General features: G+C 55.7%; 109 protein-coding genes, 3 tRNA genes and 1 pseudogene (2 of these 113 cut by a window edge). 31 read left to right on the top strand and 82 right to left on the bottom strand.

Features of this window, described 5'->3' with window-relative positions:
- Both J122_RS03165 and J122_RS03160 read left to right on the top strand, forming a co-directional pair.
- Positions 1–98 carry the 3' portion of a PEP-CTERM sorting domain-containing protein gene (locus J122_RS03165; RefSeq protein WP_061331085.1) on the top strand. It extends 580 nt beyond the left edge of the window, so 98 of the gene's 678 nt are visible here — the last part of the coding sequence; its start codon lies beyond the left edge, outside the window; its stop codon occupies positions 96–98.
- A 67-nt stretch (positions 99–165) separates the two neighbouring features.
- Positions 166–1,251: a glycosyltransferase gene (locus J122_RS03160; protein ID WP_061331084.1), complete on the top strand. Its 1,086-nt coding sequence runs from the start codon at positions 166–168 to the stop codon at positions 1,249–1,251.
- Here J122_RS03160 and xrt read toward each other — a convergent pair.
- The 14 genes from xrt to J122_RS03090 are packed head-to-tail and all read right to left on the bottom strand — an operon-like array spanning position 1,184 to position 18,379.
- Positions 1,184–2,734, bottom strand: coding sequence for an exosortase (xrt, locus tag J122_RS03155; protein WP_061331083.1), 1,551 nt, complete (start codon positions 2,732–2,734; stop codon positions 1,184–1,186). The two genes, J122_RS03160 and xrt, sit on opposite strands and share 68 nt — an antisense overlap.
- 12 nt (positions 2,735–2,746) lie before the next feature.
- The gene (locus J122_RS03150; RefSeq protein WP_061331082.1) at positions 2,747–3,868 is read right to left on the bottom strand and encodes a GNAT family N-acetyltransferase; all 1,122 of its coding nucleotides are present in this window, start codon (positions 3,866–3,868) and stop codon (positions 2,747–2,749) included.
- Positions 3,865–4,764, bottom strand: coding sequence for a glycosyltransferase (locus J122_RS03145; RefSeq protein ID WP_061331081.1), 900 nt, complete (start codon positions 4,762–4,764; stop codon positions 3,865–3,867). Before J122_RS03145 ends, J122_RS03150 begins: the two co-directional genes overlap by 4 nt.
- A gap of 36 nt (positions 4,765–4,800) precedes the next feature.
- Positions 4,801–5,682 (bottom strand): glycosyltransferase family 2 protein, encoded by an 882-nt coding sequence (locus J122_RS03140; protein WP_061331080.1) that lies wholly within the window; start codon positions 5,680–5,682, stop codon positions 4,801–4,803.
- Complete coding sequence (locus J122_RS03135) at positions 5,682–6,734, bottom strand: GNAT family N-acetyltransferase (protein ID WP_061331079.1); 1,053 nt, start codon at positions 6,732–6,734, stop codon at positions 5,682–5,684. Before J122_RS03135 ends, J122_RS03140 begins: the two co-directional genes overlap by 1 nt.
- Positions 6,727–8,655, bottom strand: a complete 1,929-nt coding sequence (asnB, locus tag J122_RS03130; protein WP_061331078.1) for an asparagine synthase (glutamine-hydrolyzing) — start codon at positions 8,653–8,655, stop codon at positions 6,727–6,729. The genes J122_RS03135 and asnB overlap by 8 nt, the downstream gene beginning before the upstream one ends.
- Positions 8,656–8,658: 3 nt before the next feature.
- The gene (locus J122_RS03125; RefSeq protein WP_061331077.1) at positions 8,659–10,173 is read right to left on the bottom strand and encodes an oligosaccharide flippase family protein; all 1,515 of its coding nucleotides are present in this window, start codon (positions 10,171–10,173) and stop codon (positions 8,659–8,661) included.
- Positions 10,170–11,285, bottom strand: coding sequence for a glycosyltransferase family 4 protein (locus J122_RS03120; protein ID WP_061331076.1), 1,116 nt, complete (start codon positions 11,283–11,285; stop codon positions 10,170–10,172). The genes J122_RS03125 and J122_RS03120 overlap by 4 nt, the downstream gene beginning before the upstream one ends.
- Before the next feature lie 26 nt (positions 11,286–11,311).
- On the bottom strand, positions 11,312–12,682 hold the full coding sequence (locus J122_RS03115) for an O-antigen ligase family protein (protein ID WP_061331075.1): 1,371 nt from the start codon (positions 12,680–12,682) through the stop codon (positions 11,312–11,314).
- A complete protein-coding gene (locus tag J122_RS03110; protein WP_061331074.1) occupies positions 12,679–13,794 on the bottom strand; it encodes a glycosyltransferase in 1,116 nt (371 codons plus the stop codon). Before J122_RS03110 ends, J122_RS03115 begins: the two co-directional genes overlap by 4 nt.
- A 9-nt stretch (positions 13,795–13,803) precedes the next feature.
- Positions 13,804–14,688, bottom strand: coding sequence for a glycosyltransferase (locus tag J122_RS03105; RefSeq protein WP_061331073.1), 885 nt, complete (start codon positions 14,686–14,688; stop codon positions 13,804–13,806).
- A gap of 56 nt (positions 14,689–14,744) precedes the next feature.
- Positions 14,745–15,881, bottom strand: coding sequence for a glycosyltransferase family 4 protein (locus tag J122_RS03100; protein ID WP_061331072.1), 1,137 nt, complete (start codon positions 15,879–15,881; stop codon positions 14,745–14,747).
- The gene (locus J122_RS03095) at positions 15,878–16,909 is read right to left on the bottom strand and encodes a polysaccharide deacetylase family protein (RefSeq protein ID WP_061331071.1); all 1,032 of its coding nucleotides are present in this window, start codon (positions 16,907–16,909) and stop codon (positions 15,878–15,880) included. Before J122_RS03095 ends, J122_RS03100 begins: the two co-directional genes overlap by 4 nt.
- A 24-nt stretch (positions 16,910–16,933) precedes the next feature.
- Positions 16,934–18,379, bottom strand: coding sequence for a hypothetical protein (locus tag J122_RS03090; RefSeq protein ID WP_156471714.1), 1,446 nt, complete (start codon positions 18,377–18,379; stop codon positions 16,934–16,936).
- A gap of 274 nt (positions 18,380–18,653) precedes the next feature.
- Between J122_RS03090 and J122_RS03085 the strand changes: the two genes are divergently transcribed.
- Entirely contained in the window at positions 18,654–19,856 is a 1,203-nt protein-coding gene (locus J122_RS03085; protein WP_061331069.1) for a glycosyltransferase family 4 protein, read from the top strand.
- Here J122_RS03085 and J122_RS03080 read toward each other — a convergent pair.
- The 20 genes from J122_RS03080 to J122_RS02985 form a co-directional block, all read right to left on the bottom strand.
- Positions 19,843–20,949, bottom strand: coding sequence for a CapA family protein (locus J122_RS03080; RefSeq protein WP_061331068.1), 1,107 nt, complete (start codon positions 20,947–20,949; stop codon positions 19,843–19,845). The genes J122_RS03085 and J122_RS03080 overlap by 14 nt on opposite strands.
- The gene (locus J122_RS03075) at positions 20,933–22,069 is read right to left on the bottom strand and encodes a hypothetical protein (protein WP_227510073.1); all 1,137 of its coding nucleotides are present in this window, start codon (positions 22,067–22,069) and stop codon (positions 20,933–20,935) included. The genes J122_RS03080 and J122_RS03075 overlap by 17 nt, the downstream gene beginning before the upstream one ends.
- A gap of 128 nt (positions 22,070–22,197) precedes the next feature.
- The gene (locus J122_RS03070; protein ID WP_227510072.1) at positions 22,198–23,328 is read right to left on the bottom strand and encodes a glycosyltransferase; all 1,131 of its coding nucleotides are present in this window, start codon (positions 23,326–23,328) and stop codon (positions 22,198–22,200) included.
- A 1-nt stretch (position 23,329) separates the two neighbouring features.
- Positions 23,330–24,487: a glycosyltransferase family 2 protein gene (locus tag J122_RS03065; RefSeq protein ID WP_061331066.1), complete on the bottom strand. Its 1,158-nt coding sequence runs from the start codon at positions 24,485–24,487 to the stop codon at positions 23,330–23,332.
- Entirely contained in the window at positions 24,484–25,383 is a 900-nt protein-coding gene (locus J122_RS03060) for an XrtA system polysaccharide deacetylase (RefSeq protein ID WP_061331173.1), read from the bottom strand. The genes J122_RS03065 and J122_RS03060 overlap by 4 nt, the downstream gene beginning before the upstream one ends.
- Before the next feature lie 30 nt (positions 25,384–25,413).
- Positions 25,414–26,703, bottom strand: coding sequence for an outer membrane beta-barrel protein (locus J122_RS03055; RefSeq protein WP_061331065.1), 1,290 nt, complete (start codon positions 26,701–26,703; stop codon positions 25,414–25,416).
- Positions 26,696–27,595: a hypothetical protein gene (locus J122_RS03050; RefSeq protein ID WP_227510071.1), complete on the bottom strand. Its 900-nt coding sequence runs from the start codon at positions 27,593–27,595 to the stop codon at positions 26,696–26,698. Before J122_RS03050 ends, J122_RS03055 begins: the two co-directional genes overlap by 8 nt.
- Positions 27,595–29,112, bottom strand: coding sequence for an XrtA system polysaccharide chain length determinant (locus tag J122_RS03045; protein WP_061331064.1), 1,518 nt, complete (start codon positions 29,110–29,112; stop codon positions 27,595–27,597). The genes J122_RS03050 and J122_RS03045 overlap by 1 nt, the downstream gene beginning before the upstream one ends.
- 41 nt (positions 29,113–29,153) lie before the next feature.
- On the bottom strand, positions 29,154–29,798 hold the full coding sequence (locus J122_RS03040; RefSeq protein WP_061331063.1) for an XrtA/PEP-CTERM system exopolysaccharide export protein: 645 nt from the start codon (positions 29,796–29,798) through the stop codon (positions 29,154–29,156).
- Between the two features lie 64 nt (positions 29,799–29,862).
- A complete protein-coding gene (locus J122_RS03035; RefSeq protein ID WP_061331062.1) occupies positions 29,863–31,275 on the bottom strand; it encodes a TIGR03013 family XrtA/PEP-CTERM system glycosyltransferase in 1,413 nt (470 codons plus the stop codon).
- A gap of 172 nt (positions 31,276–31,447) precedes the next feature.
- Positions 31,448–32,383, bottom strand: a complete 936-nt coding sequence (locus J122_RS23740; RefSeq protein ID WP_061331061.1) for a PEP-CTERM sorting domain-containing protein — start codon at positions 32,381–32,383, stop codon at positions 31,448–31,450.
- Between the two features lie 207 nt (positions 32,384–32,590).
- Entirely contained in the window at positions 32,591–33,769 is a 1,179-nt protein-coding gene (gene prpF / locus J122_RS03025; RefSeq protein ID WP_061331060.1) for a 2-methylaconitate cis-trans isomerase PrpF, read from the bottom strand.
- Positions 33,766–36,390, bottom strand: coding sequence for a Fe/S-dependent 2-methylisocitrate dehydratase AcnD (gene acnD, locus J122_RS03020; RefSeq protein ID WP_061331059.1), 2,625 nt, complete (start codon positions 36,388–36,390; stop codon positions 33,766–33,768). The genes prpF and acnD overlap by 4 nt, the downstream gene beginning before the upstream one ends.
- Positions 36,391–36,395: 5 nt before the next feature.
- Positions 36,396–37,529, bottom strand: coding sequence for a 2-methylcitrate synthase (prpC, locus tag J122_RS03015; protein WP_061331058.1), 1,134 nt, complete (start codon positions 37,527–37,529; stop codon positions 36,396–36,398).
- 192 nt (positions 37,530–37,721) lie between these two features.
- The gene (gene prpB / locus J122_RS03010) at positions 37,722–38,609 is read right to left on the bottom strand and encodes a methylisocitrate lyase (RefSeq protein ID WP_061331057.1); all 888 of its coding nucleotides are present in this window, start codon (positions 38,607–38,609) and stop codon (positions 37,722–37,724) included.
- A gap of 18 nt (positions 38,610–38,627) precedes the next feature.
- The gene (locus tag J122_RS03005; protein ID WP_058089623.1) at positions 38,628–39,308 is read right to left on the bottom strand and encodes a GntR family transcriptional regulator; all 681 of its coding nucleotides are present in this window, start codon (positions 39,306–39,308) and stop codon (positions 38,628–38,630) included.
- Positions 39,309–39,386: 78 nt separating this feature from the next.
- Entirely contained in the window at positions 39,387–41,501 is a 2,115-nt protein-coding gene (mdoH, locus tag J122_RS03000) for a glucans biosynthesis glucosyltransferase MdoH (protein WP_061331056.1), read from the bottom strand.
- Complete coding sequence (locus J122_RS02995; RefSeq protein ID WP_058089622.1) at positions 41,488–41,751, bottom strand: hypothetical protein; 264 nt, start codon at positions 41,749–41,751, stop codon at positions 41,488–41,490. The genes mdoH and J122_RS02995 overlap by 14 nt, the downstream gene beginning before the upstream one ends.
- A 13-nt stretch (positions 41,752–41,764) precedes the next feature.
- Positions 41,765–43,303 carry a glucan biosynthesis protein G gene (locus tag J122_RS02990; protein ID WP_061331055.1) on the bottom strand — a complete coding sequence of 513 codons (1,539 nt, stop codon included), beginning with the start codon at positions 43,301–43,303 and terminating at the stop codon, positions 41,765–41,767.
- A gap of 89 nt (positions 43,304–43,392) precedes the next feature.
- A complete protein-coding gene (locus J122_RS02985; RefSeq protein WP_061331054.1) occupies positions 43,393–44,601 on the bottom strand; it encodes a ShlB/FhaC/HecB family hemolysin secretion/activation protein in 1,209 nt (402 codons plus the stop codon).
- A 317-nt stretch (positions 44,602–44,918) separates the two neighbouring features.
- On the opposite strand from J122_RS02985, the gene galU reads away from it, so the two are divergent.
- Positions 44,919–45,755, top strand: coding sequence for a UTP--glucose-1-phosphate uridylyltransferase GalU (gene galU, locus J122_RS02980; protein ID WP_061331053.1), 837 nt, complete (start codon positions 44,919–44,921; stop codon positions 45,753–45,755).
- Between the two features lie 18 nt (positions 45,756–45,773).
- On the opposite strand, the gene J122_RS02975 is transcribed toward galU, so the two are convergent.
- The gene (locus J122_RS02975; protein WP_061331052.1) at positions 45,774–46,190 is read right to left on the bottom strand and encodes a helix-turn-helix domain-containing protein; all 417 of its coding nucleotides are present in this window, start codon (positions 46,188–46,190) and stop codon (positions 45,774–45,776) included.
- A gap of 119 nt (positions 46,191–46,309) precedes the next feature.
- Between J122_RS02975 and J122_RS02970 the strand changes: the two genes are divergently transcribed.
- Positions 46,310–47,176, top strand: coding sequence for a RibD family protein (locus J122_RS02970; protein WP_061331051.1), 867 nt, complete (start codon positions 46,310–46,312; stop codon positions 47,174–47,176).
- On the opposite strand, the gene J122_RS02965 is transcribed toward J122_RS02970, so the two are convergent.
- The 4 genes from J122_RS02965 to J122_RS02950 are packed head-to-tail and all read right to left on the bottom strand — an operon-like array spanning position 47,177 to position 51,445.
- Entirely contained in the window at positions 47,177–48,139 is a 963-nt protein-coding gene (locus tag J122_RS02965) for a lysylphosphatidylglycerol synthase transmembrane domain-containing protein (RefSeq protein ID WP_227510070.1), read from the bottom strand. It abuts the gene before it with no gap.
- Positions 48,136–50,067, bottom strand: coding sequence for a glycosyltransferase family 4 protein (locus J122_RS02960; protein ID WP_061331050.1), 1,932 nt, complete (start codon positions 50,065–50,067; stop codon positions 48,136–48,138). Before J122_RS02960 ends, J122_RS02965 begins: the two co-directional genes overlap by 4 nt.
- Positions 50,054–50,452, bottom strand: a complete 399-nt coding sequence (locus J122_RS02955) for a 6-pyruvoyl trahydropterin synthase family protein (RefSeq protein WP_061331049.1) — start codon at positions 50,450–50,452, stop codon at positions 50,054–50,056. The genes J122_RS02960 and J122_RS02955 overlap by 14 nt, the downstream gene beginning before the upstream one ends.
- A 9-nt stretch (positions 50,453–50,461) precedes the next feature.
- Entirely contained in the window at positions 50,462–51,445 is a 984-nt protein-coding gene (locus tag J122_RS02950; protein WP_061331048.1) for a zinc-dependent alcohol dehydrogenase, read from the bottom strand.
- 111 nt (positions 51,446–51,556) lie between these two features.
- Between J122_RS02950 and J122_RS02945 the strand changes: the two genes are divergently transcribed.
- From J122_RS02945 to J122_RS02915, 7 genes are all read left to right on the top strand, one after another.
- Entirely contained in the window at positions 51,557–52,291 is a 735-nt protein-coding gene (locus J122_RS02945) for a CDP-alcohol phosphatidyltransferase family protein (RefSeq protein ID WP_061331047.1), read from the top strand.
- Positions 52,281–52,871: a YceI family protein gene (locus tag J122_RS02940; protein ID WP_061331046.1), complete on the top strand. Its 591-nt coding sequence runs from the start codon at positions 52,281–52,283 to the stop codon at positions 52,869–52,871. The genes J122_RS02945 and J122_RS02940 overlap by 11 nt, the downstream gene beginning before the upstream one ends.
- A gap of 137 nt (positions 52,872–53,008) precedes the next feature.
- Positions 53,009–54,082, top strand: a complete 1,074-nt coding sequence (locus tag J122_RS02935) for a hypothetical protein (protein ID WP_061331045.1) — start codon at positions 53,009–53,011, stop codon at positions 54,080–54,082.
- Positions 54,083–54,117: 35 nt separating this feature from the next.
- Positions 54,118–55,206 carry a hypothetical protein gene (locus tag J122_RS02930; protein ID WP_061331044.1) on the top strand — a complete coding sequence of 363 codons (1,089 nt, stop codon included), beginning with the start codon at positions 54,118–54,120 and terminating at the stop codon, positions 55,204–55,206.
- Positions 55,207–55,342: 136 nt separating this feature from the next.
- On the top strand, positions 55,343–56,293 hold the full coding sequence (locus J122_RS02925; protein WP_061331043.1) for a DMT family transporter: 951 nt from the start codon (positions 55,343–55,345) through the stop codon (positions 56,291–56,293).
- Positions 56,294–56,348: 55 nt separating this feature from the next.
- Positions 56,349–56,425: transfer RNA gene (locus tag J122_RS02920), tRNA-Val, on the top strand.
- A 203-nt stretch (positions 56,426–56,628) separates the two neighbouring features.
- A complete protein-coding gene (locus tag J122_RS02915; protein WP_061331042.1) occupies positions 56,629–57,066 on the top strand; it encodes a hypothetical protein in 438 nt (145 codons plus the stop codon).
- Positions 57,067–57,532: 466 nt separating this feature from the next.
- On the opposite strand, the gene J122_RS02910 is transcribed toward J122_RS02915, so the two are convergent.
- The 3 genes from J122_RS02910 to J122_RS02905 all read right to left on the bottom strand — a co-directional run bounded on the left by J122_RS02910 (position 57,533) and on the right by J122_RS02905 (position 59,800).
- Positions 57,533–58,420, bottom strand: a complete 888-nt coding sequence (locus J122_RS02910) for a DUF2971 domain-containing protein (protein ID WP_061331041.1) — start codon at positions 58,418–58,420, stop codon at positions 57,533–57,535.
- A 269-nt stretch (positions 58,421–58,689) separates the two neighbouring features.
- Positions 58,690–58,863 (bottom strand): DUF2897 family protein, encoded by a 174-nt coding sequence (locus J122_RS20090; protein WP_082780494.1) that lies wholly within the window; start codon positions 58,861–58,863, stop codon positions 58,690–58,692.
- Positions 58,864–58,873: 10 nt separating this feature from the next.
- Positions 58,874–59,800, bottom strand: coding sequence for an ROK family protein (locus J122_RS02905; RefSeq protein WP_061331040.1), 927 nt, complete (start codon positions 59,798–59,800; stop codon positions 58,874–58,876).
- Positions 59,801–59,903: 103 nt separating this feature from the next.
- On the opposite strand from J122_RS02905, the gene J122_RS02900 reads away from it, so the two are divergent.
- Both J122_RS02900 and J122_RS02895 read left to right on the top strand, forming a co-directional pair.
- Positions 59,904–60,710 (top strand): RluA family pseudouridine synthase, encoded by an 807-nt coding sequence (locus J122_RS02900; RefSeq protein ID WP_061331039.1) that lies wholly within the window; start codon positions 59,904–59,906, stop codon positions 60,708–60,710.
- A 252-nt stretch (positions 60,711–60,962) separates the two neighbouring features.
- Positions 60,963–61,796 (top strand): vWA domain-containing protein, encoded by an 834-nt coding sequence (locus J122_RS02895; protein ID WP_061331038.1) that lies wholly within the window; start codon positions 60,963–60,965, stop codon positions 61,794–61,796.
- 78 nt (positions 61,797–61,874) lie between these two features.
- On the opposite strand, the gene J122_RS02890 is transcribed toward J122_RS02895, so the two are convergent.
- From J122_RS02890 to dapA, 5 genes are read right to left on the bottom strand one after another with little or no spacing between them, the layout of a single operon-like run.
- Positions 61,875–62,882, bottom strand: coding sequence for an NAD-dependent epimerase (locus J122_RS02890; protein WP_061331037.1), 1,008 nt, complete (start codon positions 62,880–62,882; stop codon positions 61,875–61,877).
- Positions 62,883–62,932: 50 nt separating this feature from the next.
- A complete protein-coding gene (locus tag J122_RS02885) occupies positions 62,933–63,661 on the bottom strand; it encodes a TIGR04219 family outer membrane beta-barrel protein (RefSeq protein ID WP_061331036.1) in 729 nt (242 codons plus the stop codon).
- A gap of 29 nt (positions 63,662–63,690) precedes the next feature.
- On the bottom strand, positions 63,691–64,404 hold the full coding sequence (gene purC, locus J122_RS02880) for a phosphoribosylaminoimidazolesuccinocarboxamide synthase (RefSeq protein ID WP_061331035.1): 714 nt from the start codon (positions 64,402–64,404) through the stop codon (positions 63,691–63,693).
- A 44-nt stretch (positions 64,405–64,448) separates the two neighbouring features.
- Positions 64,449–65,543, bottom strand: coding sequence for an outer membrane protein assembly factor BamC (gene bamC, locus J122_RS02875; RefSeq protein WP_061331034.1), 1,095 nt, complete (start codon positions 65,541–65,543; stop codon positions 64,449–64,451).
- Positions 65,544–65,577: 34 nt separating this feature from the next.
- The gene (dapA, locus tag J122_RS02870) at positions 65,578–66,456 is read right to left on the bottom strand and encodes a 4-hydroxy-tetrahydrodipicolinate synthase (protein ID WP_061331033.1); all 879 of its coding nucleotides are present in this window, start codon (positions 66,454–66,456) and stop codon (positions 65,578–65,580) included.
- Positions 66,457–66,530: 74 nt separating this feature from the next.
- Between dapA and J122_RS02865 the strand changes: the two genes are divergently transcribed.
- Complete coding sequence (locus J122_RS02865) at positions 66,531–66,998, top strand: peroxiredoxin (RefSeq protein WP_061331032.1); 468 nt, start codon at positions 66,531–66,533, stop codon at positions 66,996–66,998.
- A gap of 1 nt (position 66,999) precedes the next feature.
- Here J122_RS02865 and J122_RS02860 read toward each other — a convergent pair whose 3' ends face one another.
- Both J122_RS02860 and J122_RS02855 read right to left on the bottom strand, forming a co-directional pair.
- The gene (locus J122_RS02860; protein ID WP_061331031.1) at positions 67,000–68,076 is read right to left on the bottom strand and encodes an AI-2E family transporter; all 1,077 of its coding nucleotides are present in this window, start codon (positions 68,074–68,076) and stop codon (positions 67,000–67,002) included.
- 16 nt (positions 68,077–68,092) lie between these two features.
- Positions 68,093–68,320, bottom strand: a complete 228-nt coding sequence (locus tag J122_RS02855; RefSeq protein ID WP_058089598.1) for a sulfurtransferase TusA family protein — start codon at positions 68,318–68,320, stop codon at positions 68,093–68,095.
- A 156-nt stretch (positions 68,321–68,476) separates the two neighbouring features.
- Here J122_RS02855 and J122_RS02850 point away from each other — a divergent pair, with 156 nt between their 5' ends.
- Complete coding sequence (locus J122_RS02850) at positions 68,477–69,946, top strand: M48 family metalloprotease (RefSeq protein WP_061331030.1); 1,470 nt, start codon at positions 68,477–68,479, stop codon at positions 69,944–69,946.
- 9 nt (positions 69,947–69,955) lie between these two features.
- Here J122_RS02850 and nadA read toward each other — a convergent pair whose 3' ends face one another.
- The 14 genes from nadA to aspS all read right to left on the bottom strand — a co-directional run bounded on the left by nadA (position 69,956) and on the right by aspS (position 81,223).
- A complete protein-coding gene (gene nadA / locus J122_RS02845) occupies positions 69,956–71,017 on the bottom strand; it encodes a quinolinate synthase NadA (RefSeq protein WP_061331170.1) in 1,062 nt (353 codons plus the stop codon).
- Between the two features lie 193 nt (positions 71,018–71,210).
- Positions 71,211–71,286: transfer RNA gene (locus J122_RS02840), tRNA-Lys, on the bottom strand.
- A 61-nt stretch (positions 71,287–71,347) separates the two neighbouring features.
- Positions 71,348–71,423 (bottom strand) — tRNA-Lys (locus J122_RS02835).
- A gap of 118 nt (positions 71,424–71,541) precedes the next feature.
- A complete protein-coding gene (ybgF, locus tag J122_RS02830; protein ID WP_061331029.1) occupies positions 71,542–72,312 on the bottom strand; it encodes a tol-pal system protein YbgF in 771 nt (256 codons plus the stop codon).
- 25 nt (positions 72,313–72,337) lie between these two features.
- Positions 72,338–72,907, bottom strand: a complete 570-nt coding sequence (gene pal, locus J122_RS02825; RefSeq protein WP_058089595.1) for a peptidoglycan-associated lipoprotein Pal — start codon at positions 72,905–72,907, stop codon at positions 72,338–72,340.
- Positions 72,908–72,952: 45 nt separating this feature from the next.
- Complete coding sequence (gene tolB, locus J122_RS02820; protein WP_058089594.1) at positions 72,953–74,281, bottom strand: Tol-Pal system beta propeller repeat protein TolB; 1,329 nt, start codon at positions 74,279–74,281, stop codon at positions 72,953–72,955.
- Between the two features lie 5 nt (positions 74,282–74,286).
- Complete coding sequence (gene tolA / locus J122_RS02815; RefSeq protein WP_269063655.1) at positions 74,287–75,279, bottom strand: cell envelope integrity protein TolA; 993 nt, start codon at positions 75,277–75,279, stop codon at positions 74,287–74,289.
- A 63-nt stretch (positions 75,280–75,342) separates the two neighbouring features.
- Positions 75,343–75,789, bottom strand: coding sequence for a protein TolR (gene tolR, locus J122_RS02810; protein ID WP_058089873.1), 447 nt, complete (start codon positions 75,787–75,789; stop codon positions 75,343–75,345).
- A 40-nt stretch (positions 75,790–75,829) separates the two neighbouring features.
- The gene (gene tolQ / locus J122_RS02805; protein ID WP_061331028.1) at positions 75,830–76,516 is read right to left on the bottom strand and encodes a protein TolQ; all 687 of its coding nucleotides are present in this window, start codon (positions 76,514–76,516) and stop codon (positions 75,830–75,832) included.
- A 38-nt stretch (positions 76,517–76,554) separates the two neighbouring features.
- Positions 76,555–76,980, bottom strand: a complete 426-nt coding sequence (gene ybgC, locus J122_RS02800) for a tol-pal system-associated acyl-CoA thioesterase (RefSeq protein ID WP_061331027.1) — start codon at positions 76,978–76,980, stop codon at positions 76,555–76,557.
- Positions 76,973–78,004 carry a Holliday junction branch migration DNA helicase RuvB gene (gene ruvB, locus J122_RS02795; RefSeq protein ID WP_061331026.1) on the bottom strand — a complete coding sequence of 344 codons (1,032 nt, stop codon included), beginning with the start codon at positions 78,002–78,004 and terminating at the stop codon, positions 76,973–76,975. The genes ybgC and ruvB overlap by 8 nt, the downstream gene beginning before the upstream one ends.
- A 156-nt stretch (positions 78,005–78,160) precedes the next feature.
- The gene (ruvA, locus tag J122_RS02790; protein ID WP_061331025.1) at positions 78,161–78,790 is read right to left on the bottom strand and encodes a Holliday junction branch migration protein RuvA; all 630 of its coding nucleotides are present in this window, start codon (positions 78,788–78,790) and stop codon (positions 78,161–78,163) included.
- Between the two features lie 30 nt (positions 78,791–78,820).
- The gene (gene ruvC / locus J122_RS02785) at positions 78,821–79,348 is read right to left on the bottom strand and encodes a crossover junction endodeoxyribonuclease RuvC (protein ID WP_061331024.1); all 528 of its coding nucleotides are present in this window, start codon (positions 79,346–79,348) and stop codon (positions 78,821–78,823) included.
- Between the two features lie 75 nt (positions 79,349–79,423).
- The gene (gene aspS, locus J122_RS02780) at positions 79,424–81,223 is read right to left on the bottom strand and encodes an aspartate--tRNA ligase (RefSeq protein WP_061331023.1); all 1,800 of its coding nucleotides are present in this window, start codon (positions 81,221–81,223) and stop codon (positions 79,424–79,426) included.
- Between the two features lie 333 nt (positions 81,224–81,556).
- Here aspS and fabR point away from each other — a divergent pair, with 333 nt between their 5' ends.
- Entirely contained in the window at positions 81,557–82,183 is a 627-nt protein-coding gene (gene fabR / locus J122_RS02775; protein WP_061331022.1) for an HTH-type transcriptional repressor FabR, read from the top strand.
- A 12-nt stretch (positions 82,184–82,195) separates the two neighbouring features.
- Here fabR and J122_RS02770 read toward each other — a convergent pair whose 3' ends face one another.
- From J122_RS02770 to guaB, 6 genes are all read right to left on the bottom strand, one after another.
- Positions 82,196–82,606 carry an HIT domain-containing protein gene (locus tag J122_RS02770; protein WP_061331021.1) on the bottom strand — a complete coding sequence of 137 codons (411 nt, stop codon included), beginning with the start codon at positions 82,604–82,606 and terminating at the stop codon, positions 82,196–82,198.
- Between the two features lie 15 nt (positions 82,607–82,621).
- Positions 82,622–83,968 (bottom strand): UDP-glucose dehydrogenase family protein, encoded by a 1,347-nt coding sequence (locus J122_RS02765; protein WP_061331020.1) that lies wholly within the window; start codon positions 83,966–83,968, stop codon positions 82,622–82,624.
- 33 nt (positions 83,969–84,001) lie between these two features.
- Complete coding sequence (gene galE / locus J122_RS02760) at positions 84,002–84,991, bottom strand: UDP-glucose 4-epimerase GalE (protein WP_061331019.1); 990 nt, start codon at positions 84,989–84,991, stop codon at positions 84,002–84,004.
- Positions 84,988–85,500, bottom strand: coding sequence for a tRNA adenosine(34) deaminase TadA (gene tadA, locus J122_RS02755; RefSeq protein WP_413772202.1), 513 nt, complete (start codon positions 85,498–85,500; stop codon positions 84,988–84,990). Before tadA ends, galE begins: the two co-directional genes overlap by 4 nt.
- 23 nt (positions 85,501–85,523) lie before the next feature.
- On the bottom strand, positions 85,524–87,101 hold the full coding sequence (gene guaA / locus J122_RS02750; protein ID WP_061331018.1) for a glutamine-hydrolyzing GMP synthase: 1,578 nt from the start codon (positions 87,099–87,101) through the stop codon (positions 85,524–85,526).
- Positions 87,102–87,166: 65 nt separating this feature from the next.
- Positions 87,167–88,630 (bottom strand): IMP dehydrogenase, encoded by a 1,464-nt coding sequence (gene guaB, locus J122_RS02745; protein WP_061331017.1) that lies wholly within the window; start codon positions 88,628–88,630, stop codon positions 87,167–87,169.
- A 190-nt stretch (positions 88,631–88,820) separates the two neighbouring features.
- Between guaB and xseA the strand changes: the two genes are divergently transcribed.
- The 3 genes and pseudogenes from xseA (at position 88,821) to J122_RS02730 (ending at position 92,763) form a co-directional block, all read left to right on the top strand.
- A complete protein-coding gene (gene xseA / locus J122_RS02740; RefSeq protein ID WP_061331016.1) occupies positions 88,821–90,200 on the top strand; it encodes an exodeoxyribonuclease VII large subunit in 1,380 nt (459 codons plus the stop codon).
- Between the two features lie 96 nt (positions 90,201–90,296).
- A pseudogene (locus tag J122_RS02735) lies at positions 90,297–92,186 on the top strand (propionyl-CoA synthetase); the annotation flags it as partial.
- A 367-nt stretch (positions 92,187–92,553) separates the two neighbouring features.
- Positions 92,554–92,763 (top strand): cold-shock protein, encoded by a 210-nt coding sequence (locus J122_RS02730; protein ID WP_058089577.1) that lies wholly within the window; start codon positions 92,554–92,556, stop codon positions 92,761–92,763.
- Between the two features lie 102 nt (positions 92,764–92,865).
- Here the strand turns inward: J122_RS02730 and leuA are convergent, their stop codons facing one another.
- A complete protein-coding gene (gene leuA / locus J122_RS02725) occupies positions 92,866–94,560 on the bottom strand; it encodes a 2-isopropylmalate synthase (protein WP_061331014.1) in 1,695 nt (564 codons plus the stop codon).
- 133 nt (positions 94,561–94,693) lie between these two features.
- Here leuA and J122_RS02720 point away from each other — a divergent pair, with 133 nt between their 5' ends.
- The gene (locus tag J122_RS02720; RefSeq protein ID WP_061331013.1) at positions 94,694–95,194 is read left to right on the top strand and encodes an Lrp/AsnC family transcriptional regulator; all 501 of its coding nucleotides are present in this window, start codon (positions 94,694–94,696) and stop codon (positions 95,192–95,194) included.
- Here J122_RS02720 and J122_RS02715 read toward each other — a convergent pair.
- Positions 95,182–95,805: a TetR/AcrR family transcriptional regulator gene (locus tag J122_RS02715; protein ID WP_061331012.1), complete on the bottom strand. Its 624-nt coding sequence runs from the start codon at positions 95,803–95,805 to the stop codon at positions 95,182–95,184. The genes J122_RS02720 and J122_RS02715 overlap by 13 nt on opposite strands.
- Before the next feature lie 125 nt (positions 95,806–95,930).
- Between J122_RS02715 and J122_RS02710 the strand changes: the two genes are divergently transcribed.
- Positions 95,931–97,664, top strand: coding sequence for a proline--tRNA ligase (locus J122_RS02710; RefSeq protein ID WP_061331011.1), 1,734 nt, complete (start codon positions 95,931–95,933; stop codon positions 97,662–97,664).
- A gap of 62 nt (positions 97,665–97,726) precedes the next feature.
- Here the strand turns inward: J122_RS02710 and murB are convergent, their stop codons facing one another.
- The 9 genes from murB to J122_RS02665 form a co-directional block, all read right to left on the bottom strand.
- On the bottom strand, positions 97,727–98,758 hold the full coding sequence (gene murB / locus J122_RS02705; protein WP_061331010.1) for a UDP-N-acetylmuramate dehydrogenase: 1,032 nt from the start codon (positions 98,756–98,758) through the stop codon (positions 97,727–97,729).
- Complete coding sequence (locus tag J122_RS02700; RefSeq protein ID WP_058089572.1) at positions 98,755–99,234, bottom strand: low molecular weight protein-tyrosine-phosphatase; 480 nt, start codon at positions 99,232–99,234, stop codon at positions 98,755–98,757. Before J122_RS02700 ends, murB begins: the two co-directional genes overlap by 4 nt.
- The gene (gene kdsB, locus J122_RS02695; protein ID WP_061331009.1) at positions 99,227–100,012 is read right to left on the bottom strand and encodes a 3-deoxy-manno-octulosonate cytidylyltransferase; all 786 of its coding nucleotides are present in this window, start codon (positions 100,010–100,012) and stop codon (positions 99,227–99,229) included. The genes J122_RS02700 and kdsB overlap by 8 nt, the downstream gene beginning before the upstream one ends.
- A gap of 26 nt (positions 100,013–100,038) precedes the next feature.
- Positions 100,039–100,227 (bottom strand): Trm112 family protein, encoded by a 189-nt coding sequence (locus J122_RS02690; RefSeq protein WP_011785222.1) that lies wholly within the window; start codon positions 100,225–100,227, stop codon positions 100,039–100,041.
- Positions 100,220–101,281, bottom strand: a complete 1,062-nt coding sequence (gene lpxK / locus J122_RS02685; RefSeq protein WP_061331008.1) for a tetraacyldisaccharide 4'-kinase — start codon at positions 101,279–101,281, stop codon at positions 100,220–100,222. The genes J122_RS02690 and lpxK overlap by 8 nt, the downstream gene beginning before the upstream one ends.
- Complete coding sequence (gene msbA / locus J122_RS02680) at positions 101,278–103,050, bottom strand: lipid A export permease/ATP-binding protein MsbA (protein WP_061331007.1); 1,773 nt, start codon at positions 103,048–103,050, stop codon at positions 101,278–101,280. Before msbA ends, lpxK begins: the two co-directional genes overlap by 4 nt.
- Positions 103,047–103,472 carry an ExbD/TolR family protein gene (locus J122_RS02675; protein WP_061331006.1) on the bottom strand — a complete coding sequence of 142 codons (426 nt, stop codon included), beginning with the start codon at positions 103,470–103,472 and terminating at the stop codon, positions 103,047–103,049. The genes msbA and J122_RS02675 overlap by 4 nt, the downstream gene beginning before the upstream one ends.
- 5 nt (positions 103,473–103,477) lie before the next feature.
- Positions 103,478–104,104 (bottom strand): MotA/TolQ/ExbB proton channel family protein, encoded by a 627-nt coding sequence (locus tag J122_RS02670; RefSeq protein WP_058089566.1) that lies wholly within the window; start codon positions 104,102–104,104, stop codon positions 103,478–103,480.
- A gap of 72 nt (positions 104,105–104,176) precedes the next feature.
- Positions 104,177–106,633 (bottom strand): DNA internalization-related competence protein ComEC/Rec2, encoded by a 2,457-nt coding sequence (locus tag J122_RS02665; protein ID WP_227510067.1) that lies wholly within the window; start codon positions 106,631–106,633, stop codon positions 104,177–104,179.
- An 80-nt stretch (positions 106,634–106,713) separates the two neighbouring features.
- Between J122_RS02665 and J122_RS02660 the strand changes: the two genes are divergently transcribed.
- Positions 106,714–107,259, top strand: coding sequence for a DUF2062 domain-containing protein (locus tag J122_RS02660; RefSeq protein ID WP_061331005.1), 546 nt, complete (start codon positions 106,714–106,716; stop codon positions 107,257–107,259).
- Here J122_RS02660 and J122_RS02655 read toward each other — a convergent pair.
- Positions 107,247–107,954, bottom strand: coding sequence for an ABC transporter ATP-binding protein (locus tag J122_RS02655; protein ID WP_061331004.1), 708 nt, complete (start codon positions 107,952–107,954; stop codon positions 107,247–107,249). The genes J122_RS02660 and J122_RS02655 overlap by 13 nt on opposite strands.
- Entirely contained in the window at positions 107,947–109,191 is a 1,245-nt protein-coding gene (locus tag J122_RS02650) for a lipoprotein-releasing ABC transporter permease subunit (protein WP_061331003.1), read from the bottom strand. Before J122_RS02650 ends, J122_RS02655 begins: the two co-directional genes overlap by 8 nt.
- A gap of 121 nt (positions 109,192–109,312) precedes the next feature.
- Between J122_RS02650 and J122_RS02645 the strand changes: the two genes are divergently transcribed.
- From J122_RS02645 to J122_RS02610, 8 genes are all read left to right on the top strand, one after another.
- Entirely contained in the window at positions 109,313–109,903 is a 591-nt protein-coding gene (locus J122_RS02645) for a PilZ domain-containing protein (protein WP_061331002.1), read from the top strand.
- A 102-nt stretch (positions 109,904–110,005) separates the two neighbouring features.
- A complete protein-coding gene (locus J122_RS02640) occupies positions 110,006–110,308 on the top strand; it encodes a hypothetical protein (protein ID WP_061331001.1) in 303 nt (100 codons plus the stop codon).
- A 100-nt stretch (positions 110,309–110,408) separates the two neighbouring features.
- Complete coding sequence (locus J122_RS02635) at positions 110,409–111,461, top strand: agmatine/peptidylarginine deiminase (RefSeq protein ID WP_082780493.1); 1,053 nt, start codon at positions 110,409–110,411, stop codon at positions 111,459–111,461.
- Positions 111,458–112,381: a carbon-nitrogen hydrolase gene (locus J122_RS02630; RefSeq protein ID WP_061330999.1), complete on the top strand. Its 924-nt coding sequence runs from the start codon at positions 111,458–111,460 to the stop codon at positions 112,379–112,381. The genes J122_RS02635 and J122_RS02630 overlap by 4 nt, the downstream gene beginning before the upstream one ends.
- Positions 112,382–112,388: 7 nt before the next feature.
- Positions 112,389–113,300, top strand: a complete 912-nt coding sequence (locus tag J122_RS02625) for an AAA family ATPase (RefSeq protein WP_061330998.1) — start codon at positions 112,389–112,391, stop codon at positions 113,298–113,300.
- Between the two features lie 152 nt (positions 113,301–113,452).
- A complete protein-coding gene (gene trxB, locus J122_RS02620; protein ID WP_061330997.1) occupies positions 113,453–114,406 on the top strand; it encodes a thioredoxin-disulfide reductase in 954 nt (317 codons plus the stop codon).
- 16 nt (positions 114,407–114,422) lie between these two features.
- Complete coding sequence (gene aat, locus J122_RS02615) at positions 114,423–115,136, top strand: leucyl/phenylalanyl-tRNA--protein transferase (RefSeq protein WP_061330996.1); 714 nt, start codon at positions 114,423–114,425, stop codon at positions 115,134–115,136.
- Positions 115,137–115,343: the start of an arginyltransferase gene (locus J122_RS02610; protein WP_061330995.1), read on the top strand. 507 nt of this gene lie beyond the right edge of the window; the window shows 207 of its 714 coding nt (coding positions 1–207); its start codon is at positions 115,137–115,139; its stop codon lies off the right edge, out of view.

Below are 115,343 nucleotides of genomic sequence, written 5' to 3'. Positions count from 1 at the left end.
TTCGCGCCTCCAAAGTCCCTGAGCCCGGCACCCTGGCTCTGTTGGGCCTCGGCCTGGCCGGTATCGCAGTGCGTATGAAGGGCCGTAAAAAAGCCTGACATGCAACTCTGTGCTACGCTTTAAAGCCCTGCCTTTGCAGGGCTTTTCTCTTTCTGGTGGTGACCCATGGACATACTCATCGTATACGCTAGCAGTGGGCGCGGGTTAGCAAAGGATGCTGACATTCTCCAGTCGGCGATAACATCCATGGGCCATGCTTGTCAGGTAGAACATTTGCCACCAACACCGGAATGGCAAAGCCGGCTATCCCACTACCGGTATCGACTGCTAAGCCGATATCTGCCAAGTAGTGTCGGCAATCTTTACTACACCACTCGCGCAGCCATCGCGAGAACACCGCCACGTCAGGCCAGAGCGGATCTGGTCATCCACCTGGAAAACATCAGGCTATCTTATCTCAACCGTGGCAAATCCCACTGGTTGATCCCCAATCAGGAATGGTTTATTGAGTCACGCCTGCCTTACCTTCGGTTTGTTGACCGTATTCAATGTAAAACCCGACACGCTGTTGAAGTATTTTCCCGCCTGCACTCGAATGCGGCGTATCTAGGGTTTACCGGTACCGAAAAAGCATCCTCCCCAAGGCTGGCAGATAAAGCCCCTAATCTGGCAATACACATAGCCGGCAACAGCCAATTCAAAGGCACGCGTGCAGTACTGGATTGCTGGCTACAACATCCGGAGTGGCCGAAACTGATCGTTATCAGCCAACACTTGAAAGCTTCGGACTACAGCAGCGATAACATTGAAATCGCAAGCAATCTGACCGATCAGGAAATAGAAATGCTGTGGCAAAAGGCGCGCTTTGCGGTTTTGCCATCAGAGGTAGAAGGTTACGGGCAGGTGTTGGCTGAAGCGCTGGCAAACGGATGCATAACGGTCACTACGGATGCCCCACCGATGAATGAACTGGTTGAAGAGTGTCGCGGCTATCTTGCAGAGCCAGAGGAAAACCAGCCTTTCCGGCTGGGCACCCTGTTCAAGGTTTCAAAACGCAGCCTGGAGAAGGTCATAGACAAAGCGCTCAGCGAATCGCCAGAGCACTTGGACCGCATAGCCCACAGTGCCACCCTGTGGTACGCTTTGAATCACCAAGCGTTCCTGAGCCGTCTCACAAAGGCCGTCAACGAACTGGCCGAACAACCTCAAGATCAATCCGGGCGAGCGCCTCAGGAAAAGCCCGTTCGATAAAACCCGTCAATGCCTCTTCAACGTTGCAGTTCTCACAATTAACCGCGGTAATCAGCAGACTGGCATCATCACGGTGGTTGAAAAAACCTGACACCTGCGCCAGCTTGGCCCGCCACTGATCGGTTTCCCACCGCCCCTGTACGAGGTAGGTATAGCCCAGATGTATCCTCTGGCCTGTCATGCGGTTGCGCAAGGTAATGCCCTGCACCGGGATGTCCAGCGAGGTTGGAACATGAAAAAAGTGCTCAGGCGTCCATACCTCGCGATCGTACAAACGATTACTGTACTGAATCAGCTCTGCCCGGTGCCTCTGGAATTCATAGGTGAATACCCCAAAATAATACGTCACCTCAGCACCCTGCCCCGCCCGGACCTCTTCCCGGTCAAACAGCGTTTGCACATACATACGGTCCGGGTTGCGTATCTGGGGTCTCCAGCCCGCCAGTTGCGCTCCGAATACGGGCCCATAATGTTCACTCAGGTCCAGGGCCAATGCCGCCGGTTGAGCGCTGACGGCCGACGTCCGCTCTGGCAGCGCAATCCAGGTGGCAAACCCCGCGATCATGATGACCACAACGGCAACGGCCGGATTTCCGCTCGGAGTCATGATTTCCGGCTGCACAGCCTTCTGTTGCGCAATCGCCAAATCGTCTTTGATTTCGAGACGTCGTGCTATGAAGTAGAGTGGCACCAGGGTACCGGCAAACACCCACCAACCGAAGTTGTCGTGATCATCGATCAGGCTGGACTGCATGTTCGTCTCATAACCCAGATAGATAATAACGAATACGCGAATCCAATTCGCAACCAACGCAAACGCGACCCCGAGGCAGAACAAGGTGACGCGCGACCTCAGGCGGGAAAGATACGTCTCTCCGTAAATCAGTACGAGCGCCTGCCCAACCAGCAGATAACGCAGGCCGGAACACCCGTGCGCCACCTCAAAGGTGCCAACACCAATCAGGTAAACAAAGACCCCTTCAACCTCAAACTCAATGTTCGCAAAACCGAGAAGGAACTGATTAACAGCGACCGTGATTAACTGGAGCGTCCAGGAAAGGAAGTCCCAGACCGGAACGGTCAGGAACAGGAGCCCAAGGGGCACCAGAAACCACCGTACCTGGCGCCACCCCATCAATACCGCGAAGGCGCTGAGTAACATGGGCACCATCACCAGTTGCTGCAATGCCTGAAGGCGAATCAATCCACCCAGCCAGTACACCGTAAAGCACGCTATGAACGGCACCAGCCAAAAAGGATAAAAGCCGGCTTTAACCGGATGGATCATTGCTGCCCGGGCAGTCAGGAACAGCGAAACCGCGGCCAACAAGAATCCGTGAGAGTAGGACTCATCCAGTTTAAGCCAGCGTGACACAATCCCTTCAATCGTCGGGAAGGTAACCAGACCAATAAGGCAGAAGGTCGCCAGAAAGGGCCAGAGTTGCCTGACTACCTGCGGACTCGGAATCCATTCCCTGCTCATCGCTACACCTGCCTAAAGACGAAAAAATCGATTGACGGAAGACACAAGTTGTTGGGGCAAACAGGCCCGGGCACCATACGCCAGTTTTAACACCGGGGAACGAACATACTCCACCGTGGTAAAAACCACCTGCTCGCCCTGAAAACGGCTCTTGTAGAACGTATTCTTGCCAGAACCGGCCAGTAAATCGTATCCAATCACGGTGTCATCATTGAATGCGGCTTCGATGGCGTAGCCCAAATGCAGTGTGCCTAGCGATAGTTTCGGGTGGAAACTCTCCATAAAGCCCGCCTGCAGATTGTATACACGATTGCCTGCCTGTACATCGTAGAGGACTGAGACTACCTGCCCCTTGGCCGTCAGCGCCGAAAGCCTGGCTAATTGGCCATTACCCAACCGGCTGAGGAAAGCCAGATGAAAGCGCACCGCGTGCCGGTCAAAACAAGGCTTGCCCCAACGCTCACGATGGAACTGATTCAACTCCTGTAAAAAGCTCTCAGGGTCGTCCCAGGGAACATATTCACCTGCAACTTCGCTTTCGAACACTGCTCGGCGGTTGAACGCCTTCAGGCGGGTGTTCTTTCCCAGTCGTTCCAACCAGCGCCTGTAGCCAGATTCAACTGGAACCAGGACACCTTCCGCTTCACTCCTGACCAATCGGGCTATATCCATACTTTCTGACAGGGCCGGCTCCAATAAATTCATGGATCTGGGCGACGCATCCGCCACAATCATCTCGTCCCAGGCGAACCCGGCCAGACAATCGGCGAGTCGCTTCATCACAGGCTTTTGATGTGTGCGATCCACAATCAGCCCAACGTACTCGGTCCGCACAGTAGGGCCGAGCTTCCAGGCGTTACCAATCACATGGAGCCGACGAACCCGCCAGCCTACAGGCGTTCTGACCGACTTCAAATACAACGGAGCAAGACCAACCAGTTCGTCAGACTCGCTGTAGACACCCAATAACAGCAGTTCCAGTTCCAGCGCCTGGCTCCAGGTCTCCCACCAGGAGACCTGCCATGCCCAGCTCATAAACAACGGGTCCGCATCGCTGCGGCCAAGCAGCTCTCCCCAGCTCGTTTTGAGGCCAAAGAGCTCATCCTCTGAGAGCCTGCGAACGGTAAACGTCATTTTCGCCCCCGAGACGCGGAGCTCACCAGCATCTTGATGGCCAGCCGCCAAGGGCCAGACCAAAACGGATCGTTCGTGGCAGCCCTTGCCAGCTCTTTAAGCGCCGTTCGATACCGGCCTTGAGAAAGCTCGTATCGCCCTTTACGCACCAGGAACCGGCTCATCCCATGGCGAGCCTCACGCCGGCTCAGTGCCTGAGGAAAAGCGCCGAGGAAATGCCGGATTATAAGCTCGTTAGCCATGAAACGGCTGTCTTTGTCACTGGAGATCTGGTTCTCCATCACACGGTAATATCCCAGGACCTCAGGCAGATACAAAAATTGATAGCACGTTGAAAAACGCAACCAGAGACCATAGTCTTCCGCCAGCCGATCGGCATTATCAAATCCACCCATTTCCTCAAAACAGCGCCGGCGAGTCATGGTGGTGTTCATGCTCACGAAGTTGTCCTGGATTAGCTGGGGGGTAATACGCCCGGTATAGCGTTTCATCCGGTTAACGCCCTGCTCCTTTCCTTGCGCATCTATAACGATGTAGTCGCCGTAGACAATGTCGGCCTGGGGGTTATCCCTGAATGCCTCAAGCGCTTTGTCCAGCTTGCTTGCCAGCCAGGCATTGTCCGAGTCCAGAAAACAGATAAACTCACCGTTTGCAGCCTCAATCCCGCGGTTGCGTGCAGCACTCTGGCCCTGATTATCTTGTACAAGGTACCGCACGCGGGGGTCTTCAAGGAACGGTTGCATTACCGCTGCCGTGTTATCCGTCGAACCATCGTCTATCACGATCAGTTCTAAATCCGGCATGGTCTGGGCCAAAACGCTCTCCACCGCGACCGGCAGGTAATCTGCCCGGTTAAACGTGGGAGTAATAACGGACACCAATGGCCTTGATGACATAATCGCCTTACTTCCGTGTCTGGTTTATCTACGTTGTTATTTCAGTAGCACAGCGGCAAACGCGCGCCACACATTCAACTCTGCCGGCGAGTATTTCACCGCCTTCAGCAACTCCCTCACCCCATCCCGCTTCTGCCCATTACTTCCCAGATAACGGCCCTTCCTGATATAGAAATGAGCGAAGCCCTGATTGAACTCCCGGGTACTCATGGCATCAGGAAAATCCCTCCTGAAGTCATGAATGATCTGCTCATTTACCTGAAACCTTCGCGTTTTATCGGAAGAAATCTGGTCCTCCATCACCCGGTACCAGGCCCAGTACTCCGGCTCATAACGAAACTCATACTTTGCGGAAAACCGGAGCCAAAGATCGTAATCATCGGCCACCCGGCGTTTGCCACTCATTCCACCCATCTCGTCAAAGCACCGGCGGCGCGCCATGGTTGTATTCATGGCCACACAATTATCCCTGACCATGTAGGGCGCAATATGGCCAGAGTAGCGGGCCATATTGTTCCGGCTCAGCTCCTCACCGGCTTCATTGATAATCACATTATCGCCGTACAGAACATCGGTAGCCGGGTATTGTTCAAAAATCCGGACTTGCTGCTCCAGCTTAGCCGCCGGCCAATAGTTGTCTGAATCCAAAAAGCAGATGAACTCCCCTTTTGCATCATCCAAAGCGACGTTCCGCGCCACGCTCTGGCCCTGGTTTTCCTGCCGGAACAGTCTTATGCGCTCATCGTTGAGATAAGGTTCAAGCACTTTGTCGGTATGATCGGTAGAACCATCATCCACAATCAGAAACTCGAAATGGGGATAGGTCTGGGCGAGCACGCTTTCAACAGCCTCAGCGATAAAATCCGCACGGTTGTACGTTGGTGTAATAATGCTGATCAACGGTTTATTTACCGACATCAAACGTCGTCCCTGTTTGTAACTTGATGATTCCAGGATTCCCGGGCCGACTGCAGCAATTCTCCATCAGAGTCGCCGCCCATAATGAACCAGCCCTGGTTGCACGGCCGAGGATTCGAGCCATCAGCCATTTGCGGCGAGGCCCATACAAAGAAACGCGGCTGTTCGCGCCCTTGATAGAAGCCCAGAGACCTCATCGCCTGCTTGAATTCCGCATCGGAGGTCATAGCCGAATAGGCAGCCAGCTCGGGCCATGTCGATAACATGGTTTTCACCAGAAAATACTTGAGCGGCAGCGCCTTGGCTGGCCCAAGGTAATCCACCAGGCGAGCCTGTTGCTGGTCAACCCGAACAACACCGATAGCCGCAAGCTGCCCCTCCGGGGTGAGAATTTCAATAAACTTGTATTCCGCAAGCGGGTGTTTCTGGTATCGCCAATCCAGGTAGCGCCAATCCCGGACCACGGTTTTATCGTAACCGCCCATACTCCGTTGCCAGAGGCCATCCACTTCCGCTGGTGCGGGGAGTTCATCACGAACACGGGATTCATGCCCGGATTTGGGCACGGTAGACGCGCCAAGCCGGCCAAGAAACTGATAGACCATCAAAGCAACGTCCCTGAATGATCGGGGCCTGCATATCCGTTTGAGGAAATGCACGTCGTGGCTCGCACGCCACCCCATGCGTTCCAACACAATCGCTGCCACGGGGCTAATGCCGAAGGACATCAGCACCGAGGACTTCTTCGCCAAATCTTCCTTAATCAGCCGACCTACGCCTTTGCCCCGATAATCTGAACGAACCTTGAAGTCACAACTCCACATGGCGTCTATAGGTTGGCCCCTCCAGGTAATGGACACGGGCACGACCCCGTTGAACCCGATCACCCGCCCCTGATCAACAGCGACGACTGGATCAAAACCCCGGTTAACGACGCCGGGGTTCTCAACAAACTGGTACCTCCAGATGTCGCCCTTGAAAGCGACATCCGAGAACAGGTCCAGAATCTGTGTCCGGTGCAGTTCATCGTTGTAGGGTGTGATTTCAGCCACCAGTGTGCTCCAACCAGGCCAGGAACATCAGGATGCCCCAGAGCTCTGCAGAATAATCTTCCCTTCCCCGCAAGTGCTCTTGCCAATAAGCGTTTACAACAGACTCATCAAGCAGCTCTTGCTTGCCAAACACGGACGGTGCAAGCAGCGACTCCGCCCAGGGCCTCAGTGGGCCACGCAACCAGTGCCCGACCGGCACTGCAAAACCCTGCTTTGGACGATCCACCAGCTCCCGGGGCACGTGCCGGAACAGCACACTGCGAAGCACCTGCTTTCCTACCCCGCCTTTCAGGTTATAGTCCAACGGTAGCGAGAGCGCGAAGGCCACCACTTTCGGGTCCAGCATGGGAATCCGCGTTTCCAGGCTGCAGGCCATCGCGGCCCGGTCGACCTTCACCAGAATGTCATCCGGCAGGTACCAGTTAAGATCCCGCCACATGAGGGTTTTCAGACTCTCTTCCGGAACCCCGGGAGGTAAAGGCCGGGTTAATCCATAGGTAGGCTCGCGAACTGCCTGTCGGAAACATTCCGGCTCCGCCCAGAATGAGACGGACTGGCGATAGAACTCGGATACACTTGATGACCGGGCCAACGCCCGCTCCGCCTTCAGGCGATGGCGTATCGCAAGCCCGGAGCGACCACGTTGAGCGGGAACAAGTGCCCGAATAGCCGCTGCTGACAGAGATTCCGGCAAGGCGGCCGCAGCTCGCCTTCCAAGGCCGGAGAGACTGTTGCGACCTTGCCACCGGGACAGCACCGAAGGGTAGCGGGTATAACCACAGAAAAGCTCATCTCCGCCGTCTCCGGACAAAGCCACCGTAACGTGCTTCCGTGTCATCTCGCTGACCAGGTAAGTTGGCAGCTGGGAGGAGTCTGCAAACGGCTCATCGTAAAGTTCAGGCAGCCTGGGCACCAGGCCCAGTGCATCGTTCGGAGTAACGTACAACTCAGTATGCTCGGTACCCAGATGGCGAGCCACTTCGGCGGCGTGTTCCGCCTCATTAAAACCGGCCTCATCAAACCCGATACTGAACGTTTTAACCCGCTGCGTTGCCCTTGCCTGCATCAGCGCCACAACCGTTGAAGAATCAATGCCGCCAGACAAGAAGGCGCCCAACGGCACATCCGACACCATCTGATCTTCAACTACATCGCCAAGGAGAGACTCCAACTGATGACTGGCGTCGTCAAAGCTGCCCGGGGGGCTCTCAACAAAACACTCTTCCAGTCTCCAGTACCGTTCGGGCTCCGGCAAAGGGTTGCTGTGCCCCGCGTTCAGCTGGAAAGTCACCATTGAGGCAGGAGGTAACTTGAAAATACCTTTGTGAATGCTCCAGGGGGCTGGAATGACGTTATGGCGCAACAACAACGCCAACGCCTGTTGGTCCACACCACCTTGCCAGGCCGGATGAGCGCGCAGCGCCTTCAACTCCGAGCCGAACAACAGAACGGTGCCCTGATAACCGTAATAAAGGGGCTTTTCGCCCATGCGATCCCGTGCAAGTACTAACGTTCTCTCTTGCAGATCAATCAGAGCAAACGCAAACATGCCTGAGAACCTGGCCAAACTGGGCACCAACCCCCACTGCTCAATAGCATGCAGCATGACTTCAGTGTCTGAGTGACCACGGAACTGGCAGCCCAGCTTGACGAGTTCCGAGTGAAGCTGCCTGAAGTTGTATACCTCGCCATTGAACGCGATGACATATCGCCCACTGGCTGAGGCCATTGGCTGGGCGCCAGCGGGGGATAGATCCTGAATCGATAAACGGCGGTGGACAAGACCCGCACCCAGGTCGAGGTGGTGCCAGAGGCCTGCATCATCGGGCCCCCGATGCGCAATAGCCCGCCCCATACCAGAGAGTACCTGCTCAGGCTCAACAGCACTTTCCTTGCTGACAAATCCGGCAAAACCACACATCCCTTATTTCCTTCCCGCCATGCGAGCAATCCTAACACCCAGATAGGTTCGCTCTTCCCTGTTTAACACCAGTAACCAAAACGCCACTAGCCAGGCAAGACTACTCAGAAGTGCACCGGCAACAATGTCAGCGTAGGAATCGTAGATCAGATACTCCCCTACACCCAACAGAATCAATGCCATAATCCCGGCAGGTACAAATGCAGGCAGCACAGACACACGGAGATATTCCCAAACTGGGAGCTCCAAATGTTTACAGGTATAGCGAAGATACAAAGGTACAAAGATCAGCCCCGGTACCACTGAGGCAAAAGCCACGCCTTCCAGACCAAATGGATGCACCAGAACCAGGCTGAGCCCGATATTCATAATGGCAGCGATGGGTGTAAGTCTGGCAAAAATACCATGCTTGTTTATGGCCGTGAGATAGCGGCTAGCAAACGGATTGATAAACGGAAGAATGGTAAAAATCACCAGAAAAACAATAAGGTACTTGGCCTTCTCGCCAAACTCCGGCCCCAGCCAAACATTGATAAAGGGAACCCCCAATAACAATGCGCCTGTACCCATGGCCATCAAGATACTAACCACATAGCGCGATGACACCAGGAATACCCGCCGGATCATCGCATCCTCCGCTTTGGCACTTAACCCACTGAACAGGGGCATGAAAGCGTGAGTTAACGTCCAGCCGAGCCCGCGAATATGTTGCGTGAGGTTTGCCGGTATGCTGTAAAACGGCACCATGGCCGGCCCCAGAATCAAGCCGATAACCAGAACGTCCGTCGCATTCTCAACACGGGTTGCTATTCCCTGAACAAAAGACTTGAACCCGAATACGATAAGCTCCCGCAACCTTACCCAGGAAAACATACCCAACTGAGCGCGAATGGCACCGTAGGCTGGGCGCGAAAGAATCCACATAAACAGCAGATACTTCACCGTAAGACCAATGGCATTAATACCCGCCAAAAGCACCAATCCGTTTTCCGGTGTAATCAGGCTATACAAAAGTACCGAGCCAACCACCGAGTTCACAATGGTAATGTTGTTTTTCAGATAATACTTCTGGAAGCCTTCAAGGTAGCTTTCTGCCACGTACCCCGGAAAGGAAATCAGCAGGTAGGCGCCAATAATAATCAGAAACAACGTGTACTTCTGATGGGCCTCACCCTCCGGCGCCAGCGAACCGCCAAACCAATATCCCCACGAGAAAAAGAACACGAAGAGCAGAACCCCAACCAGTGCCATGAAGGCGAGCGCCGACATGTAGACAGACTGAAGCGCGGTTTCATCCTTCTCCGCCAGGTGCCTGGCGGCATAACGGCTGATAGCGGGGCGAAGGCCAAGATCAAGTATGCCCATATAGCCGATAACCGCACCAATCATCTCCCACAGACCGTAATCGTACTTGCCCAGATTGTGGACAAATACGGGGGTCATAATGAAAGTAATGACCAGCTTTACGAACATGACCAGAACGTTGGAGCCAGTGTTCACAAGCAAGGTACGAATCATAGAGTTTGGCCAACCAGCTCGTCGTAGAGCGCCCGTAACTCAGCAGCAGGGCGACCAATATGAAAACGCTCTACTGCAATTGGCTGATAATCCAGAAAGCGGTCTCTGCTCGGGTCCGCAATCTCCGCTTTTATCGCGGCTGCGAGCCCTTCAGCGCTACCAGGTGAAAAAATCCGGGTGGGCGAGCCCGCAACCACCTCTCGCAGACCGATGCAATCCGTAGATAGCAAGGGAACACCGGCCGAAAGTACCTCCATTGCCAATAAGCCACAAGCTTCCCAACGGGACGGCATCACAACCATATCGACTGCTTTTATCATGGCCGGCATGTTGTCGGTACCGGGCATCTGAATGAACTGCTCAGAAAGCCCCTTAGCCTCGAGGTATTGATAATCCTCTCGGATATACCCCCCCCAGCCGAATGTAAGAACTTTTGGCAGACGTCCAAACCCGGTCAATTTAAGCTGTTCGATCGCGTCAACCAAAGTTCTGAAGCCCTTCTGACCCATAAACCGACCGAAGAACCCTACCAGCGGAAGATCCGCTTCCAGCTCCAAATCAGCCCTGAGGTCCACTCCGGACCCACTGGAAAAATAGTCCGTGTCCACTCCGTGCAAGATCGGATGGAGACACCTTTCAGGGACACTCGGAAAAAATGAATGGAAATTATCTGTCGCATCGTTCGTAACGGTATGGATCGCATTCATCCGTTTAAAAAGCAGTGCCATAAAGATCTTCTTTACGGACCCAGCAACACCTCCAAACTGTGATGCCTGAAAGACATCGTGAGCAGTCATCAGGTGCTGTTGTTTGAGGCCAGTCATTGAAAGCTCAGTCAGCAACCCCGCGCCAAAACCATGTGAGTGAACAAGATCGTAACGTCGCTTCCCCAGCACCTTCCTCAATTCCTTAACGAAAAGATGAGACCTTTCTGGCGAATTGATAACTCGAATGCGCGATTCGCCTAACGAATTGTCGAGATACTCCGAAAGCCCATGGTCAGGCGCAAACAAAGTAAAAGTGCAATGATCAAAGACCTCATTTCCATATATATACCGAAAGAAGGTTTTAATTCCTCCTCCGGGCTGCAAAGCAGTCATCAATACGTCCATATACACGCCTTGAAAAATTGGAGAAATTAAAATTCTCGCTTCCTAACCTTATCTGCAAGTCGAAACCTGGGTTCGTTATTAATATCGGAAACACAAAATTCCGATTCATTTTCCATATGGCCGTTCTTCAGGGCGAGGTTAGAAAACGCTATTACAAGACCAGCAAACAAATACCAATAATATTGTGAAAGACCCCAATAATTAATACTATAAACAGCATACATCCAGAACAGAGTTATTAGGGCTTTATTTAAACGTGTATAGAAATCGTCTGCACCTTCCCTCACCTGTGAGAACATCGATCGAACAACGAAAAGTTTTTTTATAACTCTACTTAGAAAGGTCATAAAGATAAAAAAACCAACAATTCCGAGTTCTATAAGAACTTCTGCATATAGGTTGTGACTTGCCTGCCTTGCGCCGAGTTTGTGTACTTTCGCTTCAGGTGTCGTACCCAACCCATGGCCAACGATTGGCCGAGTCATACCTAACTCAAATTCTTGGACCATCCCTTTGATACGTCCCTCTGCAGATGCTCCGCCCTCGGCGTCTCGATCAATTAAGGAGAGATAACGCTCCTTCTGAACTGGAGTCATAACAGAAAATGCAAGAAAGGCGGCAAGAACACCAACGGCTATTAACCTGACCTTCTTTTTCGATTCTTTAAAAACAAAAATTGCTACAACAAGGAGCGCAATAAATCCGCCCCTCGACATCGTTAATATGAGCGCATAGAGTAACAATGGCATTATTGACAAGTAAACAGCTTTAGCCTTCCAATTAAGCGGCCAGAGGAGGTAATGAAGAAACGGAACTGCAGTGGCGATGACGAATCCAAGTTCGTTAGGATTTATAACATCAGCTGGTGCACCAGCTAGCCTGCTCGCAAACTCTTTAGAGCTAAGATAGGTTGAACTTCCCCAATAACCAGTAGTAACATTCAAATACAAAGGCTCTAAAACCCTAAAAACCTGGCATCCAACAAATACAAGCAAAAATATCTTAAGTCGCTTTTCCGTATCAACAAGTAACGCGACAAAGAAAAGAAATACCGATGCCTTTACAAAAGGATCAAGATTGGCTCTGATAACGCTACCGGGCCACTCGACCAACGGAAGAGAGATGACAATGTATCCAGCCAAGACAAAGAAGCTTTTAAAAACTGGATCAACCATTTTATGCTTGAATTTCTGTCGCTGGCTAAATAGTAGTAGCAGGAGAATCAACACCGCAATTAGGGTCGGGCGAATCACGCCATAGGCGGGAATACGTGCAGAAAATCTCACAAAAAAGTCGATTACAAAATAAAGAAAAAAGCAAAAAGTGAAGCTACTAATTAACGAGTCAGAGTTCTTATCAGACAATGATCTATCAAAACGGCTCTTAATCGAGATCATGATACACCGTATAAATCTTGGTGCTGCTCCACCATTACTTCACTGCTAAACCGGACTTCGGATGATACCAAAGCCGCCGATCCCATCTGCTTTCGCAGATTCGCATCAGAAACAAGCTGCCCAAGGTAGCCAGCTAGCATTGTGGTATTACCCACATTATAGAGATAACCGGACACCCCGTGCTCTATTGCTTCTGGATTCCCACCGACCGAACTACAAACGACAGGCAGACCCGCCCGCATGTACTCCACAATAGAGTTAGAGAACCCCTCAGAATCAGAGCATAGCAATCCAATATCAAAAGCTGGCAGACAACCCGAGACATCGGAACGACGACCCAGAAAATGAATGCGTTTGTGCACATCCAGATCTTTAGCGCGTAAGGCCAACTCACTGTCGTCACCGTCGCCAATCACGACAAGATGCATATTACCGCCTTGTTCAACGACTTTGGCCAAAGCCACAATAGCATCAGTGATTCTTTTGATTGGCCGAATATTTGCTACAATAACTCCAAAAACACCATCGGGGTATTCCTTGCGGATAAGAAGAATCTCATCAGGAACTGAGGCTTTTTCAAGGTCTGCTTTATACCCATTATAAATAACACTTATCAGATTCTCAGGAATCCCTTCATTTCTGCATACAACGCGCTTAACCGCTTCGCTGTTGGCAATTACAGAGGACACAAAGCGACCGCTAAATCGCAACAGATAAAGGTAATTTTTCGTATACCAATACCCCATATCACGACGAGATATAATAACGCGAATCCCCTGTAATCTGAATATTATCGGACACATAATTGAAGGGTCGATAAAAAACGCATGAACAACGTTTACGCCGGCCTTACGAAACCGCTTTGCCTCTCTCCAAAGCCTAAACCAAGTAGACAGGTTTCTTAGTCCACTACTCCCCAAGATTGTATAGTTACAAGGAAACCCACTTTCCTTTAAATAAGTGGATTCTTGGAACACCAAGAGGTGTGGGGATACTCGACTTCGATCTAATCCTTGGACGAGCTGATACAGCTGCCCCTCAGTCCCGGCTTGGGGATTTTTAAAACTATCGATAACATAAAGAACTTGCACAGTCTTCTGATCGTGATCCATTAAGGCTCCTCAAGTATTCCTCTCGAGTCCTAAAATTACCCTCATCGCCCTAATCGGATCGAGGAATCCGGCCTTAAAAAAATGATTAGCCGCTAAGCCTTTCCGGTCATTATACCAATATACTTTACCCAACCGATACTCTAAAACTGCTCGTCGTTTCCGAACCGTTGTCTTCTTATAGGGATAACGTCCCACCGCTCTGGACAAGATTCTTAAGCCATTATTCCAACGTGTTTCTAGCCCGTTTACACTGATAGCTCCGTCATGTTTTCTATAATAAAAAGATGGAATGCCGGAATACGCTATTAAGGAACATTCTGCTATACGTAACGCGAAGTCATGATCTTGCGCAGCTCTAAAGGACTCCTCGAGCGAGCCTACCTTTTCAATAATATTCTTACGAAACATGCACAATCCGGGCGAAACTATATAGCAATCAAGGAGAAGCCGATTAGGGTCACCATCCTCATAATGATCGGGAGCAAATAAAGAGTATAGAACTCTTCCCTCTGCATCAATAGCATACCCCTGCCCATACACCATTCCAACATCACGATTATCGTTCATAAACCGAGCATGTTCAGCGAGTATGTTTGGCGCCAGCAAGTCATCACTATCCAATATAACTACATATTTTCCGGAAGCATTCGATATGCCTTTATTTATCGAAGCTGCTTGACCTAAATTTTTAAATTCCTCATGAACCAAAACCTTGACCCTAGGATCCTTGACTCTTCTAAGCCAATCTAAGGTTCCATCTGTTGAACCATCATCAACAATAATATACTCAAAAAATTTGTAATTCTGAGACAAAACAGAGTTTACTGTTTCAGGAATTAAATCTAACCGATTATATGAAGGAGTAATAATCGACACTACGATATCAGTTTCCATACCACACCTGATCCCAAATGATTGGTCAAATGGTTCCAATTTTTATCTAATTAGAGTCAAATAAATGCAGCCACTTCAGAGCATATTCGCCGAATAACCGTAGACCACTGATATTCAGACTGCACCGCACGAGCGCCGGAAGCTCCAAGACGTTTTAGTTCATTTTCAGAACTTAAAAGATCGCAAATTAAGCGACCAAGTGATTCTATATCACCTCTATTTACTACATAACCTGCATTATTGCCTTCTATGATTTCGGGCATCACGCCACAACTTGTTCCAATGCAGGGTATTCCATATGACATAGCCTCGATAAAAACCTCTCCAAATGCTTCGTTATATGAAGGAAGCACGAAAATCGACGCGTCCTCGAAACATTTTTGATAAATTTCTAGGTCAATCGGGTTTCTTTTATCCAAAAATCCATAACAGGAAACCCCTGGCTCGTTAATGCCCCAATCTTTACCGACTAACGTTAATGTGAGGCTTGGATAACTTTTTCGAGCAATTTTAAAAGCTTTAACTAGATCCTGACCACCCTTTGCTTTAAACGAATGACTAGCAACGAACAGTATATTTCTTGTATCGTAACTCTTTTTAGAAACGTCCCTTACTGGAAAAATGCTGCCAAAGCCGGCATACACCACCTTTTCCTCGGGCAACTGAAAATCCTCTATAAATGATTTTCGAAGAGTTTTGCTCATCGTAAAAACTCTGGTTAGCGAATCATAGACGCCTTTTTCGAAATCATAAGCCCGGCTGACTACTTCCTTTGGCCTGAGCGCTAAAGGAATAGACTTGGCATAACTCGACAGATTGTTATCATGAAATGAGAAAAGAGGAACATCTCTCTTCCTGACACTTTCAGAGTCACTGATTGAATAGTTCGAACCTATCTGTATAACTGAATTGTAATCTTCACAAACCTCTTCAACTGCATTTATTGCATATTTGCTAGCAATTTTATATCGATATACATCTAACTGGTCCTTGATCTTCCATATATCTTTACTGGCTGAAATATTTTTCAGAAAACATGCTTTTCTAACCAAGAATGGAAGTTCAAAATCAACGACCTCACTCATATTTCCTTGAAAGCGAAGTTGATGAAACAGATTGTAAAACGCTGACCCCTTTTTTTCCTGGAATTTCCAACCTTGGATCAACCCGAGCAGGTTTACTGTTGAGGTCATATATTTCCCCAGTCAAACTTACTATCCCGATCTAAAAGTAAAGCCCCTAGTCGATCTATTCCCCAAACGGTTTTAAGAAACTCAAACCAGTTTTCTCCAACCCCATGCCTAGACATCGAAAATCTATCACTTATGCCCCGTCTATCATAGTATGCAGCTACAGCTGACTCGAATCCCGCGTTCTTTACTTCCATTTTAGAGAAATCTGTGATGTCGCTCGGCTGCCCATTCGGAAAGCAAAAATGACGACCTAGGTCGCCAAGTTCATGAGACAAATGATCGCGACATCCGATTACCTGATCTCTAACACCTCCCTCAGAAAGATGCCCAAGGCTAAAGTGATCTTTCGTATGACCACCGACCGATACTCCGTTGTTCTGCATCTCGCGCAACTCAGACCAGGAAACAGATCTATACTGCTCAATGGGCGATTTCGGTGGCTGAACGTTGGTAAGGAAAGAAATTCTCTCTAGAAGATCGTTAATGTCTTGGCCAGGGATCTTTAGCATGGCGCTGACAAGTTCAAACCATAGTTTCTCTTTATTTTCACGCCAATATTCAGGGCTATATTCGACACCCCCTATTGATAAGGGCTCTGAAATATCGACGCTATTTTCAATTATCCATTTTAACTTATCATGCCACAACCAAATCCCATCGCCGACAAAATCCGTCGCAACGTAAAATGTCGCCGGAAATCGATACTTCTTCAGTAATGGAAAACAAATCTCATAAAAGTCCCTATATCCATCGTCAATAGTTATAGTAACGATAGGTTTGGAGCGACCACTTCGAGACCGGCTTGGCGAACATCGATTAAGCGCCTCGGTAAGTGAAAGAACCTCAAAATGATCTTTTAAATATGCAAACTGTCTCTCCAGAACTCTCTTGCTTATTGCACCGTTCGTTCCCTCAACTGAAAATCGATGATACATTAAAATTCGGGGGTAACGTTGGGTGAGTGTTGAGGCGAGTTTATACCCCCCATATGGACCGACAGCTTTTACTACTCCTGACAATGACAACATCAAACCTTCCTTGAAAAAACACCATCACTGAGCTTGAAAATCCTGAGGTGGCAAAGGCGCGTTAACCTTATTCAACTCCCACCCTCTTGAATTAACATTTCCATTAGCATCAAAAACGTAGAGGTAGACACTATCTTTATCTTGACTGAGCGCTCCCAGATTTACCTCAACCGAAATTCTCCTATCGTCCCAGGCAACCGGACGCTGGATCTCACAGTGAGCACCTTTTCCTCTGATTTCTTCAACTGTCGAACGATTGCAAAAAAGCACTCGATGAAGGGTTTTATCAAGATAAATATCATCTAATTCCACAGTGAACGGCACTGGCATAAAATCGTCCATCCCTAAAAGCGCAATTGTCAATCCAGTGGCATCATCAACATCAGAATTTTTTAACGCTTCAGCCCAGTCGCTATCACTCGCTAAATACACTCGCCCATTTAGCCATGCCGTCAGACTCGGACTCGCCCCCAAGTCGATCTCAATTTCAAATAGATTCCAGTTTCCTGGCTCAGGAGAGAGGCCGCCAAAGCTGTTTGCCCATATCGATGACCCTGTTCCCGCCAAACCTAAATTCGCAAGCGAAAAGCGATAACCCCTTCCAGTTGGGTCCGACCAGAACCGGGCATACTTCCCTCTTGGCGACAGAAACCCATACTGGTCGAATTTCCCCAATGAGGATGACTCAGGAAAAACAACCTCAGCGCCAGACTCAAGCCCTACAATCCGCTTGCCAGTTAGATCTCTTATTGAGACGCCTCTAGGTGGTTCAATGAATAACCAGCCATTAGCGAGCGAACCGATGTCTTCATATGCTATAACCCTTCCTAGACCATCCACTCCCTCAATCTTAATGGACTCGCCGTAACTTTCACGTCCACCTGTAGCAAAGGCGGATGGTTTCCTCTCCGCGGGAATCGCATAATAGTTAGTAAGGTCGTAAGGCAACTTTATCCAAAAAGCAGAATACATCTTTGTTGATTCAAAGTTGGTATTCTCCCCTCCACTGGCTTTCGGCCACCCCAAAAAGTTTACATTACCCTTACCATAATAGTGTGAACCGGGATTACCATCCCTTGTCGGCCTGGAATTGGTTACCAGTATGCCCGTGCTGTGCTCCTCCGGCAGTGAAGGTTTCGTCCAAATTGTATTTGGATCGACATTCACTCGTTTTACTAGCGTCATGTCGTTGAACGTAGATTGGTGCTTATTGGCGACTCCATTTTCCCAGGTTACGTCCGTATGATCGAAAAGAACTGGAGCGCCTTGCTCTTTCCGTCCAAAACCCGAACCGGTTATCGTTATTGAGTTTCCAGAACGAAGCTCACTGGCGGTGCCTGTATCGATCCCTGAAAGTGTCGGGGCTGCCATTACCGAAGTTGTGATGGCTGCCAAGCTAGCTGCCATCATAAAGCTTGCCCCGCTAATTGCCCGTCCTTTCGAGATTAAAGATGCTAGCGAATTATTCATTTTGATCTCCCCCGGCTACGCTCGAAACGATCGCCAAATATCCATGCAGACGAGTCACCCACACTTGCTCCGCTCGTACAACATCTCCACCAGACCTCAAGCAACTATAAACGCTGTAGGTGTCTATATTTATAATAACTATTGTCTCAGATTTTGCGACTGCGTACTCTACACAACGCTCATTTTCGTTAGTTTGTTCAACCCTTTGAGCTCAATACCTTATAATTAATTCCGATAAGGCCTGATTTAAAAGAAAATTCTGCAGGGATCAAAAATGGATATATTTGTTCTGTACAAGGAAGACTACCCATGGGACGTGAGGATCGAAAAAATTGCCAAGAGCCTCAGGGACCGTGGCCATAATGTTACTATCGTTGCTCGCAACCTTTCCGGCAACAGTCCTGTAGCAGAGAGTGACGGCCTGCCGATCATCAGGCTCCCCGTGATAGGTGCCGCTAATTCGCTAGTTCGGAAACTTGCGAATGTACCGATATGGTTTAACCCTTTCTGGATCCGCACACTTAATGCAGCCATCTCAGGATCTGAGAACCCTGTGATCATCGTTCGAGACCTTCCACTGGTTAAAACTGCACTAAGTGTCGCAAAATCGAGGAACGTGAAAGTAGTTTTGGACATGGCAGAGGTTTATCCCTATATGTATGCTTCTGCGCGAATGTTCAGTAAGGGCTTGAATCTCGAGACATTGGCTAAGAGCCCCTCAATGGCAGCTCGTTACGAATCTAAAGTGCTACCCAAGGTTGACCATACACTTGTAATGATTGAAGAGTCCCAGGATAGGGTTCTTAACAAAGGCATCGATCCTGGAAAGGTAACGATTGTCAGCAATACTCCACCCGCCACAAAGTTTTCAGGAACCGCACATCAACACCAAGGAAGAAACCTTCGTTTGGTCTACGTCGGATTCCTGACTAAACTCCGAGGTCTCGACCTTCTTATCAAAGCAGCTTCCGCTTACGTCAAAATGGGTAACGAGCCTAGCTCTCTCAAAATTGACATCGTTGGCAAAGGATCTGAGCGAGAAAACCTCATTAACCTTGTAAAAGAACTGAACCTCGAACAGTCGGTTACAGTTCACGGTTGGCTGGAACATGAGCAGGTTGACCAGCTTATGGCCCAAGCTAACGTTGGAGCTCTCACTTATCGTGTTTGTCCTCACTGGAACCACACCATCCCGAATAAAATATTTGACTACATGCTCGCTGGTCTTCCGGTTCTTGCGACCGAGGTCAAGCCCATAGAAAGAATCATTAATGAAACCAAATCCGGACTGGTCTGCCGAGACAACGATGTAAGAGACATCGCCGAAAAGCTTCAAATTCTCAGATCCCCAGAAACCCGTGCAACCCTTGGCGCAAACGGTGTAAGCGCAGTTCAGTCAAAATACAACTGGGCGAATGATGAAAGGCGCCTTCATGCAGTGATCGACTCACTTGAAAACCAGGTCAAGTTCCGGTGAGTCTTCTATATGCAGTTCTCGCCAGGGACTGAACCAAAAAATTTGGAGGATACCTGAGAATATTTCTCAGAAAATACCGATAGCTGGAGTACCGGAACCTCAGCTCTTCAACCCTGTATCTTGCGAAATAGTCGTCATCGGAAGTTGGCTTGTTTGCCATCGTTTCAAACCGTTCCCAAGACAGCAGTGAATTTACCTCTGTTTGAGTCGCTTGGTCAGCAATTTCAAGTCGGAATCCTTCACCAATCTTAATGGGGACCCAATTCACACACGGGGCCTGACCAGCCTCCAACTCAACGTTTGCCACAAGTGTTTGTTTTGTGCTTTCTGACCAAAGGTCAAATAAGAAGTTACCAAGAGAGTAGAAAATCACACCCTTTTTGTATCTCTCGACTGGCTGGACCACGTGTGAATGGTGTCCAAACACCACATCGACCCCAGAATCGATCAACGCATGCCCTAACTCAACCTGGCTTGGGGCCGGATAATCCAGGAACTCAAGCCCCCAATGGATCGAGCAAATCAAAAAGCCCGGACAAGCAGCTCTCAATTTCTCGACCTCTGCAATCAGATCCGCGTGGCCTTCTCTTTTACTATATGGGAGCGCAGTATTTCGGTCGGCCCATTCCTCAGGCCTTAACGAAATATTGAAAATGTGACTTTCTATTCCGCCATGAGAAATTACATGGATATTGGGGCCGCTTCCAGATTCAAGGCCAATCACATCCATACCGGCCTTTCGAACATTAGATACGGTATCCCAGAAGGCGGCCTCTCCATGCTGCATAGAGTGATTGTTTGCAACACATAGAACATCGATACCGGCCTGTCGCAGAAACTGAAGGTGTGAAGGATTCCCTCTCATTTCAAAGGAAGCCAAGCTAAGTGGTCGTAACCCCAAATCAGAAGTAACTGTTTCCAGGTTGGCAAGCACGAGATCTGCGCTTTCGAAGCATTTAGAAATCCCCTCTACAATCTCGAATCCACTCTTAGAAAACGCGCTGCGCATTCCATGCCCGACACAGACCGGGTGATCACCTAGCGAAATGTCCCCCACTGCTGAGATTCTTAATGTCTTATTTTCCACAGTCATTGAAGTCCATATCCAAGAAAAAATAGGTGTGTTTCCCTTTCCGCATAAAGGCTTCTCCAACGACAACCGTCATGATTAGGTTTTGCTGAACATTCAACTGCGATCTCAACTCCAAATTCACCCATTCCTTTAAATGGTCTGCTCCACGCGAAGGCTCGATCGACACAAAGAGCTGAAAAGATCCTAGTTCAGATTGCGAAACAGTAAACTTGAAACATTCGTTGAAGGCATTCATGTACGCATCCAGAGCCCGACCGAAGACGACCGCATGAAACTTGTGATCAACAGTCAGATACGCGAATTGCTGTGCAGTCCGTCCGCGCAGCTCATCAATGGTCTTAGTATCGCCAAGAAGCTCACAGCCAGTATCCAGCACCGTTAAGCTATCACCCAACTGATAACGAACCAGACTTTGGGATTTGCGGAAAACATCTGTGACCATAACCTCGCCATTTTCTGACTCAACCCAAAGCCATGGATTAACCAGATGCATGTGTCCGCCGGCACACTCGAATGCGATAATGTCGAATTCTGTTGATCCGTACTCCTCAATAACCGGCGCTCTGAACGCTTCGCTGATATATCGCTTCTGGGCTGGCAAAATGGCCTCTGCAGTGCAAACCACTGCTTTAATACCAGTAGGTTTGAGTCCCTTATTTTTTATGACTTGGGCAGCCTCCAAAATAAGCGAAGTGTATCCATAAACATACTCTGGCCTCCAACTGACAAGCCTTGCAACGGTAGCCTCTACATCGCCCTCCGCTGGATAGAAGACCTGTCGGTTTAATAGTAAGTCCCGCACCTTCGCACCGAAGGTATTAGCAGCCCTCCCCCAAATTCGGGCTTCTCGTTGTCCCAGACGCAAACCATGCTTCCGATAACAATATGCACGAACAGCCAGCATTCGTGCCAACTCCTCGCGGGACAAGACAATACTCGTCGGTTCTCCCGTCGTACCCGCGGTATGACGAGAGAAACCAGCACTCTTGTTCTGACCAGAATTAGCAGCCTCCCGAAAAGTGCCCTTCGTCAAAGGCTTTTGCTTGGATACCTCTTCGATGCTACTAACGACATGTCCATCTGCTCCCCGTGGCTTGACTTTCAAGAGAATGGCATCCAATAGCCGCTGCCTGTCAGCTGGGTTCGAACTCCAGATACCCGACACCTCTTTCTCAAACCTGGAAACGGGCAGTCGCAGAAGGATAAAGGTCAGCCTTGCTAGCCCGTACCTCAGGAGGTACCACAATTTCATGATGCCAAAGCTCTCCGGTAAACTTTCTCGTATTGATCCGCCATCGATTGCGATGAAAGCTCATGTAGCACTTTCTGCCTTCCGCGCTCGGACCTCTTACGAGCTGCCAAGGCATCCTCCAGTACAGATTCCATAGCTCCCGCAATTTCTCTTTCACTACCGTTTACCAGAATTCCGTTGGCACCATTTTCAAGAACTCTAGGAATCTCCCCTACACAGGTCGAAACAATAGGAAGTTGAAGCGCCATAGCTTCAAGCAGCGTGATAGGGAGCCCCTCGGTCGTCGAAGAAATAACCAATACTTTGGATCTCGCCATCAACGCCGGGATATTTGGATAATAGCCCGGCAGTAAGACATCTTTTTCCAACTTATTATTGGAAATATCCCGCTCTAAGGTATCTCTGAGAAATCCCTCTCCTGCGATCAACAAACCTGCCCGTGGAAACTTGTCTTTAAATTCGCGAAACGACAAGACGAGATTGGTAAACCCTTTTTCCGGAGAGAGGCGCCCCACCCCTAGAATTACTGGTTCGTGATCACGGACAAATTCATTGATTTCTGTAGGTAGGGAATCCTTTGACTTACGTAAGATGTCCTCAACCTTCAGCCCGTTCCTGATAATGGCAATTCGCGTCGATTGTCGAAGAATTAAGGGAAGCTCTCTTTTCATTGCTTCACCCACCAGCACCACGGCGCTCATTCGCCACAGAGCGAGCCGGTCAAGAAGTTCATAAGCCCACATGCGAGTGAATCGGGGCGCATGTACATATCCGTGTAATGTGGTGACAACCGGAACCGTTTTGTTAAAGCGTCCAAACAATCCCAAAAGAATATTAAACTTGTACCCATGGGAATGGATGATATCTGCGCCCCATTCATCAGCCCACTCACAAATCCTGCGAGTTTCAGACCTATTCAACCCAGGTTTCATTCGCCAAACTGTTATTGGAAGCCCCAAGCGGTCTGCCTCTTTTTCGATGCCCTTGGACTCTATACCCGGCTCACCCGCACTTAGAATCATGGGATCAAGGCCTTGCGACTGCTGCGCCTCAACCAACGTCAGTAGCATCCGCTCAGCACCATAGAGCCCGCCGCTGTCGATGAGGTGTAAAACCTTTAGACTCACCTCACCCCTTCCTCGGATTCCAAATCACCTTCTTCTCCCCTTTAGAAAACGCAACAAACGCCTGGAGAGAAGCGAGGTTTAACAACATGAAGTAGTACGGCAACGCATAAAGGGTAGAAAGCGCTTGGCCCTCTTTTTCTTTCTTATGACCCGACCATGCGAGATACAGAAAAAGTGCATAACCTGTTGCTGCCAATGCATAGAACCCTTTTACGGGCGCCAGATAAATGGCCGCAAGCGCAAGGGTTACCATCGGAGCAAATGCGGCGTAGCGAAGCAGTTTGTGGGATATAAGTTGCCAGGCGAAGATTGGGTCTCCTGCCGGATTCATAAGGTGCTTCATATCTTTCAACGCCCATAGCGCCCGCAGGCTCACTCGCACCCGCATGCTGAATTCGCTACCGCCATCGCTCAGGGCTTCTTCCTTCAGCAGTGCCTCTGGCTCATAAACAACGCGGTAGCCCTCGTCCACCACTTTCAGAGGTTGAACAAAATCCGGTAACTGGTCAGCTCCTAACGGTTGATAGAGCTCCTTTCGCATCGCATCAATTCCACCATCAACCCCAACGATGGAACCAATGCGGGTTTCCTGATCGCGCAGCCAGTTTTCGTATCTCATGTAAGCGCTGCAGCCGTCCCCCACCATGGAACCGTCGGCGTGTACGTAGACCATCTTGCCTGTTACATACCCCACCTGAGGGTCCGCAAAGTTGCGGCACAGCTTTCGGACTGCCTGGGTGTCCCATTGGGAGTTCGCGTCGGAGAACAGCAGGATGTCGCCATTAGCTTTCGGTACAAGTGTATTCAGCCCTGCGGTCTTGCCTTGCCTAGGTATCTGGCGGAATAGACGAATCGGTATGTCGGCGGCTGCAGCAACCTCTTCCACAATGCGATCAGTGCCGTCTTCGGATTCGTCGGATATCACCAGAACTTCCAGTTTTTCCGGCGGGTAATCCAAAGCCAGCTTGTTCCTGAGCGTGGCCTCGATATCCTTCGCCTCGTTGTAAGCAGCAATCAGAATCGACACCTTTGGTAAATAATCGTCGTTAGCCGCTATTGGAGTGGGCTTGAGCATCGCCAGAGCTTTCACCGCCAACGGGTAACCAAAATAGATGTAGAACAGCAGTGCAAAAGACGCCCAGAACACAAACTCCATCATGCGGCACCTACCGTTTGGAAGGCTTCCGATGGCTTGGTTTGGGTGTCCAGAACGCCCTGGTCTTTCAGAACGTTGCTCATGGTTGTGAATCTGAAGTGCCGGATCAGTTTCGCCAATCGCTGTTCGCACACATCCAGGTTGTTGTAGTGCCGGAATCTGGAGAACCATTTCACATCAAGACGGGGCTGTCCTGGGTCTACCTCCCAGGGATGCAGATAAAACACGAAAGGCTTACCCTGCCGATTGATAGAGCCCAGGCCGAATTTGCTGAACCAGTAAGGGAACAAACGGAAGTAACCTCCGCCGGCGATCGGTAAGGTGTATCCGGGCAACTTGAGCGTACTAAGGGGAAACTCGGCCAGCTCGTAGCCTTTGTCTGTCATAAGCCGATGCGGCCATCGCGGGGTGCCCGGCATGCCGTAACGGTCATGGTGCACCGGGAAGATGGACGAATCCCAGGTAAATCCCTGCTCGGCCAGAATATCCAGGGCCCACCGTGATTGGTTTGTTATGGAGTAGCTGGCTGCACGATAGCCGGTTATCGGTTCACCGAGGATGTCTTCCAGAATGGCTTTGGAGCGAATGGTTTCTTCCTGGAACACGTCAGGTGTCTGGTTGTAAATCAGTTGATGGCTGTAACCATGACTAGCCACTTCATGGCCGGCGTCGGCTATGCGCTTGACCAGATTCGGTGATCTTTCGGCAACCCAGCCCAGTGTGAAAAAGGTTGCCTTTACACCGGCCGTCTCAAATAAACCGAGGATACGATCGGTGTTGGCTTCTACACGATATTCCATGCTGGACCAGTCATCATATTTAACGGCCTCTGCCAACGCGGCCACCTGGAAGTAATCTTCCACATCGATCGTCAGTGCGTTCCTGATTTGCTCTGTCATGGCCATTACCTCAAACACATCCTGTGCCGTTTACCGGAACCGATACTCCACCCCAACCAACACCCAGTTCTCGTCGTACTCCCGGGTAGGCACATCACTTACTTTTCTTTCGTGCCCAACTTTCGCCACCAAATTAAAGTCGCGAGTGGCCTGGTACTCGGTACCGGCTTCCAGCCGAAGTGTGCGGTCATCTGCCTGGTCGCTCTGGAACTTGGTGTAGTCATAGCCGATGCTGGCGTAGCCGCTGGCCAGTTCGGTAAACGGCCTGGAATAGCGGGCATTAAGCCCAGACTTGTCCTCACGCTCCGGTGACTCCAGATAATCCGCCTGGCTGGCATACACATCAACAGTCAGGGATGACCGGTCTGAATAGCGCTGGTTAATACCGGTAGAGAGCGTGGTAGTTTCAACCGAGATGCTGTCACGCAGGTTGAACTCGAACTCACCAAACCGGATGTCAAAGCTGGAGGTGCGGTCGGTTAGCTCCCGGGCACCGCGCAGGTACCAATCCAGGCTTGGGGTAATGGTGCGTGTGAGGTCCAGCTCGCCGATCAGGCCGTCGCTGCTTTGGGTGGTTGAACCAAAGCGGGTTTCTATTTCGCTCACCCCAATGGCACCAGACAATCTTGTGGTCGCCCATACGTTGGAAAACGTCAGTCTGGCGCTCTTTACATCAACCTCTGCATCGGTGTCGTACTCGGTACGGCTGTATGAGGTGCTCACACCTGCAGTCAGTGTCTGGCTTACGATGTGGTTCCACGCCACAGAGCCGATGTAGCGTTCGCTGTCCGATTCTTCTGGCTCACTGAACTCGACGTTTTCATATCGGGCCGACAAGTTCAGCCAGTTGGTATCGTTCACGCGCAAAAGGTAACGGGGGCCGGTGCTGAATACGTTTTTGCGAGTTCGGTTGTCAGGGATGTTGCTCTGGGTTGCGTCCTGGTTCACTTCACGCAGGTTGTTGCTGACATCCCAGTAGAAACGGTTAGCCAGTTCGCAATCACCGTTGAAGTCCATCTCCCCGTACGCTTCGTTATCGAAGGTGCTGTCTTGCCAGTACGAATAGCCCAAGGTGCCGGTAAAGTCTGCATTACAACGGCCGGGGTCAGTGCGATAGCCAGCTCTGATGTAGGCCCGGGTTTCCATATCACTGGTTTCACCGCTACTCGCTTTGCGGGCATTATCGGTGAAGCGGGTGTCCAGGCCCCCGGTGACCTCTGAATTACCTTGGGCGGTGGTTGCAACTCCGGAACATGCCAGCAAGAACCCGATCGCCAGTATTCTGCTGTGGGGCATCCCTGCGCCCTGCTTGCTATCCATTGATCACCGCTCCCACAAATTTATCCGGGTTGAAAGCCGTGGCAGCATGCTCAGCGGTGGTTGCTGTGATCTTGCCGTGAGGAACCACCAACATAGCGTAGTCGCACAATTCGGTCAGAATCCTTGCATCAGGTGATTCAGAAATGGGCGCAGTATCCAAAACAATGAAGCGATCTGGGTAGCGGCGGCGAACGGCTTGCAGGAACTGCTTCATTCGGAACGATGTAAAGAATTCCGACGGCGTTTCGCGGCGGCTGCCAGCCGGGATCAGTCTCAGCCTCGGGATACCCGTTGGGTAAAGGATTCTGGCGATGTCATAGTCTGGGTCATCCAGGAAGTCGGTCAGGCCCGTTTCCGGCAAAACATCCAGAGTGGTGTGCAGGGACGGCTCCCGGAGGTTGCAGTCAATGATCAGCGCGGTTTTCGCCTGGTCAAAGGCAAAGGCTGCGGCCAGGTTGAGCGCAACGAAGGAAGATCCGGCCCCAGAGGAGGCTCCGCTCACCACCAGGGTGAAATTGTTGCCGCCAGAAAGCTCGAGAAGCTTGGTCCGCAGGTCCCGAAACCGGTTAACGAGAGTACGGTTGCGGGATTCAGGATAGATAATGCGGCGTTCGTCCAGGTCATCAGGTGTCAGCCGCCTGGGCTCCTGCATCCGCACAATCTGCTTGCTTATGACGTATTTGTCTACAGCGCCCGGTCCCAGCTCAAGGGAGCTGGGTACCAGCATTCTGGAATCGTCTTCGTCAAAGTGTCCGAGCTCCTGCTTGAGACGCTCTTTGCGCTTCAACCAGAAAGACTGCTCATCCGCACTGGGAGCGCCTTGCTCCTCTGATTTTCCAGAGCGTTGCTCTGCTGGATCCAGTTCGGGCTGATCATTTCGTTGTTCTGGCATCAGATCACTCCCAGTTGGGCGAGCACAACGATGGTGATATACACCGCTGCAGTTAACACGACAAAAATGCCGACCATCATGGTGACCCGCCGGTCCCGGCGTTTCTCAAAGGGGGTGCGCACTTCCGGTATTTCGATCAGCACCGGTAACCCGATGCCGTCTTCAAGCTGCTTACGGGCACGAATTCGGGGATCGACCTGGAGCAATCCGGCAACCGCCCCAAAAGGCGCTGCCAACCCAAGGAAAAGCCCGGCCATGGCAAACATGGAAAACTGGGGGCCAGAAGGCGTTCTGGGGAACTGTGCCGCTTCGTTAATTCGGTAATTCAGGCCCTGCCCTTCTATATCAAGATGCATGGACACCCGCGCTTTTTCCCTGCGTTTGAGCAAGTCGTCATAGATTTCGCGGTTTACTTCCATGTCTCGGGTGAGTTCCGAGTACTGAGCTTTATTGGCCTGTATGCGCTCCATCCGCTGAGTCTGCTGCTCCATAAGGCGCTGTAAGGAGTTGATACGGGTATCAATGGTCGCCATGTCGGCCCGGGTTTTGGAGAGTGCAGCACTGAGTTCCTGGTAGAGCGGGTTTACAGCCTCTTCGCCATCAAGAGAGGTGGTACCGCCTTGCTGTGCCGCAGCCAGATCCCGTTGGCGTTTGAGTTCGGCCAGCTGTTCCTGGGTGATAACGATGTCCGGATAGGTGTCGTGGTATTGCAGCCTCAAGGCATCCAATCGCTCTTCCAGTGTCCGAATCCGCTCCCGGAAAGCATCCTCGGTTCTGCCCTGGCGAATGGTCGGCCGGATGTTGTTGAGTTGTCCCTGCAAAGAAGCAATACGGGTTCTCAGCTCTTCCTTCTCTAGCTGAGCCAACTCCAGCTGGTTGCGCAGCTGGGCCATTCTGGAGTTTGCCTCCTGCTCCGTGCCGTCGGTGTTTTCAGAGAGGAACTGTTTCAGGCGATTTTCGGCCTGGGCCAGCTGCCTCTCGTAGCTTTTCACCTGTTTGTCGATGAAGTCGTAAGCATTGCGGCTTTCTGACCGTTTCCGGTCTTTGGTCTCTTCAATGAACACCTGGCCCAGCTTTTGGGCTACACGGAAGGCTTCCATCTGGGAAGTCGAGGAAAAGCCAATACTGAAGTAGCTATCGCCCCGGGGGCGCACCGATAGCCCACTTCGGATTTTGGCGATGCGCCCTTCCAAAGCATCCGGGTCCATGGGAGCGTTACGGTAAATCTCCGGGTCTGAGGCCACCCGCTCAATCAACGTTCGGCTCATCAGAAGCTCTCGGGCCGCCGATGTTCGATCATTAATCTTGGTGGTAACCGCACGCCCTTCCATCAAGGGCGCAATAATATTCCGGTCATCCACGAAGATAATGGTGTCTGCCTGGTACTTGTAAGGCCATATAAACCCGGCACCCAGCACCGCAAAACTGACAACCACAAACAACAAGAACGCCAGGCCCTTGCGCTGGCGCACTTCGCGAATAATCTCTTGCGGTAACTGCGATAACGGTAATGCCATAACTACACTCGATTCGAGACCAATGGTTCAGACAACGTCTGTCAGAAACTGCGTTCCGGGATGGTCAGGATGTCGCCCGGGCGCATGGAGTAATTGGTTTCAACCTGCCCCTTGCGCAGGATGTCGTCCAGTTTCACAGGGATGGCGACTACCTCGCTACCCACCTTGCGGTAAAGCATGGACTTGTTGAGGGCAGCGAACTCGTTGGCACCGCCAGCATTTAGAAACATGTCCAGCACCGTCATGCCACTGCGATGGGGTATAGACACAGGCTGGCGCACAGCGCCAGTCACACGCACCCGGTCAGTGAACTCATGGCTGCCCATGGAGGTCACCACCACGCTTACCTGCGGTTCACGTATATATTCAGCCAGAGATGCCCGGATTGAGCTGGCAAGCTCTTCAGGCGTTCTGCCACTGGCCTGAACATCACCAACCAGCGGTACGGAAATCTTGCCGTCCGGGCGTACGGGTACCGAGATGCTCAGGTCCTCGTTGCGCCACACAGATACCCGGACAACGTCTGTCGCACCGAGTATGTACTGGTCCACACTGTCGCGGGTATCCAGTGCGAGTGCTCGCTGAATCTTGTCAGGAGAAGATGCGGACGGCCCTGCACAACCTGTTGCCAAAGCTACCGCCATGAAGGACACAAACAGCCCTTGGGTGAGATACTTCCGTGACATCGTATACCCTCTCTTGTGAGGTCCGTGCTGCATTCCATGTTTCGGGAACAGCTTACTCCCGAAACTACCTTGATCCTTTTTTGAACAATACCACTTCTACTGTCTGAATTATAACCAACAGATCAAGAAGCAAACTCTGATTCTTGATGTAATAAAGGTCGTAACGAAGCTTTTCCCGGGTGTCTTCTTCGTTGTCTGCGTAGGCAAAGCATAGCTGTGCCCAGCCAGTCAGGCCCGGCTTTACCCGGTGGCGTTCCGAATAAAACGGAATCTTCTCTGCTAACTGCGCCACGAATACCGGGCGTTCCGGCCTTGGCCCTACAAACGCCATGGTGCCGTTAAGAACGTTAAAGATTTGTGGCAGCTCATCAATCCTGACTTTCCGGATAAACTCGCCAACGCGAGTTACCCGGGTATCGTTCTTTTTTGCCCAGACGGCTCCGTCCTTTTCGGCATCGGTGATCATCGAACGGAACTTATGAACCTTAAAGACTTTATTGTTAAGCCCCACCCGCTCCTGGCTGTATATCACCGGCGCTTTGAAGCCGTCTTCCAGTTTGATGGCAAGTGCGGTGAGGATCATGATGGGAAACGTCGCCAGCAGCAGTGTGCCTGCGGCGAGAATATCGAGCGTTCGCTTGCCAGCACCGTAGACAGATGACACGGAGAAACCATCCGAGAACACCAGCCAACCGTGGCTGATCATTTCCAGGGCCACTTTCCGCGATTCCCGCTCATAGAAATTGGCACCGTCAATAATACTGACACCTTCCATTTTGCATTCCAGAAGGTCTTCCATCGGCAAGCCGCGCCGGCGGTCATCTACAGCTACCACGATCTCCCGAACGGGATGGCGCAATACGTAGTCGTGTAATGATGTGGGCAGGTTGATCAGGTGCTGATCACCCACTTCGATGGGTTCGTCCGGAAGTGGGACAAAGCCATCAAGCGTGAACCCCTTGCGGTTGAATGGGGTAGTGAGATCTTCCAGCAGTTGCCTGGCCCGGTGCCCTGCGCCAAGCACCAACACACGGCGTTTGAATGCCTCTTTGCCAACCAGGGCAAAAAACAGGACGCGCACTATGCCTAACGAAAAAATGGCCAGGACCGTGGCGGAGGTAAGCAGGCCGAAGCTGCCCAGATACCAGAGCCAGTCATCGGCAATGAAGTAAGCGAAACCGTGAACCGGTATGGCGAGAATCATGGCCATGATGGTTCTTAGCATCATGCCGGACATGCCCTCTTCCACCCGCGACTGATGCACACCCAAGGCAATCATAACCAGCAGGTTAAACAGGGCAAACGTAATGATGGAGGGAAATACAAAATACAGGTGTTCAAGGAAGAAACCGACTTCACCAAAAAAGCGGAAGAACACCGCCAAACCAAAGGCAAAGCCCATCACGACCAGATCAATCAGGCCAAGGATGACGAAAGGTAAGTGAATATAGTGTCTGAACAACCTGACGTGGGCCACGTCGACTCCTTGTGCGGTTCACACTGCACTGTACTGCCAGCATCCTTTGCTACACACCGTAACAAACCGTAACAGAATTGTACTTCAATCTCCTGAAACTTCAATGAGTCCTTTAAAAACAAAGATCGGAATCTCCCAGATGAGATCCCGATCATACGTTTGACCCAAGGGTTTACTTGTTACGGCGACGAACACCCAACAAGCCAGCCAGGCCCAGACCCAGCAGACCAAGCGTACCCGGCTCAGGAACACTCGCCACAGGCTCGTCAGGAATGTCGACGTTGTCGAGGGTTTCACCCATCACATAGGAGTAGCTCAGCTTGACCAGGTCACCCTGGAACAGGTTGCCAATGTTGAACGCCAGGCCAATGACGTTATCGCCATCGCCGTCGTTCTGACCGGCCAGGTAGGTATCCGGGTCATAGCTCCAGGACGAGGTGATACCGGTGTTATGCTCGATCGAAGAGTTTGTGTACAAGCCAAGGGTCAGGCCAGTCTGGGCGCCCTGGGAGTTTACAAAGTCTTCCTCGGCAATGCCTGCTCCGCCTCGGGTATTGATGGTGTTGAAACTGCCGTAGGTGTTTACATCGGGATCCGGATCAATCGCCCGCAGGAATTTCAGGCCGGTCAGGTCAGTCAGGGCCTCGATAGAGGTCAGGACATCAATGCGCTCGTAATTGTCATTGAAGATGTATTCGTGGGTGATATTGAACATCCCACCGTAGGTTCCACTCCAAAGCACGTGGTTATCGAAGGCGGAACCGCCACTGATATCCGTCAGGGAGGTGGAACCAATGTTGCTGGGCCAATCATTGTTATTGTGAACGTTGCCGAACTGATCGGCCTTCACACCAAACATTTCCCAGGGACTGCCAGGAGTCAGATAGTCCTCTGCGCCCCAGCTGCGTGTGCCGCTTGGATCGTGCAGCAAGCCAGGGGAGGTCGTTCCGCCGTAACCCAGCGTGCCGTTGTCGCTGATGGCGGTACGAACATAATCACCTTCCATGATGATCGGTGCCGCCAATGACGTTGCTGAGAAAGCAAGTGTCAGGGCCGCGCAACCTGCCAGCAGTGCCGGCTTTTTGAATGATTCAGGAATACGATTCACTGTCTAATCTCCCTTTAGATAAAAAATCCGCGTTGTTGGTCGGCGCTTATAACCGCCGGCCAAGCGGTCCGTGCAGCAATAAACTGTCCAGTTTCACGTCAGGCTTTAAATATCAGGGAGATAGAGGAACTTTAGAAGGGAAAAAACCGGAGGTGTATCCGGAATGTGTAAAATCCTTCAACACCTCACAGGTCTGACTGTAACGAATCAGAAACAGTCGCCGGGCACCCTCACCCAGCCTTCCATGATAATCCGCGCGCTGCGGCTCATGATGGCTTTGGTGGCGGTCCACTGGCCGTTAACTTCTTTGGCTTCAGCACCCACACCCAGGGTTCCGGAGGGGTGGCCAAAGGTGACTTCGGTGCGATCTCCGCCGCCGGCCGCCAGGTTCACCAGGGTTCCGGGAATGGCGGAGGCGGTGGCAATGGCCACGGCAGCGGTGCCCATCATGGCGTGGTGCAGCTTGCCCATGGACAGCGCTCGAACCAGCACATTGATGTCTGCCGCGTTGATCTGCTTGCCACTGGACGAGACGTAATCCACTGGTTTGGCTACAAACGCCACTTTTGGCGTGTGCTGGCGGTTGGCGGCTTCGGCGACGTCCTTGATCAGCCCCATCTTTACCGCGCCATGGGCACGAATGGTCTCAAACATCGCCAGTGCTTTGGGGTCGCTGTTGATGTCGTTCTGCAGCTCGGTGCCTTTGTAGCCGATATCTTCCGCATTGACGAAGATGGTCGGTATACCGGCGTTGATCATAGTGGCCTTCAGGCTTCCGACGCCCGGTACTTCCAGGTCATCCACCAGGTTACCCGTGGGGAACATGGCGCCTTCGCCATCGGCCGGGTCCATGAACTCGATTTTCACTTCTGCGGCCGGAAAGGTCACACCATCCAGTTCGAAATCGCCGGTTTCCTGCACTTCACCGTTGGTGATGGGTACATGGGCCACGATGGTTTTCTGGATGTTGGCCTGCCAGATACGCACGGTACAGATACCGTTGTCTGGAATGCGGTCTTTGGCGACAAAGCCGCCGTTGATGGCGAAGGCGCCTACCGCAGCTGTCAGGTTACCGCAGTTGCCGCTCCAGTCCACGAACGGCTTGTCGATGGAGACCTGGCCAAACAGGTAGTCTACATCGTGGTCTGGTTGGGTGGGCGCCGCAAGGATGACCGTTTTACTGGTACTGGAGGTGGCGTTGCCCAGGCCGTCGATCTGCTTTTCATAGGGATCGGGGCTGCCGATGACTCGCAGCAGCAGCTTGTCCCGTGCTTCGCCGGGCACCTGGCAGGGCTCCGGCAGGTCTTGCAGGCGGAAAAACACGCCTTTGCTGGTGCCGCCACGCATGTAGGTGGCGGGGACTTTGATTTGTGGGGGGAAGCTCATGCCGCCCCCTCAGAAGCCAGGAAATCCTGCGCGAAGCGCTGCAGTACACCGCCTGCGGTGTACACGGTGACTTCTTCTGCTGTATCCAAGCGGCAGATCACCGGAACACGGTCCACTTCGCCGGTCTTGCGGTGAATCACCAGTTCCAGTTTGGCTCCCGGTGCAGCCTTGCCTTCCACATCGTAGGTTTCGGTGCCGTCCAGCTGCAGGGTGTGGCGGGTGGTGCCTTCCTCGAACTGCAGGGGCATGACGCCCATGCCGATGAGGTTGGTGCGGTGAATGCGCTCGAAGCCTTCGGCGACAATCGCTTCCACGCCCGCCAGAGCAACGCCCTTCGCCGCCCAGTCACGGGAAGAACCCTGGCCATAGTCGGCGCCGGCCACGATGATCAGCGGCTGCTTGCGCTCCATGTAGGTTTCGATGGCTTCCCACATGCGCATGGTCTTGCCTTCCGGCTCAACACGGGCCAGGGAGCCCTGCACTACTTCGCCGTTCTCGTCCCGAACCATTTCGTTGAACAGTTTCGGGTTGGCCAGAGTCGCGCGCTGGGCGGTCAGGTGGTCACCACGGTGGGTGGCGTAGGAGTTAAAGTCCTCCTCCGGCAGGCCCATTTTGTGCAGGTATTCACCGGCTGCCGAGTCCATCATGATGGCGTTGGACGGCGACAGGTGGTCGGTGGTGATGTTGTCCGGCAGGATCGCCAGCGGGCGCATGCCCTTGAGTTCCCGCTCAGCGGCCATGGTGCCTTCCCAGTATGGCGGGCGGCGGATGTAGGTGGACTGCGGGCGCCACTCGTACAGCGGGCTTTTGGCCTGCTCGGCAGCATCCAGATTGAACATCGGGATGTACACCTGCTTGAACTGCTCCGGTTTCACGAATTCGCCAACGATGCGGTCGATTTCTTCATCAGACGGCCACAGATCTTTCAGGGTGACCGGCTTGCCGTCCTTGTCGTAGCCCAGGGCATCCCGCTCGATATCAAAACGCACGGTACCGGCGATGGCGTAGGCCACAACCAGGGGCGGAGACGCCAGGAACGCCTGTTTGGCGTAAGGGTGAATCCGGCCGTCGAAGTTACGGTTACCAGACAGCACTGCTGTGGAGTACAGGTCGCGATCAATGATTTCTTTCTGGATTTTCGGATCCAGGGCACCAGACATCCCGTTACAGGTGGTGCAGGCGTAGGCCACGATACCGAAGCCCAGCTTTTCCAGTTCCGGCAGCAGGCCAGCTTCTTCCAGGTACAGGCGGGCAACCTTGGAGCCCGGCGCGAAGGAAGATTTTACCCACGGCTTGCGCACCAGGCCCAGCTCGTTGGCTTTCTTGGCCACCAGGCCGGCAGCCACTACGTTGCGAGGGTTGGAGGTGTTGGTGCAAGAGGTGATGGCCGCGATGATCACTGCGCCATCGGGCATCAGGCCCTTCTTCTCTTCTTCCAGGGCCTTGTCCAGGTTAACGGCAATGCCGCGGTCGTGCAGATCGGAAGTGGCCACACGGCGATGCGGGTTGGACGGGCCAGCCACGTTTCGCACCACGGTAGACAGATCAAACTCCAGCACGCGCTCGTACTGGGCTTCGGTCATTCCCGTGGCCCACAGGCCTGTTTCCTTAGCGTATTTCTCCACCAGATCCACCTGCTCCGGCTCACGGCCGGTCAGTTTCAGGTAGTCGATGGTTTGCTCGTCGATGTAGAACATCGCAGCGGTGGCACCGTATTCCGGAGTCATGTTGGAAATGGTGGCGCGGTCGCCAATGGTCAGGCTGGACGCACCTTCTCCGAAGAATTCCAGATAGGCGCCAACCACGCGCTCCTTGCGCAGGAATTCGGTAATGGCCAGCACGATATCAGTGGCAGTGATGCCCGGTTGGCGCTTGCCAGTCAGTTTCACACCCACGATATCCGGCAGGCGCATCATGGACGGACGGCCCAGCATCACGGTTTCCGCTTCCAGGCCACCCACACCTACCGCAATCACACCCAGGGCGTCGATGTGCGGGGTATGGCTATCGGTGCCCACGCAGGTGTCCGGGAAGGCAATCGGATGACCGTCTTCGTCCGGGCGGTTCTGGATCACCGGAGACATTTTCTCCAGGTTGATCTGGTGCATGATGCCGTTACCGGCTGGAATCACGTCTACGTTCTTGAACGCGGTGCGGGTCCAGTTGATGAAGTGGAACCGGTCTTCATTGCGGCGGTCTTCGATGGCGCGGTTCTTTTCAAACGCGTCCGGGTCAAAGCCGGGAGCCTCAACGGCCAGGGAGTGATCCACGATCAGCTGGGTTTGTACCACCGGGTTCACTTTGGCGGGGTCTCCGCCCTTCTCTGCGATGGCGTCACGCAGCCCGGCCAGGTCCACCAGGGCAGTCTGGCCGAGGATGTCGTGGCACACTACCCGCGCCGGGTACCAGGGGAAGTCCAGGTCGCGACGGCGTTCAATCAGCTGCTTCAGGGAATCGGTAAGGGATTCCTTGTCGCAGCGGCGAACCAGCTGCTCAGCCAGGATCTTGGAGGTGTACGGCAGCTTGGCGTAGGCGCCGGGCTGGATGGCCTCCACCGCCTGGCGGGTGTCGTAGTATTCCAGGTCGGTGCCTGGAAGGGGTTTTCTGAATTCGGTGTTCATAATAATCAGCTCCGCTCTTCAATCGGCAACCAATCCTGATGCTCAGGACCAGTGTAGTCCGCGCTCGGGCGGATGATGCGGTTGTTGGCGCGTTGTTCTTTCACGTGGGCGGTCCAGCCGGATACCCGCGACATCACGAAAATGGGGGTGAACAGTTCGGTGGGGATGCCCATGAAGTGATAAGCAGATGCATGGAAGAAGTCGGCGTTGCAGAACAGTTTCTTCTCGCGCCACATGACTTCTTCACAACGCACAGAAACCGGGTACAGCACAGTGTCGCCTACTTCTTTCGCCAGTTTCTCGGACCATTGCTTGATGATGGCGTTGCGCGGGTCGGATTCTTTGTAGATGGCGTGTCCGAAGCCCATGATTTTCTCTTTGCGTTCCAGCATGCCCATCAGGCCGGCTTCGGCCTCTTCCGGCGTCTGGAAACGCTGGATCAGTTCCATGGCCGCTTCGTTGGCACCGCCGTGCAGCGGGCCACGCAGGGAGCCGATGGCGCCGGTTACGCAGCTGTGGATATCAGACAGCGTGGAGGCACAGACACGGGCGGTAAAGGTTGACGCGTTGAACTCGTGCTCCGCATACAGGATCAGGGAGACGTTCATCACCCGCTCGTGCAGCTCGCTGGGCTTCTTGCCGTGCAGCAGTTCCAGGAACAGGCCACCGATGGAGTCGCATTCGCTGTTGGCGGTGTCGATGCGCACGCCTTCGTGGGCGAAGCGGTACCAGTAGGTGATGATGGCCGGGAAGGTGGCCAGCATACGATCAATCTTGTCGTCCTGCTCGCTGAAGTCCTGCTCGGTTTCCAGGTTGCCCAGCATGGAGCAGCCGGTACGCATCACGTCCATGGGGTGAGCGTCTTTGGGGATTTGCTCAAGCACCAGTTTCAGGGCGTCTGGCAGGTTGCGAAGGCTTTTGAGCTTGGCTTTGTAGGCGTCCAGCTCGGCCTGGTTTGGCAGTTTGCCGCGTAGTAGCAGGTAGGCTACTTCTTCGAACTGGGCGTTGGCGGCGAGATCGGTTACGTCGTAGCCGCGGTATGTCAAGCCGGTGCCGGTTTTGCCGACGGTACAAAGCGCGGTTTCGCCAGCTACCTGGCCTCGCAGGCCTGCGCCACTAAGTTTCTTTGCTTCAGCCATGTTGGTCTCCCGTTGTTTCTGATTTTTCTGTTAATGAGTCTGACCCACTTTTACCTCGGTCATTCTCCGGAGTCCGCTGTTCCAAAATGGGGTCAGTCCCCATTCGGGGACAGACCCCTTACTCCGGAGTCAGCTGTTCCAAAGTGGGGTCGGTCCCCGTTCGGGGACAGACCCCTTGGGACAGCCCCCTTATTAGTCCTTTTTCTGAGCAAACAGCTGGTCCAGCTTTTGTTCGAAGTCGTGGTAGTTGAGGAAATCGTACAGTTCCATTCGGGTTTGCATCAGGTCTACCACGTCTTTCTGGTCGCCTTTTTCCAGGATGTTCTGGTACACGGCCAGGGCGGCTTTGTTCATGGCGCGGAAGGCGCTCAGGGGGTACAGAACCATGGCGGCGCCGGCTTCGGCCAGTTCGGAGCGGTTGTACAGCGGGGTGGCGCCGAATTCGGTGATGTTGGCCAGGATCGGGGCGTCGATGGCTTCTGCGAAGGCTTTGTAGTCGCTCAGTTCGTGAACGGCTTCGGCGAAGATGCCGTCGGCACCAGCTTCGATGCAGGCTTTGGCGCGGTCGATGGCGGCTTCCAGGCCTTCTTTCTGGAAGGCGTCGGTGCGGGCCATGATGAAGAAGTCTTTGTCCTGGCGGGCATCGGCAGCAGCCTTGATGCGGTCGACCATCTCTTCTTTGGACACAATCTCTTTGTTCGGACGGTGGCCACAGCGCTTCTGGGCAACCTGGTCTTCAATATGCACAGCCGCAGCGCCGGCGCGTTCCATTTCACGAATGGTGCGGCCGATGTTGAACGCGCCACCCCAGCCGGTGTCGATATCAACCAGCAGCGGCACTTCTGTGGCGGCAGTGATGCGGCGCACGTCTTCAACAACGTCGTTCATGGTGGTCATGCCCAGATCCGGCAGGCCATAGGAGGCGTTGGCGACGCCACCACCCGACAAATAGATGGCCTGGTGCCCTACCCGCTCCGCCATCATGGCGGTGTATGCGTTGATGGTACCAACGATCTGCAGTGGATGGTTTTCTTTCAGGGCCTTGCGGAAACGAGCGCCCGGGGAGAGTTGGTTAGCCATGGGACATTACCTCTTGGATCAGATTGTTAACACGCCTTGCTGAATCTTTTGTTCGATATTCTGGCGTGCGGCATTGATGTGTCTTTTCATAAGGAATTCGGCGAGTTCGCCATCGCGCTGGGCAATGGCTTCGACGATACGGCGGTGTTCACCCAGCGCCATGTGTGGGCGCCCGGCGGAGGTGCTTAACCGGTAACGGTACATGCGCACCATGTAATACAGATCACCCAGCAGCATCTGGGCCAGCTTGGTGTTGCGGCTGCCGGTGGCAATCCGGTGGTGGAAATCGTAGTCACCCTCGGCCTGGTAATAGGCCTGGCCCTGGGCTTCTTCAATCATTTTCTCGTGACTATCCAGTGTAGCTTTCAGGTCGCGGATTTCCTCATCGGTCATCCGTTCGGCGGCCTGGCGGGCAGCCAACCCTTCCATAACTTCACGAATTCGGTACAGCTCCAGCAGCTCTTCAGCACTGACAGATACCACTTTCACACCAGCATGGGGCCGGCGCACCAGCAAACCACGGGACTCAAGGCGGCCAAGCGCCTCTCTCAGGGGACCACGGGTGAGATTAAAGCGGGAGCAGAGTTCGACTTCGCCGATCTTTTCACCGGGCGCGAGGTCACCCATCACGATGGCGGTTTGCAGACAATCAAAGGCTTCATCTGCACGAGTATGTACTTGGGCCGGAGCTTGAACCATTTTTTGTTAACAATCCAATGAGTGATGCTGGTGAAATTACGCCCAACAAACCGGATTGTCAACAATAGAACCTCTATCTTAAGTCGTATTGTCTACAGTCTGGTTGAGTCGCCTTTCTACGAACGCCTGTACGCGTGCGCCCCAGAACGACGAAACCGGAGCATTCCAAGCACATTTATGCAAGTCAGCAAGAGCCTGGGCATCCTCCAGGGCAAGAGAAAGCGCCTTCTTATCCATCGTCGGGTAGCCGGATTTCACGCATTGTTCGACGGCCGCATCTATCGATCCCCGTTTCGCCCCCCGGGCCTTGGGCCGGGCAAGGTGCCGATGAAGGCGGTTAGCCGGCGGCACAATGATCGCCCGCTCCAACGGTGTCAGTTCCTGATCCACGGACAGCCGTTCTCGCAACTTCCGTGCGTCTTCCAGTAACGGGATCGGGGTCAGGGTGTCTGGTATCTGTAACAGGTGATATCGCCCCAGAGCTTCTCCTTTGCTGATCCGACTCAGCCAGACCGTCGTTGGTGCCGCCAGTATCAGCGGTACCGAAACAGGCAAGGACCAATAGAAAAACATAGGGTCGAGTGCCATCGCGAACAATGACCAACCACCACCAACCAGAAAACCTGGCAGATGCTGTACCAGCGCATCCCGCCAGCGAATCTCTTCTGTTCGGTTCTGGGCCGCCCAGCCCAGTCGGAGGTTTAACAGCGCCGAGACAACGAATCGGCTATGGGCCAACATCCGGATGGGCGCCAGGAGCACGGAAACCATGATCTCCAGAAAAACACTGATCAAAAGGCGCGCCCCCCCTCCATACCTTCTCAATTCGCCTTTCAGGACGACATCCGCAACGGCCAGAAACTTTGGTAAAAAAAGAAGGGCCAGCGTACTGGTCACAAGGAGAATCGCCCACTCGGGCCGCCACTCGGGCCATAGAGGGAAAAGACTTTCATGACCGTCCGGGAAGTAATCTATCGGAGCCAGGGTAAGCTGTACGGCGGCAATCGTGGTCAACACCAGAAAGGCCAGCCACAACGGCGAGGCCGCGTAAGCCATGATGCCGTTCAGGAACGCCAGACGGTGAGCCATTCGGAGCTTCGGTGCCAGCAGCATAAGAAAGGCATGCTGCAGATTTCCCTTCGACCAACGCTGATCCCGGGCAAGCTCATCATCCAGTGTTGGAGGGGATTCTTCATAGCTATGGGCCAACGTCGGTTCCAGCCACACTTCGTATCCTGCCCGCCCCAGAAACGCCGCTTCCACGAAATCGTGGCTCATGATCGGCCCGCGCCAGATGCCAAACCCTGACAACTTACGCAACCCACAGTGAGACATGAATGGCGCCACGCGAATGATCGCGTTGTGGCCCCAGAAGACCGCATCGCCCATCTGTATGGCCGCCAGCCCGGTGGCAAACAACGGCGAGTAGAGCCTGCTGGCGAACTGTTGAATTCTGGCGAAAGCCGACTGGCCGTTAATCACTGTCGGTGCGCTTTGCAGGATGCCAACCCTTGGCTCAAGGTTCATCAAACGAACCATTTTCCTGATGGTGTCGCCGGCTAACAGGCTGTCTGCATCCAGAACAACCATATATTCATACCCTCGACCCCAGCGACGCAGGAAATCTGCGACATTACCGCTTTTGAAGTTCAGGTTAACCCGACGTCTACGGTAAAAAATCCTCCCTTCTGCCCCCAGCTCTGTTACCAACCGGTACCAGGCGGCCTGCTCCTCCAGCCAGACCTCAGGGTCCTGGCTGTCCGACAGGATAAAGAAATCAAACTGGTCGAGCTCTCCGCTGCGCTCAAGATCCCGGTACACGGCCTTGAGGCCTTCCAGAGTCCACCTCACCGGCTCGTGATAGATCGGCATTACCACAGCCGTCCGGGAAAGCGGCGCTGCGTCAATTTCAGGGGAGGAATGGCGGTTAATCAGGGAGTGTCGGTCACCACCCAACAACCGGAGAACAAAGCCGTATACCGCCATCCAGAAACCAAACGAAATCCAGACGTACAACAGGGCGAAAAGAAGGACGATACCGACTTCCACGGGCGTGCCCCCATGGTAAGGCAGCACCTGCAGAAGCAAATTGCCGGCAATCAGGGTCTGGCCGCCAACCAGCAAGATCAGCGCACACCGCCTGACCGCTGCCCGCAGACGCCACGTTCTGCACTTTTGCTCAGGATGAGCCATGAGCGTAGTACCCGATACTGCCACGCTGGAATGGTGGGGCAACCTTGGGCAGTGCGTCCTCCGCAATCCGGAAGTAATGAGGAATGCGTTCAAGGAGCCAGTCAAAATCCTCAGGCTGTGCGGCCGACTGCTGTAAATCCGAGAGCATCTTAAGGGCAGTGTCGAACGTGGCGGTATTCAATTCCAACCCACAGGCTTCAAGGTACACAAGCAGGCGCCCGAGTAACTGATACTGGTTCATGGCATCCATACCGTTCCCCCTGTTATCGCTGACTTCCCGGACCGACACCTGGCGGTAATGAGTAAGTCCAGGTTTCGGTGACCACCTGGTCATCTAACTCCAGATAACCGCGCAACTGCAGAATACTGTCTTTCGCAGGCCTCGCTAATATCGACAGGCGCCACTTATTCTCGGGCTGCACCCATTCAACAAAATGCTCGAGAACCTCGACACCATCGCCACCTGAGACCTTGCTGACCACCGGCGCATCGGGCTCGATGTCTGCAAGCTGGCCGCCTGCAAAGTCAACCAGAACACGGTAAGCACCGGACTGATCACCACCGCCAATGCGATCACCGGCGCCGATGAACGTATTGACAGCCTTCCCGCCCGGATGGCGGGCAACATCTGGCCCACCGAATGTCATGGAATACTCAAGCGACCGCTCTGCCCCACCGGTAACCTTATCGTCGGGACTCCAGAACGCCACTATATTGTCGTTGGTTTCATCGTCGGTCGGGATTTCCACCAAGACAACGTCACCCGCTCCCCAGTCATCGTCCATCGAAACCCAGGCACTGGGACGGCGCTCGTAACGGGCTTCCAGATCTTCAAAATGGCGGAATTCCGTATCTCGCTGTATCAGCCCGAATCCGGCAATGCGACTGGTCTGATGGAAACTCGTGGCAAGTCTTTTGGGATTGATAAGTGGGCGCCATAGCCACTCTCCGGATTCGCCGTCGTGAATGAGCAGGCCATCGGAGTCGTGTACTTGCGGTCGCCACTCGCCGTCAGGTCGCGGAGTATTCTCACCATAAAAGAACATGGAGGTAAGCGGGGCCAGTCCGAGCAATTCAATGTCGTCACGGATAAACAGCCTGGCTTTCACATCAAGTCGGGTCTCTTCTCCTGGATAGACCGTAAACTGGTAGGCCCCGGTCAGTGACGGACCATCAAGCAGGGCGTAAACCCGCATCTCTTCGCTGTTACGTGCAGGGCGCACCAGCCAGAAGTCTGTGAAGTCAGGAAACTGCTCACCAGAAGGCAATCCGGTGTCAACCGCCACACCTCGGGCCGACAAACCAAAGGCGGTGTCCTTGCTGACACCCCGGAAGTAGCTGGCCCCGGCAAAAACCAGAAACTGGTTGGCGATGTCCGGGCCATCGAAAGGAAAGGTTAGTTTGAAGCCGGCGTAACCGAGATCTGCGGGTACCCGCTTGCTCAACTCACTATCGGGCATGTTGAACAGGCTTTTATCGAATTCCAGCTTGCTGACACCTTCGGCATCCACAACGTATATATTGACCGGGCGCGTGTAGAACTTCCCGGCCGGAACAAGCATTACCTGAAACTTCGATGACGCCTCTTTCCACAGGTTTTTCTCGGGATCAAACCGGATCGACTGATAGTCCTGATAGCTGAGATTCCGCATAAAATCCGGGATGGTGTCGGGAGCCTGGTAAGCTGAACCAGCCCGTTCACGAGCCTGCTCCACCACATCCTCAAACCGGAACTCGGCTGCCGTCACTGTGGTGAATGACATCAAACCCAGAACCACAAGCCATACTGTCCCTGAGCGCATAGATCCTTCCTCAGTCCACGGGTGATTACTTCAATCTAGCATCAGGGCGGAGGGAATCTACAAGTGACAACTTCGTAAGCGATCAGACACTATATTTTTAAGCTCATGGAAAGCCGCACATCCGGGTGGTCCGGAACAACAATGGCTTCGGTGGTTGTTCCAAGTACCCGGCCAACGCTGACATCAGCACTGAACTTGCGAGCAGTAAGGCCGAGGGACAATTCCCCGGACGTGACGTGGCCCGACTGGTCCTGCTGGAACGATACGTCGGGAACCCAGCCCCGCAGCACCGACAGCCTGACACTGGACAGCATTTGGGGGAAAAACGGCACGTTAAAGGTGGGGCTGCGGCTACCGAGCCGCAGCCAGCCACCCTCCGCCACACTCAGGGATTGGCCGCTAAAACCCGTCGAAAGCGCTGAGCCAGCAACCTGCAGACGGTGAGATCCGGGAATGTCCGCAGAAGCAATTTGATATTGCCCTTCAAGATCCCATTGCCAGTCCAGCATTTCCCGGTCCAGGGACGCCGTAAACAACATTCGCCCGAACTGATCGTCCTGGGAATCCTGATAACCAACCGCCGTGCGTTCCGCCTCTGTCTCAATGCCAGTGACAGCCCTGAATCCACTGGAGAGACTGAAGCCGCCCACCAGGTCATGGCGCCCCAGGGCTTCAAAGCCCAGGGTGGATACCTCGTAGTGATTTCTGTGGTTTTCATCGCTCTGCCGGGTCCACGAACGGGTTAAAGAGTTATACCCTGCCCGCCCCCGGATACTGTAACCGCTGACGGAGAACAGCGGCCGGCTTCCGGTTACGGCCACGTCGCGAATTCGGCCGGCCTTCTGATAGCGGGCCCCCTCAACCCTCGACACTTCATCATAGGCGGTGTTGGTCAGCTCCATTCTCAGCTGGTTGCGCCCCACCGGCAAGCCATAGCCAAACCCAAGGACCTTGCGCTCGTTACTGACTCGATAAGTCTTGGAGTCCGCGTATCGAAGATCAGCCCGATGACTTTCACCGAACATATTCTTCAACCCAAGGTTCAGCGTGCCGTCAAGGCGATCTGAATCGTCGTTGGTACGTCCTGAAAACTCGAATTTCGACCGTAGCCAATGCTCGCGGGTGGCTTTCAAACGGTCCTGAGCAAACAGGGCTTCCTGGGTGCTGAGAGCATTCTGCTCGGAGAGTGAAAGCTCGCTGGCACCCCCCTGCACCGAAAATACAGCCAGTGCGCACGAAAACAGTGCAATGGAGCTCAGTTGAGGGCCGTGCCGTTTTGCGACCAGCGGATGTGCCATTCAGTACCCGTAGAAGTGTCAAGATCGTGTAAATGTGCTGAAGCTTTGCCACTTTAAATTATGGAGAGCCGGGCAACCACCCTTGTCATCATAATTTTACAATTTTAATGTTTACTTAAATCAGTGTCTTAGTGCGCCAACTGAAACTATTTTCGAGATATTTCAATCGCTCAGCGGAAGTAGGAAACAGGTCACAGAATTACCAACAATCAACATTCAGAAATGAAATCCTCCAACTCGCGAAACAACTTGGTTACACTTGGCACACTTTGTGGGACGGCTCCCAGCATGCAAGATTCAAACTAAGGATGAACACCATGATCAAAAAGTGCCTTTTCCCGGTAGCCGGCTACGGCACCCGCTTTCTCCCGGCCACCAAGGCCATGCCGAAAGAGATCCTGCCAATCGTTAACAAGCCGCTGGTTCAGTACGGCGTAGAGGAAGCTGCCGAAGCCGGAATCCACGAATTCGGCTTTGTAACGGGCCGCGGCAAGCGTGCCATCGAGGATCACTTCGACATCAGCTACGAGTTGGAGCACCAGATTGCCGGAACCGGAAAAGAAGGCCTGCTAACCTCCATTCGCGACCTGATCACCAACAACACCTTTGCCTTCACCCGTCAGAACGAGATGAAAGGCCTGGGGCATGCCATTCTGACTGGCCGCAACCTGGTGGGTGACAACCCATTCGCGGTGGTGCTGGCTGATGACTTCTGTGTGGGGCCGGAAGGCGAGGACGGTGTTCTGGCGCAGATGGTGAAACTGTACAACCAGTTCCGCTGCTCCATCGTGGCTATCGAAGAAGTGCCGCAGGATGAAACCCACAAATACGGGGTGATTGCCGGCGAGTCCATGAAAGACGGCCTGTACCGCATTACCGACATGGTGGAAAAGCCGGCTCCGGAGGACGCGCCCAGCAACCTCGCCATCATTGGCCGGTACATTCTGACACCGGATATCTTCGATATTATCGAACGCACCCCTCCGGGCAAGAACGGCGAGGTCCAGATTACCGATGCACTGCTGGAGCAAGCGAAGAACGGTTGCGTACTGGCGTACCAGTTCAAGGGCCAGCGTTTTGACTGCGGCAGCATTGACGGCTTTGTGGAAGCCACCAACTACGTTTACGAGAATATCTACAAAAAAGGCAAGTAACCTGGCTTACCGGGGCGGTTAACGCCCCAGCAGCTGAAGGACCATGCGCCGGTTTTCCGCGGTTGCCTTGCGGAACCGGCGCAGCAGTTCCAACTCTTCCTCTGATAGCTGCAATCGGTTCAGCTCCCGTTCCAGCTCTTTCAACGCTACAGACAAATCATCGCTGTTACTGAACGCCAGCCCCGGCAACTCCAGCTGACCGCTGTCACCGCCATCATCCATATCCAGCAGTTGATCCAACGGCGTTTCGGTTTTCAGACACACATCCAGCAGTTCACTGACGCCCGGATAGCTCCGTTGCTTGGGATCTGTGGCCTCCCAGCTGCCTACCCGGGCTTCGTCCACTCCGCACATATCGGCCACATCCGCCAAAGACAGCTGCCCGGTCTGCCGGAGTTGCCGCAAGCGGCGATGAAAGGACTGCAGGTACCGCATAGCTCAGTGTCCCTGAAAAATTGGCTGGAAAAGTGAATCAATCCGGAAATGTATCGTACATATAGCTTTGCACACAATCTGCCTATACTGAAACCACAAAACCAACAAACGGGAACGCCATGGCCACCCTGGATACAGACACTGCCTGGAAGCTCATACTGAATGCCAGCAACCGCAGCAATGTCACCCTTCCCCTGCCGGGAACCAGCCAACCAGCGCTGCGGATTAACGGCAAGAGCTGGGAGTTGGTGCATCAGGCAACCGAAGATGCCAGGAATCTGATATCGCTGTTCCTGCCCCTGTGCCAGCCCATCAAGCGCCCGGCGGGTAACCATGTGATTGGTCAGCTTGGTCAGAGCCTGGACGGCCGCATTGCCACCGTAACCGGTTGCTCCCGTTTCATTAATGGTGACGACGGAATCACCCATCTCCATCGTATTCGTGCTCTGTGCGATGCGGTAGTGGTTGGCGCCGGCACCGCCGCCACAGACAATCCACGCCTGACCGTACGCCGCGCGAATGGGCCCAACCCGACACGGGTGGTGATCGATCGCCATGGCCGGGTTCCTACCAGCCACCACCTGTTTACCGACAACGCAGCACCCACACTGCATCTGGTTGCCGGTGAATACGATCCGGCCCAAACGCCCGCCCGCATCGGCCAGGTAACCACTGTTCCCTGTCTCGGTGCTGCCGACAACCCTTCACCGGTGCCACCGGAGCATATTCTTCAAGTATTACAGGACTACGGACTTCGCAAAATCTTTATTGAGGGCGGCGGTGTAACCGTTTCATCCTTCCTCAAAGCAGGGCTGTTAGACAGACTTCATGTCATGGTGGCTCCGATGATCATCGGCAGTGGCCGGCCGGCATTCTCGCTGCCGGAAATCGACCAACTGGATGATGCCCTGCGCCCGCGGGCCCAGCTGGTTAATCTGGGCAGTGACATGCTGTTCGACCTGGCCTTCGAGAGGCGCTGGAATTGATCAGGCGCGTTTGAGAAGCACCAGCGCCCCCGGCCAGCTGGCCAGGAAGATCAACGCACCGTAACCAATACTGATCGCCACCCCCTGCTCTGCCGGTAACCCAACCGCGGGCCAAAGCAGGGCGGCTGCGCCTTCACGGACACCCCAGCCAGACACCGTTATTGGGACCACCATCGCCAGAAGCAATAGCAGACACAGGGCTGCGGTCAGAAAAAGGCTGCTGGCATCGGCGGCTAATCCCATTCCAAACGCCAACAACACAAACACCGTTAAATAGGTGCCTAGAACGGCAAGGGAAGTAAACAACTGCACCGAACCATTGCGCCAACCTGCAAATGCCCGCTTGAGATCGGCACCCAGGCGCCCAAGGTACCGCCGCAGTGAGGCAAGCCGACCACTGACCCACAGCAGCCAGGTTCCAATGCCCACCAGCAGAGGAGGCAACAGCCAGTATGCCGGGTTCAGGGATATCCTGATGGGCAGCGGTTGACTGCTAAAAGCGCCCACACGCCAAAGCACAACCACAGCGAGTAAGACCACCGGAAACAACACCAACTGCCCGGACAGCCGTTCAAGAACAACCGCATGAACCGCCGAAAGCTGCCCCGAGCGCTCGTGAGCTCCCTGCCCGTGGGCCCGGCTGTGTCGCCAGGCCCGATTCACATCGCCCATAACGCCACCCGGCAGCACCTGATTCAGAAAGGTGGCCAGGTAATACTCCCGAACGGCAAAGGTCATCGGCACAGAAACACCTAGCCTGCCGGCGGTGTAACGCCAACGCCAGGCGGACAACACCACCTGCAAGACAGAAACCACCAGGGCCAGGGCGATCAGTGAGGGCGGAATGGATCGGAGCCTGGCTATCAAACCGGACAGGTCCACAAACCGTAACACCAGCACCAGGATAATAAGGGTCGCAGCCCACCGAAGCAGCAGCTTTGGCCATGGCCGCTGGCGCATCATGCCGGTAAACCTGAGTCGGGTAACCCGAGTAGGTCCAGGTGATCAACCACCACCCGCAGTTCGTAACGGGCCAACTGATCCTGCCGGTCTGCCAGCCAGGTTCTGATCTCAGCCTCCGCAGCCGGGTTCTGCTGGCAGGCGGCATCCGCCCAACCAGTCATTAGCATGGTGATCAACTCAGCACTCGCGCCGCCCTGGCCCGGGCTGAGATGCCATTGGCTCTGCTCTACCGTGACGGTATAACCTGCCTCACGCAGCAGTTTCTCCAAAACCCCGGTTGCTTCGGGACCCAATGCCGCTCCGCTGCCTTTATCGCCATGCTGGTGCTGATTCACCAGCTCCTGTACCAGGGCGTCGGAGGCATGGGAAGGCGCCAGTTCAAAGTGCCCGCTGTAGCTAATCACCACCAGAACACCCGCCCGCCTTCGCACCACGGCACTGGAAAAGGCGCGAAGCCAGTGTTCAGAGACCAGGTCAATCAGGGCCGATGCCGTGACCAAGGTGGCATCCTCTGGCAATAGCTCATCCAGGTTGTGCGGGGTTAGCTCCCGCATCATGGGAGCCGCTGGGGCGTCCAGTGCCCCAACCCGACGGCAGGCCAGCCCCAGAAGATGCTGATCCGGTTCAATCAATGTCCACCGCTGGGGCACCGGCAAACGGGGAATCAGATAAACGGGGTTAGAGCCCCGCCCACTGCCTATATCCACCAGATGCAACGGATCACCGGCCGGTTTTCCAGCGGCTTTCGTGTTGTATTCCACGGTTAGCCAGTTTGCCAGCGCATCCGTCAAGGCCCGGCTTCTGGCAGCATGATCCGCGGGCTCCCGGGCTTCCAGCCACTGGCCAGAGAATCTTGCAGGATCACCCTCGTCGCTGATGCCCAGACTGCCGAGGAATTCCCTTGTGGTATCTGACCACTGGCGAATATCTGACCGATGGGCCCGCGCACGTCGCGCCAGATCCGAAAAATCTGCGGTATTCGTCAGGAGAGAGCAAAGCTCTGACGCCAGGACCTTCACATTGCCAGCCGGAAAATTCCGGGCTCCGGGTTTGCTGGTGGTCAACGCCAGCGCGCCGCCATCGGAAGACAACACCGGCAAGCCCGCGGCCAGGGCTTCATCGATGACCATGCCATAGCCTTCGTAGAGCGACGGAAACACGAACAGATCCGCCCGGCGGTAGGCCTCCTCCAGCGCGGGTTCCGATAGCTCTCCCAGAAGCTGAATACGATCAGCCAGTCCGTGCCGGGCGATGGCACTGCGAACGGCCAGCGCATAGTCCGGATCACGATCCTCCGCCCCCACCAGGGTGCATTGCCACGGCAGTTCCTGCAAAGTGGCGAGGGCATCGACCAGTTGGTGCTGCGCCTTCCGGGGGGAAAGATGCCCCACGCACAAGAGCCTCATGGGCTTGTCCAAGTGGTCGCGCTCCATCTGGAAGAACAGGGCGTCCACGGCCGGCTGCGCCGTCGTAATCTTCCAGGACGGCACACCATAATCCTGTTGCACACGGCGGGCAGTGTACTCACTGGTCGTGACCACCCTGCTGACCTGGGCCAGGGACTGCCTTTCAGCTTCCCGAAACCAGGCCTGTTGCTCCTGGGATAGCCCGGTCTCATCCGCCAGCGGGTGGTGTACCAGCGCCACAAGCTGCAAGCGTGTGCGGTGGCGCTCCAGCACGTCTGGCATGGCCCCCATGGCTAGCCCGTCAAGCACCACCAACGTGTTGTCTGGTAAAGACGTCAGGAACTCTTGCATGGCATTGGTAGCTGTTTGATCCGGTCTCGGAAAGCACCCGGCGAGCCCCTGAACCCGCGCGTTCACCCCGGCCTGGCGCGATGCCGCCACCAGGCGCTGCACATATCGGTACCCACCGGTGTTCTGGTCAGGATCACCGGGAACCACAAACCATAGGTCAGATGCCGGCATGGTAACTGGCCCAGGCCAGGTGCGACTCGCCCAAAGTCACTTTAAGGCCGGCAACCTGCCGGCCCTCTTCACCAAGGCGGCCAGCATGGATGGCAGCAGCCATGCGATTAAACACGACTTGCGCCATGAATTCCGTGGTGGTGTTCCGGCCTTCGAATTCGGGCAAGTCGTCCAGATTCTTCATGTTGAATTCCGAAAGCACCTCTTTCAGCAGGTCAGACGCCTGGCCAATATCCACAATCAAATCGTTATCGTCCAGCACGTGTCGCTCGAACGTAACGTCTACCACGTAGGTGGCGCCATGGAGCCCTTGGGCCGGTCCAAAGATTTCCCCTTTAAAACTGTGAGCAATCATCATGTGATCGCGAACGGTCAAACTGAACATAGTGTTTCCTCAGGAATAGGTAATTCGATGGCAGAGCGCATCCCCTGCTGGTGATAATAAAGTGCTGGCAACCGCAGGAAGTTCGTCAAACCGGGATTCGCCGCTGATCAGGTTGTCCAGCTCAGGCGCTCTGAGCAACTGAAGGGCAAGCTCAAGCCGCCGTGCATAGTTCCACCGGGGCTGTCTGCGTGGCGGAATCTGCCCTACCTGGCTGGATTTAAGTTCAAGGCGGTTAGGATGAAAGGCATGGCCAAGGGGAACCGTGACCGGTTCGTTGCCATACCAGCTAAGCTCCACAATGCGAGCTTCCGGCCCGGCCATGGACAGGGCTGATGATAACCCCTCGCTCCGGCCGGATGAATGAATCACCAGATCGCAATCACGGGCCGAGGCCTCGGTTGTGAACGGAATCTCCAAAGCCTTGGCAATGTCAGCCCTGGACTCATTGGTATCGACAGCCAGCAGCTGGGTGCCGGGAATCTGTTTGACCAGCCAGGCCACCAAAAGCCCGACTACCCCCAGGCCAACCACGGCAACCCGGTCGCCTACAGCGGGCTCGGCATCCCAGAGACCGTTAATGGCGGTCTCCATATTGGCAGCAAGAATGGCGCGCCCCGGCGGCAGATCGTCTGGCAGTACGGTGACGGCACTGGCCGGCACGCGGTAGTGCCGCTGATGGGGGTAGAGGCAAAATACCCGCTTACCCATAAGGTGCTCTGGCCCATCCTGCACTTCGCCAACATTGGCATAGCCATACTTGACCGGAAACGGAAACTGGCCCTCCTGAAAGGGCGCGCGCATTCGAAGGTATTCGTCCTGTGGAACCCGATTATTGAATACCAGTGATTCCGTGCCCCGGCTGATCCCGGAATACAGCGTGCGCACGGTGACGATCTCTGCCCCGGCACCGTCAGGCCATCCCAGAGTCGCCGGCCGAAGCTCCCCCTGGCCCGGGGCAGTCACCCAAAACGCCTGATTCCCTGATGACGTCATAAACAGTCCATTCTCTTGTTATCTCCGTAAGCAAAAGCATCTACCCCAAACTATAGTCATAGAACGGGGCCTAACACACGTACCAGTCAGGCTATACGGAAACGCTCGGATATGGATTCGATTCGCCCGGCAACATTTCAGATTCCTGCCGCTGTGAGGGAGCTTGGTTGGGCTGCCCTACTGCTGTTTTTCGTGTTGCTGTCCGTGCACGAATGGTTCAGCCCTCCCGGCTGGTTCGGTCTGCTGGCGATTTTGATTTTTGCTACCCAAGGCGCCTTGATACTGACTCGATGGCCAGCCAGACAAAACTTCGGCTGGGCAAACCGCACTACCCTGCTTCGATCCATCCTGGTCGTTTCCCTGGTGGCCTGGGCACCGTTTCTGCCAGCTGCCGATTCTTCCGCGTTGTGGATTTACGGCGTGGCCTGCCTTATTGCGCTGATCCTTGATGGCGTGGATGGCAAGGTGGCCCGGGCCACCAACAGCAACAGCGAGTTCGGCGCCCGGTTCGACATGGAACTGGATGCTTTGTTTATCTTCGGCTTATGCGTTGCCACGATGGCTATCGGTAAGGCCGGGCCGTGGGTATTGATGCTTGCCCTGATGCGTTACGCGTTCTTGGCCGCCAGCCATTTCCTGACGTGGCTCAACCAACCGCTGCCGGACAGTTTCCGGCGCAAAACCGTATGCGTATGGCAGGTTGTCACGCTGATGATCGCCATACTTCCCCCTACCCCTACCGGGTTTGCTGGCACCACACTGGCCATGGCACTGGCCCTTCTGGGTTGGTCGTTTGCGCTGGATGTTCGCTGGCTCTACCAAAGGAGACACTATCATGAAAACTAAACTCGCCACCGCAACCCTGGCAGCCACCCTGCTCTCCACCGCGCCGCTGCTGCAGGCAGAACCAACCAGATTCCAGGTGGACGATGAGCACTTCTCCATGGTCTTTGAGGTGATGCACATCGGCTACGCCCCGGTCATGGGTATGTTTCGCGAGGTAAAAGGCGAATTCGTCTATGACGAAGAGGCCGGGGAGCTGTTATCCGGTGAACTGGCCTTCAAGGCGAACAGCGTATTCAGCAATCACGGTAAACGGGATGATCACCTGCGCAACAAGGATTTCCTGAACACAAGAAGACACAAGGACATCACCTTTACCGTCACCGGCTTCGAACGCACGGGAGACAACACAGGCATCGTCACCGGCGATCTCACGCTTCTGGGCAAGACCAACCCCGTGGATGTGGATGTCACCCTCAACAAGGCTGACGTATATCCCTTCGGGCACGAAGAATACACACTCGGCCTCAGTGCGTCGGCCGTGATCAAGCGAAGCGATTGGGGTATGACTTACGGAATCGACGAAGGCATGGTCGGTGACGAGGTAGTACTGCGTTTTGCCTTTGAGGCGATCAAGGACTAACCCAATACGTGAAAGCGGTCACACTTTAGGGTGAAAGTGGCGCATTGTCGGACAAGTTTCATGCCGGTTACGACAAAACTGGCCATGGTTATTCTTTAACCAAAAGCAATGAAATAACAATAAGAAGGTGATTCTACATGCCTTACAAGGCACTGATGGCCACCGCCGTAGTGGTGGCCAGTGTTTCAGGTACTGCCTGGCTGTTATCCGCAGAAAACGACGGTAAGTTCAGTTGGCTGCCTTTCGGCAGCCACCAGGATCATCAGGAAGCAAACGCCATGGCGAGAGACCGCACGCCACAGGCAAATGAGGCAAAGGCTTCGAACGCTCCTGCACCCTCTGACAACGCCCTGGGGTTCATGCTCGCCAGCGTTGCAGACGACTACCAGCGAAGCGCCCGCTACCCGGATTACTCGGTACCATTGAGCACCGCCCAGGCCGAAGCCTACCAGGGCAACCGGTACCATCCGGTTGAGTTGCCGCTGGAAGACGACGGCCGCTTCATCGTGACACTCGACAAGTTCCGCTTTACCCGGGGCGAGCCCATTCTTGTGGTGGCATCCCTGAGTGGCCGGCAGGTGTTCGGCGATACCCTCTCGGCAACACTTGAGTCGGCCACCAAGAGGGACAAGGCCGATTCAGCAGACCTGCCTGCCACGGAAGACAGCGGCTACTACCAGGGAACGATCACTTCCGATCATGAGCCAGGCGAATACCGGCTGATTGTAGAGGCCAGGGTTGATGGAAAGCCGGTCCGGCATGTGTCGTCTCTCTCCATTGAACCTGATCTCGGCGACTTCGGTGGTATCGACTCACCCTATGTGTCCGGCAATGACCTGGTTATCCCAGTCCGTTTCGATCCGGACCACGCCGGCTACTATGCGCTGTCTGCCCAGCTATACAACGGCCAGCGCGCGCTGGCCCAACTCAGTACTGAAGAATCCCTGGGCAGCGGCAGCGGTACGCTTGTACTCAAGGCCCATGGCAGCGTATTGGCGAACCAGGACATCGAAGGCCAGCTGCAACTCCGAAACCTGCAGTTACGCCAAATGCCGGACCGCCCTGGCAATCGCACCCATTACGCCTTCGGCCCAGACGAAGGCTATGAATTTTCACCGCCGGATCTTGGCAACCTGCGTGACACACCTGCGGTGAACACAGAATCAGAGCAACGGGCGGCGTTGCTAAGGCAGCTTGCCGACAAGTTCTGATACACAACAATAAAACCGGAAAAACGGAGCAAGCAATGATCAACAAAAACAAAAGATGCCTGAGTAAAACTGCATTATCGATAGCGCTGGCAGGCGGATTGTTCGCCACTACGGCGCAGGCCCAACTGGCGGGCCACAATGTGATCCTGGTGCACGGTTTCATGATGGAGAACCTGTCCCAGGCCCCCGCCAACATGCAAGAGGTGAAACAGGCCGGAGAAGACTACTGGCGGGATTACTGGCTGAACCGCGCCGAAGCGCGCATCGACTGGGCCAGTAACGGCCGGGTGGAAGGAGAGATCGCGCAGCAAGCCTACCAGCAGGTTCGACAAATCAGCCAGCAGGGTCTTTGCAACAATTACTGTATTGTCGTGACCCATTCCACCGGTGACCTGGTTACCCGTCACCTCCTGGAAAACCAGGCTCGCTGGCTTCAATCCGAAGGCCTGCAACCGCTGAAAATTCTCGCGGTCATGGATCTTGCGGGGGCTGGCGGCGGTACTGAACTGGCCGACCTGGCGGTCAGCATCGCCTATAACGACAGCTGGTATAACTGGCCGGTAAAACAAGCGGTGCGTGCGTTCACCGGGATTGATCCCCAGCCCGACAACCTGGGCGTGGTCAATGACCTGCAAACCAACACCGCCCGCAACCTGTCGGTAGGCCCCACGGCGATTCCCCGGCTGCGCTTCGTAGGCGGCGGCTCGTCCTACGGAGGCATTACCAAACCCTTCATTGCCGGCACCGATGACGGCGTGGTACCCACCCACTCCGCCTGCGGCGCCACCACCGCCAGCGGCATAGACTCGTGCTCCAACAGTATCAGTCTGGCGGGCAAGGTAAGCGGGCAGAATGGTCCTTCTGGCCTTTATTACAATCACTACCCGATTCTGATGAGCGAAGGCGCCAACCACAGTGCCGTGAAGGACACCCAGACCGGCAACATCTCCGTGCCGGTGGTGAACAACACTGTGCTCAATGGCTTACAGATCGACTTTGCCAGCCGCACCTACAACCAGCGGGCCTGGTGGCAGCTTTGGGGCTCCGGTGACCAGTATGTCGAGGTCCCCAACTCCAACCAGACCAGCATGTCCAACCTGCTGTATACCACGCTCAACAACTGACACCACGGTTGTTGGCCGGGCTCAGGGATGAGCCATCTCCCTCCCTCTCGGTTTTCGCTGCTTTCTTTTTTAGTTCGCAAACTATAGATTTATCCCTCCTTGCACTTCACTCTGCCTGACCGGAGCCAGTTACTCGATGTCTGACGCTCACAAATCCGATCTGTTGCTGGTCGTCGTTACCCTTCTGGCTGCGATCAGCTGGATGTTTTCTAAAGAAGCCGTCCTGATGATGCCACCGTTGATGTTCATGGCGGCCCGGTTTCTGATTGCAGGTGGGGTATTGGCACTGATTGCGCTGCCGGCCCTGCGCCGGTTGGATGCCGACCAGGTAAAACGGAGCATGGGCGTAGGCCTGGTATTCGGCATTGCCATGAGCTGCTGGATACTGGGCCTGTTCCATGGCGACAGCATGGGTGAAGGGGCGTTTCTCACCAGTCTTGGGGTTGTGATTGTGCCAATCATTGCCCGCGTGGTATTCGGTGAATCCCAGCCACTGAGTACCTGGCTTGCCATACCGATTGCGGTAGCGGGCCTGGCCCTGCTGTCCCTTGAAAACGGCTTCAGGCCAGATCCGGGGCAGCTGTACTTCGTTGTGGCCGCGTTTATCTTTGCGCTTTACTTCACGCTCAACACCCGGGCCGCCAATCAGCGAACGGTCACCAATAAACAGGGCGAAACAATCGAGAAGCGAAAGGTGCCGGCGCTGCCCCTGACCGCCTTGGCCCTGCTGACAGTGGGCCTGGTTACCCTGGTGGAGTCCGCTATCAGCGAGCCCTGGGCACCAACCCTCAACAACCCGCCGCCGATTCTGATGGTTTGGGTTCTGGCCAGTGCCATCGTTGGCACCGCCGGGCGCTTTCTGTTGCAGACCTATGCACAGAGCCTTTCGGTACACAGTCACGGCGTGGTGATTCTGGTCCTGGAACCAGTGTGGGTGGCCCTGTTCGCCGCAGCCTGGTTTGGTGAGACCATGTCATTGCTACAGCTGGCAGGGTGTGGGCTGATTTTCATGGCGCTGCTGGTGAACCGCTGGAGCGCTCTGAGCCGCGCGATTAAAGGCTTTCTGAAACCGGCAAAAACTGCCTGAAAGTGGTTGACCACGGGGAACGAAATCCGTATATTTCCACCCCGTTGCAGGACACAGGACCATAGCTCAGTTGGTTAGAGCGCTACCTTGACATGGTAGAGGTCCCCAGTTCGAATCTGGGTGGTCCTACCAATTCTGCAAAGAAAGTCAGTTACTTACGCGCAACGTGAGAACTGGCTTTTTTTGTTTCCCAATACTTTCCCAATATTTTCCCAAAACGACACATCTATACAGTACCCCGAAACCAAGGTCTACTCTCCCCCTTATACTGGTATTACATCCCCGAGTTCGTTACAAACGTAACCCAATAAACCTCATAGCCGAGGGCTAGAAGCGTGGCCGACACAAGCAACGATATATTTGAACAAATACGGAAAGAAATACGTGCGATCAAATGGGCCATGGGGATAGAACGGGAGCCTGATCTTTCTTCAGATTTGAAAAAACTGATTAACCAGGCAGCGACCATAGCACATCGCGAGTACCAGAGAGTCGAAGGCGACCGGGAGGCATTAAAAAAAGCGGTGATGGCAGAACTTGAACGAGAGAGGATCTATACAGATTTTCGTTCCAATCTGGACACCTACAAAAGAAGGCACCAATGCCACACCGACAAACACCGTGAGTTAAGAAAGATAGAGAACGCCCAAGGTCGCCGAAATGTATTCTGGCGCGGCTTATCAACCTTTGTTGTGGCCGGCGTGATTTTCTTCTTTTACTGGCTAGCTGGGTGCCTTGGAGTCCAGTTACCGTTAAGCAGGCTTATAATGTGAGATATATCTCGCCACGGCTATGGATTTCTCCAATACCCGCTATATGAAATTTCACCATCATCCGCCATCTCTGTATACTGGACTCACCAGCGAGGATGCCCAGGCGAATGCGACACCTGCCCAGTGATTTGTCTACGGGGAGAGTTCTGTGCAAAGCCAATAAGGGGCCTTTCGTCCCCTGCCGGTTATCAATCCTCGAAAAATAGCGTCAGAATGTGATCAATCACCACCGGCATACACTCTCGCCCCCGTCCAAAATCTTCATCTCCGAGTCCCCCAAAACGTTGAACAAGTGTGAATGCTCAAGAAAACACCCGGGGAACACCGCCCCACCTTCCACGAAATCCGCGCAATGGACTGATGACTCATGCTGATCCAAAGATAACGGAGCATTACCAGCAGGGGCATCAGCGGGAGCGGTTTGAGACCCTACCGAAATGGGCGCTGTCTCGATGGAAAAGCCACATCACCATGCAGGAAGAAAATCAAGCTCCAAAGCAGTATCCGAAAAAATGCTTTGTTTGTACTCAATTCTGTTTGAGCCCAACAACCGCTCTACCGTGATTCTTTGACTTTGCGGCATTCTCGATCCAAATATAACCTCTTTTATCCGCCCGTGCTTGAGCTTCCTAACACCGGAAGTTTCCGATCCATTGCGAGGCAAAGCTAGCGCCCTCAACTCATTCTCATAGGACCATGCGCTATGTTTGTGGGAAAAGTGATGCATCGCGTAATAGTTGTAGAACTGACTTTTAAAACCTTCATTGTTGAGGATCATATCCGCACTTTTCGAGTTCAGGCTTCCATCAGTGTTGCGAAAAACCGGATCCTGCAAAACCAGCGCCATTAAAATTAAGAGTATTTCGAGAGAGTCAACCGGCCGATTTCCATAATCTACCCGCTTCACATTTACTGGGTGGCCCTCGAATGAAGCAGTATCAACGGCAAAAACCAATTCTGTATCCGGAATATCAAACCCAACACAAAAGCCCTGGTGGCCACTGGAGTAATGCCCCCACATAAGTGGGTGGTATGGCTGGTTGGTTAAACAAAAAACACCAACAACGTCTGCTATCTGCTGAAGCTCTGATTCGAAAACCCTATTATTCAACCATGAGAAAAGGTGATCACTCGCGTCCTTGCTGAGAATCCGATCTATGAAGCTGGTTTCTACATCACCCATCCGAGAGACGCAGGATCTCAGGGTCTTATCAAAATGATCACGCTCTGGCACTACTATGGGCGGATTGCAATCCATTGGATCGTTGAACTGATGCCGCCGGGAGAAATAGACACTACTGTTTGCCAACGCATCAAGGGTATAGCCAGTAAAGCTATAGAATTTGTATAACAAGCCGAACTCCTGTTGCGGAAGGATTCCGAAGTTCCAAATATACAGTATCTAATGCATTTATTTCTAAGGTGTGCAGAGTGTGCAAAAAGGACGATAGATTCAGGCGAATAATGTTCTTTTATTCAGTAGGTTACAACGCTAAAAAACTCTGACATGGTAGAGGTCCCCAGTTCGAATCTGGGTGGTCCTACCAATTCTGCAAAGAAAGTCAGTTACTTACGCGCAACGTGAGAACTGGCTTTTTTTATGCCTGCGCGAACCGTCGCTGATTACCAGTCATCCTTTTCCTGATTCTCCTTCTCTTCCAGCTCCGCTTTCCGTTTACGGATTTTCTCCAGCTTGTGTTCGGGAATTTTCATATTGCTGCTGTCTCGGAGTAGCAGAAGACTGCCGATAACCATGCCGAAGGCGAGCAGGATAAATAACCATCCTATTGCGGGCATCGTGTTCTCCTTATGCTGGATCTGTTTCCTGGGCAGCCAGCCACGCTGCCCCGCGCACGCCACTGGAATCGCCGTGTATCGCTGGCCGGACCCGGGTTGAGCATTCGCCGCCGAAAACATACTGCGGCAGCCGCCCCGGCAGGGATTGGTAGAGTTCCGGCACATTGCTCATGCCTCCGCCCAACACAATCATGTCTGGGTCCAGAAGGTTGATAACCGCGGCCAGGCCCTTGGCCAGATGTTCAATATAGAGGTCCAGCGTCAAACGGCACTGGCGATCTCCGTTCCGTGCGCCGGCTACTATTTCCTGTGCCGAAGCCCCACTGCCCCATGATATCTGATGGGTCAGGCTGAAGCCGGTACCAGACAGAAAGGTTTCGTTGCATCCACGTCGGCCACAAAAGCAAGGGCGATCATCCAGCTCTCCCTGCGGTGTCCAGGGCAACGGGTTATGGCCCCACTCACCAGCCACACCATTGGGGCCCGTCAACAGCCGTCGATCAACACTGATACCAGCACCACAACCGGTTCCCAGGATAGCCGCAAAAACCACCTCCGCATTCTGCCCTGCACCATCTGTGGCTTCCGATAATGCCAGGCAGTTGGCATCGTTGGTCAGGGCAACCGGTCGGCCGAGTAGCTGGCGAAGGTCATCTGCCATGGGCTTGCCATTGAGCCAGGTGGAATTGGCGTTCTTGATACGCCCGGTAACGCCAGATACCGTTCCTGGAATACCAATGCCTACCGGTAAGCCGCGTTGGCTGGCATGTTGTTCAGCTCGTTCGATCAGTGATTTGATGGTAGCCAGGGTAGCCTGGTAGTCGCCGGCAGGCGTTGGCACCCGATGCCGAAAGTGTTCCTGGTGGTTCTCGTCCAGCAGGATCACTTCCGTTTTGGTGCCTCCCAGATCAATACCGGTCAACCATCGTTTGGACATTCGTAAAGATCGCCTTTGGTGTCGGTTTGCTGCATAAACTGACTGCGCTTTTGGCTATAATCCCAGACTTTACCCATCCTAACCAGAGCGACCATCCCCGACCATGAGACGTACCCTGGACCTGACCGTTTCGGAATCCCAACTTGCCGTCGATGCACTCGCAGAGGCGTCGGGGCTCCCCAAACAGCGGATCAAGGATGCCATGGCCAAGGGTGCCTGCTGGTGGACCCAGAAGGGCAAGCAGGTTCGGTTGCGGAAAGCGAAGCGGGAGTTAAAGCCAGGCGCCCGGATTCAACTGTTCTATGATGACCAGGTGCTGGGCCTCAAGCCGGAACAACCTGATCTGCTAGAAGACCTGGGCCACTACAGCCTCTGGTACAAACCCCACGGCCTGTTAGCCCAGGGCTCACAATGGGGAGATCACTGCAGCCTGTTGCGCCTGGCAGAGGTTGCCCTGAGCAGGCCCTGTTTTCTGGTGCACCGCCTGGACGCCGATGCCGCCGGGCTGATGCTGGTAGCCCACGACAGTAAAGCAGCCGGAGCCCTGTCCCAACTGTTCTCTGGCCGCACCGTCACCAAGACCTACCGGGCGACAGTGACCGGCCAACTGAATGCGGATGACCTTGTCATCGACGCGCCGCTCGACGGCAAGGAATCCCTGAGCCGCGTCACCACCCTGGCGACAGATCCCGAGGAAAACACCTCCGACGTACAGGTGCTTATCGAAACCGGGCGCAAACATCAGATTCGCCGGCATCTTGCAGGTATTGGCCACGCCATCGTCGGTGACAAGCTTTACGGCAGCCCCCACCCCTCCGGGCTTTGCCTGAAGGCCGTTCAGCTTCAGTTTGTTTGCCCACTGACCGGGAAAGCAAGAAACTTCAGCACCCCTTCGCAGGATTTTAACTAACGCTGTTGGTTACAGCCCCCGCAAAACAATGTCAGCTTTCTATACATATCAGATGCGTCATATCTGGGTTTTTCACCCGGGACCTGAAGAATACCTCGCCATCACAGTGCGTTAGGCTTGCTTGGAGCCTTGTGGCACATGCTATGCAGGGTTAACTGATGCCTGCATAGGTGTACCTTTCGGGAGTCAGCCGATATAGCAGTACGGTACGGATGCCCGCCTACAACACTCAGTCTGGATGAGGTAACGATAATGAAACTCAAGCGATTTCTTTCAGGTTTGATACTTTCGACGGCGGCCGCTATCACTCCGGTGCATGCCGCTCCCATCCTCAGCGACATTGTCTTTGTCGTTGACGAATCTGGCTCAATGGGAACTGTCCAAGCCAACCTTCGGGCTAATATCGGCCTCTTTGCCAGCATTCTTACCGGTACAGGCCAGGTTGACGCCCAGTACGGGCTGGTTGGCTACGGCGACAACGCAGTAGTACCACGCATGGTTACCGATCTCACCGATCCAGCCAGCTTTGCAACAGCAGCGCAGGGTCTAAAAATTAATGGTGGCACAGAGCCCGGTTACACCGCCACCGCCTTTGCCCTGAATGCCCTGGATGGCCAGAGTGATCTGTTTTCATTCCGGAGTAATGCCGTCAAGAACATCATCATTCTGACGGATGAACCATCCAATGGTGACTTCGCCTTCAGGGGCACGGCTGGAGGGTCTGCGGTCAATAGTTCGGTGCTGGATGGGCTCCTGACGTCTAATAACGCGCTCTATAACGGGGTTCTTCGAAACACGTCCACTGAGAATTCTTACAGGACCTTAATCGAAGATCATGGCGGAACCGTCTTTGACCTGAACCTGTTTAACACATCAAATCAAACGATTGTTCAGCAGTTCGTAACCGAGTTCGCGAACAAGAAACTTCAGGAAACCCTGGATTTCTGTCAACTGAACCCGATACACCCGGCTTGCCAGCCGTCGGCATCCGTGCCGGAGCCCTCTTCGCTTGCCCTGATTGGCCTGGGACTGTTGGGAATATTTACACGTTATCGCAGGCGCCCCGTGGCGTCAGTGGCGGTGTGAGTGCCTGAATAGTCGTATACCAACAAAAACAGCCAGCGTATTGCGCTGGCTGTTTTTGTACTGACGCTAACCCGGCTTCTACACCTTGTAGAAATCGCGATACCAGTCCACAAAGTTGGCGATGCCCTCTTCCACTGTAGTGTCGGGTTTGTAGCCTACGTCTGTGATCAAGTCATCCACATTGGCGTAGGTGGCCGGCACATCACCCGGCTGCAGTGGCAGCAGGTTCTTTTCCGCTTTCTTGCCCACACGCTCTTCAATGATTTCAATAAAGCGGGACAGCTCTACCGGGTTGTTACTACCGATGTTATAGATCCGGTACGGGCCTTTGCCGGTGCCAGGGTCCGGCTTCTCGCCAGACCAGTCCGGATTGGGTTCTGCCACATGGTCCAGGGTGCGGATAACACCTTCAACGATGTCGTCAATGTAGGTGAAATCCCGGCGGTGATGGCCATGGTTGAACACGTCAATGGGCTCACCGGCCAGGATCTTTTTGGTGAAGATAAACAGCGCCATGTCTGGCCGGCCCCATGGGCCGTAAACGGTGAAGAACCGCAGGCCAGTGGTGGGCAGGTTGTACAGGTGGCTGTAGGTGTGGGCCATCAGCTCGTTGGCCTTCTTGGAGGCCGCGTACAGGCTCAGGGGGTGGTCCACGTTGTCATGCACCGAGAACGGCATGGTTTCGTTGGCACCGTATACCGAGCTGCTGGACGCGTACACCAGGTGCTTTACATCGTTATGGCGGCAGCCTTCGAGGATGTTCATGAAGCCAACCAGGTTGGCGTCCACGTAAGCGTGGGGATTTTCAAGGGAGTAACGGACGCCGGCCTGGGCCGCTAGGTGCACTACCCTCTCGGGTTTGTGCTCTCGGAACAAGGCTTCCATTGCTTGTCTGTCCGCCACGTCCTGGCGCACTTCGGTGAATCCTGCCTTCCCGGTTAATCGGGCAAGCCGGGCTTCTTTTAGGTTTACGTCGTAATAATCGTTCACGTTATCCACGCCGATCACTTCATCGCCGCGATCCAGCAGTCGATGGGCCAGGTGTGAACCAATAAAGCCGGCGGTTCCGGTAACGAGGATTTTCAAGATCTGTTCTCCATGAAAAATGGCGCCCGGGGGCGCCTTTTAATGCTAACTCAGAATCGGAGGCCAGCGCTGACAAACGGGCCGCTGAGTTCGATATCCAGGTTGTCGTCGCCGTCCTCATAATCGAGAGATATCTGGCGATAGCCTGCCCGCAACTGCAGCAGCGACATTTCATACTGGCCATACACGTTGAAGTCATAGACCGAGTCGCCATCGTAGGAAATGGCGTTGGCGTCGCCACCCACAGACACGCCGGTGAAAGGCAGGTCAAAACGGGCGGCTACGTATACCAGGGGTAACACGGCGTCGGCCTTGGTTTCAGAGAACTGGCTGGTGTCGTTCCTGTTCTGAACAAGTAACTCGCCAGAGAAATCCCGAACGGTCAGGCCAAGATCCAGATTCACCCAGTTATCCAGGATTTCGTAGTACAGGGTCACGTCCAGCTGTTCCAGCTCCAGTTCGGAACGAACTGCACCAGAGACACCATCATAACCTGTGTTCAGCTGCCCATTACCACTCTGCTTCGTACGGGTATAAGCCAGCCGTACATTTGGCAGCACCGGAACCGGATGTTCGAAATACGCGGTGAGATTGGCGTTGGAATCGTTGCTGAGGTTCAGATCCCGCTCCAGATCGACCCGATCGTTGCCTTTGGAAGCTTCACCGGAATAGTCAGCGTCCCAGTAGCCAACCGTGGCGCCTACGCCCAGAATATCCGCGGAAACCACTGGAGCGGCAGCCAGCATGCTCGCGCCCATTACCATCATCAATTTACGCATATCACACCCGTTGTTGTCGGTTTTTATATTCAGTCGAACTGGATACCCAGACGACGCCCTACTTCTTCGTAGGTTTCAATCACTTCACCCAGGCCCTGGCGGAAGCGGTCTTTATCCATCTTTTTACGGGTTTCCTTATCCCAGATACGACAGCCATCCGGGCTGAATTCATCACCCAGGACAATCTGGCCTTCGCTGCGACCAAACTCCAGCTTGTAGTCCACCAGCAACATGCCGGCGTCATCAAACAGGGCTTTGAGTACGTCATTCACCTTGTAGGTGAGTTCTTTCATGCGCGCCAGTTCCTCAGCGCTGGCCCAACCAAAGCTGACCGCCAGTGACTCGTTCACCATGGGGTCGTGCAGGGCGTCGTTCTTCAGGAACAGCTCGAAGGTGGGTGGGTTCAGCTCCTGGCCCTCTTCCACGCCCAGTCGACGGCACAGGCTGCCGGCCGAGATATTTCGCACCACGCATTCCACCGGAATCATGTCGAGCTTTTTCACCAGGGATTCAGTGTCAGACAACAGCCCCTCGAAGTGGGTCGGTATGCCTGCTGCTTCGAGCTTGTCCATGATGAAGGCATTGAACTTGTTGTTCACCATGCCCTTTCGGTTCAGCTGTTCTTTCTTCTCGCCATCAAAGGCTGAGGTGTCATCCCGGAACACCAGTACAAAACGGTTCGGGTCGTCAGTGCGGAATACCGATTTGGCTTTGCCCGCGTATAGCTCTTCGCGCTTTTCCATTTAGATCTCCAAAATCGGACAGCGGCCTTGCCGGCCGCCCCGAATCAATACAGGTGTTCAAATAGTTGTGTGAGCAGGTCTGACGCGCTGTACTCACCAGTATAGCTATCCAGCCTCTCAGCTGTGACAAACAGGGCGTCTTCACGCTGTTCAACGTTCACGGTATGGGTATGGCGGGGTTCAGCCTTATTACTGAACCAGGAGAACCAGCCCGGGGTGCGTTCGTCTTCGGTACGGAAGTCCACGTGGAACCAACGCTCACTCCGGTTAAGGTCCTGGATGTCTGCGCCAATCTCCTCAAGGGAACGGTTCACTTCCGCCCAGGTGCGGCCGAAATCAAGCTCAACGCGCACAGCGACCGCCTGGTCATCTTCAGACAGCAGCCTCACCAATGGCTGGGCAATCATGCCCGATGCCGCCCGTGAGAACGACTTGCTGTCTTCACGCTGCTTCATGAATTCACCAAGCTCGGCCAACAGCGCTTCTTTCCTGCCCTGGGCGCGGGTGTCGGATTCCTGATCCGACTGCCAGGCAACGAGCCCGTCAGGCGCATCTTCAAGCTCCAGAATCCGTAGCCGGATTTCGGTGGTCTTGCGTCGAATGCCCGGAGCCAATCGCATCTGCAAAAGCACCCGGGGCTCCTTAGCGACCGGGTCATCAGCCAGCCCCAGCATGTCACGGCTGCGCTTGCTGAAGTTGGCCAGTTCACTCTGGAGGATACCCAACTGGGGGTTATCGTAAGCCACGCCAAGGCCGGCATCGTTCATCCAGGCACTGGCAACCGGCCACAAGCGGCCGGGCACTTCGTTGACCAGAAGCCAGACACGACCATCCAGTTCCTCGATCACGTAGTTCTGATCCAGAATTTCCGAGGTCATGTCCGGTGGGCGCGGGATGGAAGATGGAAACAACCGGCGTGAATCGTCCGTATTGATGCTCCGAACCGGCATGATCTGGCTCAACCTGGAATCGTCAGCCCCCTCAGGCACGTTGATTGGCTCGCCCTCCGGCGCGTGAACGTATCGCTGGGAGCGGTCTTCCAGGATGCCACACCCAACCAGGGTGCTGGCCAACAGGAGCCCGGCTAACGGCCGGAACAGGAATGTCTTGGTGTTACGGGCTCTTCCAGGAACCTGCATCGAGTTACTCCGGTAAAACGGGAATCGGTTGGCCTCAGAGAACACCTGAGGCCGTAAGTGCGTCTTCCACCTCGGCGTGGAACTTCTCGCTCAGCGGCGTCAGCGGCAGGCGAATGCCCTCACCGATCATCCCCATGCGATGCAGTGCCCATTTAACCGGAATCGGGTTGGCTTCCAGGAACAGCTTGCGGTTCAGCGGCATGAGCAGGTCATTCAAACGACGAGTCTCGGCTTCGTCACCTTTGATCGCCGCCTCACACAACTGTGACATGGCTTTGGGTGCCACGTTAGCGGTGACAGACACGTTGCCTTTGGCGCCGGCCAGCATCAGGTCTGCTGCGGTCGCATCATCACCGGAGTAGACCGCCAGGCGGCCGTCCAGGGCTTCGATCAGCTCGGCACCGCGGGGAATGTTCCCGGTAGCGTCTTTGATCGCCACGATATTGGGAATATCCGCCAGGCGAAGCACGGTTTCATTCAGCATGTCGCAAGCAGTGCGGCCAGGCACGTTGTAAAGCATCTGACTCATGCCCGGCACGGCCTCGGCAATGGCTTTGAAGTGCTGATAGAGACCTTCCTGGGTTGGCTTGTTGTAGTAAGGCACTACCAACAGGCAGGCGTCCGCCCCCAGTTTGTGGGCTTCAGACGTCAGTTCAATGGCTTCCCGAGTGCTGTTACCACCGGTGCCGGCGATAACAGGAATCCGGCCATCGACCCGTTTTATGATGTGGCCGATAACCCGACAATGCTCCTCGGGGTCCAGCGTTGCGGATTCGCCGGTGGTACCCACAGCAACGATGCCGTGCGTGCCGTTTTCAATATGAAAGTCCACCAGCTTGTCCAGATCCTCCCAGTGAATGTCACCGTTTGGATGCATGGGCGTGACCAGCGCGACAAGGCTACCCGTAATCATAAAAACTCCGTCCGAATAAAAGCGATATGGTAATGTTGGGCTCGAACTGACACAAGGGAATTAAAGGAGATGTCATGTCATCCGTAGCATTGAACCAACCCGTGCCCGATTTTGAAGCCGAGGCGACCGACGATCAGATTATCAGACTGGCCGACCTCCGGGGTAAAAACGTCGTCATCTACTTCTACCCGAAGGACAACACACCCGGATGTACCACCGAAGGCCAGGATTTCCGGGACAGGATGCCTCAGTTCAGCGAGCTTGATACCGAAATCTTTGGTGTATCCAGAGACGGGCTCAAGGCTCACGCCAATTTCCGGAGCAAGCATCAGTTTCCGTTCCACCTGATCTCGGACAAAGACGAGGCCCTGTGCAAGCTGTTTGATGTGATCAAACTGAAAAAACTGTACGGCAAGGAGCACCTGGGTATCGAGCGTAGTACCTTTCTGATCGACAAAGAAGGCATCCTGAGACGGGAGTGGCGTGGCGTTAAAGTAAACGGCCACACCGACGAGGTCCTGGAAGCCGTCAAGGCACTCTAAACTACTCTGATAACGCCGGTGAGGGCTCGGATTCCTTCACCGGCCATGCGGCAAACACCGCCTTGAGCATGGTGGCCAGCGGAATGGCAAAAAATACACCCCACAGGCCCCAGATACCGCCGAAGAACAGAACCGCCACGATAATGGCGACCGGGTGCAGGTTGTTCACCTCCGAGAACAGGATAGGCACCAGCACGTTACCATCCAGCGCCTGAATGATGCCGTACGCCACCATTACCCAGATGAAGTGAGAACTCCAACCGAACGCAAACAGGGCGATCACTGCGACTGGAATGGTGACCACGGCAGCGCCGATGTAGGGAATGACCACACTTAACCCCACCAGCAACGACAGCAGCGCCGCATAGGGCATACCCAGCAGTTTGAAAGCGGCGTAAGTGACGACGCCAACAATCAGTATCTCAACCGCCTTGCCCCGCACGTAATTGGCGCACTGGAGATTCACCTCATGCCAGATGCGAACCATCATTGGTCGTTGGGGAGGCAGCATCCGGCCAATGGAAGCGACCAGCACACGTCGATCTTTCATGAAAAAGAACACCAGAATTGGCACCAGGACCATGTAGATCAGCAGTGCTACCAGGTCTGGAATGCTTGATAGAGAGAACGAGACCAGTACCTGGGTCATATGAGCGACTTCTGCCGATACCTGGCGGTATATGGTGTCTACTGCCTCCATGGAAATCAGATGAGGATATTCCTCCGGCAGGAGCTCAAGGTAAGACTGAAGCTCGCGAATGATTCGAGGTGCTTCACCGGCAAGGTTACTGACCTGCGTCCAGATCAGTGGCAACAGCCCGAAAATAAACCCGACCAGAACACCGAGGAACACCACAAACACGCTGATGATCGCCACCAGTTCGGGTACACCCATCTTGTGCAGCTTGGCAACCAGGCCCTGAAGGATAAACGCGATAATCAATGACGCGATCGCCGGTGCCAGCATGGCGCCGAACAGAATGACAAAAACCGTACCGGTAACCAGAAGCAGAAACAGAATCACTGCTTCTTCATCAGAAAAATACTTGTGGGCTAGACCGCGCAGAATTCTGACCATGAACAACTCCGGAAGATTAACCGCCGCACTTTATCACGAAACGGAATTCGCCGTGATGCTCTGACTGGCTGACCAAAGTATGAGAAGACATTCCAAGCCAGGCCGGGATATCCCGGGCAGAACCCGAATCCGTTGCAATCACTTCAAGCTCTTGCCCGGCATTCATGGCGTTGAGTTCCAGCTTGGTTTTGAGAAGTGGCATCGGGCAACGCAGCCCGGAGGCATCCAGAATTCGATCAGCCATGTTAAACGAACACCATTACCATTTATCCAATAATCGAGCAGGCATTATGCCGGGGGTGTTACCCTATTGCATCTCAAGTCTTCGTAATACAGATAAGAACTTTCCGGGCTATGCTGATATCAAAGTGGCAAATCCCCACGGGTGTGACTGAAATCCATGAATCGAACTGATCGCCAGAATCCTGTCTGCCGTTTACTGACCACGTTTGCTCTGGCACTCCCCCTGCTGCTCTCCGGCGGGTTCAGCCATGCCCAGGAATCCAGCCTGCCCAGCATAGGCGGCAGCGCGGGCCTCATTTCCGGCCAGCAGGAAGCGGAAATCGGCCAGCAGGTGATGGCGTCCATCCGGCGTTCCGCACCCCAGATACAAGACCCGCTGGTATACGACTACCTGCACGCCATTACCTACAAACTGGTGCCCTCTGCCCCGCTTGATAACCGGGAACTGAAGCTGGTTCTGATCGACAGCCCTGCCCTTAACGCCTTCGCCGTCCCGGGCGGTATCGTGGGCGTTAATGGTGGACTGTTCCTCAATGCCGCAACGGAACAGCAGTTTGCCTCGGTCATGGCCCACGAACTGGCGCATTTGAGCCAACGTCACTTTGCCCGCCGCATGGAGCAACAGGAAACCAGCGCACCGCTGACACTGGCCGGGATGATCGCCGGTATCGTGCTGTCCGCGGTTACCCAATCCGATATTGGCATTGCCGCCATCGCCGGCACCCAGGCCCTGTCAATCCAGAACATGCTGGCCTACAGCCGGGCCCATGAACAGGAGGCCGACCGGGTGGGCATGGAGATTCTGGCCAACGCCGGCCTCGACCCGCGCGGCATGCCGGAAATGTTCGAAATCATGATGAGACAGAACCGGTTACAGGGAAATCAGATGCCCGAGTACCTGTCGACCCACCCATTAACCCAGAACCGGGTCGCCGACAGCCGCAACCGGGCGGAACAGTATCCCGACGAACGCATCCGGGATGGCCAGGAATATCACCTGGTTCGTAGCCGCCTGCAGGTGCGTTACGCCTCGTCAGCGCAACTGGCAGTCGAGACGTTCGAGGATTACCTGGCAAGGGATGACGCCAAACGCAACGACGCCATTCGCTACGGGCTGGCTGTGGCCTATCAGCGCAACCAGCAATACGACAAGGCCGAGCGCATACTGCGGGAACTTCTGGACGGCAGCCCGGGCAGAATTACCTTTCAGGTGACCCTGGCCGACGTGATGCTGGACCAGAAACGTTATGAAGACGCACGGACATTGCTGCGGCAGGCATTGGCCAGAAACCCACGCAACTACCCCATCACCTGGACACTCGCCGAAATCGAGATTGCCGACGGCAATGGGGATACCGCCGCCGGCTTGCTGCGGGACCTGGCCCGGCGCCTGCCGGAACGGGAGCAGATCTGGTTACGACTGGCCGAAGCCGAGGGAATGGCCAGGAATATCGTGGGTGTGCACCGCGCACGGGCAGAATACTATGCCTTGATGGGGGACTTGCAATCCGCCCAACGTCAGCTGCGCCAGGCCCAGGAAAAGCTACCCGCCGGGTCTGCCGAGCGGCAGGTGGTCAACGAACGCCTGAACGACATTACTGACAGGCTGCAAGCCCGGAGAGGCTGACGGGGATGGTCAGGCGTTTCCGGCAGCTTTCAGGTTCATGTTGGCGGTGAAATCCAGCATCCGGCGCAGCGGGCGCAATGCGTCTTCACGCAGGGTCGGGTCAACCAGCACTTCCTGATCGCCCCGCTCCAACACCGCAAGCAGGTTCTCAAAGCCGTTCATAGCCATCCAGGGGCAGTGGGCGCAACTGCGGCAAGTGGCGCCGTTGCCCGCCGTGGGAGCTTCAATCAGCGTCTTGTTGGGCGCCAGTTGCTGCATCTTGTAGAAAATACCGTTATCCGTGGCCACGATGAATTCTTCATTGGGCAGCGTCTGGACCGCGTGAATCAACTGAGAGGTTGAACCGACCACATCAGCCATCTCCACCACCGCGTCGGGAGATTCCGGATGCACCAGTACAGCTGCCTCGGGATAGAGCGCCTTGAGATCTTCCAGGCCCCGATGCTTAAACTCTTCATGCACGATACAGGAGCCATCCCACAACAACACATCAGCGCCCGTTGTCTTCTGCACGTAGTGGCCCAGGTGTTTGTCCGGCGCCCACAGGATCTTCTCCCCTCTGGCATCCAGATGCTCAACAATGGCCTGAGCGCAGCTGGAGGTCACCACCCAGTCCGCCCTCGCCTTTACGGCCGCAGAAGTGTTCGCGTACACCACCACCGTCCGGTCCGAATGTTGATCGCAGAAAGCGGAAAACTCATCCGCGGGGCAGCCAATATCGAGGGAGCAGGTAGCCTCCAGCGTGGGCATCAGCACCCGCTTCTCGGGATTGAGAATCTTGGCGGTTTCACCCATGAAACGGACACCAGCCACCACCACCGTAGACGCAGGATGCTGGTTACCAAACCGTGCCATTTCCAGGGAATCGGCAACACAGCCGCCGGTTTCCTCGGCAAGACGCTGGATATCCGGATCTGTGTAGTAATGGGCCACGAGCACAGCATCCTTCTCTTTGAGGGCTGCCTTGATGCGTGCCTCAAGCTCAGCTTTCTCGCTGGCACTCAGGGCCTTTGGCTCCGCTTCGTGTGCCAGATGTTCCTGAACAAGGATACGGTCTTGCGCTCGTGTCATTTCTGGATCTCTGAAGTTACTGTTACCGCGAGAGTATATCACTTCCGGGCGTGTTTTCATGGGGCTGTAACATAGCCTCCCGGGCACCCGGAAAATGAGTACGCCCATGCTGACTAGATGGGTTCGTGAAGCCAAAAAAAAAGAGCCCTGGGGGCTCTTTTTTCCACAAAACCCGGCGTCGGGCCTTGCTATTTGGTGGGTCGTGAAGGATTCGAACCTTCGACCAATTGGTTAAAAGCCAACTGCTCTACCAACTGAGCTAACGACCCATAACAGGTTGCCGGCGTTTGCCCGGCGAATGAAGGCACTCAAGACCACCATTCCGCAATTTGGTGGGTCGTGAAGGATTCGAACCTTCGACCAATTGGTTAAAAGCCAACTGCTCTACCAACTGAGCTAACGACCCAAACGAGGCGCACATATTACTGAATTTTTTTTGCTGATCAACCCCTTTTTGCGGGATTTACCAACTTTTTTCCGGGACCGATCAACAAGCAGACAAGCGGCTCAATCTGTGATCAGAGTCACGCCTTCTCGAGGTACTTCCGGGCCAGATCCGCAGCACCCGTATTCGGATAATTATCCACAACACTCTGCATGCGGCGTTTCGCTTCGTCTTTTTCGCCCATTCGATCGAGTGTCACCCCGAGCTTGTAGACCGCATCTGGCGCTTTTCGGTGATCACTGAAACGGGTAGAAACAATAGTGAATGCCTGCTTGGCCTGCTCGAGGCGGGGTTCCGCCAGGTACACCTCACCCAGCCAATAGTAGGCATTGACGGTAAGGTCCCCTTCCGGATATTCATCGATAAACTCATACAGCCTACTGATGGCGGTATCAAAGTCTTTCTTGTTCCGGATCAGATCAATGATTTCGTTATAGGTTTTCTGCTCATCCGCACCGGGGGATCGGTAAACCCTGGCCGGCGTTAGCTGGCCACCCTGACCAGATTCGGCTGCACGGCTTGATTCCCGGGTGTTTTCGGCCTTGCGCTCAACAGCCTTGGACAGGTCCAGTATCCGCTGGTCCAGATCCACGTAGCGATCCCGACTTTGCTGCTGCAAGCGGCTGATCTGATGCTTCTGTTCTTCCACCTGCCCTTGCAGCCTGCGCACATCGCTCTGGAGCTGCTGGATCATGTAGAACAGTTCCGCCGTAGCCTGGTTATTACCCGACTTACGCTGGGCCTCAGAGGCATTGTTCTGAAACGCGGGTGCAGACGACTGTGCCAGACTGACTCCCGCCAGGCCGAGGCCCAGCGGGAGCAGCACTGTCGCCATGAGCAATTTTCTCATGGGACCTTCCGATCATTGATTTCGATTACTTGAACACCAGCTCAACGCGACGGTTCTGTGCCCAGGCACTTTCGGACGAACCACGAACAGCCGGCTTCTCTTCACCATAGCTTACGGTTTCGATCTGGCCACGGGAAGCACCATTAACGATCAGGAAGCGCTGAACCGCATTGGCACGACGCTCACCCAGGGCAAGGTTGTATTCCTTGGTACCACGCTCATCGGCATGACCTTCAAGACGAACATTCTGGCGTGGATTGTTGGCCAGGAACTGGGCGTGGGCAACCAGAACATCGCGAGCTTCCTGCTTGATCTCGGAGGTATCGAAATCAAAGTAGAACGTAGTGATGTTGCGCAGTGCTTCCTGCTCAGCCTGCTGGCGCGCGGCCTGACGCTCTTCTTCGCTCAGACGAGAGGAAGAAACGCCATCACCATCGGCGCCGCCATAAACGGTGGAACCACCGTCCTGATCAATAGCGGCCACATCGGAGCCATAAGCACCGTCTTCCATGGTATCGCCGGTGGAGCTACAACCGGCTACCAGGCCCACGGACAACAACATCGCAAACGCTTTAGTCTGTACTGACAGTTTCATGTGTGCACTTCCTTATCGTGATTGGTTTATTGGACAACAACGTGTTCAGCGAACGATAGGGCCCCAGGCGGGCTCACGGACATCACCGTCTGATGCCGGCAGGCTGTACGCCGCCCCGCCATTTGCCGAGACAACCGTGAGCACGCTGGTACCGTTTTGCTGTGTGGCATAAATCAACAAGCGTCCATTTGGTGAAACGCTCGGTGATTCATCCGATTCGGTTCGGGTAATGACAGATTCTTCCCCGTTTTTCAGGTTCGTGCGGGCGATATGGAACGCCCTCTCCCTTTGATGCACGTAATACACGTACTCGCCTTTGGCATCCGGTCTTGGGCGGGCGTTGTATCGGCTGCCAAAGGTAATGCGCCTTGGTTCGGCACCCGCTCTTTCCATATGGTAGATCTGGGGGCCGCCTGAACGGTCTGACGTGAAATAGATTCCCCGGCCGGTGTGATCCCAGGCACCCTCAGTGTCGATGGCCCAATGGTTGGTCATCCGGGTCAGGTTGCCTGAGGCAATATCAAGCCGGTAGATCTCTGCGTTACCGTCTTTGGACAGAGTCAGCAGCATGGACTTGCCATCCGGTGACCAAGCGGGTGCCGAGTTCAGACCAGGAAAATCCGCCACCTTCTTGCGGTTTCCACTGGCCAGTTCATGAACAAACACCACAGGCTTGCCGGTTTCAAAAGACACATAGGCTAGCTGCTTGCCGTCCGGAGACCAGGCGGGAGACAAAATGGGCTCGCGGCTTTCAAGGCGGATTCTTGAGCGCTTTCCGTCTACATCGCTGACGTGCAAACGATAGCGGGCGTTATCGCCGTCTCCGGTCACCGTGACATAGGCAAGCTTGGTCGAGAACACCCCCGGATCCCCGGTAATAGCCTCGTACACCCGATCACTGATGTGGTGACCGAGGGTCCGAATGTTACTGGCCGGTGCGCCTGCGGTTTCGCCGAGAATACGTTCCTCCCGGTTAACATCAAACAGCTCGTACCTTGCTTCGATACGGTCGCCTGAACGGGTCAACTGCCCCACCAAAACATAGCGCTGCCCCAGCAGACGCCAGTCCCGGAAATATACTTCCGAGCGCTGTGAAGGCAGACTCAGCATCCGGGACGGCTCAAGCGGGCGAAACTCACCGCTCATGGTCAGGTCTGCCTGCACGATGGTGCTGACTTTGTCGCCCGCCGGCATGGAACCGCTTTCGGCAAACGGCACCACCGCAATCGGTATCGCGGCGTCGGCACCTTCGGTGATGCGAATCAGCAGCTCTGCCCTCGCCTGACCGGCCAGCAGCATTAGAACAACCAGTGCTGCCAGCGCCGTGGTAAAGGGAAATCCCTGACGATATGAGTCATGTGCGTTCAATGTCATAGGCCTCACCGCAACCGTTGCGGATTGAATTCAATAGTAAACTGTCGGAAATAACGCTCAAACGTATCCCGATCTGAAGGAATCGGATACCGGTTCAACGACCGGACTGCACCCAACGCCGAGTTATCAAATGCCGTGTTCCCGCTACTGCTGACCAGACGGGCGTTAACCAGTTCCCCGGTCGGCAGCAGCGTTATCTGAACTCTGGCCGTCATATCTTCCGTCGCCGACGACGGCGGGTACCAAGCCTGGCTCAAACGCTCACGTATAAGTGCCTGGTACTTTTCGCTTTCTGACAGCATCTGCGCTTCACGGGCACGGGCCGCAGCGGCCTCCTGCTGGCGCCGGGCTTCCGCCTCCCGCTCTCGGCGGGATTCTTCGGCCAGGGCTTCGAGTTGCTGCTCTCTCAATCTACGCTCGGCTTCCTGGCGTTTGCGTTCCGCTTCCTGGCGCGCAGCCTCTTCTTGCCGTTTACGTTCAGCTTCTTCCTGCCGGCGACGCTCTTCCTGGCGACGTTTCTCTTCCTCGGCTTTGCGCTTTGCCTCTTCCTGCCGTTTGCGCTCTTCTTCAGCGCGCTGGCGCTCGCGCTCTTTGGCCTCTGCCTCCGCTTTCTGGCGCGCAGCCTCCTGTTCCCGTGCCTGCTGCTCGGCCCGTTCACGAGCCTGAGCTTCCTGGCGCTTGCGCTCTTCTTCCCGCTGCCGCGCCTGTTCCTGAGCCTGCCGTTCGGCTTCCCGCCGGGCCTGCTCTTCCTGCTGTCGACGGCGCTCTGCTTCCTGCTGCTGGCGCTCACGCTCCTGTTGCTGGCGACGCTCCTGCTCGCGATCCCGCTGATCCTGCTCATCCACCACCGGGCTCGGCCGGGGTTCCGGGCTGACCAGCCGCGCAGAAATGGTTCTGGGCTCAGGCTCAGATATCGGCGATGTCCAGGACCAGCCAGCCAGCGCAATCCCGACAATTAACAGGTGCAATGCCACAGACATAAGCACCGGCGATTTCATCGGAGCCGTATCGGTACTGATGGTTTCCCGTTCGTGACCCTTCACAACAATAATGCCACCCTGTTACGGCCTTTCCTGAGGTGCGTCGGTTATCAAGCCAACCCCGGTTGCGCCTGCAGCCTGAAGCTCAGCCATTAGCCGAACCACTACGCCGTACTCCACGAACTCGTCACCACGCACCAGCACTTCGCCATTGGTGCGCTGTGACAGAATATTGGCCACCTGTTCACGCACCTCGGCCAGCGTCATCGGGTCGCTGCTTCGGTCGCCGATATCCATGTAATAGGCGCCGTTGGCGTCTACCGAGACGGTAATGGATTCAACATCTTTGTCTTGCTGAATCGGGTCTGATGTCGTTTGGGGCAAATCCACCTTTACGCCCTGAGTCAACATTGGAGCTGTCACCATGAAAATAATGAGCAGTACCAGCATCACGTCGATGTAGGGCACCACATTTATCTCAGACATCGGCTTGCGCTTTTGCTGGGGCATCAAGCCCATACCTTTCATGCCGCTCATGCCGTTTTCCTCCCGTTATCGACGAGTGCCATCAGGCCGCCTGGTCATTATTATGGACTCGGCGATGCAGAATGCTGGAAAACTCCTCGGCAAAGGTTTCATAGTTCTTCAGCAACGCATCCGACATGGCAGAGAACCGGTTATAAGCAATAACGGCCGGAATCGCTGCAAACAGACCCATGGCCGTTGCAATCAGCGCCTCCGATATACCCGGGGCCACCGTGGCAAGCGTTGCCTGCTGCACCTGAGCCAGACCCCGGAAGGAGTTCATGATGCCCCACACGGTACCGAACAAACCCACATACGGACTGGTTGAACCCACGGTTGCCAGGAACGGAAGATGGGTCTCCAGACGCTCCTGCTCCCGGGAAAAGGCAACCCGCATGGCCCGCTGGGTGCCTTCCATGACGGCGTCGGCATCGCGACTTTGCTGGCGCAGACGGGAAAACTCCTTGAAACCAGCCCGGAATACGGATTCCATGCCGGAAAACGGCGTCGGGTCTGCATTCACCTCTTTGTAAAGCTGCCCGAGGTCCATACCGGACCAGAAACGCTCCTCAAACGCCAACTGCGCCTGCTTGGCCTTCCGGAACACCTGAATGCGTTGAAAAATCAAAGCCCAGGACACCACCGATGCCAACACCAGCAACAGCATGACCAACTGCACCAAAACCCCGGCATTGGCAATCAGATACCAGACTGAAAGTTCCGCTTCCACTGTGCACTCCCAACTAAGTTTGTATGCTTTTCAATAAATTAAATTGAATTCTTTAGAATCTCTTGCATGTTCTCGGGCAACCTCTTGGGCTTGCCGGTATCCAGTGCGATGCAGGCAACCCGCACATCGGCTTCGCACAATAACTGCAGGTCTGCCGCTCTGAACACCCGCTGCCTGAAGTTCATCCACACCCGGGACGACGCTGTGGGCTCCGCAGTAACCAGTAGCTGGTCGTCCAGTTTGGCCGGCACCTTATAGTGCAGGCTCATGCGCTGAACCACGTAACTTGTGTTGTCTTCCAGGCCGGCCCTCAAACCAACACCGTGGCTGCGTACCCACTCGGTTCTGGCCCGCTCCATGTAGTGAAGATACTTGGCATGAAAGACGATACCACCCGCGTCTGTATCTTCTATATACACCCGGATGGGCAGTTCAAAGCGTTCTTTCGTAGCGTTTTCATTCAAAGAGGTCGTCCTCAGCACCGGATTTCGGGGCCACCACGCCAAAATGGCGGTAGGCACTGGAAGTCACCATTCGCCCCCGGGGCGTTCGCACCATAAAACCCTGCTGAATCAGGAACGGCTCCAGCACGTCCTCGATGGTCCCCCGCTCTTCACTGATGGCCGCAGCCAGGCTTTCCACACCCACCGGGCCGCCATCAAACTTTTCGATCATGGCCAGCAACAGGCGGCGGTCCATGTGGTCAAAGCCCTGGTCGTCCACTTTCAGCATGTTCAGAGCCTGGTCGGCAATGTCGGCAGTGATGTGGCCGTCTGAGCGAACCTCGGCAAAATCCCTCACCCGCCGCAGCAGGCGGTTGGCAATTCGTGGTGTACCCCGGGAACGGCGGGCTATCTCGAATGCCCCCTGTTCATCGATGGTCACCGAAGACAGCCGTGCCGACCGGAGAATGATGTGCGTGAGGTCCTGGGTGTTGTAGAACTCCAGACGCTGAACAATGCCAAAGCGGTCTCGCAGTGGCGATGTCAGCAAACCCGCCCTGGTTGTAGCGCCCACCAGGGTGAACGGGGGCAAATCCAGTTTGATGGATCGGGCCGCCGGACCTTCGCCGATCATGATGTCCAGCTGATAATCTTCCATCGCCGGATACAGTACTTCTTCAACCGCCGCGCTCAGGCGATGAATCTCGTCGATAAACAGTACATCGCCTTCTTCGAGATTGGTCAGCATGGCGGCCAGGTCGCCGGCTTTCTCCAGTACCGGGCCAGAGGTGGTCTTGATCGACACCCCCATCTCGTTGGCAATAATGTTTGCCAACGTAGTCTTACCAAGGCCTGGGGGGCCGAAGATCAGCACATGGTCCAACGCTTCCTGGCGGCCCCGGGCAGCGGAGATAAAGATTTCCATCTGCTCGCGAACCGTCGGCTGGCCCACATACTCAGACAGCAATGTCGGGCGAATGGCCCGATCATGCACTTCCTCGTATTCACCGGCCTTTGCCGAGATCAGTCGGTCAGATTCAATCATGGCATTATCCGCTTGCTGGGAATAAACAACGTGCCCAAAGCTTTGGCCTGACGTTCAAGTTGCCCCAATTGTACAAAGGGCATTGTTGGAGTCACGTTACGCTCTATACACATTGGTGTCATGGGGCGACACAAAAAAGGCCAGGCAGTGAATCCACTACCCGGCCGGGATCATATTTCGCAAGGCCAGACGAATCAGCGCTTCGCTGGTCATGTCGGGCTCAGCCACCTTACTAATGGCCTTGGCGGCTTCCTGGGGCTTGTAGCCCAGGGCAATCAGCGCGGCCTCGGCCTCGTCTCTCGCGTCGTGGCTTGCCGCCGGCGCTGTTGTGGAGCCGCCCGGAGTTGCTGAACCCGGTACCGTCGGGGTGAACTGCCCTTCCAGTTGGCCAATGCGGTCAGTCATATCAATCAGGAGTCGCTCGGCAGTTTTCTTGCCGACCCCCGGCAGCTTCACCAGGGCGCTGACATCGCGGGCCTCAACACAGCGTATAAACTGTTGGGCATCCAGGCCGGACAGTATGCCAACAGCCAGTTTAGGGCCAACGCCATTGACCTTGATCAGCAGCCGGAAAAGATTGCGATCCAGCCGGGAGGCAAAGCCATACAGGCTCTGGGCGTCTTCTCTGACCGCAAAATGCGTGTGTAAGGTAACTTCCTGCCCGGTTTCCGGCAGGTGAAAGAAGGTGGTGTAGGGAATGTCGACTTCATAACCCAAACCGGAGCACTCCACCAGTGCGTGGCCGGGGGCCTTCTCTATCAATATGCCTCGGATTCTACCGATCAATGCAGGCCTCCTGGGGCTTGTCTGAGCCTGTTATTGTTGCCGAACCCGCCCGCTTCGCGCTTTGCCACCGGTGCCGGCGAGCTTCAGTATGCTCTGGTTCATGTGGGCATGACACAGTGCGATCGCCAGGGCATCCGCCGCATCTGCCTGGGGCTTGCGGGACAAACCCAGCAGTGCCTGGACCATATGCTGAACCTGGGATTTGTCAGCGCCACCGCTACCAACCACCGCCTGTTTGACCTGGCGAGCGGAATATTCATGGACAGCCAGGCCGCTGTTGGCGGCACTGACAATCGCCGCGCCCCTGGCCTGCCCCAGCTTAAGGGCTGAATCCGGGTTCCGGGCCATGAACACCTGTTCAATGGCGAACTCTTCCGGGCGGTACTCACCAATCAACACAGCAAGGCTATGGAAAATGGTTTGCAGGCGTTCCGCCATGGGCTTTTCACCCACCCGGATACAGCCGCTGTCGATATACTCAATCTGGCGGCCTTCCGCACGAATGATGCCGTAGCCGGTGATTCGTGAGCCAGGGTCTACACCCAGGATGATGGCCATCCGCGCGCCCTCAGAGATAGCTTGAGCAAAAGCACTCAGCCCGGAGGCCCCAGGGGCAACCTCCGGGCTTGTGTATCACTCGTTGTCTTCGGCTTTGTTGCCTTCAACCGCTTTGGCTGAGCGACGCAGGCGAATGTGCAGTTCTTTCAGCTGCTTTTCGTCTACCGCACCCGGCGCCTGGGTCATCAGACAGGTGGCGCTCTGGGTTTTCGGGAAGGCGATGACGTCCCGGATGGACGACGAACCGGTCATCAGCATCACCAGGCGATCCAGGCCGAAAGCCAGGCCGCCGTGTGGCGGGCAACCGAACTTCAAAGCGTCCAGCAGGAAGCCAAACTTGGCGCGAGCTTCCTCTTCTTCGATACCGAGGATGCGGAACACCGTTTCCTGCATCTTGCCGTCGTGGATACGGATAGAACCACCGCCCAGTTCGGTGCCGTTCAGCACCATGTCGTAAGCGCGGGACAACGCATTGGCCGGATCGGCCGCAAGCTCGTCCGGGCTGCAGGACGGCGCAGTGAACGGATGGTGAATAGCGGTGAGGCTGCCGTCTGGCAGTTCCTCAAACATCGGGAAGTCCACCACCCACATCGGCGCCCACTCGCAGGTAAGCATGTCGAGGTCATGACCGACTTTGATGCGCAGTGCGCCCAGGGCTTCGTTGACCACGGTGGTCTTGTCAGCACCGAAAAACACGATGTCGCCATCTTCCGCCGCAACGCGCTCCATGATCGCCATGGCCACGTCGTCGCCCAGGAACTTAATGATCGGCGACTGCAGGCCTTCGACGCCCTTGGCCAACTCATTGACCTTGATGTAGGCCAGGCCCTTGGCCCCGTATATGCCGACAAACTTGGTGTAATCGTCAATCTGCTTACGGGTCAGCGCACCACCCTTCGGCACACGCAAGGCTGCAACACGGCCTTTCGGATCTTTCGCGGGTCCGGCAAAGACCTTGAAGTCCACGCCTTCCACCAGGTCGTTCACGTCTTGCAGTTCCAGCGGAATACGCAGGTCCGGCTTGTCGCTGCCGTAACGCTGCATGGCCTCGGAATACGGCATGCGCGGGAATTCCGGCAGCTCCACATCCAGCGCGTCTTTGAACAGCGCACGGATCATGTCTTCGTTGAGCTTCATCAGGGTCTCTTCATCAATGAAAGAGGCCTCGATGTCGACCTGGGTAAACTCCGGCTGACGGTCTGCCCGCAGATCTTCGTCTCGGAAGCACTTGGCGATCTGGTAGTAGCGGTCAACGCCCGATACCATCAGCATCTGCTTGAACAGCTGCGGCGACTGGGGCAGCGCGAAGAAGGAACCTTCGTGGGTACGGCTGGGCACCAGATAATCACGGGCGCCTTCCGGGGTGGCACGGGTCAGGATCGGTGTTTCCACATCCATGAAACCGCGGCTATCCAGGAAGTTGCGGATGTAACTGGTTACCCGGGAACGGAAACGCAGACGGTTGATCATTTCCGGGCGGCGCAAATCGATGAAGCGATAGCGCAGACGAACGTCTTCACCCACATCTACGTGCTCGTCCAGCGGGAACGGCGGCGTGGCAGCGGCGTTCAGGATCACGACTTCCTTACCCAGCAGCTCCACCTGGCCGGTCGGCATGTTGCTGTTCTCGGTGCCCGCCGGACGGCGACGCACGCGGCCGGTGACTTTAACAACAAACTCGCTGCGAACCTTCTCCGCCAGAGCAAAGCTCTCAGGGGTGTCAGGATCGACAACCACCTGGGACATGCCATCCCGATCTCGCAGATCCAGGAAGATAACCCCACCGTGGTCCCGGCGGCGGTGTACCCATCCACAGAGAGTGACTTCCTGATCGATGTGGGATTCGTTGATCCCACCGCAATAGTGACTGCGCATATCGGTTCCCGTTGTATCTGAATGTGTTCTTGGTTTGCCGCATCGGGCGGGGGGTGTGCTTTCCGAAACACGCTGTGGATACGTCCCTGTACGCTCTGCTCCGCCATCCATGGCTCCGCAAGGTTTCGGAAAGCACACCCCCCGCCCGACGCTACGTCGTTCTTGGCCGCACGGTGTTGAGGCGCCGCCGGTAAAAGCCGCCCATTATAAACACAATGACTGTGAAAATCAGGCGTCCCCAAGCAGAATTGAAGCCAGATATTGAACACCGGGATGACTATCAAAAAACCGGGGGCTAGAATGCATGGTTTGAGCGGACCATGGAGTAAGACGTTGGCCACCAGAGCGGAACAAAAACTGAAAACCCGACGGGCTTTGATGGATGCCGCCCTGGCACAGTTGAGTGCGGATCGGGGCTTTGGCAGCCTGAGTTTGCGGGAGGTGGCCCGGGAAGCCGGCATTGCCCCTACCTCCTTCTACCGGCATTTTTCCGAGCTGGATGAACTGGGTCTGGCACTGGTCGATGAAGGTGGTGTTGCGCTGCGACAGTTAATGCGCCAGGCCCGCAAGCGAATAGCCCGAAATGGCAGCGCCATTTCCACGTCAGTCGATACGTTCATGGAGTATCTGGGCAACAACTCCAACCTGTTCCGCCTGATGCTGCGCGAGCGCACTGGGGTATCGAAACCGTTCAGAACCGCCGTCAAGGCCGAGATCGATCATTTCGTTACGGAACTGGCAGATGACCTTGGACGGTTTGCGGATGAACAGAACAAGCCTCTGGCCGATGCCCGGGTTGTGGCCGAAGCCATGGTGACACTGGTTTTCAATCAAGGCGCGGAGGCGCTGGATGCGACGCCCAAGGAGCGGGAGGAACTAAAGCACAAGCTCAAAACCGAGCTGCGGATGATTCTGGTGGGCTCCCAGACCCTGGCGCAGTGGCAGCAGGGCCGGGAATAAAACCATTGAAGTTCAAGCGAGGTGATGGAGCAGCGGTTTCAGCTTCTCTTTGACCTGCGCCAGTGCAGCCCCTTCATAGGGCACCGGTGGCTGCTTGCCCCACACAGGGCCTGGCCAGGCCGGGTCACCTTCAAAGCGCACGATGTGGTGCAAATGAAGCTGCGGCACCATGTTACCCAGCGCCGCCACATTCATCTTGTCGCCACTGAAAAGCTCCATCATGCCCCGGCTAAGCGTGGAGGACTCTTCCAGCAACCGCACCTGTTGCTTATGGTCCAGCTGGTAGATTTCCCGGATGTCCGGCACCGCCGGCACCAGAATTATCCAGGGCCAGGTGCTGTCGTTCATCAACAGGATTTCGCACAGGCGGCTGCAACCCAGGTAGTGGGTATCTGCCGCTAGCCTTTCGTGTAGCTGAAACATCACCGGCCCTCTCGATCAGCCCGCGGAATGAAACTGGTTACGGCCGCGGCCAATGGCGTAGTAAACCAGACCATGGCGCTCGAGCATTTCCGGCTCGTACAGGTTACGACCGTCAAACACCGCCGGCTGTTTCAGGGCGCCGGCAATCAGGTCGAAGTCCGGCGAACGGAATTCTTTCCACTCGGTACAGATGGCCAGCACATCGGCACCTTTCAAGGCCTGTTCTTTGGTGCCACACAGGGTCAGGCCTTCGTGGTCACCGTAGATGCGCTGGGTTTCTTCCATGGCTTCCGGATCAAACGCCTGCACCGTAGCGCCGGCCTTCCAGAGATTTTCCATCAGCGTCCGCGAGGAGGCTTCACGCATGTCGTCAGTGTTCGGTTTGAAGGCCAGGCCCCAGACCGCAACCACCTTGCCTTTCAGATCACCCTGGAAGAAGTGGCTGATCTTGTCGAACAGCACGTGTTTCTGAGCGTAGTTAACGGCTTCTACCGCATTCAGCAACTTGGCCTCGTAATCGCAATCACCGGCCGTCCGGGCCAGGGCCTGTACGTCTTTCGGGAAGCAGGAGCCACCATAGCCGCAGCCAGGGTAGATGAAGTGGTAGCCGATACGGGGGTCAGAACCAATGCCCCGGCGCACCGCTTCGATGTCGGCACCCAGGCGTTCGGCCAGGTTGGACATTTCGTTCATGAAGCTGATCTTGGTGGCCAGCATGGAGTTGGCAGCGTATTTGGTGAGTTCCGCCGAACGGATATCCATAAAGATCATCCGGTCGTGGTTGCGGTTGAACGGGTAGTAAACCTCCCGCAACAGCTCCGCCGCCTGTTCGCTGTCGGTACCCACCACAATGCGGTCCGGCTTCATGAAATCGTTGATGGCGGCGCCTTCTTTCAGGAATTCCGGGTTGGACACCACGTCGAAATCCAGCTCCAGGCCGCGCTTGTCGAGCTGCGCGCGTACCGCTGCCTTTACCTTGTCACCGGTGCCCACGGGTACGGTGGACTTGTCGACAACCACCTTGTAGTCATCCATGTACTGACCGATGGATTTCGCCACCGCGAGCACGTATTGCAGATCGGCAGAGCCGTCTTCGTCCGGCGGCGTGCCCACGGCAATAAATTGAAGGGTGCCATGTTTGACAGCCTGTTCGGTGTCGGTGGTGAACGACAGACGACCGGCTTCCACGGTGTGTTTAACGATGCTATCGAGGCCTGGCTCGTAAATCGGAATCTTGCCGTTCTTCAGTTTCTCGATCTTGCCCTGATCCACATCCATACAAAGCACATCGTGACCAACATCCGCAAGACAGGCACCTGTTACCAGGCCCACGTATCCGGTTCCAAAAATCGTAATTTTCATCCAGTTGTTCCTGAAATTAGTTGCTTGAAGAGGTTATCGGGAAGCTTTTTTCTTCTGCCAGACCGATTCCCAGGCCAGAGCGGTACGCACGATGGTATTGAGATCATCGTAATCCGGCTGCCAGCCCAGAACATTCTTGATTCGCGTGTTGTCGGCCATCAGTGCTGCCGGGTCGCCGGCGCGGCGGCCGGTTTCAGTTACCGGAAAATCGACACCGGATTCCGCCTTGACCACATCAATGACTTCTCGCACGGTAAAGCCGCGGCCGTAACCACAGTTGAGCACCTGAGACTCGCCACCCCGGACCATGTAATCCAGCGCCATCACGTGGGCCTTTGCCAGGTCTTCAACATGGATATAGTCGCGGATACAGGTGCCATCGCGGGTTTCGTAGTCAGTGCCGAATACACTCATACCATCGCGCTGACCGGTCACACATTCGCAGGCCACTTTGATCAGGTGCGTCGCCTCCGGCGTTGCCTGCCCCAGCAGTCCCTCCGGATTAGCGCCGGCCACATTGAAGTAGCGCAGGATAACGTAGTTAAGGTTACTGGCCGCAGCCAGGTCCATCATCATCCGCTCGCTCATCATCTTGGAGGCGCCATAGGGATTGATGGGTGCCAGCGGCAGGTCTTCTGTCAGCACCGTTTCCTCTGGCATGCCGTAGACCGCCGCGGTGGAAGAAAACACCATATACGGCACCTGGTGGCGCTCAACCGCTTTCAGCAGATTCAGAGTGTTACGGGTGTTATTACTGTAGTACTTGAGGGGATTGGCGACAGACTCCGGCACCACGATGTTCGCTGCAAAGTGCAGCACCGCTTCAAACTTGTGGGCGGAAAATACGGCTTCTATCGCGTCTTCATCCGCCAGATCGGCTTCCACCAGCTCCCCGGCGGTTACCGCCCAGCGATAGCCGGTAGAGAGGTTATCAAACACCATAATGTCGTGGCCCGCTGCTGCCAACTGACGCACAACGTGGCTGCCGATATATCCGGCACCGCCGGTAACAAGAACTTTCATGAGTCTGTGCTTCCCTTCCCTGAGTGTTGTTGGCGGCGCTGCCGGATTTCCCGACGGCGCCGGCTGAAAAATTCGGAGATCACCCGACCGCACGGTTCGGCCATCACGCCCCCGCAAACCTCTACCCGCCAGTTCAGATGCGGCTCTTCAAGGGTTCTTCTGGCCGACTCGACGGCACCCGCTTTGGGCTCAGCGGCACCATACACTAACCGGCTGATACGACCGTGGACAATGGCTCCCACACACATGGTGCAGGGCTCCAGGGTTACATACATCGTAGCACCCGCCAACCGGTAGTTCCCCACCCGAGCCGCAGCATCCCGCAGGGCTCTGATTTCCGCATGGGCGGTCGGGTCGCAATGGGAAATCGGGGCATTGAAGCCCGCCCCAACCTCCCTGCCATCCAGAACAACAATGGCGCCAACCGGCACTTCACCGGCTGCCCCGGCCTGGGCGGCGAGTTCCAGTGCCCTGGCCATCCAGCGCCGATCTTCCGGAGTGTCGTTCACTATCCCTTATCCCCTGCCTCGACTTACTCCCACTCAATCGTCGCGGGTGGCTTGGAAGAGATGTCGTAGGTCACACGGGAAACGCCAGAAATCTCGTTAATAATCCGGTTGGAAACCGTTTCCAGCAGATCATACGGCAGGCGCGCCCAACGTGCAGTCATAAAGTCGATGGTTTCCACTGCCCGGATGGCAATCACGTATTCGTACCGGCGGGCATCGCCTACCACACCGACGGATTTCACCGGCAGGAACACCGCGAACGCCTGGCTGGTCTTGTGGTACAGATCCGCACGGTGCAGCTCTTCCAGGAAAATCGCATCGGCGCGGCGCAGAATTTCCGCGTACTCTTTCTTCACTTCGCCAAGAATACGGACACCCAGACCCGGCCCCGGGAACGGGTGGCGGTAAACCATGTCGTAAGGCAAACCGAGCTCCAGGCCAATCTTGCGAACTTCGTCTTTGAACAGCTCCCGCAGCGGCTCAACCAGTTTCATCTTCATGGTTTCCGGCAGGCCACCCACATTATGGTGGGATTTGATGACATGGGCTTTACCGGTTTTGGAGGCGGCAGATTCGATCACATCCGGGTAGATGGTGCCCTGGGCAAGCCAGTTCACGTCTTTGATCTTGGCGGCCTCGGCATCAAACACATCAATAAAGGTGTTGCCGATGATTTTGCGCTTCTGCTCAGGGTCGTTAACTCCCTTGAGCTTTGACAGGAACAGGTCTTCGGAATCCGCACGGATGACTTTCACGCCCATGTTGCTGGCGAACATGTCCATCACCTGATCGCCCTCGTGCAGGCGCAGCAGACCGTTATCCACAAACACGCAGGTGAGCTGGTCGCCGATGGCCTTGTGCAGCAAAGCGGCGGTTACCGAGGAATCCACACCACCAGACAGCCCCAGCAGAACCTTTTCGGAGCCTACCTGCTCACGAATCTGGCGAACGGCGTCATCAACAATCTTGGCCGGTGTCCACAGGGCCTCACAGCCACTGATATTCAGGACAAAGTGCTCGAGAATCCGCTTACCCTGGAGAGTGTGGGTCACTTCCGGATGGAACTGGACACCGTACAGGTTACGGCTGAGGTCCTGCATGGCGGCAATCGGCGCGCTCTCGGTAGAGGCTAAAAGCTCAAAGCCTTCCGGCATGGCAACTACTTTGTCACCGTGGCTCATCCAGACATCGAGCAGGGATTCACCCGCAGGTGTCAGGTGGTCAGTAATGTCCTGCAGCAGAGGGCCCTTGGCCCGGACTTTCACCTGGGCGTAGCCGAATTCGCGCTTCTCAGAGCTGGCAACACGGCCGCCCAGTTGCTCCGCCATGGTCTGCATGCCGTAGCAGATGCCCAGAATCGGAATGCCTTTGTCGAACAGCCCTTCCGGTGCACGGGGACCACCCAGTTGGGTTACCGATTCCGGACCACCCGCCAGGATGATGCCTTTGGGATTGAACTCGTTGAGTTCTTCGTCTGTTACGTCAAAGGCCTTGATTTCACAGTACACGCCGATTTCGCGCACACGGCGGGCGATCAGCTGGGTGTACTGGGAACCGAAATCAAGAATCAGGATACGGTGGTCGTGAATGTTCTGAGCCATGGAGTCCTCGGGCTTTAAAAAAACAGCGCGGCCCGGAAACCGGGCCGCGTCAAATCAGGCAGTTTTTAGCCGATTCGGTAGTTGGGAGCTTCTTTGGTGATGGTCACGTCGTGCACGTGGCTCTCACGCATCCCGGCGTTGGTAATGCGCACAAATTCCGGCTTGGTACGCATCTCATCCATGGTTGCACTGCCTGTGTAACCCATGGATGCACGCAAGCCACCCACCAACTGGTGCACGATGTTGCGCATGGGGCCTTTGCAGGCCACACGGCCTTCAATGCCTTCCGGCACCAGTTTTTCAATACCTTTGCTGGCGTCCTGGAAATAGCGGTCGCTGGAACCCTGCCCCATGGCACCAATGGATCCCATACCACGATAAGCCTTGTAACTCCGGCCCTGGAACAATTCCACTTCACCCGGAGCTTCGTCAGTACCCGCCAGCAGGCTACCGATCATGACGCTGTGAGCGCCCGCTGCGATGGCTTTTGCGATATCACCGGAGAACCGGATACCACCATCGGCAATCACGGGTACGCCGCGCTCTTTCAGCGCCGCTGCCACATTGGACACCGCCGAAATCTGCGGCACACCAATGCCGGCGACAATGCGGGTGGTACAGATGGAGCCGGGACCGATGCCCACCTTGACCGCATCCGCGCCGGCATCAGCCAGGGCAATCGCCGCACCCGAGGTGGCAATGTTACCGCCAATCACCTGAACATCAGGGTAGTTCTGCTTTACCCAGCGAACCCGGTCAATCACACCCTTGGAATGGCCATGGGCGGTATCCACGACAATCACATCCACGCCGGCTTCGGCAAGCGCTGCAATCCGGGCATCGGTATCGCCACCGGTACTCACCGCCGCACCCACTCGCAGACGGCCCTGCTCGTCTTTGCAGGCCAGCGGGTAGTCTTTGGCTTTCTGGATATCCTTGACGGTAACCAGGCCCCGCAATTCGAATTCGTCGTTCACTACCAGAACTTTTTCAATGCGGTGACGGTGCAGCAGTTCCTTGATTTCCTCCAGGCTGGCACCCTCTTTGACCGTAACCAGCTTTTCCTTCGGAGTCATGATGTCACGCACCAGGGTATCCATCCGGCTTTCGAAGCGGATATCACGCCCGGTGACGATGCCGACCAGATCAGTGCCGTCGACAACCGGAAGGCCGGAAATGCTGTTGGCCATGGTGATATCCACCAGTTCCCGAACCGTTGTCTCCGGTGTGACGGTGATCGGATCTTTCACCACACCACTTTCATATTTCTTGACCTTGCGTACGGCAGCTGCCTGCTGCTCAACTGACATGTTCTTGTGCATGATGCCGATGCCGCCTTCCTGAGCCATGGCAATGGCCAGCTCGGCTTCAGTGACCGTATCCATGGCCGATGACACCAGCGGAATATTCAGGGTGATGCCTTTGGTCAATTGAGTCTTCAGCTCCACCTGATGAGGCAGAACTTCGGAATATCCGGGCACGAGGAGAACGTCGTCAAACGTGAGGGCTTCTTCGGCAATACGCAGCATTTGGGTCCGCCTTTTGAACATGCTAAGTTTGGAAATTCCATGCTGTACCCGCGGCGGCACAGCAAAGCAAAATCCTTAATCGATCTATTATAAAGTGGTGCCAACAGACAGTAAACCGCGAGGTTTTTGGCGTTTGGTTGCATCTTTTTGAATTTCCGTTATTTTTACCCCTCTCTTTCGGCTATTGCGTATGAATAATCACGGAGCGCGCCCTTTGATACCCCCTTATCCGGATTCCCGGCCCCGGGCCCTGTCGGTCAGTGAACTCAACCATCAGGCACGCCATCTGCTGGAAACCAGCTTTATGCAGGTGTGGGTGGAGGGCGAATTGTCCGGATTTTCAAGACCTTCCTCCGGGCACTGGTATTTCTCCCTGAAGGACCAGAAGTGCCAGGTACGCTGTGCCATGTTCCGGGGTGCCAATCAACGCCTGCGCACCCTGCCCCGTGAAGGCGACCAGATTCGCATCCGCGGCAAGGTCACACTCTACGAGAACCGGGGCGACTACCAGATCATTGTCGAACACCTGGAGCCGGCAGGGCTGGGCGAATTGCAACAGGCCTTTGAGGCCCTGAAGATGAAACTGCAATCGGAGGGCTTGTTTGACCCGGCCCGAAAAAAACCGGTTCCAGCCACACCGCGCCACATTGGCGTGGTGACCTCACCCACGGGTGCCGCCATCCATGACATATTGACCGTGCTGGCCCGCCGCTGCCCGGCCATCCCCGTCACCCTCTACCCCACAGCAGTTCAGGGCCAGGCCGCCACGGCCGACATCGTCAACGCGATCCAGCGCGCCCAGCAACACGGCGTGGCCGATGTATTGATCATCGGGCGCGGCGGCGGCTCACTGGAAGACCTGTGGTGTTTCAATGAAGAAGCAGTAGCCCGGGCTATCGCCAGCTGCAGCATTCCAACTGTCAGCGCGGTGGGCCACGAGGTTGACGTGACCATTGCCGATTTCGTGGCAGACCTTCGCGCCCCGACACCCTCGGCGGCCGCTGAGAAGGTTTCCCCGGACCAGAGCCACTGGCTGCGCCGGCTGAACGAGCAGGAACTGAGGCTGAGTCAGGCGGCGCGCCGGTTAACCCAGCGCCTGCACACCCAGCTTGGCCACCTGTCTGCGCGGCTGCGGGACCCGCGCCGGGAGTTGCAGGAAAAGGCGCAGCGCATGGATGAGCTGGACGTGCGGCTGAACAAGGCGATCGCCCAGCGACTCATCCAAACCCGGGTAAAAGCCGATCACCTGACCCAGCGCCTTGCCACCCAATCCCCACGCCGGACACTGATCGCCGCCCGGGACCAGGTGACCCGTCTCCACGAGCGGTTGGAGATGGCCACCCGCCACTACCTTAAGCAGCAACAGGAACGTTACCAATACAACGCCCAGGCACTCCACGTTGTCAGCCCGCTCGCCACCCTGGGGCGGGGTTACGCGATTGTCAGGGATGAGCAGAACCAGATTGTTCGTGACGCCAGCAAGCTTGGCGAAGGCGCCGCCATCACCGCCCGACTGGGCCACGGCAGCGTTACGGCGAAGGTGACGGAGATCAATTCCAACGGGGATTAAACGGACAAAAACGGCCAACTACGCCTATGGTCTAGTAGCCCCTGTTTCTAAAGCTCCTACAGTTGTGCATAACAGCCACAGAACAATAACAGCACAACTGAGGTGGAAAGCATGACATACCACTCCGAGTTCCGCCGGTCCATCGACCAACGGGATGACTTCTGGCGCGAGCAGGCCCAGAACATTGACTGGATCGAAACCCCGAACACCATCTGGCAGGCACTCGATAACGGTCACGGCCAGTGGTTCCCCGATGGCCTTCTGAATACCAGCGACGTGGCCCTTGACGCCAACATCCGGGCGGGCCGTGGTCAACAGACAGCCCTGATTTACGATTCGCCGGTGACTAACAGCCAGCAACACTTCACCTATGACGAATTACGGGATGAAGTAGCCCTGTTTGCCGGCGCCCTGCGTGCTCGCGGGGTCGAGAAGGGTGACCGGGTCATTATCTACATGCCAATGATTCCGCAGGCAGCCATTGCCATGCTGGCCTGTGCCCGCCTGGGCGCCATCCACTCAGTAGTGTTCGGTGGGTTTGCTGCCCACGAACTTGCGGTGCGTATTGAGGATGCCAAGCCCAAGGCGCTGATCACTGCCTCCTGCGGCATTGAAGTCACCAAGGTCATTGAATACAAACCGTTGGTGGACAGGGCCATTGAGCAATCCAGCCACAAGCCTGAGCTATGTGTGGTGTACCAGCGGCCGCAAGTCACAGCCAACCTGTCGGAAGGACGGGATTACGACTGGAACGACATGACCGCCAATGCGGAGCCAGCAGACCCGGTGCCAGTGAAAGCCACCGACCCGCTTTATGTACTTTACACCTCCGGCACCACCGGCAAACCAAAAGGCGTGGTGCGGGATAACGGCGGCCATGCCGTGGCCCTCAAATACAGCATGAAACTGGTCTATGACGCCAAACCCGGCGATGTCTTCTGGGCGGCGTCAGACGTGGGCTGGGTGGTAGGCCACAGCTACATTGTCTATGCGCCTCTGTTCGCTGGCTGCACCACCATCCTGTATGAGGGCAAACCGGTAAAAACCCCTGACGCCGGCGCCTTCTGGCGGGTAGTCCAGGATCACAAGGTGAACATGCTGTTCACCGCGCCCACCGCCTTCCGGGCCGTGCGCAAGGAAGACCCCGAAGCAGATCAGCTAAGCCGCTACGATGTCTCGTCGCTGAAACGCATTTTCCTGGCCGGCGAGCGGTTGGACCCCCCCACCTACGAATGGCTGAAGGAACACACGGGCCTGCCGATTCTCGACCACTGGTGGCAGACCGAAACCGGCTGGGCCATCTGCTGCAACCCCGTAGGCATTGAAATGATGACCACCAAACCGGGCTCGGCGACGGTACCGTCACCCGGCTTCAACGTGCAGGTCGTCGATATGGAAGGCAGCCAGGTACCGGCCGGCGAACAAGGCCAGATAGCCGTCAAACTGCCCCTGCCACCGGGGTGCCTGATGACCGTATGGGGCGACGACAAACGCTTCCAGAGCAGCTACCTGAATCCGATTCCCGGCTTTTACAGCTCCGGCGACGGCGGCTTTATTGATGACGACGGCTACGTGTTCATCATGGGCAGGACCGATGACGTGATCAACGTCGCCGGACATCGCCTGTCCACCGGCGAAATGGAAGAGGTGGTAGCTTCTCACCCGGCAGTCGCGGAGTGCTGTGTTGTAGGCGCCCACGACGACATGAAGGGCCAGATCCCGGTCGGCCTGGTGCTGATCAAAGACGGCGCAACCATAGACCAGGATGAACTGGAAGAAGAACTGGTAGAAATGGTCCGCGACAAGATTGGCGCCATCGCCTGCTTCCGTCGGGCCATGGTGGTAGAGCGTTTACCGAAGACCCGGTCTGGCAAGATTCTGCGCCGCGTGATCCGCCAGATTGCGGACGGCGAAGAGTACAGCGTACCCAGCACCATTGATGATCCTGCCATTCTGGAAGAGATCAGCGAGAAATTCGTGCGCTGACCTACCCCGCCCGTGCAAACGGACCACAACACAACTCTGCCTCAAACACCGGCAGAGTTGTGTTTCATCCTTATGACAACCCGTTGTTTTTTATCAATTAAAATCCCGACACTGATCACTAAAAAAACAATTGACGCCCCCCAAAGTCGGTCTATACTAAAAATTGCTGTGCTCTTCTGCAGCGGTATTTGACGAATGCGCTACAACGTCCTGCCCAGGCTTCGCGTTGCCCCTTCCTCAGTACGCTCCGGACGACTCAGCATCGACGGCTTCCGCTCAGGCGGAAACCGCGTTTGTATGGATCCAGAGTCTGTGCGAAACAAGAAGGTCCCGTGAGGGCAAATTTTCAGAAAGACAGGAAAGATCGATGTCCGATACCAAAACTGGCCACGTGAAGTGGTTCAACGAATCCAAGGGCTTTGGCTTTATTGCCCAGGAAGGCGGCAGTGACGTTTTCGTTCACTACAGTGCAATCAACTCCAACGGTTTCCGTACCCTGACAGAAGGTCAGCAGGTGCAGTTTACCGTGACTCAGGGACCCAAAGGCCCCCAGGCGGAAAACGTAACCCCTCTGTAAGGGCGACGGTTTACCGCCGGATGCCCCTCACGGGCAGACGAAAACAGAACGGCCGGCAATTATGCCGGCCGTTCTGCGTTCAGGCGTAGACAGAACCGGGCATCAGACCGCTTCCGCTGCTTCCGGCGCCTTGGCTGCCGGCATATCCGTGCCCACCGCCTGGGCCACCGCAGAGAACAGAGCCTGCAAGGTAGCCGAGGTGGTATCTTCCGCCAGGGCAGCCGCACTGCAATGCTGGCCATTGGCGGTCAGGCGGATACAGGCCAAGGCGTTGGCGTTGGTGCCCTCGCCCAGGGCAAACTCATCGTAAGCCTCGACAGCCACCGTAACGCCAAAGCGCTTGGCCAGGCCGTCAGACACCGCCTCGACCGCACCCAGGCCACAGCCTTCAAAGGTCACGGGAGAAGAGTCGCTACCGACCACCACTTCCGCACGAACACCCTCTTCGTCCCGATGCAAATCGTAGGAACGCAGTGACCAGTCTTCATGAACCTTCAGGTAGCGGTCTTCGAACAAGCGGTGGATGGTGTGGGAATCAATTTCGCCACCGTTGGTCTCGGCTTCTTTCTGGACCACTTTACTGAATTCGATCTGCAACCAACGCGGGAGGGTAATGTCGTAGTCGCGCTCCAGTACGTAAGCCACACCGCCCTTGCCGGACTGGCTGTTGATTCGCACCACTTCCTCATAGCGACGGCCCACATCGAACGGATCGATGGGCAGGTAGGCCACGTTCCAGGCGTCGTCATCGTTGCGGCGGGCCAGGCACTTACGGATGGCGTCCTGGTGGCTGCCCGAGAAGGCGGTGAACACCAGCTCGCCCGCATACGGATGACGCGGGTGGGTTGAAATCTCGGTACAGGCTTCCACCACCTCGGTAATTTCCGCCATGCCGGACAAGTCCAGGGTCGGATCAATGCCCTGTGAATACAGGTTCATGGCCATGGTTACCAGATCCATGTTGCCAGTGCGCTCCCCGTTACCCATCAGGGTACCTTCAATCCGATCAGCGCCGGCCATCACGCCCAGTTCGGCCGCAGCCACCGCACACCCCCGGTCGTTATGGGTATGCAGGCTGATGCTGATGTGCTCGCGATACCGGATGTTTTCGCAAATCCACTCCACCTGGTCGGCAAACACGTTAGGGGTAGACATTTCTACGGTAGCCGGCAGATTGATAATCACCGGCTGCCCCTGATCCGGGCGCCACACCTCGGTGACCGCATCAATCACTTCCGCAGCGAAGTCCAGCTCGGTGCCGGTGAAGCTCTCCGGGGAATACTGGAAGGTCCAGTCGGTGTCCGGATAACGGGCCGCAATCTCTTTCACAAGGCTGGCACCGTTAACGGCAATCTCGCGAATGCCGGCCCGGTCCAGACCGAACACCTGCTCCCTCTGCACGGTAGAGGTGGAGTTGTACACGTGCACGATCGCCTGCTTCGCACCCTTCAAAGCTTCGTAGGTACGCTCAATCAGTTCCGGGCGGGCCTGGGTCAGCACCTGGATTTTCACATCGTGCGGAATCCGGTTTTCTTCAATCAGCTTGCGGCAGAAATCAAAATCCGGCTGGCTGGCGGCCGGAAAACCAATCTCGATCTCCTTGAAGCCAAGCTTGACCAGCAAATCGAACAGGCGCTGTTTCTGGGCAACGGACATAGGCTTGATCAGCGACTGGTTGCCATCCCGCAGGTCGACAGCACACCAGGTGGGTGCTTTCTCGATAACCTGGTCCGGCCAGCGACGGTCTTTCTTGGCAACCGGTTTGAAGGCGACGTATTTACGATGATCAAAGGCCATAACGGAACATTCCTTTCGCTGTTCGTATCAATGGAGAGAGTGTAACGCCCAAACGACGCTATTTGGTTGCTATTTTAGCCCAAAACCGTTATTCATAAGCCACATATTGCCATCAAGTCAGGATTTACAGCATATGATTGCGAGTAATAACAAGGCGCTGGTCAGAATTGACAAAACTGACCGGAAAATCCTGGAACAATTGCAGAAGGACGGCTCACTGACCAACCAGCAACTGGCGGAGAAAGTCGGGCTTTCACCCTCCCCCTGTCTGCGCCGGGTGCGGGCGCTTGAAGACGCGGGCATCATAGTGCGCACGGTGACGATTCTGGACCACAAAAAACTGGGGTTGTCGCTGACCGCCATCATCCTGATTGGCATGGACCGACATACACCGGAACGCTTTGCCGCTTTCGAGGAACAGGTGGCGGTCTTTCCCGAGGTTCAGGAGTGCTACCTGATCACCGGCCAGAGTGCCGACTACATGCTGAAAGTGGTGGTGCCAGACATGGACCACTATCACCAGTTTCTGCTTAATCGCATTACCCGGATTCAGGGTGTCAGTGGGGTGCACTCCAGCTTTGTACTGCGGAGGGTAATCGACAGTACCGCCCTGCCCCTGGGCTATCTTTCCTGACGGGCCAGCTCTGCCAGGTAAGCCCTGGCCATACACTTCAATTCCACCACTAACTGCTGCCCCTGGTCGTCCGGCAGGGTGGCTGCGAGCCTGAGGATGGTTCCGGCAGATCGGGGCAACAACAGGCTGGCGGTCCAGCTGCGTTCCTTCGGCAACGCCGGATACTCCTGCTGGAGCCGGGCATCCAGGTCACGGGCGTTGCTGTAGAGTTCCCGCAGATCCAGTTCCCGCAGCTCGGGCATGGACTCAACGCCGCTCCAGATTGCCGAGTACGCAGGTTCGGTGCGGTAGAAGTCATAGAACTGATCAATCAGCACATCCACCGCGTCGTGCAGGCTCAGCTCGGGCAGTTTCTCCCGCAGCGCGGTTTCCATTTTTTCGACATGCCCTTCGGCAATGGCATGAACGATGGCCGCCTTGTTTGGAAAGTAGCGGTAAAGGGACGCTAACGACATGCCAGATTGCCGGGCAATGGCGGACATACTGGTGCCATCTACCCCGTTCTCATGAAAAATGGCCGCGGCATGGCTGAGGATATTGCCCACCCGCTCCCGACTGCGCGCCTGAACCGGTCGCCGGCGAGGTGTTACGTCGATAGATTCGTCAGTCATCATCTGTACCTTGTGAAGCAGGCTCCGTACAATAACGTCCACTTTACGACAAAGAAAGGCAGAAGCAGGCCAGAAGCCCTGCCAATTAGTCTTAACCCCCACTTTTCAATAAAGCGGAAGACACGATGCGAGCAAGCCGTTACCTGATTGCCACCCAGAAAGAGACACCCTCAGATGCAGAGATTATCAGCCATCAGCTGATGCTGCGCGCCGGAATGATCCGGAAGCTGGCCGCAGGCCTCTACACCTGGCTGCCCATGGGCCTGCGTACCCTGCGCAAGGTGGAACGAATTGTTCGCGAAGAGATGGACAAGAGTGGAGCCCAGGAAGTTCTGATGCCGGCCGTGCAGCCAGCCGAACTCTGGCAGGAATCCGGGCGATGGGAGCAGTACGGCGGCGAACTGCTGCGCATGAATGACCGCCACGGCCGTGACTTCTGCTTTGGCCCGACCCACGAAGAAGTCATCACCGACCTGATCCGCAACGAGCTGAAAAGCTACAAGGAACTGCCGGCTAACTTTTATCAGATCCAGACCAAGTTCCGTGATGAGCGCCGCCCCCGCTTCGGCGTTATGCGTGCCCGCGAATTCATCATGAAGGATGCCTATTCCTTCCACCTGAACGCAGCTTCGCTGGATGACACCTACCAGGTTATGCACCAGACCTACTGCAACATCTTTGATCGCCTCGGGCTGGATTACCGACCGGTGCAGGCGGATTCCGGTGCCATTGGCGGCAGTGCCTCCCACGAGTTCCATGTACTGGCATCCTCCGGCGAAGACGCCATCGTGTTCAGCACCGAAAGCGATTACGCCGCCAACATCGAAAAAGCCGAAGCCATTGCCCCTGCGGGTGATCGCCCGGCCCCTGGCGAGGCCATGACCGAAGTGCACACGCCAGGCCAGAAAACCATCGAAGCCGTTTCCCAGTTCCTCGGCCTGCCGGCAGAACGCAGCGTGAAGACCCTGCTGGTCAAAGGTGAAGCCGACGAGAACGGCGAGTCTGGCCTGGTTGCACTGATTCTCCGGGGCGATCACACCCTGAATGACATCAAGGCAGAAAACCTGAACGGCGTTGCCGAGCCGCTGACCATGGCCACCGATGAAGAAATCGAAAAGGCCATTGGCTGCAAACCCGGCTCCATCGGCCCGGTCAACCTGGCTGTGCCTGTGATCGTCGACCGCAGCGCTGCCCACCTTGCAGACTTCGTGTGTGGTGCCAACAAGGACGATTACCACCTGACCGGTGTTAACTGGGAGCGCGACGTACCCCTGGGCCGGGTAGAAGACCTGCGCAACGTGGAGGAAGGTGATCCCAGCCCGGATGGCAAGGGTACCCTGGAGATCCGCCGTGGTATCGAGGTCGGCCACATCTTCAAACTGGGTAACAAGTACAGCTCCGCCATGAACGCCACCGTTCTGGATGAAAACGGCAAGACGGTGATCATGGAAATGGGCTGCTACGGCATTGGCGTCTCCCGTATTGTGGCCGCGTCTATCGAACAGAACCATGACGACAAGGGCATCATCTGGCCAGACGCCATCGCTCCGTTCCAGGTGGCCATTGTTACTCTCAATGCCCACAAGAATGCGGTAGTGGCCGAAGCTGGCGAGAAACTTTACAGCCAGTTGCGCCAGGCGGGTTACGACGTACTGCTGGATGACCGTAACGAACGCCCGGGCGTGAAGTTCGCCGATATGGAATTGATGGGCATTCCTCACCGGTTCGTGATTTCAGAGCGCGGGCTGACCGCCGGCACCCTGGAATACAAGGGCCGCCGCGATGAAGAAAAACAGGACATCTCGGTGGAAGAAGCGCTGGCGTTCCTGGTGAAAGCCTCCCCGAAGGGCGGCCTCTAAGGCCGCTCGATCATCCCCTGGGCTGCCTGAAAGGGCAGCCCGGCGGTTTCTGACCAGCCACGCTAACGAGCGCCAACGACACCCGGTTCCATTTCAAGCTCAACCCCGAAGGTTTCCTGCACAGACCGGCGCACCTCGTCAGCCAGCGCCAGCACCTCGGCACCAGAGCCCCCCGAGTGGTTGATCAGCACCAGAGCCTGTCGGTTATGAATACCCACCCGGGTATTGCGAAAGCCTTTCCAGCCAGCCTGGTCAATCAACCAGGCCGCAGCCAGTTTGACACCCTGCTCTACCGGATAAAACACCACACCAGGAAAGCGCTCCTGCAACCTTTCAAACGCCACCTGATTGATCACTGGATTCTTGAAGAAGCTGCCCGCGTTAGGCAAAACGGCGGGGTCCGGCAGCTTGCGGTGCCGCACCGCCATCACCGCTTCAGCAACCTCCAGAGGCGTAAGGGCGTTGACATCGGTATCCCCGAGATAATCCTGAAGATCCCGGTAATCCAGTTTTAATGGCAAGGATCGGGAAAGCTTTAGTCTAAGTTCAAGGATGATGTAGCGGCCAGGCTGCCGTTTGAACAGGCTGTCACGGTATCCAAGCTGGCAATCGCCGGCGGCCAGGGTAACCACACCCCGGGTAACACGATCCAACGCTGTCACACTTACCAGGGTATCGCCAAGTTCAACACCGTAGGCACCAATGTTCTGCACCGGCGCAGCGCCGGCAGTGCCGGGAATCAGCGCCAGGTTTTCTATGCCCCGGTAACCCGAGCGGGCAGCGTATAAAACTGCCTCATGCCAGTTTTCACCAGCACCCAGAACCAGTACGGCGTCATCACCGTTTACTTTTTCCCAATGCCGGCCCCGAATCTGTATGTGCAGGACCGCACCGTCAAAATCACCGGCAAACACAAGGTTACTGCCACCACCGAGAACCAGGGTGTCCAGCTCCCGGGCCTCGGCCCAGGCCAGTGCCGCGGTGAGGTCATCCACGCCGGCAATCCGGATCAAATAACGAGCCCGCGCCGCAATCGCGAGTGTATTCAGCTCACGCAGATCAGCATGCTCGGTGACACTCAGCGCACCATTCAAGCCAATCGCCCCCGGATATCCTCCAATAAGCCTTGACTGGCTTCGTGAATCAGGTCAAGCACTCGTTCAAAACCGTCCTCACCGCCGTAGTATGGATCCGGCACCTCGGCCTGGCCGGACTCACCAAACTCAAGAAAAAGGCGAGGTTCGGTGCCGCCATTCTGATGCCAGATATCCCTGACATCGGCCAGGTTCTGCCTATCCATCACCAACACGTAATCAAACCGGTCGAGGTCTTCAGCCTTGATCTGCCGGGCCCTCAGGTCACTGATATCAACACCGCGACGGTCTGCCGCCGCCATGGCCCGGGCATCCGGCGACTTACCAATATGCCAGTTACCGGTGCCACAGGAGTCAATGTGCAGGTGCTCTGTCATTCCCTGCTCAGTGACCAGTTGCCTGAACACCCCTTCCGCCGTTGGCGAACGACAGATGTTACCCAGACAAACAAACAACACACTGACCTGATCAGGCATAACGTCCTCCTGCTTCTATCAAAGCCCGCACCCGGGCCAGATCCTCTTCGGTATCGACGCCCGGTGCGGGCGGTCGATCAGCAATATCCACGTGGATGTGAGCACCGTTATACAAGGCCCGGAGCTGTTCCAGCGCTTCCACCTGTTCTGTCGGTGCCGGCGGCCAGCTGACAAACTGGCTGAGCACACTGGCACGGTAGCCATAAATGCCAATGTGCCGGAAGTAACCAATGCCTTCGGGTAAGTCTACGTCCGCCACCGACGCGTTGGCGGGCCAGAAGTCCCGCGCCCAGGGGATGGGTGCTCGACTGAAGTAGTGCGCCATGCCCCGGTTATCGAACACCACCTTCACCACGTTCGGGTTGAACACCTGCTGGGCGTCATGGATACGCTCGCACAGGGTGGCAATACTGGCTTCAGGGAAGTAGTCGAGATTATCGGCCACCTGGTTGATCAGCGCCGGCGGTATCAGCGGCTCGTCACCCTGGACGTTAACCACCCGGTGGTCCGGGTCCAGCCCCAGTTTTCGGGCAACCTCCTCAAGCCGATCCGTGCCACTGGCATGGTGTGGTGACGTCATGACCACCTCGGCACCGAATGCCTGACACGCTGCCTCAATGCGCTGGTCGTCGGTGGCAACCACGACCCTGCTCGCCCGACTTTCCTGGGCGCGTTCACATACGTGCTGGATCATCGGTTTACCGGCAATCATGGCCATAGGTTTACCGGGTAACCGGCTGGATGCGTAGCGGGCGGGGATGACAACGGTAAATGACATGCTGATGCGTCCTGCTGGCGGGTGTGTCAGTGCTTATCAAGCCGTTCGTCGGTACTCAGGGTACGGGCCTCTACGGCCAGCATGACAGGAATTCCCTCACGAATCGGAAACGCCATGGCGTCCTGGTAACAGATCAGCTCGGTACGGGCATCGTTGAGCTTGAGTTCACCCTTACACACCGGGCAGGCCAGCATGGCCAACAGTTTCTTATCCATGGTTGGTTCTCTCAATATTTTGTTGATGCAACTGCCCAGAGCATGCCCTGAGCCGTTCCAGAAAGCGATGTTCAAAAGGTTCCGACAGGCAGGCATCCACCGTCAATACCCAGGCGTTATCGGGGGCAAAGCCCCGGCATTTGACCGCATCCTTCGCGGTCATGACCAGCCACTCGCCAGCGCTGGAACCAAGGTCTTCCGGGCGGAAGCGGTGATGATCTGGAAAAGCCGCTTCGGTGACCTGTGCTCCAAGATTCCTCAGTGTGTCGAAGAAACGTCCCGGGTTGCCTATTCCGGCGACCGCACGCACTGACCGGCCCCCGAGTGCGGAGGGCGCCAGAGTCTCCCCGGAGTTTAGGTTGACCAACGACGCCGGCTGCAGTGACATGGCATGGATCTCGGGATGCGCAACGCCGGCAAACTCGTCGATCTGCTGACCCGACGGCGGGAACGCTTCACCATTGAGAATCACAAAATCCACACTCGAGAGCCGTGTTACCGGTTCGCGCAGGGGGCCCACCGGAATCAGGGCACCGTTACCAATGCCTCGGCCGGCATCGAAAACCGCCAGTTCAATATCCCTGGGCAAGCGGTAATGCTGCAAGCCATCATCACAGATCAGGACATCGCCGAGTGCCTGCTCCAGGGCCCAGCGCCCACCGCGACAACGGTCGGGATCGACCACCACCGGGCACCCCGTGGCCAGCGCCAGCATCAGCGGCTCATCACCGCAGACCGATGCCGGCGTAGTGTCTTTTACCAACAAAGGATAATGATCGCTTTTGCCGCCGTAGCCCCGGCTCAGGATAACCGGATGCCAGCCGTCCTGCTTCATGCGTTGCACCAGCCGCGCGGTCAGGGGGGATTTGCCGGTACCACCGGCGGTGATATTGCCAACTACTACGACCGGCACGGGCAAGCTTTCATTGCGGGCCTGCCAGGCTTTCCGGCGTTTCGATTCAGACACCACACGGTACAGCCAGGCCAATGGACCCAGGATGGCCAGGGGCTTGCCCTGGCCATACCAAAAGCGGTCAATACGGCTGCTGCTCATGCATGCTCGCTGAACTGGATCTGATGTAACTGGGCATAGGCGCCATCTGCCGCCAGCAATTCCTCATGCGTGCCGGATTCGACAATATGGCCTTTGTCCATCACCAGTATCCGGTCCGCCTTTTCGATGGTGGACAGGCGGTGGGCAATCACCAGCGTCGTCCGGCCTTGCATCACCGTCTCAAGGGCTTCCTGAATATGCCGCTCCGACTCGGTATCCAGTGCCGAGGTGGCCTCATCAAGGATCAGGATCGGGGCGTTCTTCAGCAGAGCCCGGGCAATGGCCAAGCGCTGGCGCTGGCCGCCAGACAACATCACACCGTTATCCCCGATCATGGTATCCAGACCTTCCGGCATCCGGTCGATAAACTCGAGGGCATGAGCCTTGGCGGCCGCTTCCCGGATTTCTTCACGACTGCAGTTGCGCAAGGCACCGTAGGCGATGTTGGCGGCAATGGTGTCGTTGAACAGCACCACGTTCTGGTTCACCAGAGCAATCTGGGAACGCAAACCTTTGAGCGAGAATTCCTTGAGAGACCTGCCATCGATTCGGATGTCACCCTCGGTATACTCATAGAATCGGGGTAGCAGGCTGACCATAGACGATTTACCACTGCCCGAACGGCCGACCAGTGCCACACTCTGCCCGGCCGGCACGCTCACTGAAATGCCGTCCAGAACATTATCCAGTTGATCACGATAGCGGAAGCACACCTTGTCGAACTCAATATGGCCTTCCACACGCTCTGGGGTGTATTCGCCGCGATCCTCCTCTGGCTGCTCGTCCATAGTTTCGAACACGTCATAGGCCGCAGCCACGCCCTTCTGAATCTTGGCGTGCACCGAGGTTACCTGGCGAATGGGCTTGGCCATGGTCGTCGCCGCCGTAATGAAGGCGATTAACTGGCCGGTACTCATCTCACCACGAATTTCCGGAGACAACATGGTCCAGACCAGCGCGGCAATGGCGATCGCCACCAACACCTGGATGACCGGCACGCTGATGGCCTGAGTGGAGGCCATTTTCAGGCTTTGTTTGAGGTTCTGGTCGCTGACGTCTCGGAAGCGCTCACGTTCGTAGTCCTCACCGCCAAAGGTGCGCACCACTCTGTAGCCGGAGATGGATTCTGAAGCCACGTGGGTGATATCACCCATCGAACCCTGAATGCGCTTACTGATTCGGCGAAAGCGCTTGCTGGCGTAATTCACCACCAGCCCGATCACCGGCCCCACGGTCAGGAACACCAGGGTCAGCTTCCAGTTGGTGTACAGCATAAAGCCGAGCAAACCAACGATGGTCAGGCCTTCGCGGAGGGTGATAGTAATAGCGTTGGTTGAGGCCTCGGCCACCTGCTCGACATTGAAGGTGAGCTTGGACACCAACCTGCCCGAGGCATTGTCATCATAATACCGGGACGGCAGTGTCATCAGGCGATCGAACACATCATTACGGAGGGCATTGATTACCTGCCGCCCGACGTAACTGATGAAGTATTGACTGAAAAAGGTGCCCACCCCCCGCAAGGCGAAAATGCCGACAATCAGACCCGTCAACAACAACCGGTTCTGATCCGTCGGATTCTCAATGGCGGTAATCACATACTCCATGGCAGCCGCCATGCCTGTGGAGGCCGCTGCATAGATAATGTTCCCCAGAACGGCCAGGGAGAACGCGAACCAGAAAGGCTTCACATAGGCGAGCAATCGTTTGTACGTTGCCCAGCTTCCGGTTGGCGGTACCTTCAAAGGTTCCGGCCTTGCATCGATCACGGAGTCTCAGCCTCCCGCTCTGTGGTTATGCTCAGTTTCGCAAACCCCAGGCGGCCGGCCACATCCATGGCACGCACAACGTATTCATGGGGAGTTCTGGCATCGGCCGTAATGATAAACGGCAAGCTGTTGTCTCCCTCAGCTAATTCCCTGACACCCCGCTCAAGGGTTTCACGCCGATTATTGACCAGGGTCCTCTCGTTCAGGATGTACTGGCCCTCAGCATTGATCACCACATCGATCTGCCTTACCTCAGAGGGCGAAACCGGTTCGCCGCTCGCCTCGGGCAAATCCACCTGCAGGTGGCTTTCCCGGGTAAAGGTGGTGGACACCATAAAGAAAATCAGCAACAGGAACACCACATCGATCAGTGGCGTCAGGTCAACCCCGACCTCCTGGCTTCTCTGGCGCTTGAACTTCACGGTGTTCAGGCTCCTTCCACGTCGATTTCACGGTCGCCATGAACCACTTCCACCAGTTTGATGGCTTCCTGCTCCATGTTAACGACCAGCTCATCAACGCGACGAATGAAGTAGCGGTGACAAATCAGGGCGGGAATAGCCACGCTCAGGCCCGCGGCCGTAGTGATCAGCGCTTCCGAAATACCGCCAGCGAGATTACCGGCGTTACCCACGCCCGCCAGCTGAATTTCCGCAAATACTTTGATCATACCGATGACCGTACCCAGCAAGCCCAGCAGCGGTGTAATAGTGGCAATGGTACCGAGGGGGTTCAGGAAGCGTTCCAGATCATGGATGACCTGGCTGGCTTCATGCTCAATGCTCTCTTTCATGATCTCCCGGCCGTGCTTGGCGTTGATCAGCCCGCCAGCGAGTATACGGCCCAGGGGTGATGAGCCCTGAAGCGCCTTGAGCTTGCGCCCGTTCAGTTCTTTTTTCTTGATCCAGCGCCAGAGTTCGTTAATCGATTGTGGGGGCGCTACCCTGGAGGCCCGCAGAGTCCAGAATCGCTCCAGAACAATGGCAAGCGCCAGGATGGAACAGGCAACAATGGGCACCATCAGGATGCCACCGGCTTTCAACAGCTCGAACACGCTTGATCTCCCTGATTAGTTACAAGCCGCGCTACTTTAGCATAGCTGCCGGTTCAGGCCACACCCGGAATGTCACGGTATTTTACATTGGTCACGGGTCAGCCCCGCCCCCTGGATCCAAAACGGCGCAGTGTGGCGTAGCTCACTGATTTCTGGGCCATCCTCGCGCAGGGTGATAACGATCTCTCCGGAACAGGCGGTGTTGAGTGGGCGAGCGCCCGCCAGCTGGTAGCGGGCCACCACGTCAGGATGGGGGTGGCCGTATCGATGCCGATAACCCGCTGTGTAAATTACCCAGTCGGGGGCGACAAAATCGATCCACGGTGCAGAAGACGATGTTTTACTGCCGTGGTGCGGTGCAAGTACCAGACGGAAATCCATCGCTTTGCGCAACCACGGCACCGCGCCGGGGGCAAGCATCTCTGCCTCTACCCGTTTACTGATATCCCCGGTGAGCAGCACCTCAGAACCGCTTGCAGGATGGTGAACCCGGACCACACAGGACGCATCGTTTCCTGTACGCTCGGCTTGGGACTGCCAGAATTCGAACACCACCCCATGCCACTCGAACGGCTCTGACCGACATTGTCCTACCGATTTCCCCGCCACTTCGTCCAGAATCCCGGCCACGACTTCCGGCTCACCGCTCTGTATCTGCCCCACATCGACGGCTTGTAGCAACTGTACCAGGCCACCGGCGTGGTCACTGTCACCGTGGCTGATTATCAGACGATCAAGTTTGTTAATCCCCAGGGCCCGGAGGTTCGGAAGCAGTGTCGAGTCAACAGCCGAAAACACACCCCGTACTTCCGGCCCTGTGTCGTAAACCAGTGCCTTGCGCCCCACACGCACCAGAACAGACAGACCCTGGCCGACATCCCAGACACGAATTTCCGGCTCCACCACCTCTGGGTTAATGGCGGCAGGCCTTGTCAGCACCGCCGTGACCGCCCAGGCCCCGACTAACGCCACGGTCATCAGGCGAAAAACCCTGTCAGGGAAACGGAGCAGCAGAACGACGACAGCCGCCAACAATGCCAGCAAAAAGGGTGATGCCTCTGGCGTTAATACGGACACTGGAGCCGCCAGTTGCTCCACCCACTGCAGCCAGGCCATCAACGGGCTAAGGACTGCATCAAGCAGCGAACTTACCCAACCCGCCACCGCGCCACCAGACACCAGTACCAACAAAGCACCTGCGAACAGCACCGGCATGACAACCAGTGATACCCAGGGAATCGCCACCAGGTTTGCCACCAAACCCGCCAGCGGCTGGCTCTGCCCAAGCCCGGTCAACAATGGCCACAAGCCTGCAAAAACCGCTACCTGTGCCAACACCAGCCCCTTGAGCCAGCCGGGGCCTGCCAGGCGCCCGCTGAATATCGCCAGCAAAACTGCCACCGCACCAAAGGACAACCAGAACCCCTGATCCAGCGGCGCGAACGGGTCAAGCAACAGCACCAGAAACAAGGCTACGCAGAAGGGCCGCCAGACACTGGTCTGCCGGGCCAGCAGCAGGTACCAGCCGCCAACCAGAACCATGATCAAGGCTCGGCGGGTTGGCACGGTAAACCCGGCAACCAGTGCATAGAACAGGCAACACAGGATAACCAACGCAAAGCCTGCGATTCGCCTGCGCCGCTCATCCAGCCAGTGTGCCGGCACTGACATGGTGAATCGGCGGGCAACCAGGCCGGCACCAACCGCCACCAGTCCCAAATGCAATCCTGATATTGCCACCAGGTGAATCGTGCCCGTCGCCCGAAGCGTTTGCCAATTCTGATCCGTGAGATAACCGCGGTGACCAATCAGTAACGAGGCAATCAATGGGTATTCACTGGCATCCGAAAAATGCCGATGAACCTGCTCAGCGACTGTTTGATGCCAGGCGTGGTACCGGCAATGCCAGCCACAATGAAGGTCATGGTCCAGGGCGACTGCCCGAACGCTTCCGGTTGCCCGGTAACCTTTCCTGAACAGCCAATCCTCATAACGAAACCCCTCGTGATTCAGGTTGCCGTGCGGCCGTTTAAGGACCACCTCCAGTCTCAGCCGATGGCCGGGCAGCGCCTGATCATTCCGGCCATACCAGGAAAGGCGAATCCGGCCGGGTAGCGGCTGGCCCGCACTCTGCCGAGTTTCTTCTGCCCAGCTGACACCACAAATACTGAAGCGCAAGCTATCGAAACTGCCGGCTTGTGGTAGCTCACAGACATAACCGGACAGTTCCACGCGCATGCCTTCGAAGTCACTCGGCAAACGTTCCGCCAAGCGGGTTTCTGAATGCCAGCTTGCCCAGGCCAGTCCCAGTAAAACCAGCACCAATAGCAGGATAATACGCTGCAGGACTTTCTGCCTGGCCAGAACGGAAATGCCCACGAGCAATAATCCCGCCAGAAACAGCCACCCGGGCGGTGGTAAAAGCGTTAGTTGATACAGTAAGATAACGCCGCACGAGAACGCGACAATGCCGGGCGCGCCGACTACGCTGTGTTCAGGCGTTTGGTGAGTATGAATCAGACCGGACAATCCTTGTCCTCCAGTGCATTAGCCCGGCGCGCTCAGGGTGCCGGAAGTTATCCATTCCGAAGCAACAGGCCGAACTTCCTATGCCCAAGAAGTTCATGAAACGGTATCTGCCTTCCCCGGAAAAAGTGCAATCCATCGAATCGTTGCGCTTTCTGGGCGATATCCTTCATGAACCCAACCTGTGGCACATCAACCGGCACAGTGTGTCTCGCGCGTTCCTGATCGGGCTATTTCTCAGTTTTATCCCGATGCCATTCCAAATGGCGGCGGCAGCAGGCATGGCCATCTGGATCAATGCCAACCTGCCGTTGTCCGTCGCCCTGGTCTGGATCAGCAATCCGTTGACCATGCCGCCCATCTTTTACTTTAACTACAAAGTCGGCGCCTGGATTCTGGACCGCCCCGTGCTGGCTTTTGAGTTCCAGCTCTCCTGGTCCTGGCTGAGCAGCCGCCTGATGGAGATTGGCGTGCCGCTCTATGTTGGGTCAATTGTGGTGGCGACCGCTGCGGGTTGCAGCGCCTATTTGATCATCCAGTACCTTTGGCGGCGTAAAATCCGCACAGACTGGCAGGTTCGGCGCTTCTCGAGAAGAGCCTGCAAGAAGACCCGCAATCAGGCCTCCTGAACCAATCGCCCTTGCTCAAGTCGCAACACCCGACCGAGACTCCGCGCCATTCGCATATCGTGGGTGACCATCACAAAGGCAATGCCAGACTGCTCTCTCAAATCCTCAATCAGAGCCCTGATACCCTCGCCGGTATGCTCGTCCAGATTACCGGTTGGCTCGTCCATCAACACACATTGGGGCTCGTTGACCAGTGCCCGGGCAATGGCCACCCGCTGGCGCTCACCGCCAGACAGCTCGGAAGGCTTATGCTTCAATCGCTTGCCCAGGCCAACCCGGTCCAGCAATGCTTCGGCTTTCTGCCTGGCCACAGCCAGCGACTGACCGCCCAGTGCGCAGGGCATCATCACATTTTCCAACGCGGTGAACTCCGGCAACAGATGATGGAACTGGTAGACAAAGCCGAGGTGGCCATTGCGGAAACGTGCCCGGCCGGCCTCCGACAACCGGTGAATATCCTCACCACAGATATGAATCTGGCCGGATGATGGCCGGTCCAGGCCGCCAAGCAGATTCAGCAACGTGGTTTTGCCAGCACCACTGCTGCCCACGATGGCAACGGTTTCGCCTGCCGACACTTCCAGGGAAATGTCGGAGAAAATCGTCAATGTCTCGGGGCCCTGGTCGTAGGTTCGGGTAACCTGGCGGCAGTCGATGACCAAAGGCTTGCTGGTGGTCATTTCTACTTCACTCATAACGTAACGCCTCTGCCGGTTCGACCCTGGATGCCCGCCATGCCGGGTAGATGGTTGCCAGCAGGCTCATCACCATTCCGGCGCTGCTGATAATGGCCACATCCTGCCACTGCAACTGGGACGGCAGGTAACTGATGAAGTAGACGTCGGCACTCAGGAATTGATGCCCCATCAGTCCCTCAAGCCAGGAAATGAAACCACTGATATTCAGGGCTCCGAAGATTCCGAGCGCGGTTCCCATCAGGGTTCCAAAGATACCTATTACAGCGCCCTGAATGATGAAAATTCGCATAATGCGCCCGGGTGTCGCCCCCATGGTTCGCAGAATCGCGATGTCTGCGGTTTTGTCGGTGACTACCATGACCAGGGTGGAAACAATATTGAAAGCGGCCACGGCCACAATGAACATCAGCAACAGGCCAATCATGGTCTTTTCCATCCGGATAGCCTGGAACAGGTTGCCGTGAGTACGGGTCCAGTCAGATACGTAGTAACGCCCCCCCAGATCCAGCGCAACCTGGTTGACCACGCGTGGGGCCGCGAACAGGTCATCCACCAGCAGCCGCACGCCCTCAGCACGGCCACCGGTTCGCATCAGGCGGGCCGCATCGTCCATATGAATCAGCGCATAGTTGCCATCCAGCTCGGCACCGACACTGAATATGCCTTTGACGGTAAATCGTTTGAGTCTCGGCAGCACGCCGGCCGGGGTTACCGAGGCCTCGGGCAGGACAACCGTCAGTTTGTCTCCGACCTGGAGCCTGAGGCTGTTGGCCATCAGCCGACCGATGATAATGCCGAACTCTCCCGGCTTGAGTTCATCCAGGCTGCCTTCAATGAAGTGATTCTCAATGATCGATACCGTGGCTTCCTGCTCGGGCACAATGCCGCTTAACATCACTCCCCGAACATCACCTCCGCCAGTCACCATGCCCTGGCCCTGAATAAAGGGCGCGGCCGCCAGTACCCGTGGATGCTCCTGTACGCGGCGATCAATCTCCTCCCAGTCTTCCAGCGGGCCCGAAGCCCCCTGAATCGTGGCGTGGGGCACCATGCCCAGAATGCGCTGCTTCAATTCCCGGTCAAAACCATTCATGACGGACAACACGATGATCAGGACCGCCACGCCAAGCATCAGCCCGAGCATGGAAGTCAGCGATATAAAGGATATAAAGTGATTACGTCTCTTGGCTGCGGTATACCGCAAGCCGATATAGAACGATAAGGGTCTGAACATGGGGAGGTGCCTGTCGCTACCTTCTGGCCTGTCGTGGTTTGGTACCCCGGATCACTCGCGAGCCTCCGGGAAACTGCTAAACTACTCTTTACCAATAAAATTTCAGCCCGCCGGAGACCGAATGCCAGGCTCGCCTATCACGCCACCGATCACCGATGCCAAAGCCGACCGACGCGAGTATTTCCGGATCGAGGACCGTATTGGCCTTGAAATCCGCCGTCTCTCCGGGAACGCTGACAGCGAGCAGGATGATCCGTTCAATGGATCGCCACTGGAAAGCCTCAAAGCTGAATTCCGCCGGCTGGACCAGGACGTAAAAGCACACCTCGCCAGCCTGGCGGAACGTGACCGGCTACTGACCGGATTAATCAAATCCATGAACAGCAAGCTCGACACGCTGGCGCGCATTATCGCCTTTGAGCAAAATCCGTTGCAACCGGAGGACTGGCAGGATGTGACTCTCAGCGAGGGTGGCCTGTCGTTTTTCAGCAGCACCCCTGCCTGGAACCAGGGCGACCGTATTGCGGTACGTATGACCCTGCCACCGGAACTCTATCAACCTCAAGCCATTGCAGAAGTTCTGAGCGCAGAGGTAGATGATCGGGGCGGAGCAAGGGTTCACACCGAGTTCGTTCAACTTGACGACAGTAGCCGCCAACAAATTGCCCGCCATGTGATGCGTTGGCAAATCCGGCAGCGGCAAAAAGAGTAAACTTTGAAAAAACACTGACTTTTGCCCGTTTTTTCGGGATATTACGTTTTATCCATGTCCTGCGGTATCGTTCGCGGGAACCAGGCATTAATGGAGAACCCAATGAAGAACAAGCGAAACCTGATTACCGCCGTGGCACTGACGTCCCTGATGTCTGCCGGCCTGGCAACCAACCTGCAGGCCGAACAGCTGAAAATTCCCGTTGGCAGCCAGGCCGATCGCAGCCAGGTCAGCCTGCCGACCACCGGCATGACCCAGGCCTCGGTTCGCAACCGCTGGGGCGCTCCTCAGGATATCCAGGGGCCAGTAGGTGAGCCTCCAATCAGCCAGTGGCACTACTCCGATTTTATCGTCTATTTCGAACACGACCGGGTGCTACACACTGTCGTCAAGCGCAACCGCTAATCCCCCTCCGGACAAAGGTCCCATTTTTCCGCCCACGGCCTGACGTTGTGGCAATGGTCAGATAGAATGGCGGCTTTTGCGAACCAAGGTGACAAATACAGTGACATCCAAGCGAGTGTTGCCTGCGGAGTGGGCGCCCCAGAGCGCAGTCATGTTGACCTGGCCTCATCCGGGCACTGACTGGGCCCGGATAATGGACGAGGTTGAACCTGTCTTCCTGAACATTGCTCACCAGGTGCTTCGATTTGAGCATCTGGTGATCAGTTGTGAATTTGTGGCACGGCTGCAGAAACTCGGCCAGGAACTGAACCATTTCGCAGAAGAGAACGGCCTTCCGGGGCGTGTGATCACCGTCCCGGCACCTGCTAACGACACCTGGGCGCGGGATCATGGCCCGATAACGGTCGACACCGGCGACGGCCTCACCCTGCTGGACTTCCGGTTCAACGCCTGGGGTGGCAAGTTTCCGTGGGAAAAAGACAACGCGCTTAACCAGCACTTGGCGAATGCCGGCGTCTTTGGCGGCCATCGTTTGCAGTCTGTGGACTTCGTTCTGGAAGGCGGCTCCATCGAGTCCGACGGCCAGGGCACGGTCCTGACCACCAGCGAATGCATGCTGACACCGTCCCGAAATCCCTCCATGGACCGCTCGGCTATTGAACAGTTACTGTCGGAACTTCTGGGGGCCGATCGGATTCTCTGGCTGAACCACGGCTACCTGGCCGGTGACGATACGGATAGCCACATCGACACGCTGGCTCGATTCTGCGCCCCCGACCACATCTGCTACGTCACCTGCCCGGACGTAGCCGATGAACACTACAGTGCACTGGCAGCCATGGAAGAAGAACTGCAGGAGTTCCGGCAGAAGGATGGCAGCCCCTATCAACTGACTGCCCTGCCCTGGCCGGATGCCATCCATGATGAAGACGGCGAGCGCCTGCCCGCCACCTACGCCAACTTTCTGATCATCAATGGCGCGGTTCTGTTGCCTGTGTACGATGTACCGCAGGATCAGGAAGCCATCCGAATCATGGCCGACATTTTCCCTGACCGGGAGATTGTTGCGATCAACTGCCGCCCGCTGATCCAGCAGCACGGCAGCCTTCACTGTGTCACCATGCAGATTCCCGCAGGAGTGGTCACTCTATGACTAGCCGGCCCGAGAACCCGCAGCTGAAGATTGCGGCCATCCAGCAACAGTGCACCGACGACAAGGCCGCCAGCCTCGCCACGTCTGAGAAACTGATCCGTGAAGCCACCAAGGGCGGCGCACAACTGGTGGTGCTGCAAGAGTTGCATGCCACGCTGTATTTCTGCCAGACAGAAGACACAGACATTTTTGAACTGGCGGAGCCCATTCCCGGCCCCACCAGCAACCGGCTGGCAGATCTCGCCGGCGAACTGGAGATTGTTCTGGTCGGCTCCATCTTCGAACGGCGCATGAACGGCGTCTACCACAATACCTCGGTGGTGTTTGATACCGACGGCAGCCTGGCTGGCATCTACCGCAAGATGCACATCCCCGATGACCCGGGCTTCTACGAGAAATTCTATTTCACCCCCGGTGATGCCAGGTTCAATGATGGCCGCAGCGGCTTCACCCCGATCAACACCTCAATCGGAAAACTGGGCGTTCTGGTGTGCTGGGACCAGTGGTACCCGGAGGCAGCCCGCCTGATGGCGCTGGCCGGTGCTGATATCCTGATCTACCCCACCGCCATCGGTTGGGACATTACCGACGACCCAGCCGAACAGGCCCGGCAGTTGGAGGCCTGGGTCACAGTGCAAAGGGGCCACGCCGTCGCCAATAACCTGCCCGTTATTGCACCCAACCGGGTTGGCACCGAACCTGACCCCACTGGCCAGGGCGAGGGCATTCGATTCTGGGGTAACAGCTTTATCTGTGGCCCTCAGGGCGAGTTCCTGGCCAGGGGGGATGACCAGAGCGAGTGCATCCTGACCGCCACACTTGATCGCAGCCGCACCGAATCCGTTCGGCGCATCTGGCCGTATCTCCGTGATCGTCGCATTGATGCCTACGAAGACATTCTGAAACGGGTACTGGACTGAGGCCTGCATGAAACAAAAGATGGACAGCGTTGTTACCGAACTCAACAAAATACTGTTGGGCAAGGACACCCAGGTTCGGCTGGCCCTGTGTGGATTACTGGCCCGCGGCCACCTGCTGATCGAGGACATTCCCGGGATGGGCAAAACCACCCTGTCCCACGCCCTGGCCAAGATCATGGGCCTGAGTTATCAGCGCATCCAGTTCACCAACGATCTGCTACCCGCCGATGTTCTGGGCTATTCCATGTATGACAAGCAGGCCGGCAGCCTGGTATTTCATCCGGGCCCGATTTTTGCCCAGGTTGTACTGGCAGACGAGATCAACCGGGCCTCGCCCCGTACTCAAAGCGCGTTGCTGGAAGCCATGGAAGAGCGACAGGTGTCCATTGAGGGCGAAACCCGGCCACTGCCCTCGCCGTTTTTCGTGATTGCCACCCAGAACCCCATCGAACAGGGCGGCACCTTTCCGCTGCCCGAATCCCAGCTTGACCGCTTCCTGATGCGCCTGCGCCTGGGGTATCCGGATCCGAAGGCCGAGCGGGAACTGCTGGAAGGCGAGGATCGCAAGACCCTCACAGACAGGCTCCAGGCCATCCTCCCCCACGACCAACTGCAGGCACTGCAAGGTGCCGTGGACGAGGTCACTGCCAGCCCGGCCCTGCTGGATTACCTCCAGCGTCTGCTCGAACAAAGCCGTCGCATGCCCGGCCTGCTGTATGGCCTTTCCCCGAGGGCTGGCCTCGGTCTGCTCCGGGCCGCCAAAGCCTGGGCACTGATGGCAGGCCGCAACCATGTGCTGCCAGACGATATCCAGGCGGTCTTCCCGTCCGTTGCCGAGCATCGCCTCGAGCAGGGAGAGTCCGGCAAAAGCAAAGAAAGGGTCCGGCAGCTGCTGACCACCGTCTCAGTACTTGAATAATTCCGCAATGCCCATATAGCGAAGCTTAATTGGCCGCATTATCGGAAACGAATGGCAGCCTGGTTATTTCATGTTAGCCTTTCGACTTCTTAATTAATCAACAGTCCGCACGGCCGGACTGAACCTGACTCCTAATTACCAGCGAGCATTCCATGAGCGAAACCCGACACTCACGACTGATCATTCTTGGCTCCGGCCCGGCCGGCTACACCGCTGCCGTGTATGCGGCCCGCGCCAACCTGAACCCAACACTGATTACCGGTATTGAAGTGGGCGGTCAGCTCACCACCACCACCGATGTGGACAACTGGCCGGGCGATAACGATGGCGTTCAGGGCCCGGAACTGATGCAGCGCATGCAGATGCATGCTGAACGCTTCGAAACCAACATTATCTACGACACCATCAACGAAGCTGACCTGAACAACCGCCCGTTCCGGCTGAAAGGTGATGGCGGAGAGTACACCTGTGACGCCCTGATTATCGCCACAGGCGCATCTGCCATGTATCTCGGGCTGGAATCCGAGGAGAAGTTTAAAGGTCAGGGCGTGTCGGCTTGCGCCACATGCGATGGTTTTTTCTACCGGAAACAGAAAGTCGCGGTGATTGGTGGCGGCAATACGGCAGTGGAAGAGGCTTTGTATCTCTCCAACATCGCTGACGAGGTGACCCTGGTTCATCGCAGGGACAAACTGCGAGCCGAGAAGATCCTGCAGGATAAACTGTTCGAGAAAGCAGAAAACGGCAATGTGAAGATTGTCTGGAACCATACGTTGGACGAAGTTCTGGGCGATGGCACCGGCGTTACCGGCATGCGCATCCGGAGCATGGAAGACGGCAGCACTCAGGATATGGAACTGGCCGGTGTCTTCATCGCCATTGGCCACAAGCCCAACACCGGCCTGTTTGAAGGCCAGCTCGAGATGGATAACGGTTACATCCGCATCAATTCCGGGCTCAATGGCATGGCAACCCAAACCAGCATTCCCGGCGTGTTTGCCGCCGGCGACGTGGCTGATCATGTATACCGCCAGGCGGTTACTTCTGCCGGTTTTGGCTGCATGGCCGCCCTGGATGCTGAAAAATTCCTGGATCAACAGGACTGATCCAGGTAATCGCAACATGACGTCGCTACCCTGGCTGGACCCGGATCAGCTCTGGTTCCCCCCGGCAGACGAAGCACTGGACGACCCGGACGGCCTGCTGGCCCTGGGTGGCGACCTGTCATCAGAGCGACTGTTGCTGGCTTATCGCAACGGCATCTTTCCCTGGTTCAGTGACGACCAGCCCATCCTCTGGTGGTCGCCCAACCCACGGTGCGTGCTCCTCCCCAACGAGATTCATATCTCCCGTAGCCTGCGGCGCACCCTGAACCAGCGTCGTTTCGAGGTCACCGCCGATCAGTGTTTCAGCCGGATCATCCGCCTTTGCGCCAATACCCGTGCCGAGGGCACCTGGATCACCGATGACATGGTCACCGCGTACACTAGGCTACACCGGCAAGGCATCGCCCACTCCATTGAAATCTGGAATCAACAGGGCGAGCTGGCTGGCGGCATGTACGGCCTGGCCCTGGGGCGATGCTTCTTCGGAGAGTCGATGTTTTCTCTGGAGACCAATGCCTCCAAAGTGCTCATGGTACACCTTGCCAACCAACTGGCGGTCTGGGGCTACCAGATGATGGACTGCCAGGTTGAGAGCAGCCACCTGCTGAGCATGGGTGCCAGGGCTATCCCGCGGGCGGAATTTTTATCTATACTCAGGGCATGTGTGGATCGGAAAGCGGATCAGCCAGACTGGACATTCACCTGGCGCTGGCCCGGCCCGGAGGCATGAATGAGCAACCTCAGAACCCTGGTTTTCTTTGCAACACCAGCCCATGATTGCAGCTACCTGCCAGACCGCGAAGCCACCACCATGTTTGTGGACCCACGGGCCCACATCGACAAGAAACTCTACAGCCAGTTGACGGCCCTTGGCTTTCGTCGCAGCGGCTCACATTACTACCGCCCCCACTGTGAAGACTGCAATGCCTGTGTGCCT

It is taken from the genome of Marinobacter excellens LAMA 842 (genome assembly GCF_001574445.1).
In the GTDB taxonomy this organism is placed as follows: domain Bacteria; phylum Pseudomonadota; class Gammaproteobacteria; order Pseudomonadales; family Oleiphilaceae; genus Marinobacter; species Marinobacter shengliensis.
The sequence above is the reverse complement of the archived record's forward strand: the minus strand, read 5'-3'. Positions and strand labels throughout refer to the sequence as shown.

Excerpts from the sequence above, each read along its gene's own strand:
- J122_RS03160 (WP_061331084.1), top strand. The coding sequence starts at position 166 with ATGGACATACTCATCGTATACGCTAGCAGTGGGCGCGGGTTAGCAAAG.
- xrt (WP_061331083.1), bottom strand. The coding sequence starts at position 2,734 with ATGAGCAGGGAATGGATTCCGAGTCCGCAGGTAGTCAGGCAACTCTGG.
- J122_RS03150 (WP_061331082.1), bottom strand. The coding sequence starts at position 3,868 with ATGACGTTTACCGTTCGCAGGCTCTCAGAGGATGAGCTCTTTGGCCTC.
- J122_RS03145 (WP_061331081.1), bottom strand. The coding sequence starts at position 4,764 with ATGTCATCAAGGCCATTGGTGTCCGTTATTACTCCCACGTTTAACCGG.
- J122_RS03140 (WP_061331080.1), bottom strand. The coding sequence starts at position 5,682 with ATGTCGGTAAATAAACCGTTGATCAGCATTATTACACCAACGTACAAC.
- asnB (WP_061331078.1), bottom strand. The coding sequence starts at position 8,655 with ATGTGTGGTTTTGCCGGATTTGTCAGCAAGGAAAGTGCTGTTGAGCCT.
- J122_RS03125 (WP_061331077.1), bottom strand. The coding sequence starts at position 10,173 with ATGATTCGTACCTTGCTTGTGAACACTGGCTCCAACGTTCTGGTCATG.
- J122_RS03120 (WP_061331076.1), bottom strand. The coding sequence starts at position 11,285 with ATGGACGTATTGATGACTGCTTTGCAGCCCGGAGGAGGAATTAAAACC.
- J122_RS03115 (WP_061331075.1), bottom strand. The coding sequence starts at position 12,682 with ATGATCTCGATTAAGAGCCGTTTTGATAGATCATTGTCTGATAAGAAC.
- J122_RS03110 (WP_061331074.1), bottom strand. The coding sequence starts at position 13,794 with ATGGATCACGATCAGAAGACTGTGCAAGTTCTTTATGTTATCGATAGT.
- J122_RS03105 (WP_061331073.1), bottom strand. The coding sequence starts at position 14,688 with ATGGAAACTGATATCGTAGTGTCGATTATTACTCCTTCATATAATCGG.
- J122_RS03100 (WP_061331072.1), bottom strand. The coding sequence starts at position 15,881 with ATGACCTCAACAGTAAACCTGCTCGGGTTGATCCAAGGTTGGAAATTC.
- J122_RS03095 (WP_061331071.1), bottom strand. The coding sequence starts at position 16,909 with ATGTTGTCATTGTCAGGAGTAGTAAAAGCTGTCGGTCCATATGGGGGG.
- J122_RS03090 (WP_156471714.1), bottom strand. The coding sequence starts at position 18,379 with ATGAATAATTCGCTAGCATCTTTAATCTCGAAAGGACGGGCAATTAGC.
- J122_RS03085 (WP_061331069.1), top strand. The coding sequence starts at position 18,654 with ATGGATATATTTGTTCTGTACAAGGAAGACTACCCATGGGACGTGAGG.
- J122_RS03080 (WP_061331068.1), bottom strand. The coding sequence starts at position 20,949 with ATGACTGTGGAAAATAAGACATTAAGAATCTCAGCAGTGGGGGACATT.
- J122_RS03065 (WP_061331066.1), bottom strand. The coding sequence starts at position 24,487 with ATGATGGAGTTTGTGTTCTGGGCGTCTTTTGCACTGCTGTTCTACATC.
- J122_RS03060 (WP_061331173.1), bottom strand. The coding sequence starts at position 25,383 with ATGACAGAGCAAATCAGGAACGCACTGACGATCGATGTGGAAGATTAC.
- J122_RS03055 (WP_061331065.1), bottom strand. The coding sequence starts at position 26,703 with ATGGATAGCAAGCAGGGCGCAGGGATGCCCCACAGCAGAATACTGGCG.
- J122_RS03050 (WP_227510071.1), bottom strand. The coding sequence starts at position 27,595 with ATGCCAGAACAACGAAATGATCAGCCCGAACTGGATCCAGCAGAGCAA.
- J122_RS03045 (WP_061331064.1), bottom strand. The coding sequence starts at position 29,112 with ATGGCATTACCGTTATCGCAGTTACCGCAAGAGATTATTCGCGAAGTG.
- J122_RS03040 (WP_061331063.1), bottom strand. The coding sequence starts at position 29,798 with ATGTCACGGAAGTATCTCACCCAAGGGCTGTTTGTGTCCTTCATGGCG.
- prpF (WP_061331060.1), bottom strand. The coding sequence starts at position 33,769 with ATGAGCTTCCCCCCACAAATCAAAGTCCCCGCCACCTACATGCGTGGC.
- acnD (WP_061331059.1), bottom strand. The coding sequence starts at position 36,390 with ATGAACACCGAATTCAGAAAACCCCTTCCAGGCACCGACCTGGAATAC.
- prpC (WP_061331058.1), bottom strand. The coding sequence starts at position 37,529 with ATGGCTGAAGCAAAGAAACTTAGTGGCGCAGGCCTGCGAGGCCAGGTA.
- prpB (WP_061331057.1), bottom strand. The coding sequence starts at position 38,609 with ATGGCTAACCAACTCTCCCCGGGCGCTCGTTTCCGCAAGGCCCTGAAA.
- J122_RS03005 (WP_058089623.1), bottom strand. The coding sequence starts at position 39,308 with ATGGTTCAAGCTCCGGCCCAAGTACATACTCGTGCAGATGAAGCCTTT.
- mdoH (WP_061331056.1), bottom strand. The coding sequence starts at position 41,501 with ATGGCTCATCCTGAGCAAAAGTGCAGAACGTGGCGTCTGCGGGCAGCG.
- J122_RS02995 (WP_058089622.1), bottom strand. The coding sequence starts at position 41,751 with ATGGATGCCATGAACCAGTATCAGTTACTCGGGCGCCTGCTTGTGTAC.
- J122_RS02990 (WP_061331055.1), bottom strand. The coding sequence starts at position 43,303 with ATGCGCTCAGGGACAGTATGGCTTGTGGTTCTGGGTTTGATGTCATTC.
- J122_RS02985 (WP_061331054.1), bottom strand. The coding sequence starts at position 44,601 with ATGGCACATCCGCTGGTCGCAAAACGGCACGGCCCTCAACTGAGCTCC.
- galU (WP_061331053.1), top strand. The coding sequence starts at position 44,919 with ATGATCAAAAAGTGCCTTTTCCCGGTAGCCGGCTACGGCACCCGCTTT.
- J122_RS02975 (WP_061331052.1), bottom strand. The coding sequence starts at position 46,190 with ATGCGGTACCTGCAGTCCTTTCATCGCCGCTTGCGGCAACTCCGGCAG.
- J122_RS02970 (WP_061331051.1), top strand. The coding sequence starts at position 46,310 with ATGGCCACCCTGGATACAGACACTGCCTGGAAGCTCATACTGAATGCC.
- J122_RS02965 (WP_227510070.1), bottom strand. The coding sequence starts at position 48,139 with ATGATGCGCCAGCGGCCATGGCCAAAGCTGCTGCTTCGGTGGGCTGCG.
- J122_RS02960 (WP_061331050.1), bottom strand. The coding sequence starts at position 50,067 with ATGCCGGCATCTGACCTATGGTTTGTGGTTCCCGGTGATCCTGACCAG.
- J122_RS02955 (WP_061331049.1), bottom strand. The coding sequence starts at position 50,452 with ATGTTCAGTTTGACCGTTCGCGATCACATGATGATTGCTCACAGTTTT.
- J122_RS02950 (WP_061331048.1), bottom strand. The coding sequence starts at position 51,445 with ATGACGTCATCAGGGAATCAGGCGTTTTGGGTGACTGCCCCGGGCCAG.
- J122_RS02945 (WP_061331047.1), top strand. The coding sequence starts at position 51,557 with ATGGATTCGATTCGCCCGGCAACATTTCAGATTCCTGCCGCTGTGAGG.
- J122_RS02940 (WP_061331046.1), top strand. The coding sequence starts at position 52,281 with ATGAAAACTAAACTCGCCACCGCAACCCTGGCAGCCACCCTGCTCTCC.
- J122_RS02935 (WP_061331045.1), top strand. The coding sequence starts at position 53,009 with ATGCCTTACAAGGCACTGATGGCCACCGCCGTAGTGGTGGCCAGTGTT.
- J122_RS02930 (WP_061331044.1), top strand. The coding sequence starts at position 54,118 with ATGATCAACAAAAACAAAAGATGCCTGAGTAAAACTGCATTATCGATA.
- J122_RS02925 (WP_061331043.1), top strand. The coding sequence starts at position 55,343 with ATGTCTGACGCTCACAAATCCGATCTGTTGCTGGTCGTCGTTACCCTT.
- J122_RS20090 (WP_082780494.1), bottom strand. The coding sequence starts at position 58,863 with ATGCCCGCAATAGGATGGTTATTTATCCTGCTCGCCTTCGGCATGGTT.
- J122_RS02905 (WP_061331040.1), bottom strand. The coding sequence starts at position 59,800 with ATGTCCAAACGATGGTTGACCGGTATTGATCTGGGAGGCACCAAAACG.
- J122_RS02900 (WP_061331039.1), top strand. The coding sequence starts at position 59,904 with ATGAGACGTACCCTGGACCTGACCGTTTCGGAATCCCAACTTGCCGTC.
- J122_RS02895 (WP_061331038.1), top strand. The coding sequence starts at position 60,963 with ATGAAACTCAAGCGATTTCTTTCAGGTTTGATACTTTCGACGGCGGCC.
- J122_RS02885 (WP_061331036.1), bottom strand. The coding sequence starts at position 63,661 with ATGCGTAAATTGATGATGGTAATGGGCGCGAGCATGCTGGCTGCCGCT.
- purC (WP_061331035.1), bottom strand. The coding sequence starts at position 64,404 with ATGGAAAAGCGCGAAGAGCTATACGCGGGCAAAGCCAAATCGGTATTC.
- bamC (WP_061331034.1), bottom strand. The coding sequence starts at position 65,543 with ATGCAGGTTCCTGGAAGAGCCCGTAACACCAAGACATTCCTGTTCCGG.
- dapA (WP_061331033.1), bottom strand. The coding sequence starts at position 66,456 with ATGATTACGGGTAGCCTTGTCGCGCTGGTCACGCCCATGCATCCAAAC.
- J122_RS02865 (WP_061331032.1), top strand. The coding sequence starts at position 66,531 with ATGTCATCCGTAGCATTGAACCAACCCGTGCCCGATTTTGAAGCCGAG.
- J122_RS02860 (WP_061331031.1), bottom strand. The coding sequence starts at position 68,076 with ATGGTCAGAATTCTGCGCGGTCTAGCCCACAAGTATTTTTCTGATGAA.
- J122_RS02855 (WP_058089598.1), bottom strand. The coding sequence starts at position 68,320 with ATGGCTGATCGAATTCTGGATGCCTCCGGGCTGCGTTGCCCGATGCCA.
- J122_RS02850 (WP_061331030.1), top strand. The coding sequence starts at position 68,477 with ATGAATCGAACTGATCGCCAGAATCCTGTCTGCCGTTTACTGACCACG.
- nadA (WP_061331170.1), bottom strand. The coding sequence starts at position 71,017 with ATGACACGAGCGCAAGACCGTATCCTTGTTCAGGAACATCTGGCACAC.
- ybgF (WP_061331029.1), bottom strand. The coding sequence starts at position 72,312 with ATGAGAAAATTGCTCATGGCGACAGTGCTGCTCCCGCTGGGCCTCGGC.
- pal (WP_058089595.1), bottom strand. The coding sequence starts at position 72,907 with ATGAAACTGTCAGTACAGACTAAAGCGTTTGCGATGTTGTTGTCCGTG.
- tolB (WP_058089594.1), bottom strand. The coding sequence starts at position 74,281 with ATGACATTGAACGCACATGACTCATATCGTCAGGGATTTCCCTTTACC.
- tolA (WP_269063655.1), bottom strand. The coding sequence starts at position 75,279 with ATGAAATCGCCGGTGCTTATGTCTGTGGCATTGCACCTGTTAATTGTC.
- tolR (WP_058089873.1), bottom strand. The coding sequence starts at position 75,789 with ATGAAAGGTATGGGCTTGATGCCCCAGCAAAAGCGCAAGCCGATGTCT.
- ruvB (WP_061331026.1), bottom strand. The coding sequence starts at position 78,004 with ATGATTGAATCTGACCGACTGATCTCGGCAAAGGCCGGTGAATACGAG.
- ruvC (WP_061331024.1), bottom strand. The coding sequence starts at position 79,348 with ATGGCCATCATCCTGGGTGTAGACCCTGGCTCACGAATCACCGGCTAC.
- aspS (WP_061331023.1), bottom strand. The coding sequence starts at position 81,223 with ATGCGCAGTCACTATTGCGGTGGGATCAACGAATCCCACATCGATCAG.
- J122_RS02770 (WP_061331021.1), bottom strand. The coding sequence starts at position 82,606 with ATGTTTCAGCTACACGAAAGGCTAGCGGCAGATACCCACTACCTGGGT.
- J122_RS02765 (WP_061331020.1), bottom strand. The coding sequence starts at position 83,968 with ATGAAAATTACGATTTTTGGAACCGGATACGTGGGCCTGGTAACAGGT.
- galE (WP_061331019.1), bottom strand. The coding sequence starts at position 84,991 with ATGAAAGTTCTTGTTACCGGCGGTGCCGGATATATCGGCAGCCACGTT.
- guaA (WP_061331018.1), bottom strand. The coding sequence starts at position 87,101 with ATGGCTCAGAACATTCACGACCACCGTATCCTGATTCTTGATTTCGGT.
- guaB (WP_061331017.1), bottom strand. The coding sequence starts at position 88,630 with ATGCTGCGTATTGCCGAAGAAGCCCTCACGTTTGACGACGTTCTCCTC.
- xseA (WP_061331016.1), top strand. The coding sequence starts at position 88,821 with ATGAATAATCACGGAGCGCGCCCTTTGATACCCCCTTATCCGGATTCC.
- J122_RS02730 (WP_058089577.1), top strand. The coding sequence starts at position 92,554 with ATGTCCGATACCAAAACTGGCCACGTGAAGTGGTTCAACGAATCCAAG.
- leuA (WP_061331014.1), bottom strand. The coding sequence starts at position 94,560 with ATGGCCTTTGATCATCGTAAATACGTCGCCTTCAAACCGGTTGCCAAG.
- J122_RS02720 (WP_061331013.1), top strand. The coding sequence starts at position 94,694 with ATGATTGCGAGTAATAACAAGGCGCTGGTCAGAATTGACAAAACTGAC.
- J122_RS02715 (WP_061331012.1), bottom strand. The coding sequence starts at position 95,805 with ATGACTGACGAATCTATCGACGTAACACCTCGCCGGCGACCGGTTCAG.
- J122_RS02710 (WP_061331011.1), top strand. The coding sequence starts at position 95,931 with ATGCGAGCAAGCCGTTACCTGATTGCCACCCAGAAAGAGACACCCTCA.
- J122_RS02700 (WP_058089572.1), bottom strand. The coding sequence starts at position 99,234 with ATGCCTGATCAGGTCAGTGTGTTGTTTGTTTGTCTGGGTAACATCTGT.
- kdsB (WP_061331009.1), bottom strand. The coding sequence starts at position 100,012 with ATGTCATTTACCGTTGTCATCCCCGCCCGCTACGCATCCAGCCGGTTA.
- J122_RS02690 (WP_011785222.1), bottom strand. The coding sequence starts at position 100,227 with ATGGATAAGAAACTGTTGGCCATGCTGGCCTGCCCGGTGTGTAAGGGT.
- lpxK (WP_061331008.1), bottom strand. The coding sequence starts at position 101,281 with ATGAGCAGCAGCCGTATTGACCGCTTTTGGTATGGCCAGGGCAAGCCC.
- J122_RS02660 (WP_061331005.1), top strand. The coding sequence starts at position 106,714 with ATGCCCAAGAAGTTCATGAAACGGTATCTGCCTTCCCCGGAAAAAGTG.
- J122_RS02655 (WP_061331004.1), bottom strand. The coding sequence starts at position 107,954 with ATGAGTGAAGTAGAAATGACCACCAGCAAGCCTTTGGTCATCGACTGC.
- J122_RS02650 (WP_061331003.1), bottom strand. The coding sequence starts at position 109,191 with ATGTTCAGACCCTTATCGTTCTATATCGGCTTGCGGTATACCGCAGCC.
- J122_RS02645 (WP_061331002.1), top strand. The coding sequence starts at position 109,313 with ATGCCAGGCTCGCCTATCACGCCACCGATCACCGATGCCAAAGCCGAC.
- J122_RS02640 (WP_061331001.1), top strand. The coding sequence starts at position 110,006 with ATGAAGAACAAGCGAAACCTGATTACCGCCGTGGCACTGACGTCCCTG.
- J122_RS02630 (WP_061330999.1), top strand. The coding sequence starts at position 111,458 with ATGACTAGCCGGCCCGAGAACCCGCAGCTGAAGATTGCGGCCATCCAG.
- J122_RS02625 (WP_061330998.1), top strand. The coding sequence starts at position 112,389 with ATGAAACAAAAGATGGACAGCGTTGTTACCGAACTCAACAAAATACTG.
- trxB (WP_061330997.1), top strand. The coding sequence starts at position 113,453 with ATGAGCGAAACCCGACACTCACGACTGATCATTCTTGGCTCCGGCCCG.
- aat (WP_061330996.1), top strand. The coding sequence starts at position 114,423 with ATGACGTCGCTACCCTGGCTGGACCCGGATCAGCTCTGGTTCCCCCCG.